Annotated in this window: 108 protein-coding genes, 3 tRNA genes and 4 pseudogenes; 70 read left to right on the top strand and 45 right to left on the bottom strand. The window is 63.3% G+C overall.

Translation table 11 applies throughout. The features are described from left to right. Positions 1-207 (bottom strand): annotated as a pseudogene (locus B2V90_RS07265) (phenylphosphate carboxylase subunit delta); the annotation flags it as partial. Between B2V90_RS07265 and B2V90_RS07260 the strand changes: the two are divergent. Further along, positions 170-475: pseudogene (locus tag B2V90_RS07260) on the top strand (lysophospholipid acyltransferase family protein); the annotation flags it as partial. The pseudogenes B2V90_RS07265 and B2V90_RS07260 overlap by 38 nt on opposite strands. A 21-nt stretch (positions 476-496) precedes the next feature. Here the strand turns inward: B2V90_RS07260 and B2V90_RS07255 are convergent. Together B2V90_RS07255 and hisC are read right to left on the bottom strand one after the other, a co-directional pair. Next, the gene (locus tag B2V90_RS07255) at positions 497-1,402 is read right to left on the bottom strand and encodes a prephenate/arogenate dehydrogenase family protein (protein ID WP_228221349.1); all 906 of its coding nucleotides are present in this window, start codon (positions 1,400-1,402) and stop codon (positions 497-499) included. Between the two features lie 4 nt (positions 1,403-1,406). Continuing rightward, entirely contained in the window at positions 1,407-2,516 is a 1,110-nt protein-coding gene (hisC, locus tag B2V90_RS07250; protein ID WP_228221348.1) for a histidinol-phosphate transaminase, read from the bottom strand. 297 nt (positions 2,517-2,813) lie between these two features. On the opposite strand from hisC, the gene B2V90_RS07245 reads away from it, so the two are divergent. The 20 genes from B2V90_RS07245 (at position 2,814) to B2V90_RS07150 (ending at position 14,849) form a co-directional block, all read left to right on the top strand. Continuing rightward, positions 2,814-4,085 (top strand): tyrosine-type recombinase/integrase, encoded by a 1,272-nt coding sequence (locus tag B2V90_RS07245; RefSeq protein WP_293920675.1) that lies wholly within the window; start codon positions 2,814-2,816, stop codon positions 4,083-4,085. Positions 4,086-4,143: 58 nt separating this feature from the next. Then, entirely contained in the window at positions 4,144-4,767 is a 624-nt protein-coding gene (locus tag B2V90_RS07240; protein WP_293920674.1) for a hypothetical protein, read from the top strand. 209 nt (positions 4,768-4,976) lie between these two features. Continuing rightward, positions 4,977-5,156: a helix-turn-helix domain-containing protein gene (locus B2V90_RS07235; RefSeq protein WP_293920673.1), complete on the top strand. Its 180-nt coding sequence runs from the start codon at positions 4,977-4,979 to the stop codon at positions 5,154-5,156. Positions 5,157-5,343: 187 nt separating this feature from the next. After that, complete coding sequence (locus tag B2V90_RS07230; RefSeq protein WP_293920671.1) at positions 5,344-5,526, top strand: hypothetical protein; 183 nt, start codon at positions 5,344-5,346, stop codon at positions 5,524-5,526. Continuing rightward, complete coding sequence (locus tag B2V90_RS07225) at positions 5,523-5,714, top strand: hypothetical protein (protein ID WP_293920669.1); 192 nt, start codon at positions 5,523-5,525, stop codon at positions 5,712-5,714. Before B2V90_RS07230 ends, B2V90_RS07225 begins: the two co-directional genes overlap by 4 nt. After that, complete coding sequence (locus tag B2V90_RS07220) at positions 5,711-5,881, top strand: hypothetical protein (RefSeq protein ID WP_293920667.1); 171 nt, start codon at positions 5,711-5,713, stop codon at positions 5,879-5,881. Before B2V90_RS07225 ends, B2V90_RS07220 begins: the two co-directional genes overlap by 4 nt. Next, on the top strand, positions 5,878-6,006 hold the full coding sequence (locus B2V90_RS07215; RefSeq protein ID WP_293920665.1) for a hypothetical protein: 129 nt from the start codon (positions 5,878-5,880) through the stop codon (positions 6,004-6,006). The genes B2V90_RS07220 and B2V90_RS07215 overlap by 4 nt, the downstream gene beginning before the upstream one ends. Continuing rightward, a complete protein-coding gene (locus B2V90_RS07210) occupies positions 6,003-6,560 on the top strand; it encodes a hypothetical protein (RefSeq protein ID WP_293920663.1) in 558 nt (185 codons plus the stop codon). Before B2V90_RS07215 ends, B2V90_RS07210 begins: the two co-directional genes overlap by 4 nt. Beyond that, positions 6,547-7,914 (top strand): AAA family ATPase, encoded by a 1,368-nt coding sequence (locus B2V90_RS07205; RefSeq protein ID WP_293920662.1) that lies wholly within the window; start codon positions 6,547-6,549, stop codon positions 7,912-7,914. The genes B2V90_RS07210 and B2V90_RS07205 overlap by 14 nt, the downstream gene beginning before the upstream one ends. A gap of 890 nt (positions 7,915-8,804) precedes the next feature. Then, positions 8,805-9,047, top strand: a complete 243-nt coding sequence (locus B2V90_RS07200) for a DUF2442 domain-containing protein (protein ID WP_293920661.1) — start codon at positions 8,805-8,807, stop codon at positions 9,045-9,047. A 459-nt stretch (positions 9,048-9,506) separates the two neighbouring features. Continuing rightward, positions 9,507-10,259: a DUF2213 domain-containing protein gene (locus B2V90_RS07195; RefSeq protein ID WP_293920659.1), complete on the top strand. Its 753-nt coding sequence runs from the start codon at positions 9,507-9,509 to the stop codon at positions 10,257-10,259. 11 nt (positions 10,260-10,270) lie between these two features. After that, positions 10,271-11,125, top strand: coding sequence for a hypothetical protein (locus B2V90_RS07190; protein ID WP_293920657.1), 855 nt, complete (start codon positions 10,271-10,273; stop codon positions 11,123-11,125). 8 nt (positions 11,126-11,133) lie between these two features. Continuing rightward, the gene (locus tag B2V90_RS07185) at positions 11,134-11,553 is read left to right on the top strand and encodes a hypothetical protein (protein ID WP_293920655.1); all 420 of its coding nucleotides are present in this window, start codon (positions 11,134-11,136) and stop codon (positions 11,551-11,553) included. Further along, the gene (locus B2V90_RS07180; RefSeq protein ID WP_293920653.1) at positions 11,546-11,785 is read left to right on the top strand and encodes a hypothetical protein; all 240 of its coding nucleotides are present in this window, start codon (positions 11,546-11,548) and stop codon (positions 11,783-11,785) included. The genes B2V90_RS07185 and B2V90_RS07180 overlap by 8 nt, the downstream gene beginning before the upstream one ends. A 187-nt stretch (positions 11,786-11,972) precedes the next feature. Further along, positions 11,973-12,248 (top strand): hypothetical protein, encoded by a 276-nt coding sequence (locus B2V90_RS07175; protein WP_293920650.1) that lies wholly within the window; start codon positions 11,973-11,975, stop codon positions 12,246-12,248. 358 nt (positions 12,249-12,606) lie between these two features. Next, the gene (locus tag B2V90_RS07170; RefSeq protein ID WP_293920648.1) at positions 12,607-12,882 is read left to right on the top strand and encodes a hypothetical protein; all 276 of its coding nucleotides are present in this window, start codon (positions 12,607-12,609) and stop codon (positions 12,880-12,882) included. A gap of 10 nt (positions 12,883-12,892) precedes the next feature. After that, positions 12,893-13,282 (top strand): HK97-gp10 family putative phage morphogenesis protein, encoded by a 390-nt coding sequence (locus tag B2V90_RS07165; RefSeq protein WP_293920677.1) that lies wholly within the window; start codon positions 12,893-12,895, stop codon positions 13,280-13,282. A gap of 6 nt (positions 13,283-13,288) precedes the next feature. Beyond that, positions 13,289-13,585, top strand: a complete 297-nt coding sequence (locus B2V90_RS07160; protein ID WP_293920646.1) for a hypothetical protein — start codon at positions 13,289-13,291, stop codon at positions 13,583-13,585. Further along, positions 13,582-14,355: a hypothetical protein gene (locus B2V90_RS07155; RefSeq protein ID WP_293920645.1), complete on the top strand. Its 774-nt coding sequence runs from the start codon at positions 13,582-13,584 to the stop codon at positions 14,353-14,355. The genes B2V90_RS07160 and B2V90_RS07155 overlap by 4 nt, the downstream gene beginning before the upstream one ends. Before the next feature lie 56 nt (positions 14,356-14,411). Next, on the top strand, positions 14,412-14,849 hold the full coding sequence (locus tag B2V90_RS07150) for a hypothetical protein (RefSeq protein WP_293920643.1): 438 nt from the start codon (positions 14,412-14,414) through the stop codon (positions 14,847-14,849). Between the two features lie 43 nt (positions 14,850-14,892). Here the strand turns inward: B2V90_RS07150 and B2V90_RS07145 are convergent, their stop codons facing one another. The 3 genes from B2V90_RS07145 to B2V90_RS07140 all read right to left on the bottom strand — a co-directional run bounded on the left by B2V90_RS07145 (position 14,893) and on the right by B2V90_RS07140 (position 16,957). After that, positions 14,893-15,642, bottom strand: coding sequence for a hypothetical protein (locus tag B2V90_RS07145; RefSeq protein WP_293920641.1), 750 nt, complete (start codon positions 15,640-15,642; stop codon positions 14,893-14,895). Positions 15,643-16,121: 479 nt separating this feature from the next. Continuing rightward, positions 16,122-16,547, bottom strand: coding sequence for a type II toxin-antitoxin system PemK/MazF family toxin (locus tag B2V90_RS23135; protein ID WP_414711581.1), 426 nt, complete (start codon positions 16,545-16,547; stop codon positions 16,122-16,124). Positions 16,548-16,600: 53 nt separating this feature from the next. After that, positions 16,601-16,957, bottom strand: a complete 357-nt coding sequence (locus B2V90_RS07140) for a DUF2513 domain-containing protein (RefSeq protein WP_293920638.1) — start codon at positions 16,955-16,957, stop codon at positions 16,601-16,603. A 286-nt stretch (positions 16,958-17,243) separates the two neighbouring features. On the opposite strand from B2V90_RS07140, the gene B2V90_RS07135 reads away from it, so the two are divergent. From B2V90_RS07135 to B2V90_RS07120, 4 genes are all read left to right on the top strand, one after another. After that, positions 17,244-17,894: a hypothetical protein gene (locus B2V90_RS07135; protein WP_293920635.1), complete on the top strand. Its 651-nt coding sequence runs from the start codon at positions 17,244-17,246 to the stop codon at positions 17,892-17,894. A gap of 26 nt (positions 17,895-17,920) precedes the next feature. Continuing rightward, entirely contained in the window at positions 17,921-18,478 is a 558-nt protein-coding gene (locus tag B2V90_RS07130) for a hypothetical protein (RefSeq protein ID WP_293920633.1), read from the top strand. Continuing rightward, positions 18,475-18,804: a hypothetical protein gene (locus B2V90_RS07125; RefSeq protein WP_293920631.1), complete on the top strand. Its 330-nt coding sequence runs from the start codon at positions 18,475-18,477 to the stop codon at positions 18,802-18,804. The genes B2V90_RS07130 and B2V90_RS07125 overlap by 4 nt, the downstream gene beginning before the upstream one ends. Positions 18,805-18,913: 109 nt before the next feature. After that, a complete protein-coding gene (locus B2V90_RS07120; RefSeq protein WP_293920628.1) occupies positions 18,914-19,105 on the top strand; it encodes a hypothetical protein in 192 nt (63 codons plus the stop codon). Between the two features lie 108 nt (positions 19,106-19,213). Here the strand turns inward: B2V90_RS07120 and B2V90_RS07115 are convergent. After that, positions 19,214-19,305 (bottom strand) — tRNA-Ser (locus B2V90_RS07115). A 228-nt stretch (positions 19,306-19,533) separates the two neighbouring features. On the opposite strand from B2V90_RS07115, the gene B2V90_RS07110 reads away from it, so the two are divergent. After that, a complete protein-coding gene (locus B2V90_RS07110; RefSeq protein ID WP_228221347.1) occupies positions 19,534-20,355 on the top strand; it encodes a DUF1134 domain-containing protein in 822 nt (273 codons plus the stop codon). A gap of 8 nt (positions 20,356-20,363) precedes the next feature. On the opposite strand, the gene dinB is transcribed toward B2V90_RS07110, so the two are convergent. From dinB to B2V90_RS07090, 4 genes are read right to left on the bottom strand one after another with little or no spacing between them, the layout of a single operon-like run. Then, the gene (gene dinB / locus B2V90_RS07105; RefSeq protein ID WP_228221346.1) at positions 20,364-21,446 is read right to left on the bottom strand and encodes a DNA polymerase IV; all 1,083 of its coding nucleotides are present in this window, start codon (positions 21,444-21,446) and stop codon (positions 20,364-20,366) included. A 39-nt stretch (positions 21,447-21,485) separates the two neighbouring features. Continuing rightward, on the bottom strand, positions 21,486-22,130 hold the full coding sequence (locus B2V90_RS07100; protein ID WP_228221345.1) for a hypothetical protein: 645 nt from the start codon (positions 22,128-22,130) through the stop codon (positions 21,486-21,488). A 34-nt stretch (positions 22,131-22,164) separates the two neighbouring features. Further along, positions 22,165-22,686: a DUF177 domain-containing protein gene (locus B2V90_RS07095; RefSeq protein WP_228221344.1), complete on the bottom strand. Its 522-nt coding sequence runs from the start codon at positions 22,684-22,686 to the stop codon at positions 22,165-22,167. Further along, complete coding sequence (locus B2V90_RS07090; protein WP_228221343.1) at positions 22,683-23,207, bottom strand: ubiquinol-cytochrome C chaperone family protein; 525 nt, start codon at positions 23,205-23,207, stop codon at positions 22,683-22,685. Before B2V90_RS07090 ends, B2V90_RS07095 begins: the two co-directional genes overlap by 4 nt. A 166-nt stretch (positions 23,208-23,373) precedes the next feature. On the opposite strand from B2V90_RS07090, the gene B2V90_RS07085 reads away from it, so the two are divergent. Continuing rightward, positions 23,374-23,889 carry an outer membrane protein assembly factor BamE gene (locus B2V90_RS07085; protein ID WP_157078296.1) on the top strand — a complete coding sequence of 172 codons (516 nt, stop codon included), beginning with the start codon at positions 23,374-23,376 and terminating at the stop codon, positions 23,887-23,889. A 52-nt stretch (positions 23,890-23,941) separates the two neighbouring features. On the opposite strand, the gene metW is transcribed toward B2V90_RS07085, so the two are convergent. Both metW and metX read right to left on the bottom strand, forming a co-directional pair. Beyond that, a complete protein-coding gene (gene metW, locus B2V90_RS07080) occupies positions 23,942-24,532 on the bottom strand; it encodes a methionine biosynthesis protein MetW (RefSeq protein WP_228221342.1) in 591 nt (196 codons plus the stop codon). Next, a complete protein-coding gene (gene metX / locus B2V90_RS07075) occupies positions 24,529-25,665 on the bottom strand; it encodes a homoserine O-acetyltransferase MetX (RefSeq protein WP_009823189.1) in 1,137 nt (378 codons plus the stop codon). Before metX ends, metW begins: the two co-directional genes overlap by 4 nt. A 70-nt stretch (positions 25,666-25,735) precedes the next feature. Here metX and B2V90_RS07070 point away from each other — a divergent pair, with 70 nt between their 5' ends. Together B2V90_RS07070 and B2V90_RS07065 are read left to right on the top strand one after the other, a co-directional pair. After that, the gene (locus B2V90_RS07070; protein ID WP_228221341.1) at positions 25,736-26,692 is read left to right on the top strand and encodes a 2-hydroxyacid dehydrogenase; all 957 of its coding nucleotides are present in this window, start codon (positions 25,736-25,738) and stop codon (positions 26,690-26,692) included. An 88-nt stretch (positions 26,693-26,780) separates the two neighbouring features. After that, positions 26,781-27,071, top strand: coding sequence for a helix-turn-helix domain-containing protein (locus tag B2V90_RS07065; protein ID WP_228221340.1), 291 nt, complete (start codon positions 26,781-26,783; stop codon positions 27,069-27,071). A gap of 151 nt (positions 27,072-27,222) precedes the next feature. On the opposite strand, the gene B2V90_RS07060 is transcribed toward B2V90_RS07065, so the two are convergent. After that, the gene (locus B2V90_RS07060; RefSeq protein WP_293920622.1) at positions 27,223-27,897 is read right to left on the bottom strand and encodes a DUF6891 domain-containing protein; all 675 of its coding nucleotides are present in this window, start codon (positions 27,895-27,897) and stop codon (positions 27,223-27,225) included. Between the two features lie 156 nt (positions 27,898-28,053). Here B2V90_RS07060 and B2V90_RS07055 point away from each other — a divergent pair, with 156 nt between their 5' ends. After that, positions 28,054-29,904 (top strand): ABCB family ABC transporter ATP-binding protein/permease, encoded by a 1,851-nt coding sequence (locus tag B2V90_RS07055; protein WP_293920619.1) that lies wholly within the window; start codon positions 28,054-28,056, stop codon positions 29,902-29,904. On the opposite strand, the gene B2V90_RS07050 is transcribed toward B2V90_RS07055, so the two are convergent. The 6 genes from B2V90_RS07050 to B2V90_RS07025 all read right to left on the bottom strand — a co-directional run bounded on the left by B2V90_RS07050 (position 29,901) and on the right by B2V90_RS07025 (position 34,549). Next, entirely contained in the window at positions 29,901-30,299 is a 399-nt protein-coding gene (locus B2V90_RS07050; protein ID WP_009823184.1) for a hypothetical protein, read from the bottom strand. The genes B2V90_RS07055 and B2V90_RS07050 overlap by 4 nt on opposite strands. Before the next feature lie 111 nt (positions 30,300-30,410). Next, positions 30,411-30,968 (bottom strand): hypothetical protein, encoded by a 558-nt coding sequence (locus tag B2V90_RS07045; protein WP_228221337.1) that lies wholly within the window; start codon positions 30,966-30,968, stop codon positions 30,411-30,413. 31 nt (positions 30,969-30,999) lie between these two features. Next, a complete protein-coding gene (locus B2V90_RS07040; RefSeq protein WP_228221336.1) occupies positions 31,000-31,554 on the bottom strand; it encodes a demethoxyubiquinone hydroxylase family protein in 555 nt (184 codons plus the stop codon). Continuing rightward, positions 31,551-32,033 carry a disulfide bond formation protein B gene (locus B2V90_RS07035; RefSeq protein WP_228221335.1) on the bottom strand — a complete coding sequence of 161 codons (483 nt, stop codon included), beginning with the start codon at positions 32,031-32,033 and terminating at the stop codon, positions 31,551-31,553. Before B2V90_RS07035 ends, B2V90_RS07040 begins: the two co-directional genes overlap by 4 nt. Before the next feature lie 61 nt (positions 32,034-32,094). Then, a complete protein-coding gene (locus tag B2V90_RS07030) occupies positions 32,095-33,441 on the bottom strand; it encodes a S41 family peptidase (RefSeq protein WP_009823180.1) in 1,347 nt (448 codons plus the stop codon). Between the two features lie 133 nt (positions 33,442-33,574). Then, complete coding sequence (locus B2V90_RS07025; RefSeq protein WP_228221334.1) at positions 33,575-34,549, bottom strand: hypothetical protein; 975 nt, start codon at positions 34,547-34,549, stop codon at positions 33,575-33,577. A 3-nt stretch (positions 34,550-34,552) separates the two neighbouring features. Here B2V90_RS07025 and B2V90_RS07020 point away from each other — a divergent pair, with 3 nt between their 5' ends. Beyond that, positions 34,553-34,756, top strand: a complete 204-nt coding sequence (locus tag B2V90_RS07020; protein ID WP_228221333.1) for a hypothetical protein — start codon at positions 34,553-34,555, stop codon at positions 34,754-34,756. A gap of 234 nt (positions 34,757-34,990) precedes the next feature. On the opposite strand, the gene B2V90_RS07015 is transcribed toward B2V90_RS07020, so the two are convergent. The 5 genes from B2V90_RS07015 to B2V90_RS06995 all read right to left on the bottom strand — a co-directional run bounded on the left by B2V90_RS07015 (position 34,991) and on the right by B2V90_RS06995 (position 38,706). Then, positions 34,991-36,226 (bottom strand): murein hydrolase activator EnvC family protein, encoded by a 1,236-nt coding sequence (locus tag B2V90_RS07015; RefSeq protein ID WP_228221332.1) that lies wholly within the window; start codon positions 36,224-36,226, stop codon positions 34,991-34,993. 58 nt (positions 36,227-36,284) lie between these two features. Beyond that, the gene (locus B2V90_RS07010) at positions 36,285-36,707 is read right to left on the bottom strand and encodes a 23S rRNA (pseudouridine(1915)-N(3))-methyltransferase RlmH (protein ID WP_228221331.1); all 423 of its coding nucleotides are present in this window, start codon (positions 36,705-36,707) and stop codon (positions 36,285-36,287) included. A 47-nt stretch (positions 36,708-36,754) separates the two neighbouring features. Further along, positions 36,755-37,144, bottom strand: coding sequence for a ribosome silencing factor (gene rsfS, locus B2V90_RS07005; RefSeq protein WP_228221330.1), 390 nt, complete (start codon positions 37,142-37,144; stop codon positions 36,755-36,757). Positions 37,145-37,215: 71 nt separating this feature from the next. Then, positions 37,216-37,845 (bottom strand): nicotinate-nucleotide adenylyltransferase, encoded by a 630-nt coding sequence (locus tag B2V90_RS07000; protein WP_228221329.1) that lies wholly within the window; start codon positions 37,843-37,845, stop codon positions 37,216-37,218. A 42-nt stretch (positions 37,846-37,887) separates the two neighbouring features. Beyond that, positions 37,888-38,706: an inositol monophosphatase family protein gene (locus B2V90_RS06995; RefSeq protein WP_228221328.1), complete on the bottom strand. Its 819-nt coding sequence runs from the start codon at positions 38,704-38,706 to the stop codon at positions 37,888-37,890. 66 nt (positions 38,707-38,772) lie between these two features. Between B2V90_RS06995 and B2V90_RS06990 the strand changes: the two genes are divergently transcribed. Continuing rightward, positions 38,773-39,213 (top strand): VOC family protein, encoded by a 441-nt coding sequence (locus tag B2V90_RS06990; protein ID WP_228221327.1) that lies wholly within the window; start codon positions 38,773-38,775, stop codon positions 39,211-39,213. A gap of 66 nt (positions 39,214-39,279) precedes the next feature. Then, the gene (locus tag B2V90_RS06985; RefSeq protein WP_228221326.1) at positions 39,280-39,516 is read left to right on the top strand and encodes a hypothetical protein; all 237 of its coding nucleotides are present in this window, start codon (positions 39,280-39,282) and stop codon (positions 39,514-39,516) included. 92 nt (positions 39,517-39,608) lie between these two features. On the opposite strand, the gene B2V90_RS06980 is transcribed toward B2V90_RS06985, so the two are convergent. Continuing rightward, positions 39,609-40,544 carry a ribose-phosphate pyrophosphokinase gene (locus tag B2V90_RS06980; protein WP_009823171.1) on the bottom strand — a complete coding sequence of 312 codons (936 nt, stop codon included), beginning with the start codon at positions 40,542-40,544 and terminating at the stop codon, positions 39,609-39,611. Between the two features lie 133 nt (positions 40,545-40,677). Between B2V90_RS06980 and B2V90_RS06975 the strand changes: the two genes are divergently transcribed. After that, complete coding sequence (locus B2V90_RS06975; protein ID WP_228221325.1) at positions 40,678-42,339, top strand: NAD+ synthase; 1,662 nt, start codon at positions 40,678-40,680, stop codon at positions 42,337-42,339. 15 nt (positions 42,340-42,354) lie between these two features. Further along, positions 42,355-43,683, top strand: a complete 1,329-nt coding sequence (gene gltX / locus B2V90_RS06970) for a glutamate--tRNA ligase (RefSeq protein WP_228221324.1) — start codon at positions 42,355-42,357, stop codon at positions 43,681-43,683. A 38-nt stretch (positions 43,684-43,721) separates the two neighbouring features. Here gltX and B2V90_RS06965 read toward each other — a convergent pair whose 3' ends face one another. Next, positions 43,722-44,471 (bottom strand): alpha/beta fold hydrolase, encoded by a 750-nt coding sequence (locus tag B2V90_RS06965; protein ID WP_228221323.1) that lies wholly within the window; start codon positions 44,469-44,471, stop codon positions 43,722-43,724. Between the two features lie 476 nt (positions 44,472-44,947). Here B2V90_RS06965 and thiL point away from each other — a divergent pair, with 476 nt between their 5' ends. Further along, on the top strand, positions 44,948-45,859 hold the full coding sequence (gene thiL / locus B2V90_RS06960) for a thiamine-phosphate kinase (protein ID WP_293920605.1): 912 nt from the start codon (positions 44,948-44,950) through the stop codon (positions 45,857-45,859). Between the two features lie 6 nt (positions 45,860-45,865). Here thiL and B2V90_RS06955 read toward each other — a convergent pair whose 3' ends face one another. Continuing rightward, positions 45,866-46,105: a hypothetical protein gene (locus B2V90_RS06955; RefSeq protein ID WP_228221321.1), complete on the bottom strand. Its 240-nt coding sequence runs from the start codon at positions 46,103-46,105 to the stop codon at positions 45,866-45,868. Between the two features lie 195 nt (positions 46,106-46,300). Between B2V90_RS06955 and B2V90_RS06950 the strand changes: the two genes are divergently transcribed. The 14 genes from B2V90_RS06950 to B2V90_RS06885 all read left to right on the top strand — a co-directional run bounded on the left by B2V90_RS06950 (position 46,301) and on the right by B2V90_RS06885 (position 60,704). Further along, entirely contained in the window at positions 46,301-48,424 is a 2,124-nt protein-coding gene (locus B2V90_RS06950; protein WP_228221320.1) for a sodium-translocating pyrophosphatase, read from the top strand. Between the two features lie 156 nt (positions 48,425-48,580). After that, positions 48,581-49,705 (top strand): 8-amino-7-oxononanoate synthase, encoded by a 1,125-nt coding sequence (locus tag B2V90_RS06945; protein WP_228221319.1) that lies wholly within the window; start codon positions 48,581-48,583, stop codon positions 49,703-49,705. After that, positions 49,702-50,316, top strand: coding sequence for a dethiobiotin synthase (gene bioD / locus B2V90_RS06940; protein WP_228221318.1), 615 nt, complete (start codon positions 49,702-49,704; stop codon positions 50,314-50,316). The genes B2V90_RS06945 and bioD overlap by 4 nt, the downstream gene beginning before the upstream one ends. Before the next feature lie 106 nt (positions 50,317-50,422). After that, the gene (locus B2V90_RS06935; protein ID WP_228221317.1) at positions 50,423-52,495 is read left to right on the top strand and encodes a M13 family metallopeptidase; all 2,073 of its coding nucleotides are present in this window, start codon (positions 50,423-50,425) and stop codon (positions 52,493-52,495) included. Between the two features lie 193 nt (positions 52,496-52,688). Continuing rightward, positions 52,689-53,129 carry a DUF4168 domain-containing protein gene (locus tag B2V90_RS06930; RefSeq protein WP_228221316.1) on the top strand — a complete coding sequence of 147 codons (441 nt, stop codon included), beginning with the start codon at positions 52,689-52,691 and terminating at the stop codon, positions 53,127-53,129. Positions 53,130-53,271: 142 nt separating this feature from the next. Beyond that, a complete protein-coding gene (locus B2V90_RS06925) occupies positions 53,272-55,083 on the top strand; it encodes a cation:proton antiporter (protein ID WP_198005975.1) in 1,812 nt (603 codons plus the stop codon). Further along, positions 55,080-55,727, top strand: coding sequence for an OmpA family protein (locus B2V90_RS06920; RefSeq protein ID WP_228221315.1), 648 nt, complete (start codon positions 55,080-55,082; stop codon positions 55,725-55,727). Before B2V90_RS06925 ends, B2V90_RS06920 begins: the two co-directional genes overlap by 4 nt. 32 nt (positions 55,728-55,759) lie before the next feature. Then, on the top strand, positions 55,760-57,049 hold the full coding sequence (locus B2V90_RS06915; protein ID WP_228221314.1) for an adenosylmethionine--8-amino-7-oxononanoate transaminase: 1,290 nt from the start codon (positions 55,760-55,762) through the stop codon (positions 57,047-57,049). Between the two features lie 59 nt (positions 57,050-57,108). Further along, positions 57,109-57,327 carry a translation initiation factor IF-1 gene (infA, locus tag B2V90_RS06910; protein ID WP_003049127.1) on the top strand — a complete coding sequence of 73 codons (219 nt, stop codon included), beginning with the start codon at positions 57,109-57,111 and terminating at the stop codon, positions 57,325-57,327. 12 nt (positions 57,328-57,339) lie between these two features. Continuing rightward, entirely contained in the window at positions 57,340-57,912 is a 573-nt protein-coding gene (locus B2V90_RS06905; protein WP_228221313.1) for a Maf family protein, read from the top strand. Positions 57,913-57,920: 8 nt separating this feature from the next. Beyond that, positions 57,921-58,910: a ribonuclease gene (locus B2V90_RS06900; protein ID WP_228221312.1), complete on the top strand. Its 990-nt coding sequence runs from the start codon at positions 57,921-57,923 to the stop codon at positions 58,908-58,910. Beyond that, positions 58,900-59,094, top strand: coding sequence for a DNA gyrase inhibitor YacG (locus B2V90_RS06895; protein WP_228221311.1), 195 nt, complete (start codon positions 58,900-58,902; stop codon positions 59,092-59,094). The genes B2V90_RS06900 and B2V90_RS06895 overlap by 11 nt, the downstream gene beginning before the upstream one ends. 48 nt (positions 59,095-59,142) lie before the next feature. Further along, a tRNA-Phe gene (locus B2V90_RS06890) sits at positions 59,143-59,218 on the top strand. Positions 59,219-59,378: 160 nt separating this feature from the next. Further along, positions 59,379-60,704 (top strand): tyrosine-type recombinase/integrase, encoded by a 1,326-nt coding sequence (locus tag B2V90_RS06885; RefSeq protein WP_228221310.1) that lies wholly within the window; start codon positions 59,379-59,381, stop codon positions 60,702-60,704. A 134-nt stretch (positions 60,705-60,838) separates the two neighbouring features. Here B2V90_RS06885 and B2V90_RS06880 read toward each other — a convergent pair. Next, positions 60,839-61,466 (bottom strand): annotated as a pseudogene (locus B2V90_RS06880) (SOS response-associated peptidase family protein). A 122-nt stretch (positions 61,467-61,588) separates the two neighbouring features. Here B2V90_RS06880 and B2V90_RS06875 point away from each other — a divergent pair. The 4 genes and pseudogenes from B2V90_RS06875 (at position 61,589) to B2V90_RS23125 (ending at position 63,875) form a co-directional block, all read left to right on the top strand. Next, positions 61,589-62,053 (top strand): thermonuclease family protein, encoded by a 465-nt coding sequence (locus B2V90_RS06875; protein ID WP_228221309.1) that lies wholly within the window; start codon positions 61,589-61,591, stop codon positions 62,051-62,053. Between the two features lie 308 nt (positions 62,054-62,361). Continuing rightward, positions 62,362-63,267, top strand: coding sequence for a tyrosine-type recombinase/integrase (locus B2V90_RS06870; RefSeq protein ID WP_228221308.1), 906 nt, complete (start codon positions 62,362-62,364; stop codon positions 63,265-63,267). Between the two features lie 4 nt (positions 63,268-63,271). After that, a pseudogene (locus B2V90_RS23130) lies at positions 63,272-63,606 on the top strand (IS91 family transposase); the annotation flags it as partial. Continuing rightward, positions 63,606-63,875, top strand: coding sequence for a transposase (locus tag B2V90_RS23125; protein WP_414711582.1), 270 nt, complete (start codon positions 63,606-63,608; stop codon positions 63,873-63,875). The pseudogene B2V90_RS23130 and the gene B2V90_RS23125, both read left to right, overlap by 1 nt. A 476-nt stretch (positions 63,876-64,351) precedes the next feature. On the opposite strand, the gene B2V90_RS06860 is transcribed toward B2V90_RS23125, so the two are convergent. Further along, on the bottom strand, positions 64,352-67,048 hold the full coding sequence (locus B2V90_RS06860) for a TrlF family AAA-like ATPase (protein WP_228221307.1): 2,697 nt from the start codon (positions 67,046-67,048) through the stop codon (positions 64,352-64,354). A gap of 295 nt (positions 67,049-67,343) precedes the next feature. Between B2V90_RS06860 and istA the strand changes: the two genes are divergently transcribed. Together istA and istB are read left to right on the top strand one after the other, a co-directional pair. Further along, positions 67,344-68,864, top strand: a complete 1,521-nt coding sequence (gene istA, locus B2V90_RS06855; RefSeq protein WP_228222949.1) for an IS21 family transposase — start codon at positions 67,344-67,346, stop codon at positions 68,862-68,864. Then, positions 68,854-69,633 (top strand): IS21-like element helper ATPase IstB, encoded by a 780-nt coding sequence (gene istB, locus B2V90_RS06850; RefSeq protein WP_228222948.1) that lies wholly within the window; start codon positions 68,854-68,856, stop codon positions 69,631-69,633. Before istA ends, istB begins: the two co-directional genes overlap by 11 nt. 199 nt (positions 69,634-69,832) lie before the next feature. Here the strand turns inward: istB and B2V90_RS06845 are convergent, their stop codons facing one another. The 3 genes from B2V90_RS06845 to B2V90_RS06835 all read right to left on the bottom strand — a co-directional run bounded on the left by B2V90_RS06845 (position 69,833) and on the right by B2V90_RS06835 (position 71,907). Continuing rightward, a complete protein-coding gene (locus B2V90_RS06845; RefSeq protein ID WP_293920523.1) occupies positions 69,833-70,399 on the bottom strand; it encodes a hypothetical protein in 567 nt (188 codons plus the stop codon). A 378-nt stretch (positions 70,400-70,777) separates the two neighbouring features. After that, positions 70,778-71,023, bottom strand: a complete 246-nt coding sequence (locus B2V90_RS06840; RefSeq protein WP_228222256.1) for a sigma-70 region 4 domain-containing protein — start codon at positions 71,021-71,023, stop codon at positions 70,778-70,780. Further along, positions 71,020-71,907, bottom strand: a complete 888-nt coding sequence (locus B2V90_RS06835) for an ArdC family protein (RefSeq protein ID WP_228222257.1) — start codon at positions 71,905-71,907, stop codon at positions 71,020-71,022. Before B2V90_RS06835 ends, B2V90_RS06840 begins: the two co-directional genes overlap by 4 nt. Positions 71,908-72,485: 578 nt before the next feature. Here B2V90_RS06835 and B2V90_RS06830 point away from each other — a divergent pair. The 3 genes from B2V90_RS06830 to B2V90_RS06820 all read left to right on the top strand — a co-directional run bounded on the left by B2V90_RS06830 (position 72,486) and on the right by B2V90_RS06820 (position 74,679). After that, entirely contained in the window at positions 72,486-72,740 is a 255-nt protein-coding gene (locus B2V90_RS06830) for a helix-turn-helix transcriptional regulator (protein WP_228222258.1), read from the top strand. 171 nt (positions 72,741-72,911) lie between these two features. Beyond that, positions 72,912-73,775: a type IV toxin-antitoxin system AbiEi family antitoxin domain-containing protein gene (locus B2V90_RS06825; RefSeq protein WP_228222259.1), complete on the top strand. Its 864-nt coding sequence runs from the start codon at positions 72,912-72,914 to the stop codon at positions 73,773-73,775. Next, a complete protein-coding gene (locus tag B2V90_RS06820) occupies positions 73,765-74,679 on the top strand; it encodes a nucleotidyl transferase AbiEii/AbiGii toxin family protein (RefSeq protein ID WP_228222260.1) in 915 nt (304 codons plus the stop codon). Before B2V90_RS06825 ends, B2V90_RS06820 begins: the two co-directional genes overlap by 11 nt. Positions 74,680-74,681: 2 nt before the next feature. Here B2V90_RS06820 and B2V90_RS06815 read toward each other — a convergent pair whose 3' ends face one another. Together B2V90_RS06815 and B2V90_RS06810 are read right to left on the bottom strand one after the other, a co-directional pair. After that, entirely contained in the window at positions 74,682-75,902 is a 1,221-nt protein-coding gene (locus B2V90_RS06815) for a tyrosine-type recombinase/integrase (protein ID WP_228222343.1), read from the bottom strand. 233 nt (positions 75,903-76,135) lie between these two features. Next, positions 76,136-76,222 (bottom strand) — tRNA-Leu (locus tag B2V90_RS06810). Between the two features lie 129 nt (positions 76,223-76,351). Here B2V90_RS06810 and B2V90_RS06805 point away from each other — a divergent pair. The 3 genes from B2V90_RS06805 (at position 76,352) to B2V90_RS06795 (ending at position 78,280) form a co-directional block, all read left to right on the top strand. Further along, on the top strand, positions 76,352-77,107 hold the full coding sequence (locus B2V90_RS06805) for an alpha/beta fold hydrolase (protein WP_228222261.1): 756 nt from the start codon (positions 76,352-76,354) through the stop codon (positions 77,105-77,107). Beyond that, on the top strand, positions 77,107-77,973 hold the full coding sequence (locus B2V90_RS06800) for a hypothetical protein (RefSeq protein ID WP_228222262.1): 867 nt from the start codon (positions 77,107-77,109) through the stop codon (positions 77,971-77,973). Before B2V90_RS06805 ends, B2V90_RS06800 begins: the two co-directional genes overlap by 1 nt. Before the next feature lie 97 nt (positions 77,974-78,070). Beyond that, the gene (locus B2V90_RS06795; protein WP_228222264.1) at positions 78,071-78,280 is read left to right on the top strand and encodes a hypothetical protein; all 210 of its coding nucleotides are present in this window, start codon (positions 78,071-78,073) and stop codon (positions 78,278-78,280) included. A gap of 5 nt (positions 78,281-78,285) precedes the next feature. On the opposite strand, the gene B2V90_RS06790 is transcribed toward B2V90_RS06795, so the two are convergent. Then, the gene (locus B2V90_RS06790; protein WP_228222266.1) at positions 78,286-78,987 is read right to left on the bottom strand and encodes an SIMPL domain-containing protein; all 702 of its coding nucleotides are present in this window, start codon (positions 78,985-78,987) and stop codon (positions 78,286-78,288) included. A gap of 101 nt (positions 78,988-79,088) precedes the next feature. Here B2V90_RS06790 and B2V90_RS06785 point away from each other — a divergent pair, with 101 nt between their 5' ends. Genes B2V90_RS06785 through B2V90_RS06775 form a run of 3 tightly spaced genes read left to right on the top strand, consistent with a single transcriptional unit; the run spans position 79,089 to position 80,707 of the window. After that, entirely contained in the window at positions 79,089-79,523 is a 435-nt protein-coding gene (locus tag B2V90_RS06785) for a VOC family protein (protein ID WP_228222267.1), read from the top strand. Positions 79,524-79,525: 2 nt separating this feature from the next. Continuing rightward, on the top strand, positions 79,526-80,248 hold the full coding sequence (gloB, locus tag B2V90_RS06780) for a hydroxyacylglutathione hydrolase (RefSeq protein WP_037541971.1): 723 nt from the start codon (positions 79,526-79,528) through the stop codon (positions 80,246-80,248). Between the two features lie 54 nt (positions 80,249-80,302). Then, positions 80,303-80,707: a hypothetical protein gene (locus tag B2V90_RS06775; protein WP_228222268.1), complete on the top strand. Its 405-nt coding sequence runs from the start codon at positions 80,303-80,305 to the stop codon at positions 80,705-80,707. Between the two features lie 27 nt (positions 80,708-80,734). On the opposite strand, the gene B2V90_RS06770 is transcribed toward B2V90_RS06775, so the two are convergent. From B2V90_RS06770 to ruvA, 3 genes are all read right to left on the bottom strand, one after another. After that, entirely contained in the window at positions 80,735-82,525 is a 1,791-nt protein-coding gene (locus B2V90_RS06770; RefSeq protein ID WP_228222269.1) for an AMP-dependent synthetase/ligase, read from the bottom strand. A gap of 103 nt (positions 82,526-82,628) precedes the next feature. Continuing rightward, a complete protein-coding gene (gene ruvB, locus B2V90_RS06765; protein ID WP_228222270.1) occupies positions 82,629-83,648 on the bottom strand; it encodes a Holliday junction branch migration DNA helicase RuvB in 1,020 nt (339 codons plus the stop codon). Further along, positions 83,645-84,253: a Holliday junction branch migration protein RuvA gene (ruvA, locus tag B2V90_RS06760; protein WP_228222271.1), complete on the bottom strand. Its 609-nt coding sequence runs from the start codon at positions 84,251-84,253 to the stop codon at positions 83,645-83,647. Before ruvA ends, ruvB begins: the two co-directional genes overlap by 4 nt. 123 nt (positions 84,254-84,376) lie before the next feature. Between ruvA and B2V90_RS06755 the strand changes: the two genes are divergently transcribed. Genes B2V90_RS06755 through B2V90_RS06745 form a run of 3 tightly spaced genes read left to right on the top strand, consistent with a single transcriptional unit; the run spans position 84,377 to position 86,725 of the window. Next, the gene (locus B2V90_RS06755; protein WP_009820451.1) at positions 84,377-84,946 is read left to right on the top strand and encodes a hypothetical protein; all 570 of its coding nucleotides are present in this window, start codon (positions 84,377-84,379) and stop codon (positions 84,944-84,946) included. A 56-nt stretch (positions 84,947-85,002) separates the two neighbouring features. Further along, positions 85,003-85,362, top strand: a complete 360-nt coding sequence (locus B2V90_RS06750) for a hypothetical protein (protein ID WP_228222272.1) — start codon at positions 85,003-85,005, stop codon at positions 85,360-85,362. A 55-nt stretch (positions 85,363-85,417) separates the two neighbouring features. Then, positions 85,418-86,725, top strand: a complete 1,308-nt coding sequence (locus tag B2V90_RS06745; protein WP_414711579.1) for a methyltransferase family protein — start codon at positions 85,418-85,420, stop codon at positions 86,723-86,725. Between the two features lie 3 nt (positions 86,726-86,728). On the opposite strand, the gene B2V90_RS06740 is transcribed toward B2V90_RS06745, so the two are convergent. From B2V90_RS06740 to B2V90_RS06725, 4 genes are all read right to left on the bottom strand, one after another. Next, the gene (locus B2V90_RS06740; RefSeq protein WP_228222274.1) at positions 86,729-88,102 is read right to left on the bottom strand and encodes a glutamate--cysteine ligase; all 1,374 of its coding nucleotides are present in this window, start codon (positions 88,100-88,102) and stop codon (positions 86,729-86,731) included. A gap of 98 nt (positions 88,103-88,200) precedes the next feature. Further along, positions 88,201-88,947 (bottom strand): 16S rRNA (uracil(1498)-N(3))-methyltransferase, encoded by a 747-nt coding sequence (locus B2V90_RS06735; RefSeq protein WP_228222275.1) that lies wholly within the window; start codon positions 88,945-88,947, stop codon positions 88,201-88,203. 43 nt (positions 88,948-88,990) lie between these two features. After that, complete coding sequence (locus B2V90_RS06730) at positions 88,991-90,139, bottom strand: DUF1501 domain-containing protein (RefSeq protein ID WP_228222276.1); 1,149 nt, start codon at positions 90,137-90,139, stop codon at positions 88,991-88,993. Between the two features lie 3 nt (positions 90,140-90,142). Next, entirely contained in the window at positions 90,143-91,573 is a 1,431-nt protein-coding gene (locus tag B2V90_RS06725) for a DUF1800 domain-containing protein (protein ID WP_228222277.1), read from the bottom strand. 133 nt (positions 91,574-91,706) lie between these two features. On the opposite strand from B2V90_RS06725, the gene ubiA reads away from it, so the two are divergent. Continuing rightward, a complete protein-coding gene (gene ubiA, locus B2V90_RS06720; protein ID WP_228222278.1) occupies positions 91,707-92,612 on the top strand; it encodes a 4-hydroxybenzoate octaprenyltransferase in 906 nt (301 codons plus the stop codon). After that, positions 92,609-94,063, top strand: coding sequence for a phospholipase D-like domain-containing protein (locus B2V90_RS06715; RefSeq protein WP_228222279.1), 1,455 nt, complete (start codon positions 92,609-92,611; stop codon positions 94,061-94,063). Before ubiA ends, B2V90_RS06715 begins: the two co-directional genes overlap by 4 nt. On the opposite strand, the gene B2V90_RS06710 is transcribed toward B2V90_RS06715, so the two are convergent. Both B2V90_RS06710 and B2V90_RS06705 read right to left on the bottom strand, forming a co-directional pair. Next, positions 94,060-95,175: a pyridoxal phosphate-dependent aminotransferase gene (locus B2V90_RS06710; protein WP_228222344.1), complete on the bottom strand. Its 1,116-nt coding sequence runs from the start codon at positions 95,173-95,175 to the stop codon at positions 94,060-94,062. The two genes, B2V90_RS06715 and B2V90_RS06710, sit on opposite strands and share 4 nt — an antisense overlap. Before the next feature lie 83 nt (positions 95,176-95,258). Then, positions 95,259-97,899 (bottom strand): chromosome segregation protein (locus B2V90_RS06705; protein ID WP_293920508.1); only part of this gene is annotated, 2,641 nt, incomplete at its 5' end.

The following is a 97,899-nucleotide window of genomic DNA, read 5'->3' as shown; positions in this document are numbered from 1 at the left end:
CGCCTCCGGCGGCGCGCAGGCGAACCCGCAGCGGCGCAGGACCGGCACGTCCATCAGTTCGTCGCCCATGAACCCCGCCTCGTCGGCGCCGACGCCCAGGCGGGCGCACAGCGCGTCGAAGGCCGCGCGCTTGTCGTCGATTCCCTGCAGCACATGGGCGATGCCGAGCTCGGCGGCGCGCGCGGCGACCGCGCAGGGCCGGGCCATCTGCCTCTTTCCTGAAGGCACGCGCGTGCCCCATGGCGAAGCGCCGCCGCTCAAATCGGGCTTTGCCGGGCTTTACAGCCTGCTAGGCCTGCCGGTGGTGCCTATTGCGGTGGACAGCGGCCGCGTGTCGCCGCGCGGGCGCTTCATGAAGCGCGCCGGCACGATCACTTACAAGGTCGGGGCGATCGTCCCCACCGGCCTGGATCGCAAGGAGGCGGAACGGATCGTTCACGCCGCGATCAATGTGCTTAACCCGCCACAGGCTTGAAAAGCAGCAGACAATCCCCGCTTAGTGCGACCGGCCGAAGTCCGGCTTGGCGTCATCCTGCCCCTGTTCGATGATCGACCGGCGAATGGCGCGCGTGCGGGTGAACAGGCTGAATAGCGCATCGCCGTCATTCCACCGGATCGCGCGTTGCAGCGCCGACAGATCCTCGGAAAAGCGTTGCAGCATTTCCAGCACCGCATCCTTGTTCGCCAGGAACACGTCGCGCCACATGGTCGGGTCGGACGCGGCGATGCGGGTGAAATCGCGAAAGCCGCCGGCCGAATATTTGATGACCTCGCTCTGGGTCACATCCTCAAGATCGCTGGCCGTGCCGACAATGGTATAGGCGATCAGGTGCGGCAGGTGGCTCGTCACCGCCAGCACCAGGTCATGATGCGCCGGGTCCATCACCTCGACATCCGCGCCCACGCGCCGCCACAGTTCGGCGACCCTTTCGACCGCCGCCGGGTCGGCATCGGCGGGCGGCGTCACGATCGACCAGCGGCCCTTGAACAGCGTGGCGAAGCCCGCTTCGGGGCCGCTATTTTCCGTGCCGGCGACCGGATGGGCGGGAATGATGGTGCGGCCGGGCAGCGCGGTACTCAGCTGCGCCAGCACGTCCGCCTTGCACGATCCCACGTCGCTGACGATGGCGTCGGCGGGCAGGTCATCGGCAATTTCTGCCGCCACCGCGCCCATCGCGCGCACCGGCACGCACAATATCACCAGGTCGGCGTCGGTCACAGACGCGCCCGCCGTGTCGGTAATATCGTCGCACAGATCGATCCGCCGCGCTATGTCGCGCACGGCCGCATCGGCGTCATGCCCGGTCACTTGCACGGTCGGCATGTCCGCCCGGATCGCGCGGGCGAGCGAGGAGCCGATCAGCCCCAGGCCGATGATGGTGACGCGGGCAAAGGGCAGCATGGCGTCAGGCGGCCTCCGCCATGGCGCGCAGCCTGGCAGCGACCGCGCGGGTCTGTTCCTCGGTGCCGATGGTGATGCGAAGGCCATTGGGCAGGCCCTGCCCGGGCAGCCAGCGGGTGGCGAAGCCTTCGTCCCACAATCCCTTCATCGCCGCTTCGGCGGTCAGCTTGCCCTCGAACAGGATCAGCAGGAAATTCGTCTTGCTGGGGATCGCGCGCAGCCCGTGGTTGGACAGCAATCCGACCTCGCCCGCCAGCCATTCGCGCCACTGGTTGTTGTGCGCGCGGCTGCGCTCCACCCAATCATCATCGCCGATCGCCGCGATCGCCGCGGCCTGGCCCACGGTCGTGACGTTGAAGGGCGCACGGATGCGGTGGAGAATGTCGATCACCTCGGGCGATCCATAGCCCCAGCCGATCCGCTCGGCGGCCAACCCATAGATTTTCGAAAAAGTGCGCGTCACGAACACATTGGATGCCTCGCGGGCCAGCGCCAGCCCGCCATCATCCTCGCCCTCTTCCAGATATTCGGCATAGGCCTGATCCAGCACGAACAATATGTCGGGGCGCAGGCCCGCATGCAGACGCGCAATCTCGGCCCGGCTGGTCATGGTGCCCGTCGGGTTGTTCGGGTTGGCAAGGAATACGACCTTGGTGCGTTCCGTCACCGCAGCCAGCAGCGCGTCGACGTCGGTCGCATAATCCTTGTCCGGCGCGATGACAGGCGTCGCGCCGACGCGCCGCGCGGCGATGTCGTAGACGGCAAAGCCGTAGCGCACATAGAGGATTTCGTCGCCCGGCCCGGCATAGCCGCTCGCCGCCAGGTGCAGCAATTCGTCCGATCCGGTGCCATAGATGATGCGCGCCGGGTCCAGCCCGTGCTTGGCTCCGATGGCCGCGCGCAGCTTGCTCGCCGCGGGGTCGGGATAGGTCGCCATGTCGGCGGCGGCGGCCATGAACGCCTCGCGCGCCGCCTGGCCCGTACCCAGCGGATTTTCGTTGGCGGAAAGCTTCACCAGCGGCCGACCATCATCGGTCGCGGCCTTGCCGGGCACATAGGCGTGAATGCCCAAAATCCAGTCCTTGGGCTTAGGATGTGCAACTGTGTCTGTCATGGCCGGGGGCTTTACCCGCTCGACGCGAAAAGGCCAAGCATGGGAGAGAAGACGCCCGGCATCGTCCCAACCGTGGGCGATCATGGCGGCGGGGTGCCACTTTCCGACTGAAGTGGTCAGCAACATATGCGGCAAAGGAAAAATGGCGGAGACGGAGTCCGCCGAATTAGACGATCAACCCACATCATCGCCTCTCAAATTGCTGCCGAAATGTCGCGATTTTCTGCCGTTGTTCTTGTCATGTTTTCTCAATCCCTATCTTGACAGCGCACGCCTAGTGTTGTCATTTATGTGGGTATGGTCGACATTAAACCCACACGCCGCACCAAGTCCGCAACCGACAAAGAGGTGGCTGCCATGAAGGCGCCAGGCCGTTATTCGGTCGGAGACGGCCTCATTCTGGTGGTGACGAAATCCGGCTCCCGCTCTTGGATTGCCCGCGTGCTCGACCCATCAAAGCGCAGGCGCGATATTGGTCTCGGGCCCTATCCGGAGGTTTCGCTGAAGGACGCCCGGCGCCGCGCTGGGGAAATGCGCAACCAGTCGCGCGACGGCATCGATCCGGTGGCTGCCAAGCGCGCTGCGGCTCGCACCATTCCGACTTTCAAAGCTGCCGCTACGAAGGCGCATGAGGAGCGAAAGGCAGGGTTTCGCAACGCCAAGCATCAAGACCAATGGATTGATTCCCTGACCAGCTACGCTTTTTCCACGCTAGGCAATCTATCGATCGACCATGTTGACGGGCCAGCCGTGGTGCGGGCGATCAAGCCTATCTGGACGACAAAGCCGGAAACAGCTCGCCGCGTTCTCCAGCGCATAGCTTCCGTGGTCGCTTGGTCGGTCGCCCATGGATACCGCGACCATGAGCTGCCGGTAAAGGCGATCCGCATGGGACTTCCCCAGCAGCCGAAGCGCAATCCGAATGCACGGGGCACGGATAGCCGCGGGCACTTTGCAGCGATCCCGTACACTGAAGCGGCCGCCTATGTGTCACAGCTTCGCAATTCATCGGAGTCGATCAGTAGGGCGGCGCTTGAGTTGGTGATGCTGACCGTCTGCCGGTCAGGTGAGGCTCGTGGCGCCAAGTGGGCGGAATTCGATCTGGACAGGGCCGAGTGGAAAATCCCCGGCGATCGTATCAAGGCAGGGGTGGAGCATACCATTCCCTTGTCTTCTGACGCTGTCGCGGTGGTCAAGCGGATGCAGGAAATTCGGGGTACAAGCGACCTCGTGTTTCCCTCTAGGAAAGGTGAGGCGTTGTCAGACGTGGCGCTTTCGAAGGTGCACAAGATCCTGTCGCCTTCCTCCACTGTACACGGTTGGCGATCGGCTTTTCGTGACTGGGCAGCAGAGCAAACCTCTGTACCAGGCGAGATCGTGGAAGCCGCGCTAGCGCACACGAACCCTAATCGGGTCGAGGCGGCTTACAGGCGCACGAACTATCTTGATCAGCGCAGGCCGTTGATGGAGGCGTGGGCAGCATATTTGGCCGGTGACAAGACATGGCGGGAGAAGTTGCCCAGCGTGGCGACCGCGACAGTGCACCAGATCCACGAGCGCGCCGCATGAGCCCAGATTTCACTCTAAGTGTTTCCTGTTCAGAAAGGAAACACTTAGGTCTGACCTTATGAGCCGTGGCCCGGGAAAGATCGAGCGCGGGATAGTGGAAGCGCTGCAACGGGAACCGGAAAGCGCGTTCACAACCGATGATCTTTGCCGGATGATCTATCGGCACCCTAAGCGGCCGCAGAAGAAGCACCGCGTCTCAGTTCTCCGCGCAATGCGTTCGGTGATCAAGCGAAATCAGGAATACGCGATTTATGAATGGTGGAGGCTGCCGGGCGACCGTCTCGCCATCTATCATCGATACAGCGTCTTCTCGCTTGGAATGGCCTATCTTAAGTGTGAGCTGCCCTACCACTACCCGTCCTATCGGCGGCTGGAGCTTGCCGAGGCACTAAGGCAGCAACAGGAAGACCGATCGGCCCGAGAGCAGCGGTTGCGCGATCTCATGCAACCTGGCGGATCTTACGCCCGCTATCTTGGGCCAGATGGACAATGGACAAGGACGGTCGAGCGCGCGTGTTTCGAGCGCGACTGCGACCCCGAAACGTTAGCAGCATGGAAAGCCAAACAAGAGAAGGCTCGCGCGGCATGGCTTGATGAATTTGCGGCCCTCAGAGCGCGCCAGCAGGGCTCGGAAATAAAGGAGGAGCCAGAGTTTTACGATGAGCAGTTAGGACTGCTTTAGTTCTTCAAAGCGGCTCAGAACGGTGCGTCAACACCACCCTGAGCCTAACCGCAACCGTCTTTCACGGAGACGACCATGGCTATCTGCCGTCTAAAGTGCACACTCGCGCACGCCAATACCCATTCCAATTATATCCCTTCTGGCGTTCGTAGAGCCACCGCCCCTATCATGGGAAATCATGCGTCATGGTGAAACAGAAGGACCATCCCATGACGCCCATGACGGTTTCCATCGCAGAGACCATTCGCGCCACATCGCTCTCTCAAGCCACGATCTACCGGATGATCGGGCGTGGCGAAATCGAGACAGTGAAGGTCGGCGGTCGCAGGCTCGTTAAAATGGCATCACTCCGCCAGTTGATCGGCGACGCGCCCGCTGTGGAGGCGTAGTGATCCGCCATGCCCAGAAAGAGCAACGCCCCCGCCCATAAGGGCGAAGGCGCTACGTGTCTGCTTGGCCGCGACACTGGCGTTTATAGCACGGCTCAGGCCCGCATCAAATATCTTGCTGATCGCTTGGCCCTACCAATTCACCGCGCAGCGATGATCGCGCCCATGGCATTCGGGGTGGTGGATCATGGCTGACCGTATCGTCATCACCCCCCTGCCTGCTGGCTATGACGTAAATATCAGGCCGGCGGTCATCCCAGATAATCTGGGCTGGGCTTTTGCCGATTATGCCGAAGCGATGAAATGGGCGATCGTCCTGCACCAGCGCACCGGATTCCCGATCGTGGATCAGGGGAGGACCGCCATATGACCGACACTCGCACCATCACCATAAACGAATGCGTTTTTGGCGGGCGCTATGTCGTCACGATCGAGCCGCGCCGCATAGATCGCCCCAGCCGGGAGTTCCGCACCTATGGCGAAGCGCGCACCCTAGCCGACGCCCTGCGGCTGAAGCATGGCTGGACCGTCATCGATGAGACGGAGTGGCGCGAATGACCGCCCGCGTCTTCGATATCGCTGACTGGCAAGCAGCGCAGAAACGCCGCGCTGATCGGGAGGCCGCAGTCATACGCCAGCTTTATGCTGGTAAGCCCGAATCGAAGCGCCCCTCATTGGACGAGATCATGGGTCGAAGCTTCGATCCTTGGGGAGGCGCAGCATGAGCGGCGGACAGGCACTCCGCCAGCATGGCGCGGGAATGCCCGGCATTGCTCTCAATATTCAGGTGGGCATGACCTCATCCCCACTGGCAGCACCACACATGGCGGCCCGCGAGGTGGCGAAATGAAGGACATGGACCTTCATGCCGAGATGAGCGCCGCCGCCGCCCGGGTTCGGCAGGAGCATATTGACCGCATGCTATCCCTTGGCGTGAGCGGGCCAGCCATTGCGACCTTGGGCGCAGTCCAGGCCGCTTTCGGCATCAGCGCCGCCACGCCGGAGCCATCATACTATTACCAGCCTGGCGACGGGCCCGCCCATGTCATCATGCCGGTGCAGGAAGAAGGCGAGCTGATTGATTTGGTCGCCTGGCGCTCCAGCAATCCTGCGCGCTGGTTCTGGCGCACTGGCTTGGGTTGGGCACTCGGCACAGACTATCTTCTACCCCGCTGGGATGATGGGCCGGTGCATCTCTATGCCACGCCGCTGGATTGGCTGGCGGCGGCAGGGGATGGCATGTGCATCCTCGATTGGTCCGCCCCTGAGATCCGCGAACTGGCAGCGCTGGACGCGATCGCGGTCGACGAGATGATCGGGCGCAAGTTGCTGGCCATCCTTTCGAAGCCTGCCCGCCTGCCGCGCGTCACGTACCGAAAGGCGGTGCGCCATGCAGCCGCTTAGTGACGCACAGAACCGTGACGCCAACGATGACTTCGTGCAGTTTGGCTCCGAATCCGTCCGCGCAGCTGTTGCTGGCGCGCGCGCTGTTCCACCCGGCAAGCCCGAGCCCTTCGCCTTGGCGGACCTCGCCAAGTGGGCGAATGAGAAGGCGCAGCCCAAACGCTTCATCATGCCCGGCTTTGTCCCTGCCCAGGAGCTCACGCTGGCCACTGGCGCGGGCGGGGCGAACAAATCCACCTTTGGCCAGCAGCTGGCGACATGCTGCGCTGCCGGTCTCCCGATGCTGGGCATCCCCGTCCAGAACGTCACTGCGCTATACATCACCGCAGAGGATGACGAGGATCGCCTGCACTGGATGCAGGAGCATATCTGCCGCGCCCTGCATGTGCCGATGGCCAATCTTGAAGGGCTGCTGCACCTAGCGTCCCTGCGCGGGCGTCTGGGCAATGAGCTATGTGCCTATGACAACGGCCTGCTGCGGCCGACGCCCACCTTTGCCACGCTGCGCGAGACCATCCAGCAAACCGGCGCGGAGCTGATCATCTTGGACAATGCCTCACACCTGTTCTCGGGAAACGAGAACGATCGCGGCGAGGTAACAACCTTCATCAACCTGCTCTACAGCCTGTGCCGCGATCTTGGCGTGACGATCATCCTTGTGGCACACACCAACAAGGCCGGTGATAGCTATTCAGGCTCCACGGCATGGCTGAACGCAGTACGCTCGCAGATCGTGCTGGAGCGGCCCGAAAACGCCATTGATCCCGATGAGCGCGTGCTGTCGCTCGGCAAGGCGAACTATGCACGCCCGGGCGATGAGATCCGGTTCCGCTGGCATGACTTCGCGCTGAAGCTCGACAGCGACCTAAGCGACGACACCCGCGCCGAACTGGCTGAGGCCGCAGCGATCGCCGGTGCCAACGCCGCCTTCCTCGCATGCCTGCGCGCGCGCAATGAGCAAGGGGACGGACGACAGGTTGGGCCGTCATCAGGACCGAACTATGCCCCGTCTCAATTTGAGGGGATGCCCCAGGCGAAGGGGTTCAAACGGGCTCAGCTTAAGCAGGCAATGGACCGACTTTATTCGACTGGCCGGATCAAGTCTGAGACGGTTTTTGATCCCAAGGCCAAGCGACCCAAGACCATTTTGGTGGAGGCGGACGAGCCCTCGCACAACGCTCGCACAACGGCTGCACAACACTCCCCCACAACGCCGCACAACGCCAGCACAACCGGGGGTCAGCACACACCTATATATAAATATATACCGGGCGCGGCCTCAGAGGCCCCGCGCCCGATTGATGGGGACGGCAGCTTGGACCCAGATGGCAACATTCATGGATGGAGCGACTAATGCGGGAACTCAAACGAAGGCTCCGGACGCTGGAGCAGATGCCAGCCCTTCATGAAGACACCCGGCCGCTGAGCATCGCCTATGTGCTCTACAGCCCTGGTCAACCGGAGCATGGAAAGAGGATCGTGGCCTATGAGAGGGAGCCAGGAGAGAGGACCTATCGACGCGCATGGCGGGTGAAGTGATGCCCGCAAAAGCGGCTCCATTGCGGGCGCGCGGGCGAGGGCTGGCACATGGTGTGGATAGCCGCTATATCGACCAAAGCGCCCCGGTGTTTCGGACGTAGGGCAGGTGCGGGTTTCGGCATGCATCTCCGGGGTCAACCGCCTTATCGCCGTAAATGCGGGCGCGCGCGAAAGGGCTCTCCCGTCCGTATAGCGGCTGCCGCGCCATTGTCATTTTGCGGGCATGGAAAGCGCAGGTCAGACATGCTCCATCAGCCCACCGCCTCAAGACTTTGCCGAGGTCTATGTTCGGACAGGATGGCGTGGCGTCCGGAGGAAGTTTGGAAGTGACATCGCACGCAATCGCGAATGGCTGGCCCAGTGCGGCGCCGAAGTCAGGCAGCAACGCATCGCCTGGCTGCGCAGCTCGCCCAAACCGGGTTCTGATGCCCCCAAGGTTTCGCGTCCGTCCACATGGAAGCCCTGTCCCCCGGCTTTCAAGGAAACCTTCATTCGGTTCGGCTGGCGGGGCATTGAAACTGCGTTCGGCGCTCGTAACGGCGTCAACTTGCGTTGGATCGAGCAAAGCGGAGGTGATGCTTTGCGGAAAGCCAGGCTGACATATCTCGCGCGGCTTCGAACTCTCAGGGCCGATCGGGCACGGCGCGAGGTCACAAGCCGCCGATATGCCCGCGCGTTGCACCAGGCGATACCGGAGGGCCTGCCATGTTTGTGAACGCGAGAATCTGCGATGTCACCTTTGCTTGCAGCCAGGTACGATTTGCGCTGGGCGATGATCGGATAGTCATGGTGCCGATAGACTGGTTCCCCGCCTTGGCGCTGGCCACGCCGGGCGATCGGTCAAACTATCAGATCGAGGATGATGGACGCGCTGTAGTATGGCCCCATCTAGATGAGCGCGTCACGGTCGATGGCATCATGGTGACACGCACGCCGCCAGGATTCTGATGGGGTGGCAGTGGGGACGCTGTCCCCGCCTCGGGAAAAACGGCGCGTTCAAGCCGGTAATTTAGGCTGAGTGGCGGACTATGCGTCTGCCTAAGTGGGCACCGTTAGCCTTCAACTCGAACGATAACGCGACTCCGCGATCTCCACCCATTGCCGTACCGCTGCTGTCTCGCTCCGTGCCTTAACGATGAGCTGCTCACCTCTAAATTCCCCGCTTGCTTGCCAAACGGTCTTGCCGGTTTTGGTTACATGAACCTCGCAGCTTTTCTCGGGATAAGCGTCGACGATGTGTAGTGGCATAGCTCCTCCGATCTCGGCTTCACTATCGCGGCGGGAGTGCCACCGTCGAAAAATTCTCCCGTCCGTATAAGGCCGCCCTACCAACGCGCAATCTCCCGCTAACTGGCGATATCGTCAGCCGCGCCGCCCTCGCTAGTCCGGGGCCAAGGAGCAAGGCAGATGCCGATGACATTTCATGATCGCGCCCCCCTAGAGAAGGTTCGCCGACTGGCAGATGGACGGATCGCCGCCGTCGCCAAATTCGCCCGCAGCGGATGCTATACCTACACCGGCACCGAAGTCGGCCGCCCCGATCTTCCCAGTGTGACCGTCTATCGCCCGGAGGATGAGGTTTTCTCGGCCGATGCGATGGCTAGCTTCGCTCACAAGGCGATCACTCTCGACCATCCGAACCAAGGCGTCACTGCCGCAAACTGGAAATCGGTGAGTGTCGGGTTCACCGAGGGCCGCGTCGCCCGTGACGGCGGCTACGTTGAAATTCCTCTCATGCTGGCCGATGCCTCAGCCGTCACCGCCTTCGACAGTGGTAGGGCACGCGAATTGAGCGCCGGCTATACCAGCGAGCTTGTCTGGGGCGACGGCGTGGCTCCGGACGGCACTGCCTACCAAGCCACCATGCGCCAGATTCGTGGCAATCATATCGCACTTGTCCCTCAAGGCCGCGCCGGCAGTGAATGCCGCATAGGAGACAGCATGACGAACGACAGCAGCATCATGAGTGTCCAGTCAGTCCGCGACGCCGCATTTGGCAAGGCGCGTCTGACGGACGCACAAAAGGCCGCAGTCGACGCCCGCGCCGCCGCTGAAATCCATGCGATCGAGAACGACCCTCGCAAGGCTTGGCGGAAGGACGCCAGTGTGCAGAGCGCAAAGGCTGTCCGCGACGCCGCACTCGCCGCTCGCTACCGCTAAGGAGAACCTACATGGCAAAATCTCTCAACGAGCGCATCGCAAGCGCCCGGGCAACGGATCGCGTCACCATTACCGATCTTGAAGCCCTCATCGCCGAAGTCACGATCGAACGCGACCGCTTCATTGGCATCGTCAGCCAGGCAACCGCAGATTCGATCCGCTTCGAATTGAGCGAGATCGAGCGTGACGAGGCCGCTCAGCAGGCCGAGCGTGCGAAGCGCAACAGCCTCGCGATGTCGGCCGCGATTGATGAATTGGCGGCCAAATTGACCGCAAAGCGCGCCAGCGAGGAACAGCGAGCCCGGGCGGCAGAAAAGGCTGAGGCACTGGCTGAGCGTGATGCGTTAGCAGAACGATTGCGCACCGAGTGGCCCGCCGCTGAAGCGTTGATCATCGACCTTCTGTCGGCGATCAAGTCGAGCGACGCACGCCTTCAGGCGCTTCGCCTTCATGAGATTAGTGCCGAGGCGATGGCACGGGAGCTGCCGGGTAATTTCATGCGTGGCGGGGTTCATGTCCGGCGCCTTCAAGACGCCAGACTGCCCGCATTCGCCGAGGGCAATGACTACGCCTGGCCAAAGCCGCAACGGCTGAATCTCGATCTAGGTCGAGCTCAGATGATCGCGGACCGGGAAAAGATGCGGGCTGAAAATGCGCGATGGAGCCGATACGTGGTGACTCCCCCCGATGATAATCGCGAGGTCATTTCTCTTGCGACGAGAGAAGGCGCAAGGACCGTTCGCGATGCCCCCATCATCGGTTATCTCACGGAAGAGGGCGCGAATTTAGCGCGTGAACGCGGCTGCCGTGTCCGGCCCGCCGCAGCGAACGTGACTATCGGTCTGCCGAGCGCAGCGTTCATCTGAGGCAGCCGATGTCAGAAAGTGACCGCAACGGCAAAGGCCAGTTCACCAAGGGCAACCGCGGGAAGGCGAAGGGAACGCGCCATAAGGCCACTATGGCTTGCGAAGCGTTGCTTGATGGCCAGGTCAAACAGCTGACCCAGAAAGCCGTCGACATGGCCTTGGCTGGCGACGTGCTTGCGATGCGCATCTGTATGGATCGCATCGCGCCACCTCGCAAGGATCGCCATGTCACGTTCCAACTTCCTAGGATCGATGGCGCTGGCGACCACCCCGCCGCGTTGGCTTCTATCATGAGCGCGGTCGCTGGCGGCGCTCTGACGCCGGCCGAGGGGCAGGCGCTGGCCGCAATGCTTGCCGAACATCGAAAGGCGATCGAGACGGCCGATATCGAAGCCAGGTTGGCAGCACTGGAGGCGGGCCATGGGTAATGAATTTTTGCGACGCCTTCGCGCTCTGGAGCGCGGTGCGCGTGAGGATGGGCGCATGACTGAGGCGGAGTTCGCTGCCGGTGTGGCACGCTACAGCGCCGCTCTGGTTGACGAGCATCCGGCGGATGGCATTCCCTCAGTGAAGGATTTCGAAACCATGCTGCGCCAGATGCCGCCCTGGCTGTCGCGGATATTTGCGCAGAGCGTTGGACCGATGGACTTGCTGTTATGACAAACCAGCAGAGGCGCCTTGATCGGCTGGAAAGGGCGGCATCCCACGTCCGCAAGGTCTTTGGTTCGCTCGATGACTTCTATGCGGCCATCATGGACAGCGCAGGCCCCGATCCGTTAGCTCCGTTCTATCCTCCCGTCCAAACCGGCACGGGGCAATTGATGCCTTGCTCAGGGGAGCTTCTGCCATGAGCGCGTTGCACCGTCGCCTCGCGGCTCTGGAAAGGGCGCCGTGCCGTGCGGCGATGTTGCCGTGCGCCTGTCCTTGGCCATTGAGCCACTCCGAAGAGCATTTTGTGCTGGGCCTGTGGATCAAGCGGGAGACGGCCGAAGCCCTCAGCGATGAAGAAATCGTAGAGGAGGATCGGCTGATGTCTCTTCACTGCAAATGCCCCCGCCTGCCCGTCTCAAAGTCAGCCGAGGACTTGCTTATCGATGCCAGGCGGCTGGGCATGGTGGCATGAGCAGTCACCGCCAGCGCCTCGCCAGGCTAGAGCGTCGGCAGCAGCACGCGGCCCCGTTCCAGCATACCCAGCATGACGGCTGGGCCATTATCGCCCGCGCCGGCAAGGCGATCGTGGCGCTCCTCGATAACGGGAGGTGGTGTCATGCGTGACCTGTCCCGACGCCTTGCCGTCCTTGAGAAAAATCGCCCTTGTCGCCGCCTCCCTGAGTGGAATGCCAATTTAGCGGCGGAGGTGCGGAGGATCATGACTGATAGTGGTCAGCCCGATCGCGCTGCCGCGCTGGCGGCTAAAAGGCCAAATTTGATCCCATGGGCTTGGCAGTCCTGCTTTGCGGCTCCTGATAAGGAGGATGGCCATGCTTGACGTTGTCGCAGCACGCAGGATCGCCGCTACATATCCGCCTGAGGCCCGATTCGTGCCCGTCTGGGAGCGGGAAGCATGTCTTTCAGAAACCCAGCAGCTCGCCTGGTTGATCCGCTTCGATCCTGAGGCGGCGGAGGCCATGTCCGCCAATTCAGTCAACTTAGTAGCGGAAAAGCAGTCGTGTGAAGACGCCGGCCGCTTCATTCCCCACTGTGATTCCCACATCGCGCACACTTCGATCCTGAAAAAGGAGTCTCACTTTGGTTAAAATCTCGGGGATGAAATCTCACAAGGCCCGCCTGAGACAATTGAGGTCGCCTGCCATGAAGCGGGAGGTTGGAAAAGCTGTCGTTGCCGCCGCCGATCTTATCAAGGTCGACGCTCAGGTAAGCATCAGCGAAGGTAGTGTGTCGGGCAGGAACCATACCCCCAGCGCGCCAGGATCCGCCCCCAACTACGATACAGGCCATCTGAGCGACAACATCACCGCCAGGCGTACTGGTTTGGACACGGCGGAGGTAAGCAGCAACGCGCAATACAGCGCACCACTGGAGTTCGGCACGTCGAAAATGGCGGCGCGTCCGTTCATGCAGCCGGCGGCTGAAAAGAATCGCAAGAAAGCAACCGCGCTTGTGGTCGAGGCCGTGAAGCGTGTGACCAAGGGGTAAGGCAAGATGGGTAAGACGCTTGGCAACATCATCACGATCGGCGCAGCCGTCGCGGTCAACTTCGTGCCCGGCGTGGGCCAGGCGCTTAGCGGCGCGCTGATCGGAACCTTGGGCGCTGTCGGCTCCGCGCTCTATTCCGGCCTGACCGTCAGTCTCGCTGCCGCTGGCATTCAATCTGCCGGCAGCCTGGTAGGGTTGGGCCCAAATCTCGACAAACCTCAAACCTCCTCCGTATCGTTGAAGCCGCGACCTCATGGGAGCAATCTGTTTGAGGGAGCAGATGACACGGGGATATCGCAATGACCGCAATGAATCTGATCGTGCAGGAGCGAGCAAAATCCGCATTTCTGCTCACTGACACAGGATATTTTAATCGCGTCACCGGAGCAATTGAGGCGTTTGGACCCAAAGTGCACGGCATCGCGATAGGAGGAGGCGCTTATGCCGCTATAGCGACCAGCGGCAGCATCTTTACCGGGCATATTCGCCGGCCTCTGAGCCGTATTTGCGCTTCGACGCTAGAGGATTTCCTCGTTGCCATGCCAGGCGTTTTCAGGGCTGCAGAAGCGGCGTCGAGAGCGGAAGGTGGGTGCGGTTCGTCAGCAGCCGCAATTGTCGCTTTTGACCCGAAATCAGGGCGCGCTTTGGGCTGGGGGATCGGGAACGATACGCAACTCTTTCGCGCTACGCCTTACACCCTCGTGCCGACGCGCAAGTCCCTGACCGCGTTCGATGAGGTTCGGCATTTCAGGTTGGCAGAAACAGACTTTTGCGATCCACGTCAGTGGAATCCAATTACCCAGGGCGTTGAACTTGTCGAGGCGCAGCGCCAGGATATCGATATGATGGTGGGGGGTGGAGCGTCAGTCGTTGGCGGCGAAGCTGTCCTAACCTGCGTGACCCGTGAAGGCATCAGCCATGTTACCCTCAAATCCTGGCCTGACCGTGTCGGGAAGCGGATCGATTTGCAGAAAGGCGACCGGCTAGGGGTGTATGATCGAGTCATAGCCTGGAACCGTCAGACCTTTCGGCCGATCAAAACCATTCGCTTGAGCGCTACGAATAATTGCTAGACTCCCTCACGGCGGAGCGCCATGAAATCGCGGCTAATTCTGGCAGGGGGTCTACCATGATTAAGTTTTTGGCCATCGCGTCCTTTGTCGCGTTTTCAACGCCTGCGCTTGCGCAAGACGCCAATACCCAAGCCATGCCTGCCGCTACTCCGCAAGCCATGGGGAAGATCATCATGTATCGTCAGGGGGCGCTCATGGGCATGGGGCTCGGGTGCCCTTTCAGGTATAAGGGAAAGGAAATCGTGGAGCTGGGCCGCAATAAGTATGCCGAGTGGCCCGTGCCAGCGGGGAGCTACATTCTCACAAACAAGACATCGAGCGTTGATGTCAATGTTAACCCTGGCCAGACGAAGTATGTCCGCTGCGTCATCAAGACCGGCATGTTGACGGGGCGCGCGGATCTGCAGATCGTCGACGCCGAAACATACAATGAGCATAGCGCCGACTACGAGCGTAAAGAGATCGCGGCACCGGATATGGTGTCAGCTCAGTAAGGCTGTAGGGCAACCGGGTGCTAGAGCGGCCGCGAATGGAGGGTTATTCATCCTCTCCTTCCTCCGGCGCGGTATGACGGTGATACGCTTCAGAAGGGATGCTGACGAAGCGTATCGCATCCATGTTTACAAAGTATGCCTCATGATAGTCGGTGGTATCCTCGATCTGTAGGAAGGCCGAGGTGGGGATTGATCCCGCGCAGAGGTCCATAGCGAAGAAGCCAAGAGCCTCGTCGGGATTGCTGCATGACGAATACAGTTCTCGACCATCCTTGAACACAAGCAGCGCGTGCGTAGCTTGTTGGATGGCTGCTTCCTCGCTACCCACCATATCGAAATGCGCAGCCATTGCAGCAGCGGTTGCCCGGCCGTTGACCGTTAGCGGCTCATAGGGCTCTGCGGTCGCCAGAAGACGATAAATTTCAGGGTTAGCATGATAGGGCGCGGCAATCTCGTCATCACTCAGGAGTGCGATCTCAGCGATAAAGGCCATCCGCGCGATTGCTATGCGATCGTCCAGTGTCCAGAAATACAACCAAGGTTCTTCACCAGGGCTATTATCGCAATCCACGAGCGACCGCCGGCCGAGCTGGTGGAGGATCGATCGGCGACTTTTTTCACCGATCGGATATTCCCCGGTGGTGCCATCTGAAAATGTGAGGCGGAGCGTACCGTAAAGATCCTCACGCTCGTTGATAGCGAACGGCAGGCTGCCCCATTTTTCGACAGGGGCCTGCTTCCCCAGAATGAAACTGACGGTCACTCCGTGCATTACCGCCATCTCTCGGAGCATGTCTGGCGGTATCTCCTCCAAACGGCGCTCCCATTTCCTCATCTGGGTCTCGGACACGCCGAGGCTGGTCGCAAGGTCGGCTATCCCGAGACCAAACTTTGTGCGGAAGGCTTCTATGGGAGTAGGCACTCCCGGATGGTAAGCGGCAGGCAATCATCGCGCAACAAGGTCTGCGAAGGCGATGCCGTGGGAGCCTCAGTGGGAAGTCCTGAGCCCCATCAGGGAAGATCGTTGGATTTCACGGATCGGCTGTCACAATTCGGCGGACGGATGCTCTGCTGTATTACTCTATTGCAGTATGCCAACGTTATCACGCGGCCGGCCGCCACGGCACAAAAAGGCCCCAGGTTTCCCTGAGGCCTTTAATAAGTCTACGGTCCTGCAAGCTTGTTATCGCCAGCGCAGAACCGGCTGCCCATTTCTGGACAGTCTCCAAGCCCGATGCCTTCGCAGAGCGGGGACGAGAGCCATATAGGGATTCACACATGAATCGTCAATGAAGAGAAGCCTAGTCCGCAGAGAACTGCTCTTTTGACGTTAAGTATCTGATCCGAGCTGAGTTGCCCTGTCGCCCACAGCCGCTGAGCACCATTTAGGCCGCGTGGTTTCTTAAACCGATCGAGCCTGGATAGCGAGACCGTCGAAATCATGTCGCATTTGGCCCACATAACTTCAGCATCGAACGGCGCGGGAAGAGGGGCAATCAATTCGATCCGGCAATGGTAATTCTCGACGCTGTCGGGCGCAGTGGTGCTCAGAGGAACGATGGATGCCAACTCGCCCCGGCGGCGAAGGCGTGGAGAAACAATGATGACGGGGCGAGCCTTTGTCATCTCCGGGGCTGTAAATCCGTGATAGTCGCAAACGACTATCTCCCCCTCCCGAGGGTAATACTTCAATGGCATAGCTGACTAATAAGTTAGGCCGCCTAAAGTTTCTAGTCTTGATATGAAGCTTGTCAAATCATGGGTAAACCCAGCGACGCGGCTTTCGCCTTAGCATAACCGATGGCAATTTCCGCGATCATACCGAAAGAAAACGCCCCCACTTTAGCTACACCCTCTTTTGTTTTGCTCCAAATTTCAGGGTCACGCACGCTGTCAAGAAACTCATGCCCCCTCCAACTGATGCGATAAGTTTGACCACCTTGCTCGTCTAGCAATCCGCCCGATCGCAGCATCAGGATATACTCGACCATCTCCCCAGTAGATTGGATTCCGCCGATAAGCTCGGGGTTCATCATCATGAAGTACGGCTTCTGCCTTTCTTCAAGCGCCAGCAAAATGTTGCGAACCTTGTCCATGTCGCGCTTCATAGGATCATGCCCCTTGAGCAGTCATGCCCAAGCGAATCAGCTTGCGTACCGCCTCGGGTCGCGAAGGCCGATCGCCCTGCGTGCTGATCCATCCGTCCAGCGCTTCAAGGTCGGCCGGCTGCAGGCGGACATTGATTGACGTGCCAGGCTGATCAGGTCTCTGCTTTTTCGTGGTGCCACGAGTTGACGTGCTCATGCGTTGGTGGTACCACGAGAGCGAGCCATAGGAAAGCGCCAACTCTCCTACGGCTCTGACCGCAACCCCTGCCTACGAGGGATTGAAGCTATGACCGACCTAGCATTGTCTAGGCGCGCCGTCACGCGCGCGCTTTTCCTAACACCTGTCCTTGCTGCACCTGCCGCCGTAAGCCCGGCTCCGCTTTTGGTTTGTCCGTCCGCCGGGCCCAGCGCTGAACTGTCGAACCTCATTTCCGACTATCACGCAAAGGCGTCGGCCTGCACCGCGCACGGCGAGCGTGTCTTTCAGCCTGCACGGGACGCATGGCAGGCAGCGGTCGAGGCCATTCCCCATAAAACGACCAAGGCCGGATATCGCTATTTCGGCGAGGTACGGCACCTTTCAACGGCGCGGCCGGATCAGGTGGCAGCGGCAAAATCCGCCGTCGAGATGAAGCCCGCCGCGCTATACTCTCAAGAATATGCAGCGTGCTGTGCGGAACTGCGCAATCTCGTTGCTGAGCGCGAAGCCGAGCGGGTATCCGTCGATCAAAAGCATGGCATCAGCGCTTTGCTGGAGGAAAACAATCGCCTGAGCGACGCCGCTTTTGAGGCTCTCTGCTTGGTTGAGCTGTTCGAGGCTCGTACCATCACCGATCTCGTGGCCAAGGTCGACTTCATCGAGGAGACGAGCGGCCAGGTCGATATTGAAACCTTGCGAGCGGACCTTCTCCGCATCTCGGGGGAGGGGCGGGCATGACTAGTCGCCGTGGATTCATCGCCAGCTTGGCGGTGGCGCCTGTCGCTATCGTCGCCCCTGCCTTTGCCACTCCTGCTGCGACCCAGCATCCCGACTGGCTTTCCCTCTTGGCTGATGAGCGCCGAACCTTTGCGGAGTTCGACCATATGTGTGCTGTCCAAGAGGCCGCAGATGATCGTTTCTTTGATGCGCGGGAGATGGCTGAGCGTGCATGGCAGCGGGATTTCGATGCCCATAGAGCCTTGCCGCATGTGCCACCTATCGAAGGCGAAAGCGCGCTCAGCCTTGAGGCTCGCGTGCAGGACGCAATTAAGAAATGGAACGCCGAAAATCAGAGGATGCGAGCGGAACGCGAAGAGCTAGACGGCCGGCTGCGCGTGGAAACCGGCTTGGTTGAAGTCGATCAGCGCCATGAGAGCGCTTGTTCGGCTCACATGGCTGCCATCAGGGCGATCCTGGCCTATCCGTCACGTGATCCCGATATCATCGCGCACAAGTTGCAGATGATCATCGACCATTATGGCGACGATAATGGGGACTACGCTGTGTTGCTGGCGTCGATCGTCGGGGAAGGGTTGGCATGATTGTTTATCGCCACAATTACGCGGCGCTCGCATTCGTGCCGAGGCCTCCGAAGCGCCGGCTCATACTCTCGCTTCGGCCAGGTCGTCGCCGAAAGGGAGTCCGACCGTTTAAGGGTCATACCCACGCCGCACGGCCGGCGGTCGATCTGCTGCCTCGCATCGATCGACTGATCCACACGCACGACCTAAATGAAACAAGAATTGGGAGGAACGCGGTCAGCGATCCCAATCTGGTTCGCGACATCAGGGGAGGGCGAAAGCTGCGCGATGTCACGCGCGGCCGCTTGCTCGCCTACCTTGATCGCATCGAACAGGAAGTGCGCTGATATGGCTTGCAATAAGCCCTGGGCCACCCCCTACCGCCGGCGGCACCGCCGCCCCTGGATTCGCCGCCCTGATCGTCGCCGGCTCCAGCCTACGCCAACAGTGACAGCCATGCTGAAAGCGCTGCCGAGGCTGGGCCGGATCGACCTCGCAAGCATCGCACACTGCGCGATCAACCGTATGGACGACATTGACGGCGACTCAGACCGTGAGGAGGACGACTGGCCGGGCGGCAATGTCGAGGACGAGGGGCAGGTCAACGAGATAGAGCCTCATGCGCCGCTCCACTCGGGCCGCCGGTGAGCATTCATGGCCGAGGATGCCAGCGAAAAACGCATGTGGGTGAAACGGTGGGGAAGGAAATCGAGCAATCAAAAAAATGCCACCTTTTCAACGTTCAAGACGGAAAGGTGGCGGAGACGGAGGGATTCGAACCCTCGGTAGCCCATTCAGGCTACGACGGTTTAGCAAACCGCTGGTTTCAGCCACTCACCCACGTCTCCGCACGAATTTGCCCACCGGGAAAGGCGGGCAGTGGCTAGGGAAGGGCCTATAGCGAGCGGTTTGCGGCATGGCAACGGGTCTGCGCGACGATTTTTGCAGCCTGTGTCGCGGCGGATTCGATCCGGCCCGAAATCGACTCGATTGGCCGTTCGTTCATTGTCGTTTCAGCTTCGCGGTTGATACTCTACAGGATGGAATTGAGAGCGGATTTTCGGGGAGTTTCGGGCATGATCGGCATTTTTGGGCGCATGGGCGCCCGCTTGGCGCGCGCGGCGGGGCTGGCGGCAGCGGTGGCCGGCATGGCGCTCACGCCGATCGCTGCTTCGGCGCAGGTCCGCACTGTCGATCCGAACACCGCGATCGACGCCGACCTGGCGCCACCCCCGCCAGCCAGCAGCGCGCCCACCGATCCCGGCGTCGACCCCACCGTGAATCAGGGCAATGGCGCGCCCTATGCTGCGCCCGCCGGTGCGCCTCCTCCGGTTAGCAATGCGCCGACGCAGGGCACTACCGCTACCGGCGCGCCGGTGACCCAGGCGTCGCCGCCTGCGGCAATCTCCCCCAGCGAATCCTACCAGGAAGACGACCTGATCGGCGCGGCCGAAGGCGTTTTTGGCAAGGGCGCGGAGGGGCTTGCCGGCATCATCGAGAAAATTCTGAAGGATCAGGGCCGACCCAATGCCTATATCGCGGGCCGCGAGGCGTCGGGCGCCTTCGTCGTGGGCCTGCGCTATGGATCGGGCACGCTCAACCACAAGATCGAGGGCAAGCGCGAAGTCTATTGGACCGGCCCGTCGATCGGCTTCGACGTTGGCGGCAATGCGTCCAACACCTTCGTGCTGGTCTATAATCTCTACGACACGCAGGATCTTTATCACCGCTTCCCGGCGGCGGAGGGCACGGCCTATCTGGTCGGCGGCTTTACCGCCTCCTATCTGCGCTGGGGCGATGTGGTGCTTATCCCGATCCGTCTGGGCGTGGGCTATCGGCTGGGCGTCAACGCTGGCTATATGAAGTTCAGCGAAAAGCGGAACTGGCTGCCTTTCTAAGGCGGCCTTTACAGGGCGAGGGCCAGTTGCGCGTCGCCTTCGCTCTCGTCGTCCCCTTCCAGATTATGGACGCCCAGCCCCAGCAACCGCGCGCCCAGCGGCAGCGGCAATTGCGCCAGCAGCAATTCGCGTCCCGCCTGCGCCAGCTGCTCGGCTGATCGCACCGGGCTCGCAAAGCTGCGCGACCGGGTGATGATGCGGAAATCGGCGAATTTGACCTTCAGCACCACGGTGCGGCCCCATGCCTGCGCCTTTTCGATCCGGGTCCACAGGCTGGCCGAGATCCTGTCCAGCTCCGTCATCAGCGCGTCCCGATCGGTCAGGTCGTCGAAAAACGTATCTTCCACGCTCACGGACTTGCGCGACTGACGCTCGCGCACCGGACGATCATCCTCGCCGCGCGCCGCGCGATAATAGAAGTCCGCCGCGCTGCCGAAATGCGCCTGGAGGAAGGGCAGGTCGCGCGCGCGCAGGTCCGCCCCTGTTTCGATGCCCAGCGCCTGCATGCGTCTGGCGGTCACCGGCCCCACGCCATGGATGCGCCGCACCGGCATCGCGGCGATGAAGGCCGCGCCCTCGGCGGGTCGGACGACGCAGATGCCATCGGGCTTGTTCTGGTCCGACGCCAGCTTGGCGATCAGCTTGTTGTAGGATACGCCCGCCGACGCGGTCAGCCCGGTTTCCGCGCGGATCATCCGGCGTATCTCTTGCGCGACCCGCGTCGCCGATGCGATGCCCGGCTTGTTCACCGTCACGTCCAGATAGGCTTCGTCGAGCGACAGCGGCTGGATCATGTCGGTAAAGCGCGCGAAAATCTCGCGAATCTGGACGGACACCGCGCGATACACCTCGAAGCGGGGTTTGACAAACAGCAGGTCGGGGCAGAGCCGCCGCGCCCTGGCGCCCGGCATGGCCGACCGTACGCCAAATGTCCGCGCCTCATAACTGCACGTCGCCACGACCCCGCGCGGTCCGCCGCCGCCTACCGCGATCGGCAGGCCGCGCAGCGACGGGTCGTCGCGCTGTTCGACCGACGCGTAGAATGCGTCCATATCGACATGGATGATCTTGCGCGGCGCGGGCGAATCCATGGCGCATCTCATGCCACAGGCAAGAACGAAAGGGAAACGTCAGTCCAGTAGCCGCAGATTGCCGAGCAGCGCCTGCAAATGCGCGCGGCTGATGCGGCTCCAGACATTATAGGTGCATGTCTGGCCCCCGACATGGACATAGGCAATGGATTGCAGCCCATGGCCTTCGGGATTGTCCTCAGGATAAGGCTCCGCACCCGATAAGCCATATCCGGCAAAGGATGGGGCGGGCAGCTGGTCCAGCGCTTGCATATAGGGCCATTGCCGCTCCAGCCGGTCGCGCTGCGCTTCGGCTGGGATTTCGTCATCGGGCAGCACGCCCGGCCCGGCAAAACCATAGGCGCTGCGCAGATTGGGCAGGTCAAACGCAACGCCCCAGCCGCCGCTGAAATCGGCGGCGCGGGGCACGCCATTGGCGCCCGCCGCGCTGGCGAGCGCAAGCGGCGCGCAGCGGGGCTTTTCGCCGCTCTTGCCATCGTCTGACCGCGCCCATTGCGCGCGCGCGACATCCGCGCCGACCAATGCGGGCGCGGGCTGTGCCTTCGTCGATCGTGACGCGGGCGGCGTTGGCATTGCCGATGCCGCCGTCATCCGCGCGACCGTGGCGCCGTCCTGCCTGTGTGCAGGCTCGTCATCGCATCCCCCAAGGGCGATCAGCAGCATGAGGGTGAGCGCGCGTTGCATGGCCTACCGACGCAGGGGCGGGTGGCAAAGTTCCTTAGCCTTCGCCTTTCAGCGCCAGCAGCGCGGCGAAGGGGCCGGCCTGCTCCTCGCTCAGCACCCCGGCCTCTTTCAGCGCGGTATCGGCCTGGGGCGATCGGGGGTAGGGCGTCATCGCCAGCGCCATCGTCTCGGCCACGGCCTCGCCCATGTCGATCTGCTGCCCGTCATAGCCGATCGTGTCGACATCCTCCGCGTCCAGCTCCAGATCCTCGCCTTCGACCGCGCTGCCCTCCTCGACGACGAAGCGCAGGGTGAAATCGCTGTCGATTACCTCGGGCACCGGTTCGGCGGTGGCGACGCAGGGCTGGGCCAGGCTGGCGCGCACGCGGCCGCGCGCCAGGATCGCGCCGTCCTCTTCGCTCAGCGCATAGTCCGCCTCCAGCCGGTCCAGCGTCACCAGGCCGAACCGTCGGACCAGTGCCGCCCGCTCGTCGGCATCCGCCGCGATATGCACATCGCCTGTCATGCGGCGGATCTGTTCGGCGCGCACGGGGCGCGAAAATTCGGGTGTCGTCATCCTATATCTCCTGCCAGCAGCGCGTCGCGCGACAGGCAGCCCAGCCGCACCCAGCGTTCCCGCAACGCGCCTTCCACATGAGCCACCGCAGCATCGGGCACCTCCGCGCCGCGATACAGATTGCGGCGCAGCGCCTCGTCCAGTCCCGTTCCTGTCTGCAATGCTGCGCGATAGGCGCTGATCCGGCCGCCCAGCGCGCTCATCATCCGGCCGACATGCTTGCCCACGACCACGTCGCCAATCCCTTCCTGCCGCAACTGCCCATCCATGTCGTCGACGAACAATTCGGTCAGCCAGGCGCTTTCCTGCGCGGCGTTCTGCTGCTCCAGCCGGATCAGAACCAGCGCTATGATCGCCACGATCATGTCGAAACGCCCGTCGATCGTGTCGGGCACCGCGCCGTCCAGATACCAGTGCGGCTGCCGCCCTTCGCCGACAATGGCGTTGTACAGCGGCGCCAGCCCCTCTCGCGGGTCGGATCGGCCCAGCAGGCGCTGAAGGAAGGAGGGGGCATTGGGCATGGCGATCGGGCTTTTCGTGACGGATGGAATGGTCGCGCGCGGCGACCGGTATGCGCTCGCCCCTTGCCGGACCCTGCGCATTTCCATATTGATCGCAGCGCCGCCCAATGCAATGGCGGCGTCACTTTTATCGGGTTCGCGGGCCATGCCCCCGCAGGAGACGTTCATGCCCCAGTTCAGCCGCCATTCCCGCCGTGGGCGCATCCTGATCGCCATCGGCCTTGGCGCATTGCTGGTCGGCACATCGGCCTGCACCCGCATCCGCACGCATCAGGGCTATCAGGTCGACAAGCTGCTGGTCGATTCGGTTCAGCCCGGCATCGACAATCGCGCGTCGGTGGAAGGCACGCTGGGCCGCCCCAGCTTCGTGTCGCAATTTGGCGAACAGGATTGGTACTATGTGTCGCGCGACATGCGCGCGCTCGCTTTCTCCAGTCCCAAGCCGGTCGATCAGACCGTGCTGCGCGTCCGTTTCGATCCTGCCGGCAATGTCGTCGCGGTCGATCGCATGGGCCTGGAAAAGGTCGCCAACATCTCGCCGATGGGCGCGACCACGCCCACGCTCGGTCGCCATCGCAGCCTGTTTGATGAAATCTTCGGCAATATCGGCGCGGTCGGTGCGGCCGGCATGGGCGGCGCAGGCGGTGGCGGTGGCCCCGGCGGCGGCCCCAACGGCAGCTAAACGCCTCTGCAACGCCCGGGTCCTCAGCAGAGGAGCCGGGTGTCGCATGTTCTTATCGCCGCAGCAGGAACACAGCATGTTCGGCGAACAGGTTGGCGTTCGCATGGGTGGTTTCCCGGTCGCCCTTCAAAAACCACTGTCCGTCAATATGCCAGCCGCGCTCCTTCACCAGCGCGCGAAAGTCATCCACCGTCACATGGTGGATGTTGAGCGTATCATACCAGGTGTCGGGCAGCAGCCGCGTCACCGGCATCCGCCCCCCCCACATCAGCGACAGCCGCCCGCGCCAATGCGCGAAATTGGGGAAGGACACGAATGCCTGGGTGGCGATGCGCAGCAATTCCTCAACCACCAGGTCAGGGCGGCGAGTCGTCTGGAGCGTCTGGCTCAAGATCGCATAGTCGAAACTGGCGTCGGGATAATAGGTGAGGTCGGTGTCAGCGTCGCCCTGCACCACCGACAGGCCGCGCCCGACGGCGGCGGCGACATTGGATGCGTCGATCTCCAGCCCGCGCGCATCCGCCTGCGCCCGGTCGCGCAGCTCCGCCATCAGCGCGCCGTCGCCGCAGCCCACATCCAGCACCCGCGCCCCCGGCCGCACCGTCCGCGCGATCAGCGCCAGGTCTGGGCGCAGTGCGCTCATGCCCGGCCGCCGCGCAGGAACCCGTCCACCACCCGGTTGAGTTCGGGACATTCCAGCAGGAAGGCGTCATGCCCGAACGGGCTCGACAATTCGACGAAGCTCGCCTGCGCGCCCCCGGCGTTGAGCGCATGGACGATCGCGCGCGATTCGGCGGTCGGATACAGCCAGTCGGTATCGAAACTCACCAGGCAGAACCGCGCCCTGGTCGCGGCAAAGGCGCGCGCCAGCGACCCGCCATGATCCTCGGCAATGTCATAATAATCCATCGCCCGGGTGATGTAGAGATAGGAGTTCGCGTCGAACCGGTCGACAAAGCTCAACCCCTGATGGCGCAAATAGGATTCCACCTGGAAATCCGCGTCGAACCCAAACGTCTTGGCGTCACGCCCCTGCAATCGCCGCCCGAATTTTTCGGTGAGGCCCGCTTCGGACAGATAGGTGATGTGCGCCGCCATCCGCGCCACGGCCAGGCCCGCGCTCGGCACCATCCCGTCGGCATAATAATCGCCGCCGCGCCAGTTGGGATCGGCCATGATCGCCTGCCGCCCGACTTCGTGGAAGGCGATATTCTGCGCGCTGTGCCGCGCGGTCGATGCAATGACGACGCAGCTTTCGACCCGGTCGGGGAACAGGGTGGGCCATGTCAGCGCCTGCATGCCGCCCATCGACCCGCCGATCACCGCGCTCAGCCGCTCGACCCCCAGATGATCCAGCAACGCCGCCTGTGCGCGCACCATGTCGGCGATGGTCAGCACCGGGAAACGCATGGCATGGGGTTCGCCGGTCGCTGGATCGACGCTCGCCGGGCCGGACGATCCCATGCAGCTGCCGATGACATTGGAACAGATGATGAAATGGCGCGCCGGATCCACGGGCTTGCCTTGCCCCACCAGCCGCCACCACCAGCCCGGCTTGCCGGTCACAGGATGATCGGACGCGACATATTGGTCGCCGGTCAGCGCATGGCAGATCAGGATGACGTTCGACTTGTCGGCATTCATCGCGCCATAGGTTTCATAGGCGATGTCGACCGGGCCAAGGCTGGCGCCGCTCGAAAGGGCGATCGGGCCTGCCAGGCGAACCTGCCGGCGCAGGCCGAAACGGCTGTCATCGGATCGGGGAAGGCTGGCCATGGTCGGCCCGCGCTAGGACTGGCGCGAAGGCCTGTCAATCTGGCATGGCGGCGCGACACTGCCTAGATGGATGACCATGACAGACACCCAACGCCCCGGCATCGTCGCCTACGGCCCGCTCTATCCCTATTTGATGCAGCAGCTCGAAGCCCGTTTCACGGTCCATGCGGTGGCGGCTGATGCCGATCTCGACGCCCTGCCGGCCAAGGTGCGGGACGCCCGCGCACTGGTCAGCTTCGGCTCCGTGGGCGCGCCCGCCGCCATCATGGACGCGCTGCCCGCGCTTGAAATCGTCGCGCTTTTTTCGGTGGGCTATGACAAGGTCGATGTCGATCATGCGCGCGTGAAGGGCATTCGCGTCACCAACACGCCCGATGTGCTGACCGACGATGTCGCCGACCTCGCCGTCGGCCTGCTCTATGCCACCGTGCGCAATATCCCCGCCAATGACCGGCTGGTGCGGGCGGGCGACTGGGCGCGGGGTAAAAAGCCGCCCTTGTCCGCGCGCGTCACCGGATCACGCATCGGCATATTGGGCCTGGGCCGCATCGGCCGCGCCATTGCCTGGCGGCTGGAACGGCAGGCGGGCGAAATCCTCTATCATAATCGCAGCGAGGCGAAGGACGCGCCCTATCGCTATGTCGCCGATGCGATCGATTTCGCGCGGCAAAGCGACATGCTGATCGTCGCCACGTCCGGCGGGCCGGAAGCCGCCGGCCTTGTCGACGCCGCTATGCTGGACGCGCTCGGGCCACAGGGCGTCATCGTCAATATCAGCCGGGGCAGCGTGATCGACGAAGACGCGCTGGTCGCCGCGCTGGCGGACGGGCGCATCGCTGGCGCCGGGCTGGACGTGTTCGCGCACGAACCCCATGTGCCGCCCGCGCTGCTGGCGATGGACCAGGTCGTGCTGCAACCGCATCAGGGCAGCGCGACCGTGCATACGCGCGGGGCGATGGCGGATCTGGTCGTCGCCAATCTCGATGCGTGGTTCGCGGGCGATCCGCTGCCGACCCCGGTCGTCTGACGCGGCCAGAGTTGCGCTGGGCGGTCTAACCAGCAACGCTGCGGAAAATCGCTTTCCTACATTGGCCGATTTTGGTTCATCCTTGCCCATGGACCAGATGCCTGACCGCTCGCGCGCGTCCGCGCGCCACCGCCGCGCCTATTGGACGCCCGCGCGCCAGTGCCAGTTTCTCGCCGCCCTGATGGAAAGCGGCAGCGTCGCCCGCGCGGCGCGCACGGTCGGCATGTCGCGTTCCAGCGCGCATCGCCTGCGGCACCGGCTCGCCGGCACCGCCTTCGACCGGCAGTGGGAAGAGGCGTTGGTCATGCATGCCGGATTGACTGCGGACCCGCTGGTCTGGACTGCCGCCCGCGCGGCCATCGACACGGGCACGCGCTGACGGCAATGGCCCGCTCCACCCCGCGAGTCCGGCCAGTTTTACCTGTCGCCCACCTGTCGCTTCGGTGTCGCTTCGCGGTCGCCTTATGGTCGCTTCGGGCCAAAAAACCGCATATCGAATGAACTTTGACAGGCGGGGCCGGCGCGCCGGATCATTCCTCCAGCAGCACCGCGCTGCGGCGCTTCTGCCAATTCATCGGCACGCCGATCCGCTGGCTCCAGCTGCCGTCCCACCGGGTTTCCAGGCCATGGGCCTCCAGCTGCGCGACGATGCGATAGCCGACCGCAATCTGCGCTGCCTCGCCCTGCTCGCACGCGCCATAGCTCATATAGAGGCCATGGCCTTCGACCGCCGCCTCGGTGTCCTGCATATGGAAAAAGGCATAGCCTTGGACCGCGATATCCTCGGCCTGCGCCGCCTCTATCTCTTCCCATATTTCACTTGCGCCGCAATTGGCGCAGCAAGTGAAATTCTGCCGCGCGATGATGCCCTCGGCCTCCAATGCGGCAAAGGCCAGCTCCAGCCGGTCGCAATCGGTCATTTGCGTCCAGCCCTGCTCGGCGGCGCGATGCTCGGCCAACGCCTCGCGCAGCGCCGCCGACGCTTCGCGCCGCAGCGTCGGGCGGGGCAGTTCTTCCTCGAACAGGTCGTGGGCATTGGTCAAAATGGCGTCATCGTCGAAATAGCCGCCCAGCACGTCGCGCCGCATCTGGTCGCGCAGCGCCGTCACGGGATCATAGGGCGCCTCCTCCGTGGGGGCGGGCCGTTGCGGCTCCGCTTTCGCTGCTCTGGTCCCGAAAATCCGTTTCCACAAAGCCTCGAACATGCGCCGTCCTGCCTCCTGCGTCGCGTTGCATTGGGTCAACATGCCCATGCGCGCGGCAAAGTTAAAGGGGGGATATCGAACTTTGCGACGGCGCGACGGCGGCGGCGGTCGGCGCGGGCACTGGATTGCCGCGCCGGATTGCTTAAATAGCATGGGATGCCTCCCGAAAATCCTGTCACAGTGCCGCTCCCGCCCGTATGGGCGACGTTCCGCCGTTTCCTGCCCTATCTCTGGCCGGCCGACGCTCCGGCGCTGCGCCGCCGCGTCGTCGTTGCGATGGTTCTGGTGGGTCTGGCCAAGGCTGTGACCTTGATCATGCCCTTCGCCTACAAAGGCGCGATCGACCGGATGGCGCCGGGGCTGGAGCCGGCGGTCGGCCTCGCCCTCGCTCTGGTGGTCGCCTATGCCGGCGCGCGCTTTGCCGGCGTGCTGTTCGACAATTTGCGCAACGCCGTGTTCGAAGGGGTGGGGCAGGAAGCGGGCCGGCGTCTGTCCGACGACGTCTTCGTCCATCTGCACCGTCTGTCGCTGCGCTTCCATCTCGACCGGCGCACCGGCGCGGTCACGAAGATCGTCGAGCGCGGGACCAAGAGCATCGACACGATGCTCTATTTCCTGCTGTTCAACATCGCCCCGACCGTGATCGAACTGCTGGCGGTCTGCGTCATCTTTCTCGTGAAATTCGGTCCCGGCCTGGTCGCCGCAACGCTGGCGATGGTCGCGGCCTATATCTGGTTCACCCGCACCGTCACCGAATGGCGCAACCAACTGCGCCGCGACATGGTGGACATGGACACCAGCGCTGTCGCCCATGCCGTCGACAGCCTGCTCAATTTCGAAACCGTCAAATATTTCGGCGCCGAACAGCGCGAGGCGGATCGTTACGGCAGCGCCATGCGCAACTATGCGCGCGCTGCGATCAAGAGCGAAAACAGCCTCGCCTGGCTCAATGTCGGCCAGTCGCTCATCACCAACCTGATGATGGCCGGCGCCATGGCCTATACCGTGTGGGGCTGGAGCACCGGGCGCTTCACCACAGGCGACGTGGTGCTTGTCAACACGCTGCTGGCCCAGCTTTTCCGTCCGCTCGACCTGCTCGGCATGGTCTATCGCACCATCCGCCAGGGCCTCATCGACATGGAGGCGATGTATGCGCTGATCGACACGCCGACCGAAGTTGCCGACCGCCCCGGCGCGCCCGCGCTCGCCGTGACCGGGGGGGCGGTCCAGTTCGATCAGGTGCGCTTTGGCTATGATCCCCAGCGCGAAATATTGCACGGCATCAGCTTCACCGTGCCCGCCGGCCGCACTCTGGCGATCGTTGGCCCATCCGGCGCGGGCAAGTCCACCATCGCCCGCATCCTCTTCCGCTTCTACGACATCCAGTCGGGATCGGTGACGATCGACGGGCAGGACATAGCGGCCGTGACCCAGCAATCGCTGCGCGCCGCCATCGGCATCGTGCCGCAGGACATGGTCCTCTTCAACGACACGATCGGCTATAATATCGCCTATGGCCGCGAAGGCGCGAGCCAAGCGGAGATCGAGGCGGCTGCCCGCGCGGCGCAGATCCACGACTTCATCCTTGGCATGCCCCAAGGCTATGACACCCGGGTGGGCGAACGCGGCCTCAAGCTGTCGGGCGGGGAAAAACAGCGGGTCGCGATCGCGCGCACCCTGCTCAAGGACCCGCCGGTGCTGGTGCTCGACGAAGCGACCAGTGCGCTCGACAGCCGCACCGAAACCGAAATCCAGACCGTGCTGCGCGACATCAGCCGCAAGCGCACGACCCTGGTCGTCGCCCATCGCCTCTCCACCGTGGTCGATGCCGACGAAATCATCGTGCTGGATCAGGGGCGCATCGTCGAACGCGGCGCCCATGCCGACCTCGTGCGCGCCGACGGGCTCTACGCCACCATGTGGGCGCGCCAGGCGACGGAGCGCGACGCGCCAGTCGCTGAAGGAGAAGACGGTGCCGACCGCGAACCGGCCGCCCCACTGCTTTAGGGGATGCCGGCGCTTTGGTTCATGCGGCGCTCGGCAAACCATTGCTCCAGCATCCTGGCAGTGCATCCGGTAAAGCCGTTGCTGCCGTTGACCGAACAGCTGTTGGGCAGGGTGGACCGCTGGACCTGTTCCATCGTCGCTACCTGGCTGCCCCAGCCCGGTCCGCCGGACGGCGCGGGCTTCTCGCGCAATTTCTTGGGAATGCGATACCGCTCCGCCTCGGGCCGCCTTGCGCACACGACAATTTCATCGCCCTGACTCTGCGGGCACGGATCGTCGCCATAGACCAGCAGGTTGATGATCCGCTCGGGCGGTGGCTCCGGCTGCGCGAGGGCGGCGACGGGGAGGAGGGGGATCAGCATCAAGCCGATCAGGGGAATGGCGCCGTAGCGCATGGCATATATCCTTCTTTCATCCCCTGTGAACGTCCACCCCAGCATGGCACCAGCGCATCGCTGGCCCGGATCAGGACGACGCCCCGCCGCCCGATCCGTCACCATCCTGCATCATCGCTGCGGCGGCGACGTCGTATCCTCGGGCGCGGGCTGCTGCTGCGCTTTGGCTTCGGCGGCCTCCTCGGCCTTCACCCGCGCCTCGATAGCTTCGCTGTCGGCGTCGATCGTCGACAGCCGCTTTTCCCGCTCGGCCGCGACCAGATCCTTCCAGCTGGCGTTGTCGGCCTGCTGCCGCTCCGCCTTGGCCAGGCGTGCCAACTGCGCGAAACAGCCGGTTGCACCGCCCGCGCCCGAAGGCGAGCAGCTTTCGGTGCCCGACCGGCCCACATATTCCATCGACCTTACGCGTTCGCCCCAAGCCTGGTTGCTGGGCTTGTTGGGATCACCGCGCAGCGGTTCGGGAATGCGATAGCGTTCCTCCTCGCCCTTGCGCGCGCACACGACGATGTCATTGCCTTGGCTTTGCGGACAAGAATCATCGCCATAGACGATGACGATGTTCACCTTCTCCGACCCGGCCGTCCCCGTTTCGGCAGCCGGCTGCTGCGCCAGCGCGGGCGTCACGGCTCCGGCCAGCGCGATGGCGACGATCATCAGCTTGTTCTTCATCGGTCGATCCTCTTGCAGACGCGCCACGGCGTCAGATACGCTTGGACAGGGCGATGGCGGCGCGACAGCCCAAGCGAATGGCGCCCGACAAAATGGGATAGGCCGGCGCCTGCTCGGCGCCATGGGCGATCGCGGCATCACGATGCTCCACCTCCTCCGCCTGAAAATCCGCAATGGCGGTGGAGAGTTCCGGATCGTCGTTGCCGATCTTTTCCAGCTGTTCGGAATAATGAAGGTCAATCTCGGTTTCGACTGCGGCCGTGCACGCCATCGCGGCCCTCGGCCCCAGCGCGGCGGTCACGGCACCCAGCGCATATCCTGCCATATTCCAGAATGGGCTCAAGGCCGTCGGCCGCACCCCGCGCCGCACGATCATCGCGTCGAACACCTGGCGATGCCGCTCCTCCTGGCTTGCCATGCCAGCGATGACCCGGCCATGGGGATGACGATCACCCATCACCGCCAGTTGTCCGGCATAGATGCGGGTCGCGCCAAATTCGCCGGCCTGATCGACACGCAACATCGCCGCGCGATCCCGGTCGGACAGGCGCTTGGTGGGTCGCGGATAATCGGGGCTGATGCTCATGGCTTCCTCGCTTTCAGCAGCAAAGCCAAGATGGCAAGCGCCGCCGCGCTCGACAAGAGGCCGTTATAGCCCGCCATGGATATGCCCATCAGGCTCCAGGGCGCCACATCGCAGCGCGTGATGGGGCTGGCCATGATCTGGCTGAGCAGGTCTGCGGCATTACCCGCTGCCGGCATGGTCGAACAGGTGGTCAGTCCTTCCCACCAGCCATATTCGACCCCGGCGTGAAACAATCCGATAAGGCCGCTGATGCCGACCGCCAGTCCGGCCAGTCCGACAAACAGCGCGCTGACGCAGGCGCGCGCCCGCACGCCATAGGCGATCAGGGCCAGCGGAACCGCGGCGAAATGGGCATAGCGCTGCCACCAGCACATTTCACAGGGATGCAGCCCGCCCAGATATTGAAAGCCATAAGCGCCTGCGAGCATGATCAAAGGGGCGATCAGCGCAAGCGCGCGGGCAAGGGACAGGCTCTTCATGCCCCTCGCTTAAAGCCTTCCCGCCCTTTCGTCATGCTGAACTTGCCCGGCCGCATCTGAGCTATTTCGCGCCAGGCTTGCGCGCAGCGGCCTGCGCCACCACTGCGCTCGGCGCTTTTGCCAGCCGCGCAATGGTTTTGAGCGCATAGTCCATCTGGAAATCCTCGATACCCTGCTTTTTCAGCTCGTCGGCCGACATGGCGAAGCGCGGATCGTCTTTCACATCCTCCTCCAGCGCAGCATCATCGGTCTTGATCTCGTTGATCAGGTGACGGCGCAGGTCGCTCTCGCGGAATTTGGGCCGGTTCTTGTAATCGGGATCGGACAGCTGGGGCACACGGATGTCAGGCTGAATGCCGCCTTCCTGCACGCTGCGGCCCGACGGCGTATAATAACGCGCCGTCGTCAGCTTGAGCGCGGTCGTGTTGCTCAGCGGCAGCATCGTCTGCACACTGCCCTTGCCGAAGCTGCGCTCGCCCATCACCAGCGCGCGATGCTGGTCCTGCAGGGCACCCGCGACGATTTCCGATGCCGACGCCGAACCCGCGTCGACCAGCACGATCACTGGCAACCCCTTCGCGTCGTCGCCCGGCTTCGCGTAATAGCGTTCGACATCGCCCTTCTGCCGGCCGCGCTGCGACACGATCTCGCCGCGCTCCAGGAAGGTATCGCTGACCGTCACCGCTTCATCCAGCAGCCCGCCGGGATTGGACCGCAGGTCCAGCACATAGCCGGTGGGCTTGTGACCCAGGCTCTTGTCGATGCTGCGGATCGCCTGACGGACGTCCGCGCCGGTGTTGGCGGAGAAGCTGACGATGGTAATGACGCCAATGTCCTTCTTCACCTCCCACTTGACCGGCTTTAGCTGGATGATCTCGCGCGTCAGGGTCAAGTCGATCGGCTTGTCCCGGCCCGGACGCACCAGCGTCAGTTTCAGGCTCGTGCCCGGCGCGCCGCGCATCTTTTCCACCGCTTCGTCCAGCGTGCCGCCATAGATCAGCTGGCCGTCGATATGGGTGATATAGTCGCCAGCCTTGATCCCCGCGCGCCAGGCAGGCGTATCCTGTGTCGGCGCAATCACCTTGACCGCGCCGTCTTCCTGCGTGACCGACAGGCCAAGGCCGCCATAGCTGCCCTCGGTCTGGGTCCGCAGATTCTGGAAATCGCGCGCGTCCAAGAAGCTGGAATGCGGATCGAGGCTGGCGAGCATACCGTCGATCGCGCCCTTGATCAGCTTTTCATCGTCGACTTTCTCGACATAGTCGGTGCGGACTTTCTGGAACACGTCCATGAATTCGTCGAGCGCCTTGTAGCTTGACGCCTCCCCATCCGCGAGCGCGGCGGTGGTGGCGGGGATGAGCGCAAGCGCCCCGAGCGCAATCGCGCCCTGGAGGAAGGATGTCTTCATGGCTGTCCTAGGAGTCCGCATCTGATCCGATCATAGGCCGATTGATCGGCCAACGCAAAAGCACGCTTCGACCAATGTCATCCAGCGGCGATGAGCGCGGGGTGAACGCTGTCTCCGCCCCACGCGCTGGCTTTCAATCGAACAGCGGCGTCACGAGCGGCTGGAACTCGGCAGGCGCGGTCTTGAGACGGGCCTTGGTCTGGTCCCGCTCCTGCTCGGTCATCGTCGCGAGTTTCTTGCGGCCGGATTCGAAGATCGAATGGTCGGTCGCTGGAGCGCCATGAACGAAGCGCTGCGTGATCTGCAACAAAAGATGTGTGGGCTTCACGAGCCGGACGAGATTGGTGTCAACCCCGGCGGGCTGATAGGCATATACGACTTCCTGAAAGCCGTAAGACAGGGCTTCCGTCAGATTCGTGCCAAAGCTGTCACCAAATATGAGCAGCTTGCCGGCGATCGGCGCGGATCCGTTGCGGTAGACGCGGATGTTGCCGTGATTGTTGATTTCATTATCGAAGACGAGCCTCTCGGAAAGCTTCTCGCGGAAGACGAGTTCGAAATTGGATGTAGGCGGCGTAAGTTTGCTGCCCAGATCGCCGATTTTCTGCCTGACAGCAAACTCCTGAGGCAAAGCATCGCCCGGCAAATCCCAGCGCTTCAGCAATGTCTGCCCGGCGATGGTGGCGCCATAGTCGGTCCAGTGCGTGTCGGTCGCCCCGTAGGTGAGGTGTCTGCGATTCCAGAGCTCCCATATGGGTATGAGCAATGGCTGTTCGGCAAAACGTTTCCTGAAGTTATCGAAGGCCGTGTTGAATGCTCTGCGGAACGGATAATAGTCGCGCAGAACCTCTTCCTTGGCCGGCGCGACCATCAGCATGATTTTTTCTAATCCGAAACGCTCCTGCCATTCAGGCATCCTGCTGAAAATATTGGTCCATTCGCTGGCACTGGCCTCGCTGAGCGACCCCGACCGCGTGAACTGGCCGACACTGTCGTTGGTATCGCCGATCAGGAACAACTGTCCCATGCGCCCAAGGAGGGCCTGAGCACCGCCCGATGCGGCGCTGGGCGCTGGCACGCCGCGCTGCACCATGCCCACCAGCGCCATGTCTTGGCGTTCCTGATCCACGACCTCCCAGCGGCAAACGACGTCCTGCCCCTGTTCCTGCCGGACTGGCATCTCAATGTGATAGACGCCCTTGCGTGCAGGCACGTCAATCACAAAACCGGGGTTGGCGGTCCCGATCGCCAGGATGTCGGCCCCATGTCGGATCGACACGGACACGCCGTCACCCGCATTCCCGACATGGCCTGAAAACACCAGCCGATCATCGCCCACCGGCAGCGGTTGAGCGATCCATACCTTGCCAAGTTGATCCGGCCCCTGCGCGCCATGTTGGCCGATTGCCCAAGTTGCGCCTGTCATGGCACTCATAAATTCGCCTCATTATATTTTTGAAAAGACAATGGAAGACGGCACGCCGTCCCCCTTGCATGCACGCTATGAGCAAAAAAACCGCGGCTCAACGGTAAAAGCGCCTGGCAACAATCAAACCGGTCCAATGAGCGGCACGATATCCACCGGCCGGCCATTGCGGCGTAGTTCGACGATGATGTCGCTGCGGCGGTTGTCCGTGACACCCACGGGATCCCCCTGGCGGACATCATCGCCCACGCGCACGGACAGGCGATGCAATCCGGTGATCAATGTTGTCCAGCCGCCGCCATGGTCGATGATGAGAATCTGGCCATAGTCGCGATAGGGACCGGCAAAGGCGACGCGGCCGGCCGTTGGTGCGATCGCCTGCGCGCTGGGCTGGACGGCCAGCGTCAGGCCCCTCGCGCGCACGCCGCTATCATTGACCTCGCCCAGGCCTGTGACCAGCTGACCGACGACCGGCAGGCGATAGGGCGGCGGACCGCTCGCCATCGCGTCTCGTTCCGGCGGCGCGGCCCCGGCTTTGTCCGGCCGGGCGGGACGGGGCAGCGGTCCCGACAGTGCGGTAAGCCGTTCGCGCAGGTCCCCCGCCGCCTCCAGCCGATCCATCAGGTCGACGATGTCGCGCGCGCGCTCTCCCAGCGCCAGCGCCCGCTCGCTTTCCATGCCCGCATTGGCGCGATAATCGCGCGCGGCGAGGCGCTTTTGCGTTTCCAGCCCGGCCAGCTCCGCCCGCTGCGCCCTGCGATCCTGCTGCGCCTGGGCCAGCGCATCGGACGCTTGCTGAGCGGTCGCGCGCAAGGCACGGCTGCGCGCCAGTTCCGCCCGCAGGCCGGCCGTGCGTTGCTCGATCACCGGCAGGATCTGTCCCAGAACAGCGCGCAGATGCACCGCGTCGCTGATGCTGCCCGGTTGCACCAGCGCTAGCGCCAGCGGCCGTCGCGCCATCATCTGTAGCGCGGCGGTCAGTCGAACCACGGGCTCCTGCCGCGCCGCCAGGCGCTTTGCCTGTGCGCGTTGCAACCGTGCGATGATGGCGATGCGGGCCTGCGCGGCCTGGATATCGGCTTCGGCCTGCTGGATTCGAGCGGCCACGGCTGCGGCGCGGCGTCTCGCCTGTTCCGCCGCGTCCCGCGCGGCGCTTGCCTGCTGCGCCAGTCGCGCGGCGCGGTCGCGCGCCTCGTCGGATTGACGACGGGCATCCTTAAGCGCCTGCTGTTCCTGCGTCAGGCTGGTGCCCGCCGTGCCAGGAAGTACCAGCGCATCGCCATCGGCGGCGACGAGGCGTGCGCTTGCAAACGCAATCAGGGCCGCGACGCCGCCAGCGATGAGAAGATTTCGCGTCACCCGATATCCCGCCCTTGTCCTGCGGTGACTAGGCAAGATGGCGGCATCTGTCGACCCGTCAGCCTTCGCGGTGATAGGGATGACCGGCCAATATGGAGGAGGCGCGCCAGAGCTGTTCGGCCAGCATGGCCCGTGCCATCATGTGCGGCCAGGTCATGGCGCCGAATGCGATCAGCAGGTCGGCATTGGCGCGTTCTGCGTCGTCGAACCCATCCGCCGCGCCGATCAGGAACCGGCATTCGCGCGTGCCAGCATCTCGCCAGCCTTCGATCCGGCGGGCAAAATCCATGGAACCAAGTTGCCTGCCCTTTTCATCGAGCATGACCGTCACTGTGCCGGCAGCGACGGGCGGCAGCTTGCCGCCCCGGTCAGGCATTTCTGTAACTCGATAAGGCATTGTCAACCGCCTGAGATAGCGGTCGACAAGCTCGGCTTCGGGCGATCGCCCGATCTTGCCGCGCGCAATGATGTGGAGAAGCATCGGCGTCTCCTAGCCGATCATCGCGTCGCTGTCGAAGAGTCGAAGTCTCAGGCGTTGCCCGCGACCGGCGCGTCGACAAAGCCCCACATCCGTTCCAGATTGTAGAAGCTGCGCACTTCGGGTCGGAACAGATGCACGATGACATCGCCCGCGTCGATCAATACCCAGTCGGCGACCGGCAGACCTTCGACGCGTGCCGAGCGGCCGGTTTCCTTCTTGATCTTTTCGGCAAGGTGCTGGGCCATCGCCGCTACCTGACGCGACGAACGGCCACTCGCGATCACCATGTGATCGGCGATGCTGCTTTTGCCTTCAAGGGGAATGGAGATGGTTTCCTGCGCCTGGTCGTCGTCGAGCGACTGCATGACAAGGGCGTGCAGGGCGGCCACGGATTCGGCGCTGGAGGCCGTATCGTTGGCAGGGGCGGCGTTGGTCAATTATACTCCAATCTTCAGTGAACGCATTTCCGAGCCGGACGCCCGCCTGCGGCGGTTCTCCTCGAAATGCTTCATACGACATACCGGCGCGTGAGCGGGTCGCGCACACGCGTTGCTTCATATTCGCGATGCCAGAGGGGGTCCGCCTGCCGCAGCAGGGTTGCCGATCTTGGATCAGGGCGGAAGCGCAATAGCACGAGCGCCGGCACTCTCCAATTCGTCCAGTCTGCACTCTGGCGCGCGGGCCGGACGAAGCGCCGCAGCCAGCTCATGGCCTCAGAGCCATGGGCAACGGCATCATAGCCCGGCCGGGCGATCACCGCAATGGGCATTAAATGGGCGATGCCGCGCCAGTTTTTCCACTGGCTGAACTGCGCCAGATTGTCGGCGCCCATCAGCCAGATGAAATCGCGGCGCGGATAGCGCGAACGCAGGGCACGTAGCGTGTCGATGGTGTAGCGGGTGCGCAATTGCCGCTCGATGGCGGTGGCGCGGATCGGCGCGCGGCGCGCGACCTTGCGCGCATGGGCGAGGCGCGCGGGCAGCGGAGCCATGCCCTTGGTGGGTTTCAGAGGATTGCCCGGCGATACCAGCCACCATATTTCGTCCAGATCAAGCGCGTCTCGCGCAAAGAGCGAAATAGCCCTGTGCCCGCCATGCGCCGGATTGAAAGAGCCGCCCAGCAGGCCGATGCGTGTCATCCCTACGATCTGCCAGCCCGCGCCCGATGCGGCAACCGCACGTCAGCCGTGATCGTGATGATGGCCATCGCCTGCGCCATGAATGGCCTCCAGCACATCCTCCAGTCGGGCCGGATCACCCAGCGCCAGAACATGCCCTTCGCTTGTCGAGGTCAGCGGATCGCCATTCCAGTCGCACATCACCCCGCCAGCCCCTTCGACCACCGGGACCAGCGCCGCAAAGTCATAGCTTTGCAGGCCCGATTCGATGACGATGTCCAGAAAGCCGGACGCAAGCAGGCCGTAATTATAGCAATCCCCGCCATAGACCGGCCCTTGCCGTGGCGCGCCGCCCGACACCGCCGCGACCAGCGCCATATAATGCGGAACGTCGCCGTCGGCGAACAGGTGCGGGCTTGTGGTCGCGATCCCTGCGCCCTCCAGGCCGCGGCAGGCCCGTGTGCGAACGGGCTTTCCGTTGAAGGTGGTGGACTGTCCGCTCATCCCTGCCCAGCGTTCGCGTGCGATCGGCTGGTCGATGATGCCGATCGTCGGCCAGCCGCTTTGGGTCAGCGCGATGAGCGTGCCGAATATCGGCCGCCCCGCAATGAAGCTGCGCGTGCCGTCGATCGGATCGAGGATCCAGACCCGCTCGGCATCGGTGCGAACCGATCCATGTTCCTCGCCGATGATGCCGTCATCGGGGCGTTCCCGCTCCAATATCGCGCGGATCGCGGCCTCGGCGGCGCGGTCGGCCTCCGTCACCGGCGACTTGTCCGCCTTGATTTCCATGTCATAGCGGGCGCGGAAGAAGGGACGAATCGCTTCTCCGGCGGCATCGGCAAGGCGGTTGGCGAGAGCCAGGTCGTCGCGGGTCGTCATGGCGGCATGCCTAGCTGTTGATCCCGCTTTGCGCTACCCTCCTGCGACGATCGCAAGGAGAGGACAATGCCCGGTTCCCCCGTCATTCCATGCCTGCGCTATGCCGATGCGCCCGCCGCTATCGCCTTTTTGTGCGATGCCTTCGGGTTTGAACGTCACGTCATCTACGCCGATGATCTGGACAACAGCATCATTCATCATGCGCAACTGACATTGGGCGAAGGGATGCTGATGCTGGGCAGTGTCAGGGATGGGGAGAGCGAATCGCTCTACACCTGGTCCACCGTTCGCGATCTGGGCGGCACCACCGCTTGTGTCTACATGGTCGTGGAGGATGTCGATACCCATTGCCTGCACGCCCGCAATGAGGGCGCGGTCGTGGTCGATGAACCGCATGACAATCCTGGCTATCCCGGGCGCGGCTACACAGCCCTCGACCCCGAAGGCAATGTCTGGAGCTTTGGTAGTTTCGATCCCTGGGCGCCGCTTCAGGGTGGCGGCGATTAAGTTTATCGAAACCCCGCCGTCCTATCCTCGGGGTCTGCAAGGAAGTGCATGGCCTAGGGGGACTGCATGGCGCTGATTGGCTGGATATTGAGCTTCACCTGCTTGTTCGCGGGGCTGGCGCTGCGCCAGGATCTGCCGATCGGCGGATCGGTGACGATTTCCAACCTGCTGATCATCTTCGCGCTGCTGGCCTGCCCGATCGTCTGGCGGGAATTGCCGATCGGCGTTTCGCGCGGCCAACGAATCATCGCCGGCCTGGCACTGGTTTTTGCCCTGCCGATCATCCTGTTCCCGACGCACTGAGCCGCCGCGCGGCACGGCCTCCGTCGAACAGGCTGCAGACCGAAGAGTCCGGTCGATCGATCCCCCGGATCGACCGCCCGCCTATTCGCCTTTCAGTCGAACAGGCTGGAAACCGAACTTTCGTCGGCGATGCGCTTGATGGCTTCGCCCAGCAGCGGCGCGATGGGCAGGTGGCGGATATGCGTTGCGGTGTTCACCGCGTCCGTGCCCTGGATCGAATCGGTAATGACCAGTTCCAGCAACTCCGACGCCTCGACCCGCGCGACTGCGCCGCCCGACAATACGCCGTGGCTGACATAGGCGATGACATCTTCTGCCCCTTCGGCCTTCAACGCCGCGGCCGCATTGCACAGCGTGCCGGCCGAATCGACGATATCGTCGATCAGGATGCAGAACCGGCCCTTCACGTCGCCGATGATGTTCATGACTTCCGACTCGCCCGCGCGCTCGCGCCGCTTGTCGACGATGGCGAGCGGGGCATTGTCCAGTCGCTTGGCCAGCGCCCGGGCGCGCACCACGCCGCCGACGTCCGGCGACACGACGGTGATATTGCGGTCAGCGAACCGGGCCTGGATGTCGGCCGACATGACCGGCGCGCCGAACAGATTGTCGGTCGGAATGTCGAAAAAGCCCTGGATCTGCCCGGCGTGCAGATCGACCGACAGAACACGATTGGCGCCCGCCGTGGTGATGAGGTTGGCGACCAGCTTGGCGCTTATCGGGGTGCGGGGACCGGGTTTGCGATCCTGCCGGGCATAGCCGAAATAGGGCACGACCGCCGTGATGCGCTTGGCCGACGCGCGTTTCAGCGCATCGATCATGATCAGCAATTCCATCAGATTGTCGTTGGTCGGATAGGCGGTCGACTGGATGACGAACACGTCCTCGCCGCGCACATTCTCGTGGATTTCGACGAAAACCTCTTCATCGGCGAAGCGGCGAACGCTGGCGTCGGTCAGGGGGATTTCGATATAATCGGCGATGGCGGCCGCAAGCGGCTTGTTGGAATTGCCGGTCATGAGCTTCATGGCCAAAACCCCCAGACTTTAGATGACGTGACGAAATGATGACGCTGCGCGAGACGCGGCCCCTTTAGCGGGGGGAGCCTGTGGTGGAAAGGCGCTTTTGCGCCTTTGGGTAAAATGCACTAGGGCGCGCGCCATGACCGACAAACTCGTGATCGCGCTTGCGCAGATGACCCAGTCCGTGGGCGACCTCAAGGCTAACGCCGACGCCATGCTGGAATGGCGCGCGCGGGCGAAGGGGGCTGACCTGATCGTCTTTCCCGAGTTGCAGCTGATCGGTTATCCGCCCGAGGATCTGGTGCTGAAACCCGCTCTGGTCACGCAGGCCGATTATCAGCTTGACCGGATGGCGCAGGAAACCGCCGATGGCGGCCCGGCCATGCTGGTGGGCACGGTGGTTGCCGCGCAGGGTGTGCTCTTCAATGTCGTCGCCCTGCTCGACAATGGTGCCGTCACGACGGTGCGCGCCAAGCGGGAGCTTCCCAATTACGGCACGTTCGATGAAAAGCGGCTCTTCGCGCCCGGACCGCTGCCCGCGCCCATCGATTTTCGCGGGGTGAAGATCGGCGTGCCGATTTGCGAGGATATCTGGTTCCCCTTCGTCACCGCACATCTGCGCAGCGAAGGCGCGGAAATCCTGATCAGCCCCAATGGCAGCCCGTTCGAAGTCGACAAGGACGATCGTCGACTGAACGCGGTCGCCGGCACGAGGGTGCGCGAAACCGGCCTGCCGCTAGCCTATCTCAACCGGGTGGGCGGACAGGATGAGCTGGTGTTCGATGGCGCGTCCTTCGTCATGAATGCCGATCTTTCCATCGCGCAGCAGCTGCCCGACTGGGAAGAGGCGCTTGTTCTGACGCAGTGGGAGAAGTGGGATGGTCAATGGGTCTGCCTGCCCGGCGACAGGCATGAACTCGATCCGCGTCCGGCGGATATCTACAACGCCATGGTGCTGGGGCTGCGCGATTATGTGAACCGCAACCGTTTTCCTGGCATAGTGCTGGGCCTGTCCGGCGGAATCGACTCTGCGCTTTCCGCCGCCGTCGCGGTCGATGCACTGGGCGCGGACCGCGTCTGGTGCGTGATGATGCCCTCGCGCTTCACCAGTCAGGACAGTCTGGACGATGCCGTCGCATGTGCGCGCTTGCTGGGCGTGCGCTACGATATCATTCCGATCGAGCCGGCAGTGGGCGCGTTCGATGCCATGCTGGCGCCGGTCTTTGACGGGCGCGCGCCCGACCTGACCGAAGAAAATCTCCAGTCCCGCATCCGCGGCGTGACCCTCATGGCCCTGTCCAACAAGTTCGGGCACATGCTGCTCACCACGGGCAACAAGAGCGAGATGTCGGTCGGCTATGCGACCATCTATGGCGACATGGCCGGCGGCTATTCGGTGCTCAAGGACGCCTACAAGACGACGGTGTTCGACCTTAGCCGCTGGCGCAACGCCCATGTCCCTTCGCTTGGGGCGGGCATGGGACCGGCAGGCCCCGTCATGCCCGAGCGCGTCATCACCAAGCCGCCCAGCGCCGAATTGCGCGCCGACCAGCGTGATGACGACAGCCTTCCGCCCTATGAGATTCTCGACCCCATTCTCTATGGCCTGGTCGAGGAGGAATTGTCGGTCGATGATCTGGTCGCGCGCGGTTTTGAAAAAGAGACGGTCGCCCGGATCGAGCGTCTGCTCTACGTCGCTGAATATAAGCGTCGCCAGGCGCCGCCCGGTGTCAAGCTGGGCATCCGCAATTTCGGCCGCGATCGCCGCTACCCCATCACCAATGCGTTCCGCACCATCTAAGGCGGCAGAAAGCCCATGACCGTCATCACCCGCTTCGCCCCGTCGCCCACCGGCAACCTCCATGTCGGCAACATCCGCGCCGCGCTCCACAACTGGCTGTGGGCGCGCAAGTCCGGCGGCACGTTCCTGCTGCGCCTCGACGACACCGATCTTGAACGCTCGCGCGCCGAATATGCCGATGCGATCAGGGCTGATTTGCAATGGCTCGGACTTCACTGGGACGGCGTGGAGAAACAATCCGATCGTTTCGCCCTTTATGAGGCCCGGTTTGAGGCGCTCAAGGCCTCCGGCCATGTCTATCCGGCCTATGAAACGAGCCAGGAACTGGACCTGCGTCGCAAGATATTGCTGGGGCGTGGCCTGCCGCCGGTCTATGATCGCGCTGCGCTGGCGCTGACGCCTGAGCAGATCGCCGCCAGTGAAGCCGAAGGGCGCGCGCCCCACTGGCGTTTCAAGCTGGACCATGATCAGCCGATCGTCTGGACCGACCTCATTCGCGGCGAACAGCGTTTTGACCCGAAACTCCTGTCCGATCCGGTGATTCGCCGTGCCGATGGGTCTTGGCTCTATATGCTGCCGTCGGTGATCGACGATATCGACATGGGAGTCACCCATGTCCTGCGCGGCGAGGACCATGTGTCCAACACCGCGACCCAGATTCAGATGTTTGCAGCGCTAGGCGCGCCGCTACCGCATTTCGCGCATGAAGCGTTGCTGACTGGCAGCGAAGGTAAACTGTCGAAGCGCCTTGGCTCGCTGGGCGTCGCCCATTTTCGCGAAATGGGCCTGGAGCCCATCGCGATCGCGGCGCTGCTGGCTCGGCTCGGTTCCTCTCAGCCGATCGAGCCCTTTGCAGACATGCAACCGCTGATCGACAGTTTCGACTTCGCGCATTTCGGCCGCGCGCCGGCGCGCTTCGATGAGGGCGAACTGGCGGCCCTCAACCAGAAAATCGTGCATCAGTTTTCCTATGCAGCAGTGGCCGATCGCCTTCCGGACGGCATGGATGCGGCGGCGTGGGACGCGATCCGGCCCAATCTCGAAACGGTGGCGGGGGCGGCCGACTGGTGGCGGATCGTCACCGGACCGATTGACGCCCCCGAAGTGGAAGAGGGCGATCGAGATTTCCTGGCCACGGCCCATCGCATCCTGACCGATGCGCCCTTCGACGCGGACATCTGGCGGACGCTGACCGGTGCGCTCAAAGACGAAACCGGCCGCAAGGGCAAGACGCTCTTCCTGCCGCTGCGCCGCGCCCTCACGGGCCTCGACCATGGCCCGGACATGGCGCAATTATTGCCGCTGATCGGCAGGGATCAGGCATTGACGCGACTGGCCGGGTAATGATGGAGTAGCTTACGGCTCGCGCCGATCACGCCGCCTCAGCCGCGCGTCGTTTCCAGTGCCCTGACGACGGCCAATATGCCTTCGGGCGAGGCCGCGAAGCCCATATGGGTGCAATCGACCTCAATTGCGGCGTCCCGTTCCCCTGCGCGTCCCCTGGCGCATTCAGGCAGGATCACCCCGTCGCGACGGGACCATAAAGCGACCGTGGGAACAGGCGGCTTGTCTTCACGCGTACAGGGGAAAGGCGGACGATCGACAGGGAATCCCGACACCAGCTGATAGAGTCGCCAGGCATGATTGGCGCGCGGATCCCCTGAAAAAGGCGTACCCATCGTCACCACGCCGCCGACCTTTTCCGTCGCGAACTTGGCATATTCCCGCGCGTAAAGGCCGCCCAGACTCCAACCCACCAGCGTCACCGGCGCACCGGTTTCCTTGCGGATTGCATCAACGCGGCGGTCGATCTGCTCCAGGCTGTCAGGGCGCGGCCCCATATTGCGGCCCATGCCCCAGTCATGCGCCTGATAGCCGCCAGCGGTCAAAATATCGCGCAGCCATCCCATGCGCCGTTCCGAAGCCATCAGGCCGGGGATCAGCAGCACATGCCGCCCGTCGCCCCTGATCCGACCCGCCAGCGCGGCAGCCTGCGCCTGCGTTCGTTTGAGGTCGAACGGCAGCGACAAATTGCCGAGCAGATGGTTGAGCGATGGCAATTCGGCCGGACGCGGTCCGTCCGCCAGACGGTCCTTCCAGAAATTGCTGACAGCATAAACGTAAGGCGGCACAGAGATAACATTCCAGAAAAGGGCGACTGCCCGAAACATGACATTATCGTGACAAACGCCGCTGCCGTCCATCAGTTTCATCGCTTGCGACCAACGGTTTGCCTCAGCCTTGGGCGAGCCCACAGGGGGCAGGGTTCCTTCGGGCAACGCTCCAGGCCATCGCCGCGCCGCCCGCCGAGGCGAAAGGACCAAGACACAGCGCCAACTCCATCATAACACCGGTCGCCGTCCAGCGACGAAATATAAGCAACCGGAGGTGGCGAGGATTTGCAGCCTTGCGAGTGAGTCGGGCCGGTGATCGATGATCAGGAGTACGCATCCCGGGGGCAAGGGTCCGGCTGGTACAGGGAAGGGCGTCATTGTCGTCACGCTTCACAACACTGCCACCAACAGTTTGAAAGCCTCCATCCAGCGTATCCCCCGCTCGCCCTTTCCGCCATGGTCTTGTCTGCGCCCATGCCTTAGAATGGGAGGCCATGTCCGATGAATATGCATTCCTGAAAACGTTACGAAGTCGTATCGTTCATGACGGCGCGCGCGGTTTGATCGATGACGTGGCCGTATTGGCCGTGGGCGACTCGCGGCTTGTCCTCACCAGCGACACGATCGTGGAGGGCGTGCATTATCTGCCCGCCGATCCGCCCGCCGATATCGGCTGGAAACTGGCGGCGGTCAATCTGTCGGACCTCGCGGCCAAGGGCGCGCGGCCGGTGGGCTGTATGCTCAATTATGCGCTGTCGGGCGATGCGGCATGGGACGCAGCCTTTCTTGATGGGCTGCACGAGGCGCTGGACCGCCACGCCATGCCGCTGCTGGGGGGTGATACGGTCAGGATGCCGGCGGGATCGGCGCGCAGTTACAGCCTTACTGCCATGGGTGAAGCGACAGGGGCCACGCCCAGTCGCTCCGGCGCGCAGGCTGGTGATCGCCTTTTCGTAACAGGGCCGGTCGGCGATGCGGGCATTGGCCTTGAATTGGCTCGCTCTGATCCAACCGCGTCCGGACCGCTGGTCGACGCCTATCGCCGGCCCCGCCCGCGTCTGGCCGAAGGGACATTGCTCGCCCCGTTTGCAACCGCGATGATGGACCTGTCGGACGGTCTGCTGATCGACGCGGCGCGCATGGCGCAGGCCAGCGATGTCGCCATTACCATCGATCATGTCCCGCTGTCGCTGGCGCTCGAAAAAGCGCGCGGGGCGAGCACTGCCGTCCAGATTGCGGCCGCACGAGCGGGCGATGACTATGAACTGCTCTTCGCCCTGGCGCGTGGCGCTACGCCTCCCGTGCGCGCCATTCCCATCGGCTATGTGTCGGCCGGCACAGGCCTGACGCTGATGATCGACGGCGCGGCGGTGCCTTTGCCTGGACGGCTAGGATGGGAACATTGACCTAAGTCAGGTTAATGGTCCGTTTGAAGCTGCCGACGCGCTCATCTGCGCCGGCGTGGGGTCGCGCTTTTCCGGGCTATCTTTGTGTTGCTGCCACTCTTTGGCGCAGGCTTTGCGCTCTTTACCAAGCATCAGGTCGATATGGCGACCGGTGAGATGAGCGTGCGGGAAGACCCGATTGCGCCTGAACCCTGATACGGCAGTTTCGCCTGCGCCCTTCTTCCCGTCCATCTTGACGCGCGCCATCGCGCCTGTAGCTTGATCGCCGCCTATTCCTCAGCCCGTTGGAAGGCACGTGCCATGCGTGACGCCCGATGCTGATTGACGCGGAGCCCGACGCCGAACCCGTTTCGTCCGGCCGCCCGCCCTTGCGCCCTTCGTTCGCCCGTCATTCCCTGCGGAGCGGCCGATGACAGCAACAACAGGGGGAGAGGATCAAGCATGGAGATAGTCTTTATCGCCATAGGATGCGGCCTGTTGGCCGTGCTCTACGGCCTTTTCACCGCGCGGCAGGTGCTGGCCGCGTCACCGGGAGACGCCACGATGCAGGCGATCGCCGGCGCGATACAGGAAGGAGCGAAGGCCTATCTGGGGCGGCAATATAGCACCATTGCTGTTGTCGGCATCGTTGTCGCGGTGCTGGTCGCGCTGTTTCTTGGGCTAACGTCCGCCATCGGATTTCTGATCGGCGCGATCCTGTCTGGCGCGGCCGGTTTCATCGGCATGACCATTTCGGTGCGCGCCAATGTCCGCACCGCCGAAGCGGCGCGTACGTCCTTGCAGAGCGGCCTGACCGTCGCCTTTCGCGCGGGTGCGATCACCGGCATGCTGGTGGCGGGCCTGGCGCTGCTGGCGATCAGCGGCTTTTTCTGGTTCCTGACCGGGCCGGCGGGCCATGCGCCCGACGACCGGTTGGTCATTGATTCGCTGGTCGCGCTGGCCTTTGGCGCGTCGCTCATTTCCATCTTCGCGCGGTTGGGCGGCGGCATCTTCACCAAGGCGGCCGATGTCGGCGCGGACCTGGTGGGCAAGGTGGAAGCGGGCATTCCCGAGGATGACCCACGCAACCCCGCCGTCATCGCGGACAATGTCGGCGACAATGTGGGCGATTGCGCCGGCATGGCGGCCGACCTGTTCGAAACCTATGTCGTCACCGTTGGCGCGACCATGGTCCTGACCGCGCTGCTGGTGACGGGCGTGGACAATGGCTTCCTCATGAAGCTGATGGGCCTGCCGCTCATCGTCGGGGGGCTGTGCATCATCACGTCGATCATCGGCACCTATATGGTGCGGCTGGGACGGTCCCAGTCGATCATGGGCGCGCTCTACAAGGGCTTCTGGACCACCGCCATCCTATCGATTCCGGCTATTTACCTGGCGACCAACTGGGTGCTGGGCGATATGACTACGGTGTTCGGCGCCGATCTGGATGGCGTGGGCGGTTATAGCGGCATGGCGCTGTTCTGGTCGATGATGGTCGGGCTGGGCGTCACCGCGCTGATCGTCTGGATCACCGAATATTATACCGGCACCAATTACCGCCCGGTCCGGTCCATCGCCAGGGCGTCGGAAACCGGCCATGGCACCAATGTCATTCAGGGGCTGGCGGTCAGCCTGGAGGCGACCGCGCTGCCGACCCTGGTGATCGTCGTCGGCATCATCCTGGCCTATCAGGCGGCGGGCCTCATCGGCATTGCCTTTGCCGCGACCGCGATGCTGGCGCTGGCGGGTATGGTGGTTGCGCTCGACGCCTATGGCCCTGTCACCGACAATGCCGGTGGCATCGCCGAAATGAGCCATATGGACGAAACGGTGCGGGTGAAGACCGACGCGCTGGACGCAGTCGGCAACACGACCAAGGCGGTGACGAAGGGCTATGCGATCGGGTCCGCCGGGCTTGCCGCGCTGGTGCTGTTCGGCGCCTATACCGAGGATCTGAAATTTTATAATTCGGCGCTGGGCCTGACCGCGCCGGTCGATTTCAGCCTGTCCAATCCCTATGTGATCGTCGGGCTGCTGCTGGGCGCATTGATGCCCTATCTGTTTGGCGCGATGGGGATGACCGCCGTCGGCCGCGCGGCGGGCCATGTGGTGAAGGATGTGCGCCACCAGTTCGCCACCGACCATGGCATATTGCGTGGCGAATCGCGGCCCAACTATGCGCGCACCGTGGACTTGGTCACACGCGCCGCCATCCGCGAGATGATCGTGCCGTCTCTGCTGCCGGTGCTGGCCCCGATCGTCGTCTATTTCGCGATCGCGGCGGTGGCGGGTATTGCCAATGGCTTTGCCGCGCTGGGCGCGCTGTTGCTCGGGGTGATCGTGTCAGGGCTGTTTGTCGCCTTGTCGATGACGTCGGGTGGCGGCGCATGGGACAATGCCAAGAAATATATCGAGGATGGCAATCATGGCGGCAAAGGCAGCTTCGCTCATCTGGCCGCAGTGACCGGCGACACGGTGGGCGATCCCTACAAGGACACCGCTGGCCCGGCGGTCAACCCGATGATCAAGATTACCAACATCGTCGCGCTGTTGTTGCTCGCGGCGCTGGCGCATGGGGGATGATCGGATAGGCTGACTGGCAATCGCCGGTATTTGCTGAATGTGCCGGCCCCTTGCACTGACGGGGCCGGCACGTTTTTATGGCAGGACGCGCACCCTTGCTGCACCTGCGCAGCGGCTTGCTTGCCCCCCTTTCCGGGCGCGCCTATAGCCCGCGCCATGACTGCCGAACCCTTCCGGTCCCAGCTTGCCGCGCTGGAACAGCGCGGGCGCCTGCGCCGGCTTTTACCCCGCGCCGGGCGCGATTTTGCGTCCAACGATTATCTTGGCCTGGCTGGCGATCCGATGATCGCGCAGGCGGTGGCCGATGCGGTCGCGCGCGGCGTGCCGCTGGGGTCGGGCGGATCGCGTCTGCTGCGCGGCAATGCGCCCGAACATGAAGGGCTGGAGGCGAAGGCGGCTGACTTTTTCCGTACCCAGGCTTCCTTGTTCCTGGCCAATGGCTATGTGGCCAATCTGACGCTCCTGTCCGCTCTGCCGCAGCGCGGCGACCTGATCGTGGCGGACGAACTGGTGCATGCCAGCGTCCATGACGGCATCCGCATGAGCAAGGCGAGCGCGGTGTTCGCGCGCCATAATGATGTGCAGAGCTTTGCCGACCTGATCGCCGCCTTTCGCGCAGAAGGGGGCAAGGGCCGGGTGTGGATCGCGGTGGAAACGCTTTATTCGATGGACGGCGACATGGCGCCGCTGGCCGACCTGGCCAAGCTCGCCGCCCGGCATGAGGCGATGCTGCTACTGGATGAAGCGCATGGCACCGGCGTGTTCGGCCCATCGGGCCGGGGGCTGTCGGCGGGGCTGGACGGGCTGCACAATGTGGTGACGCTCCACACTTGCGGCAAGGCGATGGGGGCTGAGGGCGCACTGATCTGTGGCCCGCGCATCCTGATCGACTATTTGGTCAATCGCGCCCGGCCCTTCATTTATTCGACCGCGCCTTCGCCACTGATGGCGGTCGCCGCCGCCGCCGCGCTTGACCGGATCGAGGCGGCGGACAATCGCCGCGACCGGCTTTCCACGCTGCGCCAGGATGCCGCCGAAGCGATTTGCGCGCCGCTCGGCCTGCCGCGCCCCCGCAGCCAGATCATCCCGGTCATTCTTGAAGATGACGCCCGCACCATGGCGACGGCGGCCGCCTTGCAGGAAGCCGGATTCGACGTCCGCGGCATTCGCCCGCCCACGGTGCCGGCGGGCACCAGCCGATTGCGCATTTCGCTTAGCCTCAATGTCGGTCGCAACGATGTGCTGGCGCTGGGGGATGTATTGCGGGGCCAGATGCGATGACCGTTTTTGTCGTTACGGGAACGGATACCGGCATCGGCAAGACGGTGTTCGCCGCTGGGCTGGCCGGCGCGCTGGGCGCCTGTTACTGGAAGCCGATCCAGGCCGGCGTCGATCCGGAAGGAGACAAGGAAACAGTCGCCGCCCTGTCCGGCCTGCCTGCCGAGCGCATCTTGCCCGAAGCCTATCGCCTCGCCACGGCCGCCTCCCCACATTTGGCCGCACGGATCGACGGGGTCGACATCCGGCTCGACCGGCTGGCACTGCCGCGCGTCGATGGGCCACTGGTGGTCGAGGGGGCAGGCGGGCTGATGGTGCCGATCAGCGAGACGATGCTGATGATCGACCTGTTTGCCCATTGGCGCCAACCGGTCATCCTGTGCGCGCGCACCGCGCTTGGCACCATCAACCACAGTCTGCTCAGCATCGAGGCGTTGCGCGCCCGCGACGTGCCGATCGCAGGCATTGCCTTCATTGGCGACGAACATGCCGAAAATGAGCGGATCATTCCCGCGCTGGCCAAGGTGCCGGCGCTGGGCCGATTGCCGATGCTGGCCGAAATGACCCCGGACGCGCTGGCGCACGCCTTTGCTCGGCACATCAACCTGCCATAATTTTCGACCAACGACATGGACAAGCCTGTTGCACGGGCGTTCAAGTCCCGCTCATGCCGGGTGTGCCACAGGCGCGCCCAGTCTATGCCAAGCAAGGGACGCTTTGATGACCAAATTCATTCTGGGGGCCGCCGTCAGCGCGCTCGCCCTGGCCGCGACTGCGGCCCATGCCGATCAGCCCGCGACTGCGGCCCATGCCGATCAACCCGCGACGCCGGCCACGGCATCGTCCACCACCGCGAAGCCGACTTATGGCAGCTATGGCTTTGACGAAAGCGGCATGGATATGTCCGTGAAGCCGGGCGACGATTTCTATGATTATGCCAATGGCACCTGGGCGAAGAACACGCCGATACCGGCTGACAAGTCCAATTATGGCGCCTTCAATATTCTGGATGACCTGTCGCGCGAGCGGACCAAGGGCATATTGGAAAGCGCGCAGACCGATCCCAACAGTAAGATCGGCAACGCCTATGCCGCCTATATGGACAAGGCCGCGGTCGAGGCGAAGGGCATGGCGCCGATCAAGCCCTGGCTTGCCGAAATCTCGGCGGTGAAGGATCGCGCAGCCTATGCCAAGGTCGCGGCGAAAGCAGCGCGCGCCGGCATTCGCGGCCCGTTCCGCTTCTATGTCGGGCAGGATGACAAGGACCCCGAAACCTATATCCTCTCGATGATGCAGGGGGGGCTGGGCCTGCCCGATCGCGACTATTATCTCGACCAGAGCGAGAAGATGGCCGCGATCCGCACCGCCTATGTCGCGCATCTGGAAAAGATGCTGACCCTGGCCGGCCAGAGCGATGCCAAGGCGCGCGCCGCCGCGCTCATGGCGTTCGAGACGGAAATCGCCAAGGTCCATTGGACCCAGATCGACAGTCGCGACGCCGACAAGACCTATAACAAGATGACGCTGGCGCAACTGGAGCAGGCGGCGCCCGGCTTCGATTTCGCGAGCTATTATGCGGCGAACAATCTTAAGCCCGCGAGCCTGCTGGTCGCGCAGCCCAGCGCCATCACCGGCGAAGCAGCACTGATCGCCAAGGCGCCGATGCAGGTGCTCAAGGACGGGCTGCTTCTGTCCAGCCTGCATGCCTATGCTGATTATCTGCCGGACACCGTCGCTGACGCGGACTTTGCCTTCTATGGCACCACCCTGTCGGGCACGCCCGAGCGCGAGGAACGCTGGAAGCGCGGCGTCACCTTCCTCAAGGAATCGCTGGGCGAGGAAGTCGGCAAAATCTACGTCGCCAAATATTTTCCGCCCGAAACCAAGGCGGCGATGGACGACCTCGTCAAGAACATACTTGCCGCCATGGGCCGCCGCATCGACGCGCTGCCCTGGATGAGCGACACGGCCAAGGCGCGTGCGCACAAGAAGTTGGCCGCCTTCACGCCCAAGATCGGCTATCCCGACAAATGGCGCGATTATACCGGGCTTGAGATCAAGCGCGACGACCTGCTGGGCAATGCGATGCGGTCCAACGCGTTCGAGTTCGACTATAATATCGGCAAGCTCGGCAAGCCCATCTATCGCTGGGAATGGGGCATGACGCCGATGGAGATCAATGCCTATGCCAATTTCGGCATGGTGGAGATCGTCTTCCCGGCTGCCATCCTGCAACCGCCCTTCTTTGATCCCAAGGCGGACCCGGCTGTCAATTATGGTGGCATTGGCGCGGTCATCGGCCATGAGCTCAGCCATCATTTCGATGATCAGGGCGCGAAATATGACGAAACTGGCAAGCTCAACCAGTGGTGGACTGATCAGGATGTCGCCAATTTCAAGGCGCTGACCGACAAGCTGGTCAAACAATATGACGCCTATGAACCGTTCCCAGGCGCGCATGTGAAGGGCGCGTTCACGCTCGGCGAGAATATTGGCGATCTGGGCGGCCTGGCGGTCGCGCTTGACGCCTATCATGCCTCGCTGGGTGGCAAAAAGGCGCCTGTGATCGACGGCATGACCGGCGATCAGCGCTTCTTCCTTGGCTGGGCACAGGTATGGCGGCGCAATTATCGTGAAGCCAATCTGCGCCAGCGGCTGGTGACCGATCCGCACGCGCCGTCGCAATATCGCACTGACATCGTGCGCAATTTCGACGCCTGGTATGACGCGTTCAAGCCGGCACCCAATGGGAAAATCTATCTGTCGCCCGAAAATCGGGTGAAGATCTGGTGAGAATAGAGACGGCCGGCGGAGAAATTCGCCGGCCTACTCAATTATTGATCGCCGACAGCCCGTGATTAAAAACGGGTCGGGCGAATGGAACCGGCCAGTCGTCTATCGGATGGCTCGATTCATCCAATAAGGTCTTCCCACGTGTGCATGGGCTGCCCATTTTGTTTGGGTAACACGACGCAGGAGATCGAAGATGAAGGGTCTGATTGAATCCCGTTTGACTAAGGTTGGCTTTGTTTCGGCTGCCTTACTGGCTGCCACCCCGCTCTATGCGCAGATGAGTCCGGCCGCTCCCGCAGAGCCGGCAGCGCCAGCGGCGACCCCTGCACCGGCTGCAGGGGCCAGCAACTTCACGGATGCCGAGATCAAGCAATTTGCTGCGGCGGCTGTCGAAGTCACGAAAATTCAGCAGGACAGCACGATTTCGGCGGCGGACAAGCAGCCTAAAATGTTGGCTGTGGTGCAGTCGTCCGGTCTTCCGCCCGAAAAGTTCAACCAGATCGGGCAGGCCGCAGCAGCCGATCCGGCGCTTCAACAACGTATCCAGGCGTCGGCTCCGGCCGCGCCCGCTGCCCCGGCAAGTCCCGGCACCGCTCCGATGCAGCCCGCTGACCCGGCCCAGCCACCTCAGTAAATTATCGACGACCTACCTTAAGATTGGGCGGTTTCCGGAAGGAAGCCGCCCTTTCGTGTATCCAAAGCAAAAAATTGGTTCCCTTCTCGAACGAAAATATCGGGGGTGACGACGGCGATCCACTCTGACTATGCTCTGCCTCATGCATGACCAGGCCCTATCCATTGCGCTGATCGGAATTTTCGGCATCGGCGCGCAATGGATTGCCTGGCGCACTGGTTGGCCCGCCATCGCGCTGATGCTGGCGGCCGGTGTCATCAGCGGGCCGGTGCTGCATCTCATCAATCCCGAACATGTGTTTGGCGAACTGCTGGAACCGATGGTGTCGGTGGCCGTCGCGCTGATCCTGTTCGAAGGGGGATTGAGCCTCAATTTCCGCGAATTGCGCAAAACCGATGGCGCGGTTACGCGGCTAGTATTGTTGGGCGCGCCGATCGGATGGATATTGGGCGCGGTCGCCTGTTTTTATGTCGCGGGTCTGGTCTGGCCGGTCGCCATATTGTTTGCCGGCATTTTGGTGGTGACAGGGCCAACGGTCGTCCTGCCACTGTTGCGCCAGTCCAATGTCGCGGCGCGACCGCGCGCAATCCTGAAATGGGAAGCGATCGTCAACGATCCGGTCGGCGCGCTACTCGGCGTCGTGACCTATGAATATCTGCGGCGCGCAGGTGAAGGAGGCTCGCTCGCCTCGGTGATCTTTGCGCTCGTCGCGGCGGCGGTGGTTGCGGGCCTGATCGGCTGGCTGGCGGCGAAGGCTTTGGGATGGGCATTCCCGCGTGGCCATGTGCCTGAATATCTAAAGGCGCCTGTTCTGCTGGTCGCGGTAATTGGCGTGTTTGTCCTGTCCAACGCAATCCAGCAGGAAACCGGACTGCTGGCAGTTACGGTGATGGGCGTGGCGCTGGCCAATATGCGGCTCGATTCGCTGCGCGATATTCAGCCGTTCAAAGAAAATGTCACTGTCCTGCTCATATCGGGCGTGTTCGTCATCCTGTCCGCCTCCCTGGATTTCGAGGCGCTGCGCCAGTTCGAATGGCGTTTTCTGGCCTTCTTGTTGGTGCTGATGTTCCTGGTGCGACCTGCGACGGTGCTGATCAGCCTGGCCTTTACCAAGGTGCCCTGGAACGAGCGGTTGCTGGTGGCGTGGATCGCGCCGCGCGGTATCGTGGCGGTTGCCATTTCCGGCCTGTTCGCGCTGCGGCTGGACCGGTTGGGCTATAGTGACGGGTCGATCCTGGTGACCCTGTCCTTTGCGGTGGTGGTAGCGACGATCCTGTTCCACGGCTTTTCGATCCGCCCGGTGGCGCGATTGCTCAAGGTGACGGGCGGGGCCGAGCGCGGCCTGCTGATCGTCGGCGCAACACCGTTCAGCTTGGAATTGGCGACGCAGTTGCGGCAGCTGGAGGTGCCGGTGACGATCGCGGACAATAGCTGGCAGCGTCTGTCCCCCGCGCGTCATGCCGGCATTCCCACCTATCATGGCGAGATATTGTCGGAGGCGACCGACGAACGGCTGGACCTCGCCCAGTTCCAGGTGCTGGCCGCGACGACTGACAATGAAGCCTATAATGCGCTTGTCTGTACCGAGTTTGCGCCTGAGATCGGCCGGGACAATGTGTATCAACTGGGCGACGCGAGCAATGACGAGGACCCGCGCGCCTTGCCCGAATCGCTGCGCGGCCGCGCGCTGTTTTCCGCCGGGCATGGCGTTGAGGACATCATCCAGCGCGAGGAGCAGGGCTGGACCTTCCGCAAGACGCGCATCAGCGAGCAGTTCGATTTCGATGCGGCGAAAGCGTCCTTGTCCGAAGGCGGTGACATGTTGCTGCTGCTGCGGAAAAGCGGCGCGCTGCGCTTCTTCACCCATGCGTCACGGCCGACGCCGCAACCGGGCGACACCATTCTGACCTATGTGCCGCCGTCCAAGCCGAAGCCGAAAGGAGAGGATGAATGACAAAACTGGCTCCAGCCCTCCTGTTGCTGGGCGCATTATGTGCCTGTCAGCCGCCCGAGGCGAATGATCCAGCCAATGGGACCAATGTTGCGGTCGACGATGCCGACAATGCGGTTTCGGTGATGGCGGGTGCCAATGAAAGCGCCAACGCCGCAGAACCGCAGCGATCCATCCTGCGTCCCGAAGTGGCCGAGCCAGAAGAGCCGCCCAAGATCGAGCCGGCGCAGGCTGTGATCGGCTTTGGCGAAACGCCGATGAAGTTGGATGACGCGGCCCGGCAGGCGCTTGACGCGCTGATCGTCACGCCTGCGATGAAGGCGGGCGGACCCATAACCTTGCGCGGTCATAGCGATTCGCGCGGGGCCGATGGCGACAATAAGGTCGCCTCAGCCAAGCGGGCGGAACTGGTGCGCGATTATCTGGTCGAGAAGGGCGTGGCCAAGGACCGCATCACCCTCATCGCCATTGGCGAAGGCCGGCCGGTTGCGCCCAATGTTCGGGAGGACGGCAGCGACGATCCTGAAGGTCAGGCGAGGAACCGCCGCGTGGACGTGACGGTCGCCCTGCCAACGGTGATGGTCCCGCCGCCGGTTGCGCCCAACGCCGCCGACCCTGCGGCCAAAGCTGCGCCCAAGTCGCAATAGTCTTTATCCGGACCTTGGATTAAGGGGCGTCCATGACCTCTCCTGTCTGGCACCCCTTTTTCCAGCATGGCCTCAACGAAGCCATCCCCCATGTAGTTCGCGCCGAAGGGGCGCTGCTGCATCTGGCGGATGGTTCGACTTTGATCGACGCCATTTCCAGCTGGTGGGTGACGACGCACGGTCATTGCCATCCCCGCATTGCCGCAGCCATCGCGCAGCAGGCCGGAACGCTCGATCAGCTGATCTTTGCCGGCTATACTCATGAACCGGCTGAAGAGGTCGCGCGGGGCCTGATCGCGCTGGCGCCCCGTGCGGATGACCAGCCGAAACTGGCGCATGTCTTCTATTCCGACAGCGGCTCTACGGCGGTCGAAGTCGCGCTCAAGATGGCGCTTGGCTATTGGCATAATCTGGCACTGGACGGAGCGGCGCAGCCGCGCAGCCGCATCCTCGTGCTGGAACATAGCTATCATGGCGACACCATCGGCGCGATGTCGGTGGGGGAGCGGGGCGTCTACAATGCTGCCTGGACGCCGCTGCTGTTTGATGTCGACACCATCCCCTTTCCCGCTCCAGGACGGGAACAGGCGTGCCTGGATGCGCTGGAGGCGGCCTGCGCCCGGCATCCCGCGGGCTTTGTCATTGAGCCGTTGATCCTAGGGGCAGGCGGCATGTTCGTTTATTCCGCCGACGTCTTGCGAGAGATGGCGGCCATTTGTCGTCGCCACGGTGTCCTGTTCATCGCTGACGAGGTAATGACGGGGTGGGGGCGGACTGGCACGATCTTCGCCTGCGAGCAGGCCGGGGTCGTTCCGGACATCATGGCGGTGGCGAAGGGAATCACGGGCGGGGCCATTCCGCTGGCGGCGACGCTGGCTACCGCACCGATTTTCGACGCGCACCGATCGTCCGATCGCGCGCGGCTGTTCTACCATTCGTCGAGCTACACCGCCAACCCGATCGCCTGCGCCGCAGCGGTCGCCAATTTGGCGATCTGGCGCGAGGAGGATGTGCTGGGGCGGATCAAGCAGTTAGCGCAAACCATGGCCGATCGACTCGCGACCCTTGCCTGCAGTCCCGCCTTTGCCAATCCGCGTCAGGCGGGCACGATCGTCGCGATCGACCTGGTGACGCCGGATGCGGGATATCTGTCGGATCTGGCGCCCAGCCTGCGCCTATTCTTTCAGGACCGCGGCCTCTTGCTTCGGCCGCTGGGCAACACCATTTACCTGATGCCGCCATATTGTCTCGATGCTCAACAGCTCGATAGGATCTTCGCGGCCCTGCATGCGGCCGGCGAAAAATTCGGTTTGCACGCCTGACTTTCATTTTGCACCGTTTAACGCTATGGCGGCGCGATTTTTCGCATATCCGGGATATTATGGCCAAAGAAGAACTGCTTGAAATGCGCGGACAGGTTGTGGAGCTTCTCCCCAACGCCATGTTCCGCGTGCGGCTGGAAAATGATCACGAAATTCTCGGCCACACGGCCGGCAAGATGCGCAAGAACCGCATCCGCGTGCTCGTGGGTGACGAAGTGCTCGTCGAACTCACACCCTACGACCTGACCAAGGGTCGGATCACCTACCGCTTCAAATAAGCCGCAGACACGATGCGGCTCATCCTTGCTTCGGCTTCCCCCAGACGGCGTGACCTTCTGGGGCAAATCGGCGTTGTCCCTGATGCGGTGGACCCTGCCGATATTGACGAAACCCCTCATAAGGCGGAATTGCCCGCGGTCTATGCTGCGCGCGTGGCGGCCGAAAAAGGCGCTTTGGTCGTTGGTCGCCATGCTGGCGCGCTTGTCTTGTCGGGCGACACGGTCGTGGCGGCGGGGCGACGCATCCTGCCCAAGGCCGAGGCGGAAGATGAGGCGCGCGCATGCCTCAGCCTGCTTTCGGGGCGGCGGCATCGCGTGTTCAGCGCCATAACGCTGATCGATGGCAAGGGCGTGGCGCGCCATCGCCTGTCGACCAATATCGTGACGTTCAAGCCCTTGGACCGGTCCGAGATCGATGCGTATATCGCCAGTGATGAATGGCGGGGCAAGGCGGGCGGCTATGCGATCCAGGGGCGGGCCGCTGGACTGATCCGCGCGATCCAGGGTAGCCACAGCGCAATCATGGGCCTGCCGCTTTATGAAACCCGCGCGCTGCTGAAAGCCGCGGGCTATTCTCTCGACTAGGACAGACAATGGCCGAATGGCTTTATGAAGAAGGAATTGGCGAAGCGCGGGCCGGGCTGATCGAGCATGGTCGGCTGGTCGAGGCGCTGGTCGAGCGGGAAACTGAGGCGGCGCGCGCGGGGGCGGTGGTGCAGGGGCGGCTGATCGCCACGCTGATTCCGAAGAAGCGCGGAGTCGTGCGGCTGCTGTCGGGTGAGGAAGCGCTGCTGGAGCCGATTCCGCCGCGCCTGGCCGAAGGCGCCACTGTGCTGGTCGAAATCCTGCGCGAGGCGATTGCCGAGGAGGGGCGGCCCAAACGCGCCAAGGCCCGCGTCGCGCCGCCCAGCGTCAAACCGCACCCCGGCCCCAGCCTCCTCCAGCGCATTCGCGCGACCGGCGTCCCCGTCGTGCCATGCCCGGCGCATGAAGAGGACCGTCTGGAAGCGCATGGCTGGAGCGAATTGATGGAGGAGGCCATGAGCGGGGAGGTGGGCACCGAAGCGGCTGCCCTGCGCCTCTATCTGACGCCCGCCATGCTTTTGATCGATGTTGATGGGTCCTTGCCCCCGGCGCAGCTCGGCCCCAAGGGCGCCAAACTGGCGGCGCAGACCATTCGCCGCATGGGATTGAGCGGATCGATCGGCATTGATCTGCCGACGATGAACAACAAGGACGAGCGGATGATCGCCGCCGCCCAGATCGACAAATATCTTCCTCTCCCGTTCGAGCGGACGGCGGTGAATGGCTTTGGCTTCCTGCAGATCATCCGCCGTCGGGAGCGAGCGAACCTGATGGAATTGCTGCTGGACAACGTCGTATTGACGGCCGCGCTTGCCTTGCTGCGGCGGGCCGAGCGACACGGGACGGGCGGTGCGGCGACGCTGATCGCTGCGCCCGCCGTTATCGACCTGCTGCGCCAGCGCCCCGACTGGATCGATCTGCTCGCGCGGCGGCGCGGCGGAGAGGTGGGCTTGCGCGCTGACCCGGCCCTGACCATATCGGGTGGCCATGTCGCCTAAACCCGTCACTTGCCCCGTCTGCGCTGCGCCATCTCGGCCAGAAAGCCGTCCCTTTTGCAGTACTGCCTGCCGGGATCGGGATCTGTTGCAATGGCTGGGCGAAGGCTATCGTGTAGCTGGTCCTCCTGCCGACGATATGCAGCAAAAAAACCGCGAGGAAGGGCTGGACAGCCCCTTCGATTGACGCCTATAGGCACGCCTCCAATCGGCGGACGCTTCGCCGAAACCCCGTGCCCGGGTAGCTCAGTTGGTAGAGCATGCGACTGAAAATCGCAGTGTCGGCGGTTCGACTCCGTCCCCGGGCACCATCGCCTCCTCCGCGATGGTCCACCAACGTCCAGAAATGGCTAAAATCCTAGCCTTCAGACGGTATCAAGTCCGCCGCGAGCTGCCGCGATCCATTGGCACCCGCCTGTCCTGACGGTACATTGACGGTATCAGCCAGCCCAGCGCGGAGCAGATACCGTCATGCTCACCGATGCCGCGATCCGCAGGATCAAGCCAGAAGCCAAGCCGTACAAGGTTGCCGACATGCACGGGCTCTACCTGCTCGTACAGCCTGGTGGTGCACGGTACTGGCGAATGGACTACCGTCATGAGGGCAAGCGCGGAACGATGGCGCTCGGCGTCTATCCGCAAGTTTCATTGAAAGAGGCTCGCGAGAAGCGTGCAAGCGCGCGTCGTCTGCTCGACACGGGGATCAATCCCTCAAGCTACAAGAAGCTGACGCGAGGAGTGGCAAGCATCTCGGCCGCCGTCACCTTCAAGGCTGTCGCCGAAGAGTGGCTGCAGAAGATTGAGGCCGAAGGTCGAGCCCCCAAAACGATGCAGAAGCTGCGTTGGCTTCTGGACTTCGCCTACCCGCTTATAGGCAATCGTCCTGTCTCCGAGGTTTCGGCGCCCGAACTGCTCACGGTCCTTCGGACAGTCGAGGTCAGGGGGCGTCACGAATCGGCGCGCAGACTGCGCAGCACCTGCGGCAGCGTACTTCGGTACGCGATCGCCACGGGCCGTGCACAGCGGGATGTGTCGGTCGATCTGCACGGCGCGCTCATCACCCCCAAGGTCCAGCACCGGGCGGCGATCGTGGAGCCTCGCAAGCTCGGCGCTTTGTTGCGCGCAATCGAGACCTACGAAGGGCAGCCTCACATAGGGATCGCGCTGCGTCTGGCGCCGCATGTCTTCGTGAGGCCAGGCGAGCTTCGTCAAGCCGAATGGGCAGAGTTCAACATAGAGGCCAAGGTCTGGACCATCCCCGCTTCAAAGATGAAGATGGGGCGGACGCACAAGGTGCCGCTTTCCCGGCAAGTCTTGGCCCTGCTGGCCGATCTACGCGAACTCCGCGCAGGCTCGCGGTACCTTTTTCCCAGTATCCGCTCCGACGACAGACCCATCTCCGACAACACGATCAACGCCGCGCTGCGGCGTCTTGGATATGGCAAAGAGGAAGTGACGGGTCATGGCTTCCGGGCAACCGCCAGCAGCTTGCTGAACGAGTCGCGCAAGTGGCATCCAGATGCAATCGAGCGGCAGCTCGCGCACATGGAAAGCGACGATGTCCGAAGGCCCTACCTCCGAGGCGAACACTGGGCGGAGCGGGTGCGCATGATGCAATTCTGGTCAGATTACCTGGATCGTGTGCGCGACAACGGCAATCGTGCGAGCGCACCAAAGGAGACAGCAGCCAAAGGGGTCCGAGAGGACCAAACCCGTACCCGCGCGACAAGCCCGATTCTCGCGGCTGGTTTGTTGGACGAAGGGGATCGCCCGAAATCAGTCAGGAAGACGCGGTAAGCTGCTCTGGAGCCCGCTGGCGGCCAGCCTCACCGCGAGTTCCACAGACCGCCTTGGAATGGCTTGCCCGTCCGCGCCGAGCGTTTCTCATCTTCCGCAAGCCGCGTTCGCGGCCCGAAGGCGACCTCCGCCCTCTACTTCTCGCCGGTCCGCGTAGGGAACACCGGGCCACGCACTGTCATCTTTGCGGCATCATAGGGCTTCTGAAGCGCTACGACCTCGTCATACGAGCCCCTCAGCCAGGTCTCCACGTCCTCAGGCACAAGGATGGTGATCATCGCCTTCGGGTGGATGGGTGCGACGAGTTCGTTCGGGTCGCAAGTCACCATCGTAAAGCCCGCGCCATCCTTGTTGCGCTGCCAGAACCCCGCAACAGGGAACACGCGCTGGTTGGTGCTGAACCACACATCGCCCTTCAGCGGCGGCTTGCCGTCGCCAAGATCGTGCTTTTCCGCCGTGAACTCGCAGAACTCGGTCAAGGGCACAATACAACGGTTCTCAGGCATCTCGGCCAGCCTGCGCCATTGAGGCAGCCCAAGCTGCCGCACGTTCGTCATCGGCCATTTCGCTTCGCCGCCAAGCACATCCCAGGTCATAACTCCCAGGTGCGCTCGCCGTCCTGCTCTCGCACCACGTAGCTGCGGCTCTTAGGGCGAAGCTCACTGGATCGAAGCAGTTGTCGCGCGGACGCTCGCTGAGCAGCTGCGCCATAGATCCCAAGAGGGTCTCGGGCTCACCTCGCATGCGGGCTCGATTACACATGCGGCATTTGTAGACCGTTAAGCGGTCGCGATCCAAGCTCCCAAAGTGCGGAGAAAGCCCCCTCCCCTTGGTCAGCCGCAGGTCTGCCAGACTACCGACGCAAGCGCCGGATGAGGCGCGTCATGATGATCGTCGCTGCGCTTGTTGCCGCTGGCGCCGTGGGCGGCGCAGCTGGCCTTGCCTCTCATTTTCTTGAACGTGACGCAGCTGCTAGCCATGTGGCACTTGCTTATGCTGACCCGATCTACGGGTGCTCCGCGACAGACGGCGATACGATCCGCTGCGGCGATGAGCGTGTCAGGCTCCTGTGGATCGACGCTCCCGAGCTGCCCGGCCATTGCAGCGTCGGTCGAGATTGTGCACCTGGCGACCCGCACGCTTCCACGAACAACCTGAAGGCCGCCATGAGCGGGTCCCTGACCATCAAGCGGATCGGCGAGGACCATTATGGCCGAACGCTGGCGCTGGTAGCAGGCAGCAAAGGAGACCTATCCTGCTGGCAGCTCAGCCACGATCGGGCGATCTACAAAGCCGACTGGGACGATGGCCTGAACGTCGCCCGGACTTGCCCGAGCGACATTCTCTGAGGCTTGCACTTAAACAGTGCTTCTTCGCGCGAGAGTTATGCCGGTACGGCTGCTGTCGAATGTGAGCAGATAAGCCGCTTCAGTCCCCAAGACCCACTTCCGCACGCTCGTGCGTACTTTCAAATTCCCATCTTCAGCCGTCCATCCAGATGGTGAAGGCGCAGATCGGAACGGCTTGGTTTGGGACTTGGACGAACCCGCTCCGCGGGAGGGGCGCTTGGGGTAGGGTCGCGCAGTAATTGCGGGGCGTTGGGCGAGGCGGAGTCGCCATGAGAGTGTGAGGTTCCTTCAATGCAAAGGAACTCACCATGGACACCACGATTACCGCCGCCCCAATCGGTTCGCTGCGCCAGCGGATGCTGCAGGATATGAAGCTTCGAGGCCTTGGAGCGCATACCCAGCAGGACTACATTCGGCACGTCCGATCCTTCGCCGCGTTTTTGGGGCGCCCTCCCGATACAGCCAGCGCAGAAGACCTCCGGCGATTTCAACTCGATCAACATCGGCGCGCCGTTGGGCCGGCGACCATCAACGCCGCAGTATCGGCTCTGCGCTTCCTCTTCACCATGACGCTCAAGCGGCCGGAGATTGTGCTGGGCCTTTCCGTCATACGTTGTGAACCAAAGCTTCGAGATGTCCTGAGCGTCGAAGAGGCTGCGCGGCTGATCGAGGCAGCTCCAGGCATCAAGTACAAGGCCGCTTTCAGCGTGGCTTACGGCGCGGGACTGCGCGTGTCCGAGGTCACCCACCTCAAGGTCGGAGACATCGACAGCGAGCGCATGATCATCCGTGTCGAGCAGGGCAAGGGACGCAAGGACCGTAACGCGATGCTCTCACCGCATCTGCTGGATCTACTCCGTCAATGGTGGCGCGAAGGCAAACGCCGCGGAGTGATGTTACCCCATGGCTGGCTGTTCCCGGGTCGCAATTGCACGGATCCGATCTCGGCGCGCCAGTTGAACCGCGCCGTGCATGAGGCGGCCGAGTTCGCCGGGATCCACAAGCGAGTGAGCCCGCACACATTGCGCCACTCGTTTGCCACTCACCTGCTCGAGCAGGGTGTCGATATCCGCGTCATCCAGGTGCTGCTGGGCCACACCAACATCGACACCACCGCCATTTACACGAAGGTTTCGAGCAAGACTATGCGGGCGGTGGCCAGCCCGCTCGACCAGATCGTAGCCTTGATGGAGGGCAAGGCACCTCCCGGTTGAGCCCGTGCGCACCTTGCTCGAGGTCGCCGATATCTTCCGTAGCGCCGGGCCTGCGTATCGCGCAGCCCATGCCGGGCATCTCAGTCTCGGCCAACTCAAGGTCATGACGGCCATCGAGAACTGTCGCACCGCCGCGTTGGGCGGTCACGTCGAGGCCTGCGACGACTGCGGGCACTGGCGGGTCGCCTACAACTCCTGCAGCAACCGGCACTGCCCTAAGTGTCAGGCGCCGCGGCGCGCACCTGGCTGGCGGCGCGCGAGGCCGACCTACTCCCCGTCGGCTACTTCCACGTCGTGTTCACCGTGCCCGCCGAGATCGCCGCCATCGGGTGGCAGAACTGATCCACGTCCTGCCGCGCGGCTTCCACCGCATCCGGCATTATGGACTGCTCGCCAGTTCAATGCACAAGGACGCCATGGCGCTGGCCCGCAGGCTGCTGGGCGTTGCCACGCCGGTCGAGGCCCCCGAGCCCGACGAGCCGCCTGATCACCGCCCGCCATGTCCGTGCTGCGGCGGGCACATGACCATCATCGAGACCTTCACTCGCTGGCGTCTGCCCCGCGCGCCGCCGACATCGACCCCGCCCACCCGTGAGAACACGCCATGATCGGGCATGGCTTACCCTGCAGCATGGCCAAGATCATCGCATCTCGGCCAATGAGAAAATGTGCGCTCACGTCTCGGGTGCGATCAAAACCGCGCCCACTGGGTGCCGGATCAGGGATGCGACACTGCTCAATCGACCCCGGAGTACCTGTTATCCTGCTGGTTATGGACACGCTGACACGTCTGCCTCAGCCCCCACGATCCACACCACAGCCCTTTTACCCATAGACCAGTGGATGGGGCCCGCGGGTTCCTCCATGTCAGGATTCCGTACGCAAGCGCCCGAAATCCTTGGACTTATCTGCCATTCCCGAACTCCGCGTTAAACGTCCGGTCTTGCCGCTAGCCGACATTCAGCGTTTGCTGCACCGCCCTTGCACAGCGGCTGCAACTGGGCCTTTAGCGGACTGACGGCTTTGCGGTACGCAGCGCGACGAGCGCACGCGTTGGTTGGATGTGGTATGGCTGGTCCAAGCGTCACGGACCGCGCGCGATCCCGTAGACAGCCGCACGGCGGTCGAACGCCTCGCGCGAGCCTTCGAGGATGTTGCACGCCGCCTCGCATGTAGGCGGATGATCGATCGACCCGCGCGTGACGACCTGCGCCTTCTCCGATGTCGCCTTGAGCGCGACGATCAGTTCGGCATCGCCCAGAACCGCGATGTTCGCGTTGTGCGTGACGACGATCACCTGCCGGCGCTCCTTGGCCGCGCGGATCACCGGCACCAGTGTCTTGTAGATGAACTCGCTGTCGAGATTGTCCTCGGGTTGATCGACGATGAGCGGTGCCCGGCTCTCGCTCGTCAGCATCAGCGCGAGCAGGACCGACTGCTGCTGGCCGAGGGAAAGCTTCTTGAAGTCGCGGGGCACGAATTTGGACAGCCCGCCGATCCCCGGCATCTTCTTCGTCACGCTGAGCTTAGGCCGGTCATGGACCGCGACCGTCTCGAGCTGGCTCAGGAGATCGGTCTCGGCGATCCGCTCGAGAAGCAGTTCGGCCTCATTCTGGGGGAAGACCGCCGCATTCGTCTCCGCGTTTCGAAGCGCCGTGATCGGCTTCGTGTCACGCTTGCGAAGGCATTCGAGCAGCAGGGGCAATGTGAGGTCGTTGATCAGCGCGCGCGCCTTCAGATGCTGAAGCGTCCGCCATCCCATCGCCTCGACGATCAAGCGTTCGGCATCCGGCGCAAGCGCGCTTTCATCGAACTTCAACGTCACGAACAGATCCGACAGTGTTCCCTTGAGCGCCGCCGATGCCCGGGCGGCAAACGCCACGCGGTGCTTCGCCACCACCTGCCGCGCCGCCCAGCGCCGCTTCAGCAAGTCGGCGTGCAGCTTTTTGAGGCGCTCGATTTCGGGAACCCAGGTTTTCAGCTTCCTGACATTCTCGCGCGCCGTCGCCTCATCTGATACCAGCTTCTGGATGAATGGCATGTCGAGGCGGATGCCGTGCTTCAGAAGCTCCTGCTTCTTCTGCTCGATCTGGGCCGTGGTCGCACTTTCCTTGGTGCGCCACGCGATAATCTGCGCCTTCACGGTGGCGACATAGTCCGCCGTGACCTTCCTGAGCGCATCGGTCGATCCCGTAACCGCCGTCTCGTACGCTCCGGTGTCCGTCGTGATCTTCGTCGCCTCGGGCGCGCCCAGCTCGATCTCATGACCGCTGACCGAAGCACGGATCTCCGCCGTGATCGTCGTGATTGCCTCGCTCGTCACAGCGCCGCCAAGCTTTGCCAACGACGCCTCGATCTCGGCGCGGGCACGCTTCTCACCGACCAACTGTTGCTGGAGCTTGATGACGTCCTCGCCCTTGCCCTCGCGCAGGCGCTGAAGCTGATCGGTCTTGAGCTTCAGCTCCTTTTCGCGCTCCGGAATGCGGGCGACGTTGCCGGCCGCCTTCGTGATCTGCGGCGCAAGCTCGACCAGATCCTCGCGGATGGCGTCCTCGGCATCGATCTCCTTTTCGACCTGGATCAGTTTGTCGAGGAAGGTGAGGAGCGCGAGTGGATCGTCCTGGACCCGCTTGCTGATCTCGTTCGTCGCACCCTGACGGTAGCTCTCAATCGGAAAGGCGGTCGACCCGCTGGCCGGCTCGTCAAGATTCTCGACATCACCGAACTTGCTGCGCCCGAGATTATGCTGCTGGCCCGTCTCGTCAACATAGCAAAGCGAGACGATGTCGGGCCAGACGTCGCTGTCGATAACCGTCACGTCCTCACTCGGAGGTCCACCAAGCAGGCACACGCTTTCGAACGCCGTCGACTTGCCGCTGCCACGGCCGCCGATGATGCAGGTGAGGTTCGGGCTGAACGTGATCGCCTCGCCATCAAGGAACGCGCCCTGGAAATGCACGCCCTGCACCACAGGCACGATCGCCGGCAGTCCTTCCTCTATCCGCACACGCGTATCGGCCGTCTCAAGCGCCATCCGCAGGCCCTCGAAGCTCGGCGTCTCCATCTTGAAGCGGGTGATGCGCTGGTCGCGATTGGCGTTCCGGCCGACCGCGTTCAGCGAATGCGCATCACTGTTGAGGATGCGCGCCAGATATTGCTCCGAGCCCAGCTTGAGCCGCTTGATGCGCTCGGCCGCGACCTTCTTGCGGTCGGGATCAGTGTCACGTCCATCATAGAGGATCGGGCAGTCCGCCTTGGTCACCTCGATGCCCTGGAGAGAGGGATGGCACAGGATATCGATTTTCGCCGGCGTGAAGCGCGGCATGTTCGATTCGAACGCGCCATCCAGCTCGACATGGGCAAGAACCCCGAAGCCTCCTTCGGCTGCGAGCAGTTCTAGGCATTGGAGCGCGCCGGTCTGACACCGGCAATTGTTCGTCCGCCGATCCGCGATTTGGAGCCTGTTGAAGAAGCGCTCGAGCGCATCGGCGGTGGGGGCGTAACATAGGAGATGGCCCTCGGGCGTCGAGAGTTCGACGCCCGGCACCACGAAGACCCCGATAGCTCGACCGGCCTCGATCGCCGCCGGCACGTTCATGATCTCGTTGTGATCGGTGAGCGCGATGATCGAAAGGCCTTCGGAATGTGCCGTCGCAACAATCGCCTGCGGCGTTGCCGCGGCGTCTTTTACGTCGTGCGACGCCCCGAAACTGTGGATGTGCAAATCGCCGCGGAAGAACTTGGCCCCACTGCTCACTGCCGCAAGTGCTTCGGCAACCACGCATTCCCCTATCGACTTTGCCGCCCCTGAGATCAGGATATAGGGATTGGATCAGGCGAAGTCATTATCGCAGCATCGCCATGCAATCATTCCTGTACCCGTCGCGTCTCCCAACTCTTCTTCGCACCGAATTGGTGCTAATGTTCGTCATCGGATTCGCGCGTGGCGGCGCTCTCGCGTTGGTCTGTTGATTGCCACTGAGATGTGACCCGGGGGCGCTATAAGTTTCCACTGAGAATTGACCCATGTTTCCCTCCCCTCCGGCTGTCAGTCGGAGGGTCTCGGAGTGATCAACATGGACTTACTCAGTGTGATCCGCCGATGGCATTTCCGGCAGGAGATTTCCATTCGGGAGATCAAGCGACGGACCGGCCTATCGCGCAACACCATTCGCAAATACCTGCGTTCCGATGCGGTGGAGCCCAGTTTCAAGGTTCCGGTGCGCCCCAGCAAACTCGATCCCTTCGCGGACAAGCTGTCGGCTTGGCTGCGGGTGGAATCCAAGAAATCCCGCAAGCAGAAGCGGACCGCCAAGCAACTCTACGTGGATCTGGTGGAGCTGGGTTACGATGGCTCCTATAACCGGGTGGCCGCCTTTGCCCGCCGATGGCGGACCGAGCTTCAGTATGAACAGCAGACTAGCGGACGCGGGACGTTCGTTCCTTTGGCTTTCCAGCCTGGCGAGGCCTTCCAGTTCGACTGGAGCGAGGATTATGCCGTGCTGGACGGCAAAGTGACGAAACTGCAGGTCGCTCATACCAAACTCGCGCATAGTCGCGCCTTCATCGTGCGAGCCTATCTGCTTCAAACCCATGAGATGCTGTTCGACGCGCTGACGCAGGCATTCCGGGTGCTGGGTGGTGTGCCGCAGCGCGGCATCTTCGACAACATGAAGACCGCTGTCGACAAGATCGGGACGGGGAAGGCGCGGCAGGTCAATGCCAGGTTCGCTGCAATGGCCAGCCATTATCTTTTCGAGACGGATTTCTGCAATCCGGCTTCTGGCTGGGAGAAGGGTCAGGTCGAGAAGAATGTCCAGGATGCCCGGCGCCGGTTGTGGCAACCGATGCCCAGCTTCCCTGATCTGGCTGAACTGAACGCCTGGCTGGAAGCTCAATGCATCGCCCAATGGAGCGAGATCCAGCATGGCGCCATGCCCGGCACTGTGGCCGATGTGCATGCCGAGGAAGTGCCCTGCCTGATGCCGCTGGGCCGGCCCTTCGATGGCTTTGTCGAGCAGATCAAGCGCGTATCGCCAACTTGCCTTATCGCCTTCGACCGCAACCGCTATTCGGTGCCTGCTTCGTTCGCGAACCGTCCGGTCAGCCTGAGGATTTACCCGGATCGTCTTGTCATAGCGGCCGAAGGCCAGATCGTATGCGAACATGCCCGGCTTATCGATCGTTCTCATAACAAGCCGGGACGCACAATCTATGACTGGCGGCATTATCTGGCGGTGATCCAGCGCAAGCCCGGCGCCCTGCGCAATGGTGCACCCTTTCTCGAGATGCCTGAGGCCTTTCGGGAGTTACAGGGCCATCTGCTCAAGCGCCCAGGCGGCGACCGAGAGATGGTCGAGATCCTGTCCCTGGTTCTTCATCACGACGAGCAGGCTGTCCTGAGGGCGGTTGAGTTAGCCCTGGAAGCTGGTGTCGCCACCAAGACCCACGTTCTCAACGTGTTGCACCGACTGATCGATGGCAAGGCGCCTCCAGCAGCGCCGATCGATGCGCCTCAGGCACTGCGTCTGACGCAGGAGCCCGAGGCCAATGTCGTTCGCTATGACAGGCTGAGGGAGATCCGCCATGCGTCATGACCCTGCCAGCGCTGCGGTCATCGTCATGTTGCGCAGCCTCAAGATGTTCGGCATGGCTCAGGCCGCCGACGAACTGATCCAGCAGGGCGCGCCTGCCTTCGATGCTGCCTTGCCGATGTTGGCTGGGCTCCTGAAAGCAGAAATGGCCGAGCGGGAGGTCAGGTCCATCGCCTATCAGATCAAGGCGGCCCGCTTCCCGGCCTACAAGGATCTGGCTGGCTTTGATTTTGCCGCCAGCGAGATCAATGAAGCCCTAGTGCGTCAACTTCACCAGGGCGACTTCATGGAAAACGCCGACAACGTCGTGCTGATCGGCGGGCCCGGAACCGGCAAAAGCCATATCGCAACGGCGCTGGGCGTCCAGGCTGTCGAACATCACCGCAAGAAGGCCCGCTTCTTCTCCACGGTCGATCTCGTCAATGCGCTTGAGCAGGAAAAGACCTTGAACCGGTCCGGCCAACTGGCAGAACGCCTGCTACGCCTCGACCTGCTCATCCTCGATGAGCTGGGCTACCTGCCCTTCAGCCCATCAGGCGGCGCCATGCTCTTCCATCTGCTCAGCAAGCTGTACGAGCGCACCAGCGTCGTCATCACCACCAACCTGAGCTTCAGCGAATGGTCCGGCGTGTTCGGCGATGCCAAGATGACAACCGCGCTGCTCGATCGGCTTACCCACCACTGCCACATCCTGGAGACCGGAAACGATAGCTTCCGCTTCCGCGCCAGCACCGCTGCACCCAAAACCAGAAAGGAGAAGCCAGCATCTTGAACCTGCCGGTCATCGGCAGCACATAACCCGTACCCACCAGGGTCACTTCTCAATGGAAACCCCGGGTCACATCTCAGTAGCAATCAACAGCTCATGCTCTGGCAGCGACGCGGCAAACGGATGTTCGCCGAACATCGCGCGGACGCCGATCAGGTTCGTTGAGCGGCTTGTTCCCGGCGCCATGTGCCGAAGGCTGACGTCACGACTTCATCTGACGACGCGGCCGGCCATGGCCCGTGACTTGCCCGACATGGTCCATGAGCCTGTAGAGCAGCGACCGCACTTCCTCCGGCGTAAACCCGCCATCGCTAGGCCGAGTGTCGCCGTTCAGATAGCTGCGGTTCCATTTCCAGTAGGGAGCAAGCACGCGCGTCAAACGCTCCGTCTCTTCGCACTCGTAGCCAAATCCGGTGGCATTGGCATAGGCCAGCGATCGGTCAACGTGGAGACCGATGTGCCTCGCGCACCAGGCATCGGGGAAACCGACGTCCAACAGGTGGCATGACAGAGCCAGTTGGACGACGATGCCGGTGCAGTAGAGAAAGTCGGTCCACTCGCCCGGCGCGCCGGGTTCAAGCGAACGCTGGAATTCTTTCGCGCGCTGATAGCGGGCGCGACTGAGGTCTCGGCCTTCACGGGTTCGCAAGAGATGGAAGGGTTCGCCGCCGTAGATCCGCCATAGCGCGGCGAGTTCGCCGTTATGGGCTCGATGTAAAGGCCTGACAGGCAGGTCACCTTGTGACGAGACAGGGGTAAGGTAGTCCATTGGCACCTCCGGTCCGCATCGATGCGGTTACGCGGAAGATGACGAGACAGATGCGGAAAACAGTCCCGAACTCCCGCACGCTAGGCGCGGGAGCCGCCGGAGCTGGTAACATGCAGATCACATGCGCCGCCGCCTTTGGCCCGAAGGCTTGGACATACGCGTCGGCACCCCGGAAACCGAAGTGTCCGAGCTTGCTTGATCTGCGGGATTACCAGTCCCGGCGCCGCCTTTTGCGCAGCGCCTCAACAGGATAGCAGAGGGGAGTCCACCCGCCAAGGGCAGCGCGACTGGCGGCTCAGAGGGCTGCTTGCCGCATCAGCATCGTTCAAGGATGTGTCTTGGTCCAGCCGTCCGCCATATCGGACGGCTGGACCACCATCACCACGGCCAAAGACGCTGCCACCATGGGTCGGGCTCGCGCAACGTGCGCAAGAATATCTTAAGCGCCGCTGCGAATTCGGCCTGCACCTCTTCGGCGCTGATCCCGTGCCGCTCGGCAAGCTCGGGATAGCTGGTTTCCTCCAAGCGCATGGCCGAGAAGATTGCGCGCTGCCGTTCGGTCATCCGGCGCAAGGCACGATGGCCCCGCCGCCGAAAGACACGGAGCGGGAGCTGGTCGGTCATGGCCGCACCTCCCCGCCCGAAAGGACAAAGTCGGCCGCCTTGCTGGCTGCGCTCGCGGCCCGGAAAATCGCCTTCTCGTCGGCGCGCATGACGGCAAGCCACGCGCCAATGTAATCCGAATGCCGGACCGTCGGCTGGATGCCGAGCGAAGCGCACGCGAACGCCGCTGCCATTTCCGCGACAAGCTCTTCTTTTGCGTACGCAGCCGATCCGAAAGCGCCGGACTGATCGCGGTTCAAGCGGCTGACATGGCCGCTGTGATGCCCGAGCTCATGAAGTGCCGTCCGGTACCAGTTGATGGGATCATGAAAGGCAGCCTGCGGCGGCACCTGCACATAGTCCTGTGCTGGCGAATAGAACGCCTCGCCCCCGCCAATCCGGAAATCCGCGCCGGTCGCGGCAATCACCCTGTCAGCCTCGGCAATCGCCATAACCGGATCGGGCAGTGGCGGAATGCTGGTCAGCTCCTCCGAAAGCCCCTCGCACTGGTCGACGTTGAACACGGTGAAGCGCTTGAGAAAGGCAATAGTCCGTGCCTCGCGATCCTCGCCGCGTGCTTTCTCGGCTTCGTCCTTCGGCGTGAAACGGTCGGCATAGCAGATGACCGTTCCCTTCTCCCCGCGCCGGACATGGCCTCCTGCCTGCTCAGCCTGCCGATAAGTCAGCCAGCGCTGCGATGCGTAACCCTGTTCGATCCCGGAGGCCCAAAGGATCAGAATATTGATGCCGGAATAGACCCGGCCCGATACCCCATTGTGCGGCATCGTGCAGGGACACCGCGTGGCATCCCACGGCTGTACCCACGGCAACCTGCCTTCCTCCAGTTCCGCGATGATCTTGGCGGTCACCTCGCCATAAAGGCTCTGACGCTCCGACGTGCTCATGGTCCTTCACTCCTTTCCTCAACCGCCATTGACCGGCGCCAGGGTGGCGGGGGGCGGCAGGAGCGGACCAAGAGCCCCGCCGGCCAAAGGCGGGGCGCACCCGAAGGGCTGAAACGGAGTGGAAGACCCGGCAGCGCAGCGGACGGGTTGCGCGCCGCCGAGGCGGGGCTACGGGGCAGCGACGCCCCCCGCCACCTTGGAGCCGAAGGCCAACGCCGCCGCGCCAAACGCGCGGCGACCGCCAAAGGGATGCGAACAGCATCCCAATCGGACCGCTCAAAGCGGGCCGGAACGCGTCACGTGATCGTCACGGCCATGCCGACGAGACGCCGCAGGCGGCTCGGCCGGAGCGCCAGCGCAGGTAGAGCGCGATCAGGCCGAGACGGCCTGAGACGCCCGTTCGAACTCGCGTAAAAATTTATTTTTCGCAGGCTGGGATAGATTGGCACGTCTGCGGACAGATACGGAAAGAATCGGCGGTTTGGCACTGTTTTCAGCACTCTTGACGCCTGCCGATAGCATCTCAAATCTCATTCCAGGGGAGCAAGACGACCGACCATAACACAGGAAATTGCAAGATGACTGACCAGCCTCCCGACCGCATTCTTCGCCTCAACGCCGTGCTCGACCGCACTGGCCTGTCGCGGGCCACGCTCTACCGGAAGATTCAGGACGGCACCTTTCCCAAGCAGGTACGCATCGCCACGCGCTGCGCCGGATGGCGGGAGTCGGCTATCAAGGAATGGATGTACAATCCCATGTATTACAGGGTCGGCGACGAAGCCTCTGATCGCCCGATCCAGAGAGCGGGTGAGGCGAATAGATCGGCCTAGGGACGAGGACGAGCGACGGCAATCATCGCCGAAACGGCGTGCCAGCCGCTGGATGACGGCGACCTCAGTTCAGTTTAGGAAAGTGCATATTCGCGGGCTTATGACGCACAAATCTGGATATTTGCAAACTTTCACTGGTATTTGGTTTAAAAAAATGCCAGTGTATGCGTCATGAAGGCGGAAAGAGCATCACTTCTAAACCGGCTAGTCCGGGAGCTGCCGGAAGATTTCGTGGTGGACACGAAATGGCTGAAGGCTGCCGGATTGTCCGCGTCGTCGATACGCGACTATGCCGCGCGCGGCTGGCTCGAACATGTCGCGCCTCGCCTCTATCGCCGGCCCGGGCAGGCGGAGCCCGGGGCGATACGCTGGGAACATGCAGTTCTTTCGCTCCAGGTGCTGCTCGATGAGCCGGTCCATGTCGGAGGCATGACCGCTCTCGAACTGGCAGGATACTGGCAATACGCGCCCATGGGCCGCCGGACGATATGGCTCTACAGCGATGCAAACGCCGTAAGGTCCTATCTGGCACGGCTCGACCTTGACGCGGATATGGCCGTCAGGTCGCGAAAGCTGTTCGACCAGACAGAGATAGGCCTTGAGACGCGGGCGTTTGATCTCGTCACGTCTACCTTGTCGCCCGTGGATGTGAGCGGCTCACCAACCGTGAAGCACAAGCAGCACCTGCGCGTATCGAGCCTCGAACGCGCCATCCTTGAAGTTCTCGACGAGGTCCCGGACGACATAAGCTTTGCGCATGGCGCGGAGCTGTTTGACGGCCTCACCACGCTGAGACCCAAACTCGCAAGGTCGCTTCTCACGTCGTGTCGAAGCGTGAAGGCCAAGCGCCTCTTTCTCTATCTGGCTAAACAGCACAATTACGCATGGGCGCGCGACATGCGTCCGACCGACTACGATCTCGGCAAGGGCAAGCGTCAGATCGTTCCCGGCGGCGAGTTCGATCCGACCTTTCAGATCACCGTTCCCAGACGAGATACTGCCGCGCGCCGAGGAAGCGCCTCGCATGTCGGCTGAACGCTACGCTGCGCAGGTTGCGCTTCTTGTCCGCTGTCTTCCTGAAATCGCCGTCGAGGAAGCCTTCGCGCTCAAGGGCGGCACGGCAATCAACCTCTTCATTCATGACCTGCCGCGTTTCTCAGTGGACATCGATCTGGTCTATCTGCCGGTAGCGGAGCGCACCGCGTCACTCGACGCGATCCAAACGGGCTTCGCCCGCATCGCCGATCGCCTCCGGCGGCGCATCGGCGCCGGGGTGCAGGAGAACCAGTCCGCCGAAGGCACGCGGATGGTGGTGCGGGCGGGCGCAGCGCAGATCAAGGTCGAACTCAGCCCGGTGCTTCGCGGCACCGTATTCGAGCCGGAAGTCAGGGCAGTCAGCCCGGCAGTCGAAGAGAGGTTTGGTTACGCGGAAATGCAGGTGGTCTCGCTGCCCGACCTCTACGGCGGCAAGATCACCGCCGCACTCGACCGCCAGCATCCCCGCGACCTGTTCGATGTCCGGTATCTCTACGACAACGGCGGCATAACCCAGGACATTTTCACGACCTTCCTGGTCTATCTCATCAGCCACCCCCGTCCGGCCTATGAACTGCTTCAGCCCGGCCTGAAGGACCTGACGAACGAATATCAGGGCGACTTCGAGGAGATGACGGTGGACGCCGTGCCTCTCGAATCTCTTCTGGAAACGCGGGAAACGCTCATCGACGAGATTGCCCGGCGGGCCAGACTACCGGCAAGCCGATCCTTCCTCCAATCGTTCTTTGCCTGCGAGCCGGATTGGTCCTTGCTCGATCTGGCGGCGGACATCAGCGCGCTACCAGCGGTGCAATGGAAGCTGCGCAACCTGGAAAGGCTCCGCGCAGAGCAACCCGCCAAGTTCGAAAGGGAGCTGGCTCGCCTCGATGAGGCGCTGCGTTAGCGTCACTCTGCAGCGACGGACCCGCGCAGCGTAGCAGGAACGCTGCTGCGCAGTTCGTCGAGATAGTCGCTCCACCACTGGTGCATCGCCACGCGTTCCTGCCAGTAGCGCCCACGATTGTAGATGCCGCGAACCGCGTCCTTGTCCGAATGGGCAAGCGAACGCTCGATGGCATCGGGGCTCCACTTTCCGCTTTCATTGAGCAGCGTCGACGCCGTCGTGCGAAGGCCGTGAGCGGTGATTTCACCGGCTGTATAGCCCATGCGGCGGAATGCCTGGTTCATGGTGTTTTCGCTCAAAGGCCGCTTCCACGTGTGATTGGCCGGGAACACATACCCATTGGGGCCTGTGAGTGCGTGCAGTTCGAACAGCATGGCGAGAACCTGCCGTGACAACGGCACGACATGCGGACGCCGCATTTTCATCCGGTCGGCCGGCACCTTCCAGACCGCGTTTTCGAGGTCGAATTCCGACCAAGTCGCTTTGCGAAGCTCGCCGGGCCGGGCCATCATATGCGGCGCGATCTGCATCGCGATGCGCGTAATGCCGGTACCGACGTAAGCATCGATCGCGCGAAGCAGCTCGCCGACTTCCTCGGGTTCGAGGAGCGCGCCGTGATGTTTTGGCTTGGGCGTGATCAGTGCGCCACGCAGTACTGCGGTCGGATCGGATTCGGCACGGCCGGTTGCGACACCGTAACGGAACACGCGACTGGCGAACGACCGGCAGCGCCGCGCCGTCTCATATTTACCCCGTGCCTCGATCCTCTTGAGCGCTGCGAACACGTCCATTGGCTTGAGTTCGATAAGCGGAAACTTGGCGATCGGCTCCAGTTGCTCAAGTAGCCAGTTGGCCTTGGTAATCGTGGCGAGTGCGCGTTCTTCGGCGACCATCTTGTCGATGTATTCCTTGGCGACATCGCCGAACGTGTTGGCAGCATGGTATGCGGCAACGAGCTTCTTGCGCCTGCGCTCGGCCAGCGGGTCGATGCCTTCGACGACCTTCAGGCGCGCCTCGTCGCGTTTGCGCCGCGCTTCGGCAAGCCCAACTTCGGGATAGCGACCGAGCGCGAGCCGCTTGTCCTTGCCCTGGTGGCGGTACTTGTAGCGCCAGAGCTTCGATCCGGTGGGGTGTACCTCAAGATAGAGGCCGCGATCATCCGCGCGCTTGTAGACTTTATCCTGGGTATCGAGTGCTCGGATCGCGAGGTCCGTAAGGGGCATGACCATTTCTCCTTCCAACGCGGATCTGCCTCAGGGGAGTCGACGCTTTGGAAGGCCGCCACAGGGGTTGGGGCCATTAAGCCGAAATCAGGCTCCAAAAAGGGCAATTTTATGGCCCCATTTGGTGTGGCATGGCCTGAGATCGTCTCGGACGTCGTGAAACAGAACCAAGGAGAAAATGGCAGATTTCTGCCGTTTTTTCAACTTTCTTGGGATGCCCCGAGAGGGGAAAATGGTGCCCAGAAGAGGACTCGAACCTCCACGACCTTGCGATCGCCAGCACCTGAAGCTGGTGCGTCTACCAATTCCGCCATCTGGGCACGGGGTAGGAGGGCGCCTCTACCGGGTGACTTTCAGGCTGTCAACGCGAAGTGGATATTATTTTTTGGGTTCGCGCAAAAGGGCGGCTAAGGCCGCCTTGAGTCGTATTAAACAGGATGAAGCTGCCCATGACTTATGCAGATGCCGCGCCGCCGGCTTATCTTGTACGGCCCGATGGGCTGGGGCTGGCTTATCGGCATGATGAGGGCGAGGGGCCGACAATTGTCTTCCTGCCGGGTTATATGTCCGACATGGAAGGTGGCAAGGCCGTGGCGTTGTCCGGTTGGGCCAGGGCGCAGGGGCGCGCGGTGTTACGCCTCGATTATGCGGGCAATGGCGCGAGCGAAGGGCGATTTGCGGACGGCACGCTCGCCAGCTGGCGCGATGATGTGCTGTTGCTGATCGACCGGATGATCGAAGGATCGGTCGTGTTGGTGGGATCGTCCATGGGCGGTTGGCTGGCCTTGCTGGTCGCTCTGGCGCGCCCTGAACGCGTGGCCGGCATCGTTGGTATCGCCGCGGCGCCCGATTTCACGCAATGGGGCTTTACAGATGCGGATAAGGCGTTGCTGCATACCGAGGGGCGAATTGAGGAGCCGACCCCTTATGGCGATCAGCCCTATGTGACGACGCTGGCTTTCTGGCAATCGGGCCAGGCACTCCTGCTCCTGAAGGATGTCATCGCCATCGATTGCCCCGTGCGGCTGTTGCAGGGACAGTGTGACCCCGTCGTGCCGTGGGACATAGCGGTGCGGACGGCCGAGCGGCTGCGTTCATCCGATGTGCAGACGCTGCTGATTAAGGATGGCGACCATCGCCTTTCGCGCGACAGCGACATCGCCCTGTTGATCCGCACTGTCGCCAGCCTGCTGGACAAATCCTGATGCTCTTTTTTCTTCCGCTGCTGCTTCAGGCCTATGATCCCGAAATCGAGGCGGTGATGAATCGCAGCCGACGAGAAAAACAGCAGGAACAGGCCGCTGCCGCTGCTGCGGCGTCGAACCCGTCGGCGGCCCGCGGTGATGGGAAGATCCCGGTTCCCGAAAAATTCGCTGCGCCGTTCCAGGCCTGTCTGGACGCAGCGCTGGACTCGCCCGAAGCCGGAGTCGCGTTTGCGCAGAAATGGCGGATCGACGGCGGCAGTTTCTACGCGCGCGATTGCATGGGGTTCGCCTATACGCGCGCGGAGCGCTGGGCGCCTGCGATCGTCGCCTTTGAACAGGCGGCCGAGGAAGCGGAACGCCAGGGGGAAGTGGCGCAGAGCGCGCGTCTGTGGGCGCAGGCGGGCAATGCTGCGCTAGCGAGCGGAGATGCCGCCAAGGCGCAGCAGGATTTTGACGCTGCCCTGGCGCGGGGCATGCCCGATGGACTGGAAAAGGGCGAGGTGCATCTGGATCGCGCACGGGCCTTGGTCGCGCTGGGCGATGCGGATGCGGCGCGGGAATCGATAGATTTCGCGCTGGCGCAGGCGTCCCGGGATCCGCTCGCTTGGCTTTTATCGGCGACCCTGGCGCGGCGGCAGGGGGAAATGCGGCTGGCGCAGGCGCACATCGCGCGGGCCGTGCAGTTATCGCCCGACGATGCCTCCGTGGCACTGGAGGAGGGCAATATCGCGATCCTGACCGATCATGAAGATGTCGCCAGGTCGGCGTGGGAGCGGGCCGTCAGAATCGCACCCGAAAGCGTTGCCGGGAAGGCTGCGGCCGATAATCTGTCACGACTACCGGCGGGCGTTGCGACCGCCCGGTAAGAGCCGGGCGAGGCTGTCAGCAAGACTTTGTCACGGAACCGGGGCCAAGCATCGGCCGTTCGCGGTGCGCGGTGGGTCAGACAAAGGAGACAGCGACATGAACAGCAATATGAGGCGCAGCATGGCGATCGGCCTGCTGGTCGCGGGCGCGCTCGCCACCGGTGCCTGCTCGCGTGGCGCCACCGCCGGCGGACTGATCGGGGGCGCGGGCGGCGCAGTGGTTGGCGACGCGACCGGGCTGGGCACGACCGAGGGCGCGGTGATCGGCGGCACGGCCGGTGCGATCATCGGTGACGACCGCAAATAAGGTCTTTAGCGCAAGTAGAAGTCGACGGTGGTGACGACACGGACCTTCTTGTAGGGCGTGTCGCTGCCGCCCTCGCTGCTTTCGCCATCACGCGCATCGATTGAGAAATAGCCCTGGGTGGCGCTCTTGATCCCGCCTACGCCAGCGCCTGAATCCTTGGCGAATTGTTCGGCGGCGGCCCGGGCGTCGCGGGTCGCCGCCGCCACCATTTGCGGCTTGATGTCGTTGAGCTTGGTGAAGCTGTAGCGCATGCCGGACCCCTCCTGCAGCGTCACGCCCCGGCGGACCAGGTCGAATTGCTGGGCTACCGCCTTCTGCGCGCGAGCGATGTCGGTCGTGCGCAACAACATGCGCTGCGTGATGGTGATCGTGTTGACGCCATTGTTGAGCCATTGATTGACGCCCGCGCCAACGGGCGTCAGATCATCTGACTTGAAACCGAGTTGCGTGAAATAGGCCCGCAATTCCCGCGTGTTGTTATCGATTTCGCTGCGGACGGTCGGCAGGTCAAAGCCCGTGGCCGAATAGCTGATAGACCATGTGGCGAGATCGGCAGTCACGTCCTTTTCCGCCAGTCCCCGGACCGTGACCGACCGGTCGGCGGCCTTGGCGCGCCGCAACCCGTCGCCCAGCAAATAGCCCCCGGTGATCGCGCCAAAAGCCAGCAGCGCCGCGCTGCCCAGAAACACCTTGTCCCGCATGTCCATGATGCTGCCCCTTTCGTTCAACCGGTCGCGTTCTTATCTTGAAGCGCAGATTGTCACTCTAAAGATGAACCGTTGCTTTATAGCGACGAACGGAGGCGGAATTGCCCAAATATTTGCATAGCATGATTCGCGTTGCTGACGTCGAAAAGACCAAGGCCTTCTTCGAGTTGATCGGCCTGCGCGAAGTCCGTCGCTTCGACAATGAACAGGGCCGCTTCACGCTGGTGTTCCTCGCTGCGCCGGGGGATGAGGATGCGCAGGTGGAACTGACTTATAATTGGCCGGCGGAGGATGGCAGCCCCGCCGAAGTTTATGAGGGCGGACGCAATTTCGGGCATCTCGCCTATCGCGTCGAAAATATCTACGAAACCTGTCAGCGCCTGATGGATGCGGGCGTGACGATCAACCGCCCCCCGCGCGATGGACATATGGCCTTCGTGCGATCGCCCGACAATATCTCGGTCGAGTTGCTGCAGGACGGCCATTTGCCGCCGGCTGAGCCCTGGGCATCCATGCCCAATACAGGAGTGTGGTAATCATGCTCGAGGTTATGCGCATCCCGGCGCTGTCCGATAATTATATCTGGCTGATGCATGATAGCGCGAGCGGCGATACCGTCGTGATCGATCCGGCAGTGGCCGATCCCGTGCTGGAGGCTGCGCAGGCACGCGGTTGGCGGATCGGCCAGATTTGGAACACGCACTGGCATGGCGACCATACCGGCGGCAATGCCGCGATCAAGGCAGCGACGGGATGCACCGTGACTGGCCCCGCCGCCGAAGCGGAACGGATCGACATGCTCGACAGGCTGGTGGGGGAGGGCGACAATGTTCGCATCGGCGATCATATCGCGCAGGTGATGGCCATGCCGGCGCATACGGCGGGGCATATAACCTATCACCTGTCCGACGATCGGATGGCCTTTGTCGGGGACACGTTATTCGCCATGGGGTGCGGGCGGCTGTTCGAAGGCACGGCGGCGCAGATGTTCGCCAACATGCAGCGGCTGGCAGCCCTGCCGGACGACACGCAAATTTATTGCGCCCATGAATATACGCTAGCAAACGGGCGTTTTGCGCTGGGCGTGGAACCTGACAATGTCGCACTGAAACAGCGGATGGAAGCGGTGGAAGCGGCGCGGGCCCGTGGCGAACCCACTGTGCCGACCAGCATCGGTGCGGAACGGGAAACCAATATTTTCATGCGTGCGCGCGACGCCGATCAGTTGGCCGAACGTCGCGCCGCCAAGGATGCGGCCTGACGGATCACGGACGCCGGTTCCGTCATTGAGAATGGCCAAGAAGGAGAGACGGAGATGCGCGCCTGGATGTTCATGATGATGCCGTTGCTGCTGGCGGGATGCGCCGGCAATTACGAGCCAAAGCCGCTGACGCCAAAGCAGATGGCCGAACTGGACGAGGCATTGGCCGGCAAGGTGGCGGGTGAGCCGCAAAGTTGTATCAGCCGTGTGCCGCAGACCAATTTGCGCGTCATCAGCAATAACGTGCTGTTGTATCGGGCCAGCAGCAAGCTGATCTACAAGAATGAGCTGATCGGCAGTTGCAATGGCCTGACCCGCGGCGACATCATGATCGTCCGCAGTTTCGGATCGCAAATGTGCCGGGGCGATATGACGACAACGGCGAGCCCGATGTCGGGCATCACCTCGGGCGCCTGCGCACTGGGCGATTTCATTCCCTACCGCACGCCGAAGAAATAGCGCGGGGAAGGGTCCGGCCGCTCCCGGTCAATTTTTATAGAGGGCGTCCAGGCGATCCGCATAGCGTTTGCGGATGATATGGCGGCGGATCTTCATGGAGGGGGTCAGCTCCTCATTGTCGATGGCGAAAGGTTCGTCGGCCAATATGAATCGGCGCACCCGTTCTATCACGGACAGGTCGTCATTGACGCGGTTGACCGCAGCCCGCAGCGCCGCCTGGTATGCCGGCAGAGCGCCCACGGCGTCCATCGGCACGCCTTGATGTTCCGCCCATTCGCGCGTCCATTCAGCATCAGGCACGACCAGCCCGACCAGATAGGGGCGGCGGTCGCCATGGACCATGGCCTGGCCGATTTCCGGTTGCAGGGTCAGCATGCCCTCCACCTTCTGCGGAGAGACATTGTCGCCCTTGTCGTTGACGATCAGGTCTTTCTTGCGGTCCGTGATGCGAATGCGGCCACGTGCGTCGATCTCGCCAATGTCGCCGGTATGCAGCCAGCCGTCCTTGAGCACCTTTTCGGTTTCGGCCGGATTGCGCCAATAACCGTGCATCACCAGTTCGCCGCGCACCAGAATTTCGCCATCGTCGGCAATCTTGACTTCGACGCCGTCGAGCGGCGGCCCGACCGTATCCATGGCGATGCCGGCGCGCGGCCGGTTGCAGCTGACGACCGGGCCTGCCTCGGTCTGGCCATAGCCTTGCAGCAGGGTGAGGCCCATCGCCTGGAAGAACAGGCCCACGTCCGGGTTCAGCGGCGCACCGCCTGATACCAAGGCCTTCATCCGTCCGCCAAAGCGCGCACGAACCTTGGGGATGAGCGTGCGGGCGAGCAACGCCTTCATCGGCGCGTCGAGGATGGAGCCTTTGCCCGCCTGTTCCTTGGCAGCGATGCGCAGAGCCTGGTTCAGCAGATAGGTGGGGAACTTCCCCTGCTTCTCGATCGACTTGATGATACGCGCGCGCAGCACTTCGAACAGGCGCGGCACGACGACCATGATGGTCGGCCGCGCTTCCTCGATATTGCTGGCGAGCTTTTCCAGCCCTTCGGCATAATAAATCTGTCCGCCCAGCAGCATCGGCAGGAACTGGCCGCCGCTATGTTCATAGGCATGGCTGAGCGGCAGGAAGGACAGGAAGACTTCGTCGCCCCAGCCGAAATCCTCGGTCACGACTGCGCCCGCGCCCTCGCAATTGAGCAGGATCGCGCCATGATGCTGCATCACCCCGCGTGGGCTTCCCCCCGTGCCGCTGGTATAGATGATGCAGGCCTGATCGTTGCGGGTCGCGGTCTGCGTCGCCGCGACAATGTCGACATCGGCGGCGGGGTCGCCGGCATGCGCCGCGATCAGATCGGCCCAAAGGTGGCAGGCGCAGCTGCCCTGCGCACCGCGCAGCGGCTCCATGCCGATGACGAAATCGGCCTGCGAGCGGATGACTGCGGGCATCAGCGCCTGCGCCAGCTTGGCCGTAGACACGATGACCGCCCGCGCGCCGCTGTCGGTCAAAATATGCTGATGATCGCGCGTTGTGTTGGTGGTGTAGGTCGGCACGGTGACGCAGCCGGTCGCCATGATCGCCAAGTCGGCGATGCAGAATTCGGGCCGGTTCTCGCTCACCAGCATGACCGGATCGCCCGGTTTCAACCCCTGTGCCTTGAGAGCGGCGGCGAGCGCTGCCACCTGGCGCGCGACTTCGGTCCAACTGAGCGAGTGCCACTGGCCATCGCTCTTGCGCCACAGGAAGGGCGTGTCACCCTTCTCCTTGGCGCGGGTGAAGAACATGGTGACAAGGTTGGGAAATTTCTCGATCGCCCTCAAGGCTCAACTCCTGCGGTTTCCGGCGCGTCTGGCGCGCGCCTGTGCATGTTTCAAGGCTATAAACGCCCCCTGCCGTAACGGCTATGCCTTTTGCACGGTTGCGTCAGTCGAACAGGCCGTTCTGCACATCTTGCGGTGGATTGAGGCCCAGATGCTTCCAGCCGGGGCCGTTGAGGCATCGGCCGCGCGCGGTGCGGGCGATCAGACCAAGCTGGATCAGATAGGGCTCGATCACTTCCTCGATCGTGTCGCGTGCTTCCGACAGGCCGGCTGCGAGCGTTTCGACGCCGACCGGGCCGCCGCGATAGATATCGGCAATCATCATCAGATAGCGCCGGTCCATGAGGTCGAGGCCAAGCTGGTCTACCTCCAGCCGTTGCAGTGCGCTGTCAGCCACTTGCCTGTCGACAGCGGGTGCGCCCGCGACATTGGCGAAGTCGCGTACCCGGCGCAGCAATCGTCCGGCGATGCGCGGGGTGCCACGCGATCGGCGCGCGATTTCGACCGCGCCGTCGGACGTGATGGAAAGGTCCAACAGATGCGCCGCGCGGCGCACGACCCGCTCCAGTTCCTCGACCGTATAAAATTGCAGCCGGACCGGGATGCCGAACCGGTCGCGCAGCGGCGTCGTCAACAGGCCCTGACGCGTCGTCGCGCCGACCAGCGTAAAGCGCGGCAGGTCAATCCGCACCGATCGTGCGGACGGGCCTTCGCCGATCATCAGGTCGAGCGCGCGGTCTTCCATCGCGGGATAGAGCACTTCTTCGACCGCTGGATTCAGCCGGTGGATTTCGTCGACGAACAGGACATCCCCTTCGTCCAGATTGGTGAGCAGGGCGGCCAGATCGCCCGACTTGGCGATGACCGGGCCCGACGTGGCGCGAAAGCCCACGCCCATTTCCTTGGCGACGATCTGCGCCAGCGTCGTCTTGCCCAGGCCCGGCGGGCCGAAAAACAGCACATGATCCAGGGCGTCGCCACGCGACTTTGCCGCCTGGATGAAGATGCGCAGATTTTCGCGTGCAGCCTGCTGGCCGACAAATTCGTCCAGCGATTTGGGACGCAGCGCCGCATCTACATCTTCGGGCCGGCGCGCGGGGGTGAGCAGGCGGTCGTCCGTCACTTCGCCGCCTTTCGCAGCGCCAGGCGCACCAGTGCGTCAAGGCTGGCGCCTTCACCCAGTTCCCCTTCGGCCGCTGCGACGGCGGCGCTCGCTTCGGCGGGCTTGAAGCCGAGATTCTGAAGCGCGGACAGGGCATCGGTGCTCATATTGCCCACGGGCATCGCCACCGCGCCGCCCACGCCGATCGGGCCGCCAGCAGGCGCAGCGCCGATCTTGTCCTTGAGTTCATTGACGATACGCTGCGCCAGCTTGGGGCCAACGCCATTGGCGCGCGCGACCATCGCCTTGTCGCCTGTCGCAACCGCGCGATGCAGCTCGGCCGGCTCCAATGCCGAGAGGATTGCGAGCGCGACGCGCGATCCCACGCCCTGCACATGAGTCAGCAGCCGATACCAGTCGCGCTCGTCTGCACGGGCGAAGCCGACCAGCCGGATCGAATCTTCGGCCACCAGCATTTCGGTGTGAATCGTGACGGCTTCGCCGACCGGCCCCAACGCCGCCAATGTGCGCGACGACGCGCCGACGAGATAGCCGACTCCGCCGACGTCGATCACCGCATGGTCAATGCCTGTGCTGTCCAAAAGCCCCCTGAGTTTCGCAATCATGCCCGCTGTCCCATGGTCATGATCTGTTCTTTACAGGCTGCGCCATCACATACCAGTCCCAAAGCACGGCACCTTTTGCATGCCCGCGCGTATTGCAGCCCGACTCTGACCAAGGATAATCCCATGAATGCTCCGCTGCTGTCGCCCAAGGATTTCGAATTCCCCGCCATCGCACTGTCTGGCGTGGTCGATCACGGCATGTATCTGCATTTCAAGAACTGCCTGACCGGCGCGCCGCAGCAAGGGCTGGTGGTGGTCGAGATTTCGACGCTGGGCGGCGACCCGGAAATCGCGCGCATGATGGGTGAGGATATCCGGTTCCATTCGGACCTCTATCCCGATCGGCGACTGGTGTTTCTGGGTAAGACCGCCGTCTATTCTGCGGGCGCGACCTTCATGAGCTTTTTTGCGACGGAAAATCGATATCTGACGCGCGGGACGCGGGTGATGATCCACGAACGGCTGATCACCAAGACGGTGAACCTGTCCGGCCCGCTGTCCACCTGCATCGCCACGCTCAAGGCCAATATCCACGAGATCGAAACATCGATCGCGATCCAGAATGAAGGGTTCCAGAACCTGATCCTGGGATCGCAGGTCACGATGGACGAGGTGCTACAGAAGGCGCCGGAAAACTGGTATCTGGAAGCCAATGAAGCACAAGCGAGGGGGTTGGTGGCTGCGGTCTTGTAAAAGACCAGGCCCGAACCGTCCGGATAATCGAGCGCAGTGCAGGACGGGAGAGGGATGTGGACGCGCGATATGAGATCAGGGCCGACCCGGCGCGGGGCATGATCCGCGTCCACATGGGCGGTTTTTTCGATCAGTCGGATGTTCAGTCTTTCGCGGCGGACTATCGTGCGGAACTTCGCCTTGTGGCGCATCCCGGTCAGCTGACGCTGGTCGATATCCGCGACATGAAGATCCAGGCGCAGGACGTCGTCGCGGCCTTTGGATCAGTGATGGCCGCGCCCGATATCCGGTCCCGTAAGCTCGCCTTCCTCTGCGGATCGACACTCGCCCGGTTGCAGGCGCAGCGCCTGACCGACCGGGAGGGCGTCGCCTTTTTCGACGATGCGGCAGCAGCGGAGGCGTGGCTGCTGGCCTGAGTATGCCGTCCGTGCGCAAGCGCCTTCATCGCTTGCTTACGCTTTTCTGCTAGGCATGGCGCCCATGTCGAAGAGTGATTCCTGTCCCCGGTCCGCCGTCAGCCATGGTGTCGGCATAGCCGGCCTTGCGGGGCTTGCGCTATGGACCATCGTCGCCCGCCATTATGGCATGAACGGTCCCAATGCCGGCCTGGCGGCAGTCGTGGCCTGCGGCGTGCCGATGGTGTTGTGGTCGTTGATCGTCGACAAGGTGCATCGCAACGCATCGACCGGCATCGACTGGTCCGCCCCGCCCCGGCCTGTCCGCGACGTGCTCGACATCAGCATCGTCAAGATCGCCGGCCTGTGGGCGACATGGCTCGCCATTGCCATCTTCTATTGCATCGCGCGCTGGTATTGGAGCGGCAATTACCGCTTTTCCATGGACCTGTTCATGAACGCCGCGCCCTGGATGCTGGCGGCGTCCATTCCCTATATCCTCTGGGTCGACAGGCGGCTGATCGAGCCACGCGATGCGACCTATAGTTTCGGGCAGTGGGTGATCGGCGGCGCGGCCGGCGCGGCGGACATGGGGCAAGTCGCCAATCACGCCCGCGCCTGGGCGGTCAAGGGCTTCTTCTTGGCCTTCATGGTCTCGATCGTTCCAGGCAATTTCGCCAGCGTGGTCGAATGGCGGGTCAGCGATGCGATGTCCCACCCGGTGGCGCTCGCGGGCTTCCTGATCGCGATCATGTTCATGGTGGACGTGTGCTTGGCGACTGTCGGTTACATCCTGACCTTCAAGCCGCTCGATTCCCACATCCGCACCGCCAATCCCTATTTAAGCGGCTGGTTGGCGGCGCTGATCTGCTATCCGCCCTTTGTCCTGATGGGCAATGGCGGGCCGCTTGACTATCATTCCGGCGGCGCGGAATGGGACGTCTGGACACAGGGGTCAACGGCGCTGCAATGGGTTCTGGGCGGCTGGCTGGTCCTGCTGACCGCTATCTATGCCTGGGCGACCGTGGCATTCGGCATCCGCTTTTCCAACCTCACCCATCGCGGCATATTGACCCATGGCCCCTATCGATGGACCCGTCATCCTGCCTATCTGTCGAAAAATCTCTTTTGGTGGTTTGCCTCGCTGCCGTTTCTGACGGTCACGGGCTCCGTTACTGACATGGTGCGCAACTGCGCGATGCTGGCGCTTACCAACGCGGTCTATTATTGGCGCGCCAAGACCGAGGAGCGGCATTTGTCGGCTGATCCCGATTATCGCGCCTATAGCGACTGGATGGAGCGCAACGCGCCGGTGCCCCGCTTCTTCGCCTGGGCAACCGGGCGCAAGCGACAGGTGCAGATCAGCCAGCAGCCGGCCGAATAAAGGTCAGAAGCTTTCACCGGCATAGACGCGACTAAGGTCGCCCTGCCATTCGCCATGATAGCAATCGAGCAAGCGTTCGGCATTGGTCTTGCCTGATGCGGCGACGTCTTCCAGGAAGGACAGATAGCCGGTCTCATTGTCGCCCGACCCATTGAGGCGGGCGCGCGCGGCAAGCCCCGAGCGGGCGATGTCGATCACCTCGCGCGCAATGTCGCGCAATTTGCGGCCGCCGCCGACCGGCGCGTCGAGGCCCAGTTTGGGGACGGAATCGCGCAGCGCCTGCCGCTCTTCCATGCTCCAGTCCTTCACCACGTCCCAGGCCGCATCGAGCGCTTGGCTATCGTAGAGCAGGCCGACCCATAGCGCAGGCAGCGCACAGATTCGGTTCCACGGCCCGCCGTCCGCGCCGCGCATTTCCAGAAAGCTTTTCATCCGCACTTCGGGGAAGGCGGTGGACAAATGATCCTCCCAATCCTTCTCGGTCGGCTTTTCACCCGGCAGAACGGACAATTTGCCGTCCAGAAAGTCACGGAAGCTAAGGCCCGCCGCATCGATATATTTGCCGTCGCGGTAGACGAAATACATCGGCACATCGAGCGCATAGTCGGCATAGCGTTCATAGCCAAAGCCGTCTTCGAACACGAAGGGCAGCATGCCGGTACGCGCCGGGTCGGTATCCGACCAGATGTGGCTGCGATAGGAAAGAAAGCCGTTGGGCTTGCCGTTGGTAAAGGGCGAATTGGCGAACAGCGCGGTCGCCAGCGGTTGCAGCGCCAGGCTGACGCGAAACTTCTGCGCCATGTCGGCTTCGCTGCCATAATCCAGATTGGTCTGGATGGTGCAGGTCCGCAGCATCATGTCGAGGCCAAGTGATCCGACGCGCGGCATATGCCGCAGCATGATCGCATAGCGGCCCTTGGGCATGATCGGCAGGTCGGACCGGCTCTTGTCCGGCCACATGCCAAGGCCAAGGAAGCCCAGGCCCAGCTGGTCGCCGACATATTTCACCTGTTCCAGATGCCGGCCCGTCTCCGCGCAGGTCTGGTGCAGATTTTCCAGCGGCGCGCCCGACAGTTCGAGCTGGCCAGCGGGCTCCAGGCTGATCGTGCCGTCGCTGCCCGACAGGGCGATAATCTTGCCGCCTTCATAGACCGGGTCCCAGCCAAAGCGGGTGAGGCCAAGCAACAGCGCGTGAATGCCGCCCTTTTCCTCATAGGAGGGGGCATGATGATCGCCGCGGTCGTAGACAAATTTTTCATGCTCGGTGCCGATGCGCCAGCGGTCCTTGGGTTTTTCGCCCTTGGCAAAGGCCGCGATCAGCTGGTCGCGGCTTTCGATGACGGGATCATGACCCGCTGAGTCGGTTCTTGTGCTCATGCCACGCCCTTAGTGCTTCCCCCCGGCGCGTCAAACCGGACCGGCCGCGATCAGATAAGTTGCCACCGCTGGCAAGGCAAGAAGATAGCGAAACGAAACTAGTTCCAGTCGCCGTTGATCGCCATCCAGGCTGATGTCGCCGCGATGGCGGCGGTTTCGGCGCGCAGAATGCGCGGGCCGAGCGATACGGCTACCGCGCCCGGCGTCGCTTGGATCGCGTCCCGCTCCTGCGGGTCGAATCCGCCCTCTGGCCCGACCAGGAACGCGGCGGGGCCGGGATGGGCGCGCAGCGTCTGTTCCAGCGGCGCGCCACCGCTTTCGTCCGCGAAGAAAAGATGGCGGCGGCTGTCCCAATTGCCAAGGAGCGCGTCCAGCTTCATCAGCGAGCCCAGATCGGGCAGGGCGGTGCGTCCGCATTGTTCAGCCGCTTCGACCAGATGCGCGTGCAGCCGATCAAGGTTCAACTTGTCGACGACAGCGCGGCGGGTCAGCACCGGTTGCAGCTTGGCGACGCCCAGTTCACACGCTTTTTCCGCGATCAGGTCGATGCGGCCCTTGCGGATGGGCGCGCAGCACAGCCAATAGTCAGGGACCTGCTCGGGCGCCCTGGTCTGCGCCACGCATTCCAGCACCAGATCCCGCTTGCGAATGTCGCGCGCGCGCGCCGCCCATTCGCCCGAGCGGCCATCGAACAGCAAGACAATATCGTCCGGCTTCACCCGCATGACGCTGATCAGATAATGGGCCGGGTTGCCATCCACCGGCACGGCAACGCCGTCGCCCAATTGCGTTTCGACATGCAAACGCGGGGCGCTCTGCGGCGGCCAGGCGGGGGTGGCGGTCATCGGCAAGCTCTTGCCGCACCGTGATGCGCCTGTCGAGCGGCAGTTAGGCTCGAAACGGCTTCAGCCCAGGTTGAGAGGGATATAGGCGGGTCATCAGCCGCTCAGGATCCAAGCTGAAATGCGCGGCCACAGAAGCGCCAATGACAGCTTCGGCAGCGATGGTCGGTCTCAGGTCGCGGCCATCGAGCAATGCGGCCGGGTTTAGTCCAGGCCAGTCCGCATCGACCTGCCCAGCCCCGTCCAATGCGCCGCCCATCAGCATCATCAGCCCACCTGTGCCATGATCAGTGCCTGCTGTCCCATTTATCGCAACGGTTCGACCGAATTCGGACGCGACAATCACCAGCGTTTTTGTCCAGGCAGCACCCAATCCGTCGGCGAGCGAAGCGATCATGGCATCGAGATTCTTGAGTTGCATTGCCATGCGCGGTGCCTGTGAGCTGTGCATATCCCACCCATCGCTTTCCATCATCATGATCCGCGCACCGTGGGGTTGCGCCAGCATCTGCCCGGCGAGCATGCCGATAGCGGCGGCACCGCGGTGTCCGTCCAGGTCGAGATTGTCCGCGAGTTCGTGCGTGGCGCGCGCGCTGTCCCAAAGCGATGCCAACTGCGCATCATCAGCATATAGGGCTGAAACGCGCGTCATAATATCATCAGACGCATCGGAAAGTGCCGATGGCGCATAAGTCGCGACCTGTGTGGAACCCCGCATTGCCATGGGTACGGATGGCGCGATGGCCATGGCCCGGTCCTGCATGGCCGGCAATTGCATCAGCAGACGGCCTACCCAGCCGGTTTTTTCGGTGTAGGGTTGTCGCCCACCACTCTCCAGAACATTCTGCCCGTCAAAGTGGGAGCGGTCGCGATAGGCCGAGGCGCTGGCATGAACGAAACGCGCCTGTTTCTGTTTGGCGAGCAGTCCGACCCGCTTCAGCGAAGGATGCAGGGTGAAGAAGGATTCACCCAGCACTTCTCCGCCCAGCAAAGTGTCGGCCATAACACCGCGCTGCTTCAGGAAGGCGGGATCGCCGGTGGGTGCAAGGATATGAAGGCCATCGGCCGCACCGCGCTGGATGATGAAGACGAAGCGTTGTTCCGTGGCTGCAGGCCCTGCATAGGCGATGCGGGGCAATAAGGCTGTCGTGGCAAGCGCGCCAGCGGCGCCAAGAAATCGGCGTCGATCCAGCATCTCCTATCTCCTCATCATCTCTGGCGCGACCAGCAGCAATGCCATGCCTTGTTGCGGGCTTTCCGCCCGAGCGACTACCTGCGCGGTCGCGGGACGAAGCGCCTCGCTAAAAACCCGACCGGCAACCTCGCGGGGGTCAGTTGCCGGAGATGTGTGTCGGGCAAGCCTTTGCGCAACCTCTACGCGTCGGAAAAGTGCCTCCGGCCCGGCCCAGTCCCCCGCAGAGTCGGCGAAACCGGCAGGAGACCCCGGTTGCCAAATGGGTTGGCCAAGCTGCGCGAAGAGGCCAGCGAGTTGATGGTCGGCCTGATCGGGATTGTCAGGCATTTCGGGCACGCCACCTTGCAAGCGAAATGCGCCGATCAGCCAGTCCCAGGGGGTGCGGAATTTCGATTCGGTATTGGCCCAGGCCTCGGGCGCAGTGATGAGCGCCGCATAGACCGCGCGCAAGTCTCCACCTTTTTCCAGATAGACTGTCTCCAAGCGTGCCACCAGGGGAGCGGGGGGTTCGTCGGCGATGAAATGTCGCGCAATCTTGGTGGCAAGATGCCGCGCTGTCGCTGGATGGCGGGCGAGGTCGGTCAGAATGGCGCGGACTTGTTGCATTCCCGCCTGCGGGTAGGTTCGATCGAGAATCGTCCGCCTCCCCGGTTCATGAAGGGGTGGCGCAAACAGGAAATCGCCCGGTTCGCCCCCTAGCCGCGTGGTCAGTCGTTGCACCGGGCCGTTGCCCAGGCCAACGGCGGTCCAGCCTGTCAGCGCACGGGCCAGTTCGGTCACATCGCTCTGGCTGTACCCGCTGCGCGCGCCCAGCGTGTGAAGTTCCAGTATTTCGCGCCCCAGATTTTCATTCAGGCCCTGATTTCTGCCACGAGCGGCTATTTTCTGTCCGAATTGGCTCTTGGGGCCAATGGATTGTACCTGATCCAGATAAAGCAGCATTGCAGGGTGCTGGACGACGGCAAGCAGCATGTCTTCGAACCGGCCGAGGACATGAGGGCGTATCGCCTCGAACTCCATCAATCCGGCAAGGCCAAGCACAAGCGGCTTGTCGATCGACACCGCAAAATGATTCGACCAGAAATGGACCAGACGGTCGACAAATGGCGTTTCGCTGGCCACGGCCGCGCGAATCCGCACAGCGGCTTGAGCCTCATAATGGCCGCGAAATTGTCGGCTTTGCGGAAGCTGAGCTACTTTCACCTTGGCGTCGCCCGCCATGGACGCAGCCTGCATCGCTTGCTTGCGCGCGGTGCGAAGAGCATAAAAGTCAGCGATTATGCGCGCGCGCGACGCCAGCGCACCAGTGCTGGCAAGGTCGGGGCGGTAATCGTCCATCTGATCGCGCAACCACCCGATCGGATCGGTCAGTGGCTCATCGCCCGGCCTGGGGCCTAGGCCGAAGCGGCTCCAAGCGATGTCGGTCTTTCTCATGAGCGTTATTCCTCTTACCCGACCACTATGCGCTAAAATTGTCGCAGAAATGTCCCAAGCTGGTAAGGTGAGGGCTATATGCGACAGGCCGAACGGGCTTTTCGGATCGCGACGCAGTCGATAGTTGGAGCGCATGACTGATACCATCGTCCCCGACAGCCAGGCGCGCAGTCTGCTGGCGCGGTTGCCCCCAACGCCTCGCATGCTGGCGCAACTGGCGCGGCTGGACCGGCCGATCGGCTGGTGGCTGCTGTTCTGGCCGGGCGCCTGGGCGGTTGCCTTGGCTGGCGGCGGCTTTGCACGGTGGCCGCTGATCGCCTGGCTGCTGCTGGGCAGCATCGCCATGCGCGGCGCGGGATGCGTGTTCAACGACATTGTCGATCGCGACCTGGACCTCAAGGTCGCGCGCACTGCCGCGCGGCCGCTTGCGAGCGGGACGATGGCGCTCAAGACTGCCTGGGTCTGGCTGCTCGCGCTCTGCCTCGTTGGGCTGGTCGTGCTGGTGCAGCTGCGCCCCTATGCGCAGGTCGTCGCGCTGTGCAGCCTGGCGCTGGTCGCGGCCTACCCCTTCATGAAACGCATCACCGGGTGGCCGCAAGTCTGGTTGGGTCTCGTCTTTTCCTGGGCATGCCTGGTGGGATGGAGCGAGGTGGCAGGCGCGCTGACGACGCCCGGCCTTCTCCTCTACGCAGGATCCATCTTCTGGGTCATTGGCTATGACACCATCTATGCCTTGCAGGACCGGGAGGATGACGCACTGATCGGGATCGGGTCCAGCGCGCTGTCGATGGGGCGCCATGTGCGCGCGGGCGTGACGTTTTGCTATCTGGCCGCGCTATCGCTATGGGCGGCTGCGATCTGGCTGGTGCGCGGGCAGGGCCTGGCGCTGGCGGCGTTGCTGCCGATGGCGGCGCACCTGACGTGGCAGGTCGGCACGTTGAAGGAGGACGGGATCGACCCGCTGCTTAAATTCCGCTCGAACCGCTTTGCCGGTTTCCTGATGTTCCTGGGCTGCCTCACCGTGGGAAGCGCTGCATGACGCCTCAGCCGGGCGCCGATTGTTGGCGGATCGAGCGGGCCGACAAGGCCAGCGTGGTCATCGACGCGGACACCTATTTTCGTCACGCGCGGGCCGCGATGATGAAGGCGAAGCGCCGTATCATGCTGATCGGATGGGACTTCGATGCAGCGATCAGCCTGGTGCGCGAGGAGGAAGCGCATGACGGCGCGCCGACCACGATCGGTGAATTCATCAGCTGGCTGGTCGATCAAACGCCGGAGCTGGAAATCTATCTGCTGCGCTGGGATGTTGGCGCGATCAAGGCGATGGCCCGGCCTACCAATTTCTTCACCACGCTTAAATGGATGGCGCACCCGCGCGTCACCGTGAAGCTGGACAGCCATCATCCGCCCGCCGCATCGCATCACCAGAAGATTGTCGTCATCGACGATTGTTTCGCCTTTTGCGGTGGCATCGACATGACCGGCGACCGGTGGGACACGCGCCATCATCGTGATGAGGAATATGGCCGGCACCATCCCGATGGATCGCCCTATGGCCCCTGGCACGACGCGACCACGGCGCTGAAGGGCCCGGTCGCCGCAGCGCTGGGCGACCATGCCCGCGCGCGATGGAAGGGTGCGGGTGGCGAGGAGCTGGAGCCGGTGACGGGCAGCTATGAATGCTGGCCCGAAACCTTGCCGGTGCAGTTTGAAAATGTCGATGTCGCCATTGCCCGCACTGCGCCCGAAATGGACGATCAGGACGGCCTGACCGAGATCGAGCAACTGTATCTCAACCAGATCGCGCTGGCGAAACGGCACGTCTATGCCGAAAGCCAGTATTTTGCATCGCGCCGTATTGCCGAGGCGATCGCCAAACGGCTGGCTGAGCCGGACGGACCGGAATTCGTCATCATCAACCCGCAGCAGGCCGATGGCTGGCTGGAAAGCCAGGCGATGGATTCGGCGCGCGCTCGGCTGGTCGAGGCCTTGAAGGCGCGCGATCCGCATGGCCGCCTGCGCCTCTATCACCCCTTCACCCAGCGCGGCGCGCCAATCTATGTCCATGCCAAGATCCTGATCGTCGATGATCGGCTGATTCGGGTGGGGTCGTCCAACATGAACAATCGTTCGCTGCGGCTGGACACCGAATGCGACATCTGCATCGACACCGCGCTGCCCGCCAATGCGGGCCGACAAAAGACTATCCTGCGCATTCGCGACGACCTGATCGCCGAACATCTTGACCTTCCGCTGGAGCGGGTGGCAGCGGTGATCGCCGAGCGGGGGCTGATCGCGGGCGTCGAGGAATTGCGGCAGAAGCCCGGCCGGACGTTGCGACCCTACCGGACGCCGGACCTCAATGCGGTACAGGAATGGCTGGCCGATAATGAGGTGCTGGACCCCGAAGGCCCGGAGGAAATGTTCGAGCCGATCAGCGAGCGCGGCCTGTTCCGCCGAATGAAGGGCTGGTTCGGCCGCCCCTAACCGATAGCCAGCCGGTCCAGCGTTTCGCCAAAGCGGGCGAGGGCGACCTCAAACCCCTCCGCTTGCTGGGCAAAGCCGATCCGCATATGATCGGGGTGGCCGAAGCAGTCACCCGGGGCGAGCAAGACCCCCTGCTTTGCCAGCGCCTCACATAAGGGCCGGCTGTCCTGCCCGTCCACCAGCCAGGGGAAGGCGGTCGTACCGCCGGACGGCCGGACCCAGGCAAGGGCGCTAGCGGTGCTATCCATAAATTCATCCAGACGCGTCAGGTTCGCGCCTGCAACGGTCGCCAGCCTGTCGAGTATCAGGCGGCTATGATGCAGGGCATGGGCGGCGAGTCGTTCGAGCAGGGGCGAAGCGCTGATTGTGAAATAGCTGCGCGCGTCGACGATGCGCCCGCGCCGCTCTGAATCGGCGTCGATCAGCCAGCCAGTGCGCAGCCCCGGAAGCGACAACGACTTTGACAGGTCGCTGGTGACGATGACATTGGCCAGGCCCGCGGCCGATTGCTGCGGTGGGCCGAAATAGAGCGGGTGATAGACTTCATCCACCAGCAAGGGGATGCCCCGATCGGCGAGGGCGGCGGCAAGCCGGGCAATGCCTTCGCGGGGCATGACGCTGCCGCTGGGATTATGCGGCGTGTTGACGATGACCAGCGCGGTGTCGCGATCGACATCGGCGAGGATGGCATCCGCTTCCTGGGCAAAGCCGCGCGCGCGTTCCAGCCTGTAGGTTCGGGCGGTGAGGCCCCATCCGCGGGCGACGGCGTCATAGGCCGGATAACCAGGATCGGGCAGCAGGATATGCGCGCCCGGTCGGGAAAGGAGGCAGAAGAGGATCGAAAGTGCTTCCGATGCGCCGGTGGTGGCGACGACCATGTCCGCATCGACGCCGTGAAAGGCGGCGATGGCGCTGCGCAGCGCAGGCGTGCCCGCCGGCGGCGCGTAGCTCAGAACAACATCCCCAAGATCGAGCGGCTGATCGCCCAGCGCACACAGGTCCGCCACACTCCACCGCGGCCCGGTACTGGAGGCCAGATTGAAGGCAATCGGCGGATCGGCGAAGTCGTGCGCCGAAAGCCAGTGATCCAGCGCGAAGGGCGGTAAATGCACCAAGACATGACCTCCTTGTCATCTCGGAGAAGAATGACGCAAATAGCTGCGCCGGAGCAAGGGCCAGGCGCGACCCGCTGGCCCTATTCCGCCGCCAGCAGCGCTTCGGCCCCGTGCAGGTTGACGGACACCAGGCGACTGACGCCGGGTTCGACCATGGTGACGCCGAACAGGCGGTGCATCCGCGCCATGCTGACGGCATTGTGCGTAACGATAAGGTAGCGGGTGTTGGTTTGCGCCACCATCGCGTCAAGCAGATCGCAGAATCGCTCGACATTGGCATCGTCCAGCGGCGCGTCCACTTCGTCCAGCACGCAGATCGGCGCGGGGTTGGTGAGGAACAGGCCGAAGATCAGCGCCACGGCCGTAAGCGCCTGTTCGCCGCCCGACAAAAGCGTGAGCGCGGCGAGCTTCTTGCCGGGCGGCTGGGCCATGATTTCCAGCCCCGCCTCCAGCGGATCGTCGCTGCCGATCAATTCCAGATGCGCCTGGCCGCCGTTGAAAAGGGTGGTGAAGAGACGGCGGAAATGGCCATCCACCGCCTCGAACGCGGCGAGCAGGCGCTGGCGTCCCTCCCGGTTGAGACTGCCGATGGAGCCGCGCAATTGATGAATGGCCTGGGTGAGTTCCGCGCTTTCGGCGCGGCTGGTCGCCTGGCTGGTTTCCAGCTCCGCCAATTCCTGCGCCGCGACCAGATTGACTGGCCCGATCCGTTCGCGGTCGGCGACGAAGCGGTCATGTTCGGCCTGTTCGGTCTGGGCAATGCGGATGTCGGCGCTGGCAAAGCCGAGCTTTTCGGGCAGCACCGGGGGCGGGCATTCGAAGCGTTCACCCGACAGGCGATTGGTTTCGATCCGGCGTTCGTCGGCGGCTTCGGCGCGGGCGACAGCGGTGGCGCGGGTTTCGCGAGCGGCCGCAAGCGCTTCTGCGGCTTGTGCCGCCTGCGCCTCGGCTTGGCGCAGCGCGGCTTCCGCCGCCTGTTCAGCGGTGCGTGCGCGCTCGGCGGTGTCGGTGAGCGTCGATCCTTGCGTTTCAAGGTCGGCAATCGCCTGGCCCAGGCGATCGGGTGCACCCTCAATCGCAGCGCGTTCCTGCGCAATGTCTTCGCCGCGCCCGGCCATGGCGGCGATGCGCTTGGCGGCCTCTCCGGCCCGGGCACGCCAGCCCTTAATCTCTGCATCGGCGGCGGCCTGCCTGTCGCGATCGCTGTCCAGCGCGCGATCGGCCAGCGCCTGATCGGCCTGCAACTGGCTGACGGCGGCGCGCGCTTTCTCGCTGGCCTGGCCGAGGGTCGCAACCAGCTGGCCGGTCGCCGCGCCATCGGGCATGGTCGCACGCGCGGCCTGCGCCTTTTCATGATCGGCCTGCGCGCGCTGAAGGTCGCTGCGTGCGGCGGCGAGCCGCTCTTCCACCGCTTCGCGCCGCCCGGCGAGCCGCTCCAAGGCCGTCGTCGTTTCATCGGCAGCGCGCAGCGCGGCGCGCAGGCGCTGGTCCGCTTGCGTCAGCGCGGTGCGCCCGGCCGACAGTGCGGCGACCGCGGCCTGCTCGCGCTCTTTTGCGTCGTGCTGCGCGGCATCGGCTTTGTCTGCCTCCGCCTGTGCCGCCGGGCGCGCTGCGGCGATCGCGTCCAGCCGGTTGAGGCGGATCAGCCGTTCGGCCGCCGCCGCCCCGCCCTCCAGCGCGACATAGCCGTCCCAGCGGCGCAGCTGCCCATCGCGCGTGACGAGCCGTTGCCCCACGGCGAGCGGCTGGCCTTCATCCCTGTCCACCACCGCGATCTGGCCCAGGCGGCGGGCAAGCGCAGCGGGCGCGGTGACATGGTCGGCGAGCGGCATCGCGCCGGCGGGAAGATGCGGATCCTGCGCCAGCGGCTCTGCCCCGGCCCATCGACGCTTGCCATCAGCCGAAACGGGTGCTTCGAGATCGTCACCCAGCGCGGCGGCGAGCGCGCGTTCATAGCCGGGCGCGGCCTTCATCTCGTCCAGAGCGCGGGCCTTGGGGCCTGCGCCGCCATCGACCGCGCGCTTGAGCGCGGCGGCTTCGCTATCCAGTGCGGCGAGGGACGCGCGGGCCGAAGCCAGCGCGGCTTGCGCCGCCGCGCGCGCATCTGCGGCGGCCTGCCTGTCCTGTTCAGCGGCCTCGATCGCGGCTTCGGCGGTATCGCGGTCGGCCTGCGCGCGCGTCTGATCGGCCTGCGCACTGGCGCGCTGCGCCATCAGCGGATCGGAATCCGGCAAGGCTGTGGCCTCGCTTTCCAGGCGCGCCACGTCCCGTTCCGTGCGGTCGCGCTGAGCGCGGGCGGAGGCCAGCGCGGCTTCGGCGACGCGCAGTTCGGCCTGCTCCGCCGCCTGCGTCGCCATCGCACGGGCCAAATCCAGTTCCGCGTCGCGCGCTTCTCCTTCGGCCGTCGCGATGCGCGCGGCAAAATCGGGCCTCAGCTTTTCGGTTTCAGCGATCCGGACCTTGAGCATCGCAATTTCGGCGGTCAGGCGCGCGATCGCGTCGGCTGCATCATTGGCGAGCGTGCCTTCGCGCGCGCGATCTTCCGCCAGCCGGCCGGCCTGCTGAATTAGATCGGCAAGGCGGCGAACCGCCGAGTCCCGTTCGGTGCGCAGCGCGGCGAGCCGATGGCCGGCTTCATTGGCGGCGTCACGCGCGCTTTGCGCCGCGGACCGGCATTCCGCCAGCGCGGCGAGCGCGGCCTGCGCATGGGCGGCCGCGGCG

This window comes from Sphingobium sp. UBA5915, from assembly GCF_002431195.1.
Lineage (GTDB): Bacteria > Pseudomonadota > Alphaproteobacteria > Sphingomonadales > Sphingomonadaceae > Sphingobium > Sphingobium soli.
The sequence above is the reverse complement of the archived record's forward strand: the minus strand, read 5'-3'. Positions and strand labels throughout refer to the sequence as shown.

Coding starts and splice junctions, on each gene's coding strand:
- B2V90_RS07255 (WP_228221349.1), bottom strand. CDS start 1,402: ATGCTGCCCTTTGCCCGCGTCACCATCATCGGCCTGGGGCTGATCGGC.
- hisC (WP_228221348.1), bottom strand. CDS start 2,516: ATGACAGACACAGTTGCACATCCTAAGCCCAAGGACTGGATTTTGGGC.
- B2V90_RS07245 (WP_293920675.1), top strand. CDS start 2,814: ATGGTCGACATTAAACCCACACGCCGCACCAAGTCCGCAACCGACAAA.
- B2V90_RS07240 (WP_293920674.1), top strand. CDS start 4,144: ATGAGCCGTGGCCCGGGAAAGATCGAGCGCGGGATAGTGGAAGCGCTG.
- B2V90_RS07235 (WP_293920673.1), top strand. CDS start 4,977: ATGACGCCCATGACGGTTTCCATCGCAGAGACCATTCGCGCCACATCG.
- B2V90_RS07230 (WP_293920671.1), top strand. CDS start 5,344: ATGGCTGACCGTATCGTCATCACCCCCCTGCCTGCTGGCTATGACGTA.
- B2V90_RS07225 (WP_293920669.1), top strand. CDS start 5,523: ATGACCGACACTCGCACCATCACCATAAACGAATGCGTTTTTGGCGGG.
- B2V90_RS07220 (WP_293920667.1), top strand. CDS start 5,711: ATGACCGCCCGCGTCTTCGATATCGCTGACTGGCAAGCAGCGCAGAAA.
- B2V90_RS07215 (WP_293920665.1), top strand. CDS start 5,878: ATGAGCGGCGGACAGGCACTCCGCCAGCATGGCGCGGGAATGCCCGGC.
- B2V90_RS07210 (WP_293920663.1), top strand. CDS start 6,003: ATGAAGGACATGGACCTTCATGCCGAGATGAGCGCCGCCGCCGCCCGG.
- B2V90_RS07205 (WP_293920662.1), top strand. CDS start 6,547: ATGCAGCCGCTTAGTGACGCACAGAACCGTGACGCCAACGATGACTTC.
- B2V90_RS07200 (WP_293920661.1), top strand. CDS start 8,805: ATGTTTGTGAACGCGAGAATCTGCGATGTCACCTTTGCTTGCAGCCAG.
- B2V90_RS07195 (WP_293920659.1), top strand. CDS start 9,507: ATGCCGATGACATTTCATGATCGCGCCCCCCTAGAGAAGGTTCGCCGA.
- B2V90_RS07190 (WP_293920657.1), top strand. CDS start 10,271: ATGGCAAAATCTCTCAACGAGCGCATCGCAAGCGCCCGGGCAACGGAT.
- B2V90_RS07185 (WP_293920655.1), top strand. CDS start 11,134: ATGTCAGAAAGTGACCGCAACGGCAAAGGCCAGTTCACCAAGGGCAAC.
- B2V90_RS07180 (WP_293920653.1), top strand. CDS start 11,546: ATGGGTAATGAATTTTTGCGACGCCTTCGCGCTCTGGAGCGCGGTGCG.
- B2V90_RS07175 (WP_293920650.1), top strand. CDS start 11,973: ATGAGCGCGTTGCACCGTCGCCTCGCGGCTCTGGAAAGGGCGCCGTGC.
- B2V90_RS07170 (WP_293920648.1), top strand. CDS start 12,607: ATGCTTGACGTTGTCGCAGCACGCAGGATCGCCGCTACATATCCGCCT.
- B2V90_RS07165 (WP_293920677.1), top strand. CDS start 12,893: ATGAAATCTCACAAGGCCCGCCTGAGACAATTGAGGTCGCCTGCCATG.
- B2V90_RS07160 (WP_293920646.1), top strand. CDS start 13,289: ATGGGTAAGACGCTTGGCAACATCATCACGATCGGCGCAGCCGTCGCG.
- B2V90_RS07155 (WP_293920645.1), top strand. CDS start 13,582: ATGACCGCAATGAATCTGATCGTGCAGGAGCGAGCAAAATCCGCATTT.
- B2V90_RS07150 (WP_293920643.1), top strand. CDS start 14,412: ATGATTAAGTTTTTGGCCATCGCGTCCTTTGTCGCGTTTTCAACGCCT.
- B2V90_RS07145 (WP_293920641.1), bottom strand. CDS start 15,642: ATGCTCCGAGAGATGGCGGTAATGCACGGAGTGACCGTCAGTTTCATT.
- B2V90_RS23135 (WP_414711581.1), bottom strand. CDS start 16,547: ATGCCATTGAAGTATTACCCTCGGGAGGGGGAGATAGTCGTTTGCGAC.
- B2V90_RS07140 (WP_293920638.1), bottom strand. CDS start 16,957: ATGAAGCGCGACATGGACAAGGTTCGCAACATTTTGCTGGCGCTTGAA.
- B2V90_RS07135 (WP_293920635.1), top strand. CDS start 17,244: ATGACCGACCTAGCATTGTCTAGGCGCGCCGTCACGCGCGCGCTTTTC.
- B2V90_RS07125 (WP_293920631.1), top strand. CDS start 18,475: ATGATTGTTTATCGCCACAATTACGCGGCGCTCGCATTCGTGCCGAGG.
- B2V90_RS07120 (WP_293920628.1), top strand. CDS start 18,914: ATGCTGAAAGCGCTGCCGAGGCTGGGCCGGATCGACCTCGCAAGCATC.
- B2V90_RS07110 (WP_228221347.1), top strand. CDS start 19,534: ATGATCGGCATTTTTGGGCGCATGGGCGCCCGCTTGGCGCGCGCGGCG.
- dinB (WP_228221346.1), bottom strand. CDS start 21,446: ATGGATTCGCCCGCGCCGCGCAAGATCATCCATGTCGATATGGACGCA.
- B2V90_RS07100 (WP_228221345.1), bottom strand. CDS start 22,130: ATGCAACGCGCGCTCACCCTCATGCTGCTGATCGCCCTTGGGGGATGC.
- B2V90_RS07095 (WP_228221344.1), bottom strand. CDS start 22,686: ATGACGACACCCGAATTTTCGCGCCCCGTGCGCGCCGAACAGATCCGC.
- B2V90_RS07090 (WP_228221343.1), bottom strand. CDS start 23,207: ATGCCCAATGCCCCCTCCTTCCTTCAGCGCCTGCTGGGCCGATCCGAC.
- B2V90_RS07085 (WP_157078296.1), top strand. CDS start 23,374: ATGCCCCAGTTCAGCCGCCATTCCCGCCGTGGGCGCATCCTGATCGCC.
- metW (WP_228221342.1), bottom strand. CDS start 24,532: ATGAGCGCACTGCGCCCAGACCTGGCGCTGATCGCGCGGACGGTGCGG.
- metX (WP_009823189.1), bottom strand. CDS start 25,665: ATGGCCAGCCTTCCCCGATCCGATGACAGCCGTTTCGGCCTGCGCCGG.
- B2V90_RS07070 (WP_228221341.1), top strand. CDS start 25,736: ATGACCATGACAGACACCCAACGCCCCGGCATCGTCGCCTACGGCCCG.
- B2V90_RS07065 (WP_228221340.1), top strand. CDS start 26,781: ATGGACCAGATGCCTGACCGCTCGCGCGCGTCCGCGCGCCACCGCCGC.
- B2V90_RS07060 (WP_293920622.1), bottom strand. CDS start 27,897: ATGTTCGAGGCTTTGTGGAAACGGATTTTCGGGACCAGAGCAGCGAAA.
- B2V90_RS07055 (WP_293920619.1), top strand. CDS start 28,054: ATGCCTCCCGAAAATCCTGTCACAGTGCCGCTCCCGCCCGTATGGGCG.
- B2V90_RS07050 (WP_009823184.1), bottom strand. CDS start 30,299: ATGCGCTACGGCGCCATTCCCCTGATCGGCTTGATGCTGATCCCCCTC.
- B2V90_RS07045 (WP_228221337.1), bottom strand. CDS start 30,968: ATGAAGAACAAGCTGATGATCGTCGCCATCGCGCTGGCCGGAGCCGTG.
- B2V90_RS07040 (WP_228221336.1), bottom strand. CDS start 31,554: ATGAGCATCAGCCCCGATTATCCGCGACCCACCAAGCGCCTGTCCGAC.
- B2V90_RS07035 (WP_228221335.1), bottom strand. CDS start 32,033: ATGAAGAGCCTGTCCCTTGCCCGCGCGCTTGCGCTGATCGCCCCTTTG.
- B2V90_RS07030 (WP_009823180.1), bottom strand. CDS start 33,441: ATGAAGACATCCTTCCTCCAGGGCGCGATTGCGCTCGGGGCGCTTGCG.
- B2V90_RS07025 (WP_228221334.1), bottom strand. CDS start 34,549: ATGGCGCTGGTGGGCATGGTGCAGCGCGGCGTGCCAGCGCCCAGCGCC.
- B2V90_RS07010 (WP_228221331.1), bottom strand. CDS start 36,707: ATGCTTCTCCACATCATTGCGCGCGGCAAGATCGGGCGATCGCCCGAA.
- B2V90_RS07000 (WP_228221329.1), bottom strand. CDS start 37,845: ATGACACGCATCGGCCTGCTGGGCGGCTCTTTCAATCCGGCGCATGGC.
- B2V90_RS06995 (WP_228221328.1), bottom strand. CDS start 38,706: ATGACGACCCGCGACGACCTGGCTCTCGCCAACCGCCTTGCCGATGCC.
- B2V90_RS06990 (WP_228221327.1), top strand. CDS start 38,773: ATGCCCGGTTCCCCCGTCATTCCATGCCTGCGCTATGCCGATGCGCCC.
- B2V90_RS06985 (WP_228221326.1), top strand. CDS start 39,280: ATGGCGCTGATTGGCTGGATATTGAGCTTCACCTGCTTGTTCGCGGGG.
- B2V90_RS06980 (WP_009823171.1), bottom strand. CDS start 40,544: ATGAAGCTCATGACCGGCAATTCCAACAAGCCGCTTGCGGCCGCCATC.
- B2V90_RS06975 (WP_228221325.1), top strand. CDS start 40,678: ATGACCGACAAACTCGTGATCGCGCTTGCGCAGATGACCCAGTCCGTG.
- gltX (WP_228221324.1), top strand. CDS start 42,355: ATGACCGTCATCACCCGCTTCGCCCCGTCGCCCACCGGCAACCTCCAT.
- thiL (WP_293920605.1), top strand. CDS start 44,948: ATGTCCGATGAATATGCATTCCTGAAAACGTTACGAAGTCGTATCGTT.
- B2V90_RS06955 (WP_228221321.1), bottom strand. CDS start 46,105: ATGGCGCGCGTCAAGATGGACGGGAAGAAGGGCGCAGGCGAAACTGCC.
- B2V90_RS06950 (WP_228221320.1), top strand. CDS start 46,301: ATGGAGATAGTCTTTATCGCCATAGGATGCGGCCTGTTGGCCGTGCTC.
- B2V90_RS06945 (WP_228221319.1), top strand. CDS start 48,581: ATGACTGCCGAACCCTTCCGGTCCCAGCTTGCCGCGCTGGAACAGCGC.
- bioD (WP_228221318.1), top strand. CDS start 49,702: ATGACCGTTTTTGTCGTTACGGGAACGGATACCGGCATCGGCAAGACG.
- B2V90_RS06935 (WP_228221317.1), top strand. CDS start 50,423: ATGACCAAATTCATTCTGGGGGCCGCCGTCAGCGCGCTCGCCCTGGCC.
- B2V90_RS06930 (WP_228221316.1), top strand. CDS start 52,689: ATGAAGGGTCTGATTGAATCCCGTTTGACTAAGGTTGGCTTTGTTTCG.
- B2V90_RS06925 (WP_198005975.1), top strand. CDS start 53,272: ATGCATGACCAGGCCCTATCCATTGCGCTGATCGGAATTTTCGGCATC.
- B2V90_RS06920 (WP_228221315.1), top strand. CDS start 55,080: ATGACAAAACTGGCTCCAGCCCTCCTGTTGCTGGGCGCATTATGTGCC.
- B2V90_RS06915 (WP_228221314.1), top strand. CDS start 55,760: ATGACCTCTCCTGTCTGGCACCCCTTTTTCCAGCATGGCCTCAACGAA.
- infA (WP_003049127.1), top strand. CDS start 57,109: ATGGCCAAAGAAGAACTGCTTGAAATGCGCGGACAGGTTGTGGAGCTT.
- B2V90_RS06905 (WP_228221313.1), top strand. CDS start 57,340: ATGCGGCTCATCCTTGCTTCGGCTTCCCCCAGACGGCGTGACCTTCTG.
- B2V90_RS06900 (WP_228221312.1), top strand. CDS start 57,921: ATGGCCGAATGGCTTTATGAAGAAGGAATTGGCGAAGCGCGGGCCGGG.
- B2V90_RS06895 (WP_228221311.1), top strand. CDS start 58,900: ATGTCGCCTAAACCCGTCACTTGCCCCGTCTGCGCTGCGCCATCTCGG.
- B2V90_RS06885 (WP_228221310.1), top strand. CDS start 59,379: ATGCTCACCGATGCCGCGATCCGCAGGATCAAGCCAGAAGCCAAGCCG.
- B2V90_RS06875 (WP_228221309.1), top strand. CDS start 61,589: ATGATGATCGTCGCTGCGCTTGTTGCCGCTGGCGCCGTGGGCGGCGCA.
- B2V90_RS06870 (WP_228221308.1), top strand. CDS start 62,362: ATGGACACCACGATTACCGCCGCCCCAATCGGTTCGCTGCGCCAGCGG.
- istA (WP_228222949.1), top strand. CDS start 67,344: ATGGACTTACTCAGTGTGATCCGCCGATGGCATTTCCGGCAGGAGATT.
- istB (WP_228222948.1), top strand. CDS start 68,854: ATGCGTCATGACCCTGCCAGCGCTGCGGTCATCGTCATGTTGCGCAGC.
- B2V90_RS06845 (WP_293920523.1), bottom strand. CDS start 70,399: ATGGACTACCTTACCCCTGTCTCGTCACAAGGTGACCTGCCTGTCAGG.
- B2V90_RS06840 (WP_228222256.1), bottom strand. CDS start 71,023: ATGACCGACCAGCTCCCGCTCCGTGTCTTTCGGCGGCGGGGCCATCGT.
- B2V90_RS06835 (WP_228222257.1), bottom strand. CDS start 71,907: ATGAGCACGTCGGAGCGTCAGAGCCTTTATGGCGAGGTGACCGCCAAG.
- B2V90_RS06830 (WP_228222258.1), top strand. CDS start 72,486: ATGACTGACCAGCCTCCCGACCGCATTCTTCGCCTCAACGCCGTGCTC.
- B2V90_RS06825 (WP_228222259.1), top strand. CDS start 72,912: ATGAAGGCGGAAAGAGCATCACTTCTAAACCGGCTAGTCCGGGAGCTG.
- B2V90_RS06820 (WP_228222260.1), top strand. CDS start 73,765: ATGTCGGCTGAACGCTACGCTGCGCAGGTTGCGCTTCTTGTCCGCTGT.
- B2V90_RS06815 (WP_228222343.1), bottom strand. CDS start 75,902: ATGCCCCTTACGGACCTCGCGATCCGAGCACTCGATACCCAGGATAAA.
- B2V90_RS06805 (WP_228222261.1), top strand. CDS start 76,352: ATGACTTATGCAGATGCCGCGCCGCCGGCTTATCTTGTACGGCCCGAT.
- B2V90_RS06800 (WP_228222262.1), top strand. CDS start 77,107: ATGCTCTTTTTTCTTCCGCTGCTGCTTCAGGCCTATGATCCCGAAATC.
- B2V90_RS06795 (WP_228222264.1), top strand. CDS start 78,071: ATGAACAGCAATATGAGGCGCAGCATGGCGATCGGCCTGCTGGTCGCG.
- B2V90_RS06790 (WP_228222266.1), bottom strand. CDS start 78,987: ATGGACATGCGGGACAAGGTGTTTCTGGGCAGCGCGGCGCTGCTGGCT.
- gloB (WP_037541971.1), top strand. CDS start 79,526: ATGCTCGAGGTTATGCGCATCCCGGCGCTGTCCGATAATTATATCTGG.
- B2V90_RS06775 (WP_228222268.1), top strand. CDS start 80,303: ATGCGCGCCTGGATGTTCATGATGATGCCGTTGCTGCTGGCGGGATGC.
- ruvA (WP_228222271.1), bottom strand. CDS start 84,253: ATGATTGCGAAACTCAGGGGGCTTTTGGACAGCACAGGCATTGACCAT.
- B2V90_RS06755 (WP_009820451.1), top strand. CDS start 84,377: ATGAATGCTCCGCTGCTGTCGCCCAAGGATTTCGAATTCCCCGCCATC.
- B2V90_RS06745 (WP_414711579.1), top strand. CDS start 85,418: ATGGCGCCCATGTCGAAGAGTGATTCCTGTCCCCGGTCCGCCGTCAGC.
- B2V90_RS06740 (WP_228222274.1), bottom strand. CDS start 88,102: ATGAGCACAAGAACCGACTCAGCGGGTCATGATCCCGTCATCGAAAGC.
- B2V90_RS06735 (WP_228222275.1), bottom strand. CDS start 88,947: ATGACCGCCACCCCCGCCTGGCCGCCGCAGAGCGCCCCGCGTTTGCAT.
- B2V90_RS06730 (WP_228222276.1), bottom strand. CDS start 90,139: ATGCTGGATCGACGCCGATTTCTTGGCGCCGCTGGCGCGCTTGCCACG.
- B2V90_RS06725 (WP_228222277.1), bottom strand. CDS start 91,573: ATGAGAAAGACCGACATCGCTTGGAGCCGCTTCGGCCTAGGCCCCAGG.
- ubiA (WP_228222278.1), top strand. CDS start 91,707: ATGACTGATACCATCGTCCCCGACAGCCAGGCGCGCAGTCTGCTGGCG.
- B2V90_RS06715 (WP_228222279.1), top strand. CDS start 92,609: ATGACGCCTCAGCCGGGCGCCGATTGTTGGCGGATCGAGCGGGCCGAC.